The sequence below is a fragment of the Micromonospora sp. SH-82 genome, from assembly GCF_051132485.1.
GTDB lineage: Bacteria > Actinomycetota > Actinomycetes > Mycobacteriales > Micromonosporaceae > Micromonospora.
In genome coordinates this window covers 5,798,072-5,913,414 of sequence record NZ_CP148049.1, presented here as the reverse complement: position 1 = coordinate 5,913,414, position 115,343 = coordinate 5,798,072, and the positions used below count along the sequence as shown (strand labels likewise).

General features: G+C 71.7%; 98 protein-coding genes and 1 riboswitch (2 of these 99 running past the window's edge). Of the genes, 62 read left to right on the top strand and 36 right to left on the bottom strand.

Going from position 1 to position 115,343, the window contains the following annotated elements; translation table 11 throughout:
* The 8 genes from WHN02_RS25905 to WHN02_RS25870 all read left to right on the top strand — a co-directional run.
* On the top strand, nucleotides 1-828 hold the 3' portion of the coding sequence (locus WHN02_RS25905; RefSeq protein WP_434741252.1) for an ROK family protein. Its footprint begins 261 nt before the window's first position; 828 of the gene's 1,089 nt are visible here — the last part of the coding sequence; its start codon lies off the left edge, out of view; its stop codon occupies nucleotides 826-828.
* A gap of 73 nt (nucleotides 829-901) precedes the next feature.
* Entirely contained in the window at nucleotides 902-2,422 is a 1,521-nt protein-coding gene (locus WHN02_RS25900) for an ABC transporter substrate-binding protein (RefSeq protein WP_434741251.1), read from the top strand.
* Nucleotides 2,423-2,499: 77 nt separating this feature from the next.
* Complete coding sequence (locus tag WHN02_RS25895) at nucleotides 2,500-3,441, top strand: ABC transporter permease (protein WP_434741250.1); 942 nt, start codon at nucleotides 2,500-2,502, stop codon at nucleotides 3,439-3,441.
* Nucleotides 3,438-5,210, top strand: a complete 1,773-nt coding sequence (locus tag WHN02_RS25890; RefSeq protein ID WP_434741249.1) for a dipeptide/oligopeptide/nickel ABC transporter permease/ATP-binding protein — start codon at nucleotides 3,438-3,440, stop codon at nucleotides 5,208-5,210. The genes WHN02_RS25895 and WHN02_RS25890 overlap by 4 nt, the downstream gene beginning before the upstream one ends.
* Nucleotides 5,207-6,037: an ATP-binding cassette domain-containing protein gene (locus WHN02_RS25885; RefSeq protein ID WP_434741248.1), complete on the top strand. Its 831-nt coding sequence runs from the start codon at nucleotides 5,207-5,209 to the stop codon at nucleotides 6,035-6,037. The genes WHN02_RS25890 and WHN02_RS25885 overlap by 4 nt, the downstream gene beginning before the upstream one ends.
* Before the next feature lie 113 nt (nucleotides 6,038-6,150).
* The gene (locus tag WHN02_RS25880) at nucleotides 6,151-7,038 is read left to right on the top strand and encodes a sugar phosphate isomerase/epimerase family protein (RefSeq protein WP_434741247.1); all 888 of its coding nucleotides are present in this window, start codon (nucleotides 6,151-6,153) and stop codon (nucleotides 7,036-7,038) included.
* A complete protein-coding gene (locus tag WHN02_RS25875) occupies nucleotides 7,035-8,096 on the top strand; it encodes a Gfo/Idh/MocA family protein (RefSeq protein WP_434741246.1) in 1,062 nt (353 codons plus the stop codon). Before WHN02_RS25880 ends, WHN02_RS25875 begins: the two co-directional genes overlap by 4 nt.
* Before the next feature lies 1 nt (nucleotide 8,097).
* Complete coding sequence (locus WHN02_RS25870; RefSeq protein WP_434741245.1) at nucleotides 8,098-9,171, top strand: Gfo/Idh/MocA family protein; 1,074 nt, start codon at nucleotides 8,098-8,100, stop codon at nucleotides 9,169-9,171.
* 67 nt (nucleotides 9,172-9,238) lie between these two features.
* On the opposite strand, the gene WHN02_RS25865 is transcribed toward WHN02_RS25870, so the two are convergent.
* A complete protein-coding gene (locus WHN02_RS25865) occupies nucleotides 9,239-9,766 on the bottom strand; it encodes a hypothetical protein (protein WP_434741244.1) in 528 nt (175 codons plus the stop codon).
* A gap of 344 nt (nucleotides 9,767-10,110) precedes the next feature.
* On the opposite strand from WHN02_RS25865, the gene WHN02_RS25860 reads away from it, so the two are divergent.
* The 5 genes from WHN02_RS25860 to WHN02_RS25840 all read left to right on the top strand — a co-directional run bounded on the left by WHN02_RS25860 (nucleotide 10,111) and on the right by WHN02_RS25840 (nucleotide 14,940).
* On the top strand, nucleotides 10,111-11,160 hold the full coding sequence (locus tag WHN02_RS25860) for a dipeptidase (RefSeq protein WP_434741243.1): 1,050 nt from the start codon (nucleotides 10,111-10,113) through the stop codon (nucleotides 11,158-11,160).
* Nucleotides 11,161-11,198: 38 nt separating this feature from the next.
* Nucleotides 11,199-12,812, top strand: a complete 1,614-nt coding sequence (locus WHN02_RS25855; protein ID WP_434741242.1) for an ABC transporter substrate-binding protein — start codon at nucleotides 11,199-11,201, stop codon at nucleotides 12,810-12,812.
* 78 nt (nucleotides 12,813-12,890) lie between these two features.
* A complete protein-coding gene (locus tag WHN02_RS25850) occupies nucleotides 12,891-13,763 on the top strand; it encodes a tetratricopeptide repeat protein (RefSeq protein WP_434741241.1) in 873 nt (290 codons plus the stop codon).
* Nucleotides 13,764-13,768: 5 nt separating this feature from the next.
* Nucleotides 13,769-13,972, top strand: a complete 204-nt coding sequence (locus WHN02_RS25845; protein WP_350897341.1) for a tautomerase family protein — start codon at nucleotides 13,769-13,771, stop codon at nucleotides 13,970-13,972.
* Nucleotides 13,969-14,940: a D-2-hydroxyacid dehydrogenase gene (locus tag WHN02_RS25840; RefSeq protein WP_434741240.1), complete on the top strand. Its 972-nt coding sequence runs from the start codon at nucleotides 13,969-13,971 to the stop codon at nucleotides 14,938-14,940. Before WHN02_RS25845 ends, WHN02_RS25840 begins: the two co-directional genes overlap by 4 nt.
* A 172-nt stretch (nucleotides 14,941-15,112) precedes the next feature.
* Here the strand turns inward: WHN02_RS25840 and WHN02_RS25835 are convergent, their stop codons facing one another.
* The 4 genes from WHN02_RS25835 to WHN02_RS25820 all read right to left on the bottom strand — a co-directional run bounded on the left by WHN02_RS25835 (nucleotide 15,113) and on the right by WHN02_RS25820 (nucleotide 19,840).
* Nucleotides 15,113-17,308: a thiamine pyrophosphate-dependent enzyme gene (locus tag WHN02_RS25835; RefSeq protein WP_434741239.1), complete on the bottom strand. Its 2,196-nt coding sequence runs from the start codon at nucleotides 17,306-17,308 to the stop codon at nucleotides 15,113-15,115.
* Between the two features lie 131 nt (nucleotides 17,309-17,439).
* A complete protein-coding gene (locus WHN02_RS25830) occupies nucleotides 17,440-18,354 on the bottom strand; it encodes an ABC transporter permease (RefSeq protein WP_350897343.1) in 915 nt (304 codons plus the stop codon).
* Nucleotides 18,344-19,282, bottom strand: a complete 939-nt coding sequence (gene nikB, locus WHN02_RS25825; RefSeq protein WP_434741238.1) for a nickel ABC transporter permease — start codon at nucleotides 19,280-19,282, stop codon at nucleotides 18,344-18,346. Before nikB ends, WHN02_RS25830 begins: the two co-directional genes overlap by 11 nt.
* 30 nt (nucleotides 19,283-19,312) lie before the next feature.
* Complete coding sequence (locus WHN02_RS25820; protein WP_350897345.1) at nucleotides 19,313-19,840, bottom strand: Lrp/AsnC family transcriptional regulator; 528 nt, start codon at nucleotides 19,838-19,840, stop codon at nucleotides 19,313-19,315.
* 124 nt (nucleotides 19,841-19,964) lie between these two features.
* Here WHN02_RS25820 and WHN02_RS25815 point away from each other — a divergent pair, with 124 nt between their 5' ends.
* The 8 genes from WHN02_RS25815 (at nucleotide 19,965) to WHN02_RS25780 (ending at nucleotide 31,543) form a co-directional block, all read left to right on the top strand.
* Nucleotides 19,965-21,038, top strand: coding sequence for an ABC transporter ATP-binding protein (locus WHN02_RS25815; protein ID WP_434741237.1), 1,074 nt, complete (start codon nucleotides 19,965-19,967; stop codon nucleotides 21,036-21,038).
* Complete coding sequence (locus WHN02_RS25810) at nucleotides 21,038-22,105, top strand: ABC transporter ATP-binding protein (RefSeq protein WP_434741236.1); 1,068 nt, start codon at nucleotides 21,038-21,040, stop codon at nucleotides 22,103-22,105. The genes WHN02_RS25815 and WHN02_RS25810 overlap by 1 nt, the downstream gene beginning before the upstream one ends.
* 2 nt (nucleotides 22,106-22,107) lie before the next feature.
* Nucleotides 22,108-23,544 (top strand): aldehyde dehydrogenase family protein, encoded by a 1,437-nt coding sequence (locus tag WHN02_RS25805; RefSeq protein WP_434741235.1) that lies wholly within the window; start codon nucleotides 22,108-22,110, stop codon nucleotides 23,542-23,544.
* The gene (locus tag WHN02_RS25800; RefSeq protein WP_434741234.1) at nucleotides 23,541-24,506 is read left to right on the top strand and encodes a hydroxyacid dehydrogenase; all 966 of its coding nucleotides are present in this window, start codon (nucleotides 23,541-23,543) and stop codon (nucleotides 24,504-24,506) included. The genes WHN02_RS25805 and WHN02_RS25800 overlap by 4 nt, the downstream gene beginning before the upstream one ends.
* Before the next feature lie 38 nt (nucleotides 24,507-24,544).
* Nucleotides 24,545-25,681 (top strand): acyl-CoA dehydrogenase family protein, encoded by a 1,137-nt coding sequence (locus WHN02_RS25795; protein WP_434744074.1) that lies wholly within the window; start codon nucleotides 24,545-24,547, stop codon nucleotides 25,679-25,681.
* Between the two features lie 344 nt (nucleotides 25,682-26,025).
* Nucleotides 26,026-26,937, top strand: coding sequence for a hypothetical protein (locus tag WHN02_RS25790; protein ID WP_434741233.1), 912 nt, complete (start codon nucleotides 26,026-26,028; stop codon nucleotides 26,935-26,937).
* 141 nt (nucleotides 26,938-27,078) lie between these two features.
* The gene (locus tag WHN02_RS25785) at nucleotides 27,079-28,056 is read left to right on the top strand and encodes an alpha/beta hydrolase family protein (protein WP_434741232.1); all 978 of its coding nucleotides are present in this window, start codon (nucleotides 27,079-27,081) and stop codon (nucleotides 28,054-28,056) included.
* Between the two features lie 490 nt (nucleotides 28,057-28,546).
* The gene (locus WHN02_RS25780; protein WP_434741231.1) at nucleotides 28,547-31,543 is read left to right on the top strand and encodes a hypothetical protein; all 2,997 of its coding nucleotides are present in this window, start codon (nucleotides 28,547-28,549) and stop codon (nucleotides 31,541-31,543) included.
* Here WHN02_RS25780 and WHN02_RS25775 read toward each other — a convergent pair.
* Nucleotides 31,504-33,615 (bottom strand): hypothetical protein, encoded by a 2,112-nt coding sequence (locus tag WHN02_RS25775; protein ID WP_434741230.1) that lies wholly within the window; start codon nucleotides 33,613-33,615, stop codon nucleotides 31,504-31,506. The genes WHN02_RS25780 and WHN02_RS25775 overlap by 40 nt on opposite strands.
* A 307-nt stretch (nucleotides 33,616-33,922) precedes the next feature.
* On the opposite strand from WHN02_RS25775, the gene WHN02_RS25770 reads away from it, so the two are divergent.
* A complete protein-coding gene (locus WHN02_RS25770; protein WP_434741229.1) occupies nucleotides 33,923-35,437 on the top strand; it encodes a S8 family serine peptidase in 1,515 nt (504 codons plus the stop codon).
* An 88-nt stretch (nucleotides 35,438-35,525) separates the two neighbouring features.
* Here WHN02_RS25770 and WHN02_RS25765 read toward each other — a convergent pair whose 3' ends face one another.
* Nucleotides 35,526-37,097 carry a ricin-type beta-trefoil lectin domain protein gene (locus tag WHN02_RS25765; protein WP_434744073.1) on the bottom strand — a complete coding sequence of 524 codons (1,572 nt, stop codon included), beginning with the start codon at nucleotides 37,095-37,097 and terminating at the stop codon, nucleotides 35,526-35,528.
* Nucleotides 37,098-37,400: 303 nt separating this feature from the next.
* On the opposite strand from WHN02_RS25765, the gene WHN02_RS25760 reads away from it, so the two are divergent.
* The 4 genes from WHN02_RS25760 to WHN02_RS25745 all read left to right on the top strand — a co-directional run bounded on the left by WHN02_RS25760 (nucleotide 37,401) and on the right by WHN02_RS25745 (nucleotide 42,391).
* The gene (locus WHN02_RS25760; RefSeq protein WP_434741228.1) at nucleotides 37,401-39,050 is read left to right on the top strand and encodes a beta-1,3-glucanase family protein; all 1,650 of its coding nucleotides are present in this window, start codon (nucleotides 37,401-37,403) and stop codon (nucleotides 39,048-39,050) included.
* Nucleotides 39,051-39,340: 290 nt separating this feature from the next.
* Entirely contained in the window at nucleotides 39,341-39,859 is a 519-nt protein-coding gene (locus tag WHN02_RS25755; RefSeq protein ID WP_434741227.1) for a sigma-70 family RNA polymerase sigma factor, read from the top strand.
* A gap of 136 nt (nucleotides 39,860-39,995) precedes the next feature.
* Entirely contained in the window at nucleotides 39,996-41,096 is a 1,101-nt protein-coding gene (locus WHN02_RS25750; RefSeq protein WP_434741226.1) for a zf-HC2 domain-containing protein, read from the top strand.
* A gap of 158 nt (nucleotides 41,097-41,254) precedes the next feature.
* On the top strand, nucleotides 41,255-42,391 hold the full coding sequence (locus tag WHN02_RS25745; RefSeq protein WP_434741225.1) for a hypothetical protein: 1,137 nt from the start codon (nucleotides 41,255-41,257) through the stop codon (nucleotides 42,389-42,391).
* 66 nt (nucleotides 42,392-42,457) lie between these two features.
* On the opposite strand, the gene WHN02_RS25740 is transcribed toward WHN02_RS25745, so the two are convergent.
* Both WHN02_RS25740 and WHN02_RS25735 read right to left on the bottom strand, forming a co-directional pair.
* Nucleotides 42,458-43,201, bottom strand: a complete 744-nt coding sequence (locus WHN02_RS25740) for a DUF4913 domain-containing protein (RefSeq protein WP_434741224.1) — start codon at nucleotides 43,199-43,201, stop codon at nucleotides 42,458-42,460.
* A gap of 54 nt (nucleotides 43,202-43,255) precedes the next feature.
* The gene (locus WHN02_RS25735) at nucleotides 43,256-44,518 is read right to left on the bottom strand and encodes a CAP domain-containing protein (RefSeq protein ID WP_434741223.1); all 1,263 of its coding nucleotides are present in this window, start codon (nucleotides 44,516-44,518) and stop codon (nucleotides 43,256-43,258) included.
* 349 nt (nucleotides 44,519-44,867) lie between these two features.
* On the opposite strand from WHN02_RS25735, the gene WHN02_RS25730 reads away from it, so the two are divergent.
* From WHN02_RS25730 to WHN02_RS25680, 11 genes are all read left to right on the top strand, one after another.
* Entirely contained in the window at nucleotides 44,868-45,242 is a 375-nt protein-coding gene (locus WHN02_RS25730) for a hypothetical protein (RefSeq protein ID WP_434741222.1), read from the top strand.
* A complete protein-coding gene (locus WHN02_RS25725; RefSeq protein ID WP_434741221.1) occupies nucleotides 45,239-45,553 on the top strand; it encodes a hypothetical protein in 315 nt (104 codons plus the stop codon). The genes WHN02_RS25730 and WHN02_RS25725 overlap by 4 nt, the downstream gene beginning before the upstream one ends.
* A 111-nt stretch (nucleotides 45,554-45,664) precedes the next feature.
* On the top strand, nucleotides 45,665-45,982 hold the full coding sequence (locus WHN02_RS25720) for a hypothetical protein (protein ID WP_434744072.1): 318 nt from the start codon (nucleotides 45,665-45,667) through the stop codon (nucleotides 45,980-45,982).
* Nucleotides 45,979-46,692 (top strand): hypothetical protein, encoded by a 714-nt coding sequence (locus WHN02_RS25715; RefSeq protein WP_434741220.1) that lies wholly within the window; start codon nucleotides 45,979-45,981, stop codon nucleotides 46,690-46,692. The genes WHN02_RS25720 and WHN02_RS25715 overlap by 4 nt, the downstream gene beginning before the upstream one ends.
* Before the next feature lie 3 nt (nucleotides 46,693-46,695).
* A complete protein-coding gene (locus WHN02_RS25710) occupies nucleotides 46,696-47,955 on the top strand; it encodes a hypothetical protein (protein ID WP_434741219.1) in 1,260 nt (419 codons plus the stop codon).
* 125 nt (nucleotides 47,956-48,080) lie between these two features.
* Entirely contained in the window at nucleotides 48,081-49,574 is a 1,494-nt protein-coding gene (locus WHN02_RS25705) for an SCO6880 family protein (RefSeq protein ID WP_350897633.1), read from the top strand.
* A complete protein-coding gene (locus WHN02_RS25700; protein WP_434741218.1) occupies nucleotides 49,571-51,295 on the top strand; it encodes an ATP/GTP-binding protein in 1,725 nt (574 codons plus the stop codon). The genes WHN02_RS25705 and WHN02_RS25700 overlap by 4 nt, the downstream gene beginning before the upstream one ends.
* 5 nt (nucleotides 51,296-51,300) lie before the next feature.
* Nucleotides 51,301-53,097 (top strand): TraM recognition domain-containing protein, encoded by a 1,797-nt coding sequence (locus WHN02_RS25695; protein ID WP_434744071.1) that lies wholly within the window; start codon nucleotides 51,301-51,303, stop codon nucleotides 53,095-53,097.
* A gap of 82 nt (nucleotides 53,098-53,179) precedes the next feature.
* Entirely contained in the window at nucleotides 53,180-54,091 is a 912-nt protein-coding gene (locus WHN02_RS25690; protein WP_434741217.1) for a hypothetical protein, read from the top strand.
* A 298-nt stretch (nucleotides 54,092-54,389) separates the two neighbouring features.
* A complete protein-coding gene (locus WHN02_RS25685) occupies nucleotides 54,390-55,859 on the top strand; it encodes a hypothetical protein (protein WP_434741216.1) in 1,470 nt (489 codons plus the stop codon).
* A gap of 43 nt (nucleotides 55,860-55,902) precedes the next feature.
* Nucleotides 55,903-56,622: a hypothetical protein gene (locus WHN02_RS25680; protein WP_434741215.1), complete on the top strand. Its 720-nt coding sequence runs from the start codon at nucleotides 55,903-55,905 to the stop codon at nucleotides 56,620-56,622.
* Here WHN02_RS25680 and WHN02_RS25675 read toward each other — a convergent pair.
* From WHN02_RS25675 to WHN02_RS25650, 6 genes are all read right to left on the bottom strand, one after another.
* Nucleotides 56,615-57,619, bottom strand: a complete 1,005-nt coding sequence (locus tag WHN02_RS25675; RefSeq protein WP_434741214.1) for a hypothetical protein — start codon at nucleotides 57,617-57,619, stop codon at nucleotides 56,615-56,617. The genes WHN02_RS25680 and WHN02_RS25675 overlap by 8 nt on opposite strands.
* Nucleotides 57,616-58,992, bottom strand: coding sequence for a hypothetical protein (locus WHN02_RS25670; protein WP_434741213.1), 1,377 nt, complete (start codon nucleotides 58,990-58,992; stop codon nucleotides 57,616-57,618). The genes WHN02_RS25675 and WHN02_RS25670 overlap by 4 nt, the downstream gene beginning before the upstream one ends.
* Entirely contained in the window at nucleotides 58,989-59,360 is a 372-nt protein-coding gene (locus tag WHN02_RS25665; RefSeq protein WP_434741212.1) for a DUF6403 family protein, read from the bottom strand. Before WHN02_RS25665 ends, WHN02_RS25670 begins: the two co-directional genes overlap by 4 nt.
* A 102-nt stretch (nucleotides 59,361-59,462) precedes the next feature.
* Nucleotides 59,463-62,684: an ATP-binding protein gene (locus tag WHN02_RS25660; protein WP_434741211.1), complete on the bottom strand. Its 3,222-nt coding sequence runs from the start codon at nucleotides 62,682-62,684 to the stop codon at nucleotides 59,463-59,465.
* The gene (locus WHN02_RS25655) at nucleotides 62,684-63,334 is read right to left on the bottom strand and encodes a hypothetical protein (protein WP_434741210.1); all 651 of its coding nucleotides are present in this window, start codon (nucleotides 63,332-63,334) and stop codon (nucleotides 62,684-62,686) included. Before WHN02_RS25655 ends, WHN02_RS25660 begins: the two co-directional genes overlap by 1 nt.
* Nucleotides 63,334-64,338 carry an endonuclease domain-containing protein gene (locus WHN02_RS25650; RefSeq protein WP_434741209.1) on the bottom strand — a complete coding sequence of 335 codons (1,005 nt, stop codon included), beginning with the start codon at nucleotides 64,336-64,338 and terminating at the stop codon, nucleotides 63,334-63,336. Before WHN02_RS25650 ends, WHN02_RS25655 begins: the two co-directional genes overlap by 1 nt.
* A gap of 322 nt (nucleotides 64,339-64,660) precedes the next feature.
* On the opposite strand from WHN02_RS25650, the gene WHN02_RS25645 reads away from it, so the two are divergent.
* The 3 genes from WHN02_RS25645 to WHN02_RS25635 all read left to right on the top strand — a co-directional run bounded on the left by WHN02_RS25645 (nucleotide 64,661) and on the right by WHN02_RS25635 (nucleotide 66,593).
* A complete protein-coding gene (locus tag WHN02_RS25645) occupies nucleotides 64,661-65,068 on the top strand; it encodes a hypothetical protein (RefSeq protein ID WP_434741208.1) in 408 nt (135 codons plus the stop codon).
* A 218-nt stretch (nucleotides 65,069-65,286) separates the two neighbouring features.
* Complete coding sequence (locus WHN02_RS25640; RefSeq protein WP_434741207.1) at nucleotides 65,287-65,556, top strand: hypothetical protein; 270 nt, start codon at nucleotides 65,287-65,289, stop codon at nucleotides 65,554-65,556.
* Nucleotides 65,556-66,593 carry a hypothetical protein gene (locus tag WHN02_RS25635; RefSeq protein WP_434741206.1) on the top strand — a complete coding sequence of 346 codons (1,038 nt, stop codon included), beginning with the start codon at nucleotides 65,556-65,558 and terminating at the stop codon, nucleotides 66,591-66,593. The genes WHN02_RS25640 and WHN02_RS25635 overlap by 1 nt, the downstream gene beginning before the upstream one ends.
* Before the next feature lie 64 nt (nucleotides 66,594-66,657).
* Here the strand turns inward: WHN02_RS25635 and WHN02_RS25630 are convergent, their stop codons facing one another.
* Nucleotides 66,658-68,508 (bottom strand): carbohydrate-binding module family 20 domain-containing protein, encoded by a 1,851-nt coding sequence (locus tag WHN02_RS25630; protein WP_434741205.1) that lies wholly within the window; start codon nucleotides 68,506-68,508, stop codon nucleotides 66,658-66,660.
* 232 nt (nucleotides 68,509-68,740) lie between these two features.
* On the opposite strand from WHN02_RS25630, the gene WHN02_RS25625 reads away from it, so the two are divergent.
* The gene (locus WHN02_RS25625) at nucleotides 68,741-69,673 is read left to right on the top strand and encodes an LLM class F420-dependent oxidoreductase (protein WP_434741204.1); all 933 of its coding nucleotides are present in this window, start codon (nucleotides 68,741-68,743) and stop codon (nucleotides 69,671-69,673) included.
* Nucleotides 69,674-69,716: 43 nt separating this feature from the next.
* Here WHN02_RS25625 and WHN02_RS25620 read toward each other — a convergent pair whose 3' ends face one another.
* On the bottom strand, nucleotides 69,717-70,022 hold the full coding sequence (locus WHN02_RS25620) for a hypothetical protein (RefSeq protein WP_434741203.1): 306 nt from the start codon (nucleotides 70,020-70,022) through the stop codon (nucleotides 69,717-69,719).
* Between WHN02_RS25620 and WHN02_RS25615 the strand changes: the two genes are divergently transcribed.
* Nucleotides 70,021-71,370 carry a D-arabinono-1,4-lactone oxidase gene (locus tag WHN02_RS25615; RefSeq protein ID WP_434741202.1) on the top strand — a complete coding sequence of 450 codons (1,350 nt, stop codon included), beginning with the start codon at nucleotides 70,021-70,023 and terminating at the stop codon, nucleotides 71,368-71,370. The genes WHN02_RS25620 and WHN02_RS25615 overlap by 2 nt on opposite strands.
* Before the next feature lie 64 nt (nucleotides 71,371-71,434).
* Here WHN02_RS25615 and WHN02_RS25610 read toward each other — a convergent pair whose 3' ends face one another.
* The 4 genes from WHN02_RS25610 to WHN02_RS25595 form a co-directional block, all read right to left on the bottom strand.
* Nucleotides 71,435-72,574 carry a site-2 protease family protein gene (locus WHN02_RS25610; protein ID WP_434741201.1) on the bottom strand — a complete coding sequence of 380 codons (1,140 nt, stop codon included), beginning with the start codon at nucleotides 72,572-72,574 and terminating at the stop codon, nucleotides 71,435-71,437.
* 60 nt (nucleotides 72,575-72,634) lie between these two features.
* Nucleotides 72,635-73,048 carry a VOC family protein gene (locus WHN02_RS25605; protein WP_434741200.1) on the bottom strand — a complete coding sequence of 138 codons (414 nt, stop codon included), beginning with the start codon at nucleotides 73,046-73,048 and terminating at the stop codon, nucleotides 72,635-72,637.
* 104 nt (nucleotides 73,049-73,152) lie between these two features.
* The gene (locus tag WHN02_RS25600; RefSeq protein ID WP_434741199.1) at nucleotides 73,153-73,710 is read right to left on the bottom strand and encodes an ester cyclase; all 558 of its coding nucleotides are present in this window, start codon (nucleotides 73,708-73,710) and stop codon (nucleotides 73,153-73,155) included.
* A 112-nt stretch (nucleotides 73,711-73,822) separates the two neighbouring features.
* Nucleotides 73,823-74,431, bottom strand: a complete 609-nt coding sequence (locus WHN02_RS25595; RefSeq protein WP_434741198.1) for a hypothetical protein — start codon at nucleotides 74,429-74,431, stop codon at nucleotides 73,823-73,825.
* A gap of 235 nt (nucleotides 74,432-74,666) precedes the next feature.
* On the opposite strand from WHN02_RS25595, the gene WHN02_RS25590 reads away from it, so the two are divergent.
* Entirely contained in the window at nucleotides 74,667-74,954 is a 288-nt protein-coding gene (locus WHN02_RS25590) for a hypothetical protein (RefSeq protein WP_434741197.1), read from the top strand.
* A 120-nt stretch (nucleotides 74,955-75,074) separates the two neighbouring features.
* Here the strand turns inward: WHN02_RS25590 and WHN02_RS25585 are convergent, their stop codons facing one another.
* Entirely contained in the window at nucleotides 75,075-75,986 is a 912-nt protein-coding gene (locus tag WHN02_RS25585; protein ID WP_434741196.1) for a L,D-transpeptidase, read from the bottom strand.
* Between the two features lie 230 nt (nucleotides 75,987-76,216).
* Here WHN02_RS25585 and WHN02_RS25580 point away from each other — a divergent pair, with 230 nt between their 5' ends.
* Complete coding sequence (locus WHN02_RS25580; protein ID WP_434741195.1) at nucleotides 76,217-77,854, top strand: hypothetical protein; 1,638 nt, start codon at nucleotides 76,217-76,219, stop codon at nucleotides 77,852-77,854.
* Between the two features lie 2 nt (nucleotides 77,855-77,856).
* The gene (locus WHN02_RS25575) at nucleotides 77,857-79,323 is read left to right on the top strand and encodes an NADH-ubiquinone oxidoreductase-F iron-sulfur binding region domain-containing protein (RefSeq protein ID WP_434744070.1); all 1,467 of its coding nucleotides are present in this window, start codon (nucleotides 77,857-77,859) and stop codon (nucleotides 79,321-79,323) included.
* 169 nt (nucleotides 79,324-79,492) lie between these two features.
* Here the strand turns inward: WHN02_RS25575 and serS are convergent, their stop codons facing one another.
* The 3 genes from serS to WHN02_RS25560 form a co-directional block, all read right to left on the bottom strand.
* Nucleotides 79,493-80,776, bottom strand: a complete 1,284-nt coding sequence (gene serS / locus WHN02_RS25570; RefSeq protein ID WP_434741194.1) for a serine--tRNA ligase — start codon at nucleotides 80,774-80,776, stop codon at nucleotides 79,493-79,495.
* A gap of 168 nt (nucleotides 80,777-80,944) precedes the next feature.
* On the bottom strand, nucleotides 80,945-82,015 hold the full coding sequence (locus WHN02_RS25565) for a MerR family transcriptional regulator (protein WP_434744069.1): 1,071 nt from the start codon (nucleotides 82,013-82,015) through the stop codon (nucleotides 80,945-80,947).
* A gap of 125 nt (nucleotides 82,016-82,140) precedes the next feature.
* On the bottom strand, nucleotides 82,141-83,313 hold the full coding sequence (locus tag WHN02_RS25560) for a saccharopine dehydrogenase family protein (RefSeq protein ID WP_434741193.1): 1,173 nt from the start codon (nucleotides 83,311-83,313) through the stop codon (nucleotides 82,141-82,143).
* 113 nt (nucleotides 83,314-83,426) lie between these two features.
* Between WHN02_RS25560 and WHN02_RS25555 the strand changes: the two genes are divergently transcribed.
* The 5 genes from WHN02_RS25555 (at nucleotide 83,427) to WHN02_RS25535 (ending at nucleotide 87,771) form a co-directional block, all read left to right on the top strand.
* The gene (locus WHN02_RS25555) at nucleotides 83,427-83,987 is read left to right on the top strand and encodes an RNA polymerase sigma factor (protein WP_434741192.1); all 561 of its coding nucleotides are present in this window, start codon (nucleotides 83,427-83,429) and stop codon (nucleotides 83,985-83,987) included.
* Entirely contained in the window at nucleotides 83,984-84,805 is an 822-nt protein-coding gene (locus tag WHN02_RS25550; RefSeq protein ID WP_434741191.1) for a zf-HC2 domain-containing protein, read from the top strand. The genes WHN02_RS25555 and WHN02_RS25550 overlap by 4 nt, the downstream gene beginning before the upstream one ends.
* Before the next feature lie 17 nt (nucleotides 84,806-84,822).
* On the top strand, nucleotides 84,823-85,638 hold the full coding sequence (locus WHN02_RS25545; protein ID WP_434741190.1) for an ATP-binding cassette domain-containing protein: 816 nt from the start codon (nucleotides 84,823-84,825) through the stop codon (nucleotides 85,636-85,638).
* Nucleotides 85,635-86,963, top strand: a complete 1,329-nt coding sequence (locus WHN02_RS25540) for a hypothetical protein (RefSeq protein ID WP_434741189.1) — start codon at nucleotides 85,635-85,637, stop codon at nucleotides 86,961-86,963. The genes WHN02_RS25545 and WHN02_RS25540 overlap by 4 nt, the downstream gene beginning before the upstream one ends.
* 133 nt (nucleotides 86,964-87,096) lie before the next feature.
* A complete protein-coding gene (locus WHN02_RS25535) occupies nucleotides 87,097-87,771 on the top strand; it encodes a hypothetical protein (RefSeq protein WP_434741188.1) in 675 nt (224 codons plus the stop codon).
* Here the strand turns inward: WHN02_RS25535 and WHN02_RS25530 are convergent.
* The gene (locus WHN02_RS25530; protein ID WP_434741187.1) at nucleotides 87,740-88,915 is read right to left on the bottom strand and encodes an alcohol dehydrogenase catalytic domain-containing protein; all 1,176 of its coding nucleotides are present in this window, start codon (nucleotides 88,913-88,915) and stop codon (nucleotides 87,740-87,742) included. The genes WHN02_RS25535 and WHN02_RS25530 overlap by 32 nt on opposite strands.
* Complete coding sequence (locus WHN02_RS25525; RefSeq protein ID WP_434744068.1) at nucleotides 88,915-89,316, bottom strand: hypothetical protein; 402 nt, start codon at nucleotides 89,314-89,316, stop codon at nucleotides 88,915-88,917. The genes WHN02_RS25530 and WHN02_RS25525 overlap by 1 nt, the downstream gene beginning before the upstream one ends.
* Nucleotides 89,317-89,553: 237 nt before the next feature.
* Between WHN02_RS25525 and WHN02_RS25520 the strand changes: the two genes are divergently transcribed.
* The gene (locus WHN02_RS25520) at nucleotides 89,554-92,364 is read left to right on the top strand and encodes a LuxR C-terminal-related transcriptional regulator (protein ID WP_434741186.1); all 2,811 of its coding nucleotides are present in this window, start codon (nucleotides 89,554-89,556) and stop codon (nucleotides 92,362-92,364) included.
* Between the two features lie 95 nt (nucleotides 92,365-92,459).
* Here WHN02_RS25520 and WHN02_RS25515 read toward each other — a convergent pair whose 3' ends face one another.
* Nucleotides 92,460-93,008, bottom strand: coding sequence for a DsbA family protein (locus tag WHN02_RS25515; RefSeq protein ID WP_434741185.1), 549 nt, complete (start codon nucleotides 93,006-93,008; stop codon nucleotides 92,460-92,462).
* A 167-nt stretch (nucleotides 93,009-93,175) separates the two neighbouring features.
* On the opposite strand from WHN02_RS25515, the gene WHN02_RS25510 reads away from it, so the two are divergent.
* Both WHN02_RS25510 and WHN02_RS25505 read left to right on the top strand, forming a co-directional pair.
* A complete protein-coding gene (locus WHN02_RS25510; protein WP_434744067.1) occupies nucleotides 93,176-94,885 on the top strand; it encodes a hypothetical protein in 1,710 nt (569 codons plus the stop codon).
* Nucleotides 94,882-95,259 (top strand): hypothetical protein, encoded by a 378-nt coding sequence (locus WHN02_RS25505; protein WP_434741184.1) that lies wholly within the window; start codon nucleotides 94,882-94,884, stop codon nucleotides 95,257-95,259. Before WHN02_RS25510 ends, WHN02_RS25505 begins: the two co-directional genes overlap by 4 nt.
* Before the next feature lie 110 nt (nucleotides 95,260-95,369).
* On the opposite strand, the gene WHN02_RS25500 is transcribed toward WHN02_RS25505, so the two are convergent.
* The gene (locus tag WHN02_RS25500) at nucleotides 95,370-95,777 is read right to left on the bottom strand and encodes a hypothetical protein (protein WP_350894448.1); all 408 of its coding nucleotides are present in this window, start codon (nucleotides 95,775-95,777) and stop codon (nucleotides 95,370-95,372) included.
* A 172-nt stretch (nucleotides 95,778-95,949) separates the two neighbouring features.
* On the bottom strand, nucleotides 95,950-96,099 hold the full coding sequence (locus tag WHN02_RS25495; RefSeq protein ID WP_434741183.1) for a hypothetical protein: 150 nt from the start codon (nucleotides 96,097-96,099) through the stop codon (nucleotides 95,950-95,952).
* Between the two features lie 650 nt (nucleotides 96,100-96,749).
* On the opposite strand from WHN02_RS25495, the gene WHN02_RS25490 reads away from it, so the two are divergent.
* The gene (locus WHN02_RS25490; protein ID WP_350894449.1) at nucleotides 96,750-97,112 is read left to right on the top strand and encodes an STAS domain-containing protein; all 363 of its coding nucleotides are present in this window, start codon (nucleotides 96,750-96,752) and stop codon (nucleotides 97,110-97,112) included.
* Between the two features lie 23 nt (nucleotides 97,113-97,135).
* On the opposite strand, the gene surE is transcribed toward WHN02_RS25490, so the two are convergent.
* From surE to WHN02_RS25460, 6 genes are all read right to left on the bottom strand, one after another.
* Nucleotides 97,136-97,942: a 5'/3'-nucleotidase SurE gene (gene surE / locus WHN02_RS25485; protein WP_434741182.1), complete on the bottom strand. Its 807-nt coding sequence runs from the start codon at nucleotides 97,940-97,942 to the stop codon at nucleotides 97,136-97,138.
* A complete protein-coding gene (locus WHN02_RS25480) occupies nucleotides 97,939-98,916 on the bottom strand; it encodes a PfkB family carbohydrate kinase (RefSeq protein ID WP_434741181.1) in 978 nt (325 codons plus the stop codon). The genes surE and WHN02_RS25480 overlap by 4 nt, the downstream gene beginning before the upstream one ends.
* 164 nt (nucleotides 98,917-99,080) lie before the next feature.
* The gene (locus WHN02_RS25475; protein WP_434744066.1) at nucleotides 99,081-100,199 is read right to left on the bottom strand and encodes a coiled-coil domain-containing protein; all 1,119 of its coding nucleotides are present in this window, start codon (nucleotides 100,197-100,199) and stop codon (nucleotides 99,081-99,083) included.
* 45 nt (nucleotides 100,200-100,244) lie between these two features.
* A riboswitch (cyclic di-AMP (ydaO/yuaA leader) is annotated at nucleotides 100,245-100,375 on the bottom strand.
* Nucleotides 100,376-100,528: 153 nt separating this feature from the next.
* The gene (locus tag WHN02_RS25470; protein ID WP_434741180.1) at nucleotides 100,529-101,443 is read right to left on the bottom strand and encodes a cation diffusion facilitator family transporter; all 915 of its coding nucleotides are present in this window, start codon (nucleotides 101,441-101,443) and stop codon (nucleotides 100,529-100,531) included.
* Nucleotides 101,444-101,550: 107 nt separating this feature from the next.
* Entirely contained in the window at nucleotides 101,551-103,668 is a 2,118-nt protein-coding gene (locus WHN02_RS25465; protein WP_434741179.1) for a HelD family protein, read from the bottom strand.
* Between the two features lie 225 nt (nucleotides 103,669-103,893).
* Nucleotides 103,894-104,223 carry a hypothetical protein gene (locus tag WHN02_RS25460; RefSeq protein WP_350894454.1) on the bottom strand — a complete coding sequence of 110 codons (330 nt, stop codon included), beginning with the start codon at nucleotides 104,221-104,223 and terminating at the stop codon, nucleotides 103,894-103,896.
* A 299-nt stretch (nucleotides 104,224-104,522) separates the two neighbouring features.
* On the opposite strand from WHN02_RS25460, the gene WHN02_RS25455 reads away from it, so the two are divergent.
* The 8 genes from WHN02_RS25455 to WHN02_RS25420 form a co-directional block, all read left to right on the top strand.
* Nucleotides 104,523-105,014, top strand: a complete 492-nt coding sequence (locus WHN02_RS25455) for a DUF3145 domain-containing protein (RefSeq protein WP_434741178.1) — start codon at nucleotides 104,523-104,525, stop codon at nucleotides 105,012-105,014.
* 107 nt (nucleotides 105,015-105,121) lie between these two features.
* A complete protein-coding gene (locus WHN02_RS25450; RefSeq protein ID WP_434741177.1) occupies nucleotides 105,122-106,852 on the top strand; it encodes a glycoside hydrolase family 3 protein in 1,731 nt (576 codons plus the stop codon).
* A 19-nt stretch (nucleotides 106,853-106,871) separates the two neighbouring features.
* Nucleotides 106,872-109,250, top strand: a complete 2,379-nt coding sequence (locus WHN02_RS25445; protein WP_434741176.1) for a DUF2298 domain-containing protein — start codon at nucleotides 106,872-106,874, stop codon at nucleotides 109,248-109,250.
* A gap of 248 nt (nucleotides 109,251-109,498) precedes the next feature.
* Nucleotides 109,499-110,662, top strand: a complete 1,164-nt coding sequence (locus WHN02_RS25440) for an ROK family protein (RefSeq protein WP_434741175.1) — start codon at nucleotides 109,499-109,501, stop codon at nucleotides 110,660-110,662.
* Nucleotides 110,663-110,693: 31 nt separating this feature from the next.
* Entirely contained in the window at nucleotides 110,694-111,740 is a 1,047-nt protein-coding gene (locus WHN02_RS25435) for an extracellular solute-binding protein (protein ID WP_434741174.1), read from the top strand.
* The gene (locus WHN02_RS25430; RefSeq protein WP_434741173.1) at nucleotides 111,698-112,891 is read left to right on the top strand and encodes an ABC transporter ATP-binding protein; all 1,194 of its coding nucleotides are present in this window, start codon (nucleotides 111,698-111,700) and stop codon (nucleotides 112,889-112,891) included. Before WHN02_RS25435 ends, WHN02_RS25430 begins: the two co-directional genes overlap by 43 nt.
* Complete coding sequence (locus tag WHN02_RS25425) at nucleotides 112,888-114,675, top strand: ABC transporter permease (protein ID WP_434741172.1); 1,788 nt, start codon at nucleotides 112,888-112,890, stop codon at nucleotides 114,673-114,675. The genes WHN02_RS25430 and WHN02_RS25425 overlap by 4 nt, the downstream gene beginning before the upstream one ends.
* Nucleotides 114,672-115,343, top strand: the 5' portion of a protein-coding gene (locus WHN02_RS25420; RefSeq protein ID WP_434741171.1) for a creatininase family protein. 222 nt of this gene lie beyond the right edge of the window; only the first 672 of its 894 coding nucleotides appear in the window; it begins with the start codon at nucleotides 114,672-114,674; its stop codon lies off the right edge, out of view. Before WHN02_RS25425 ends, WHN02_RS25420 begins: the two co-directional genes overlap by 4 nt.

Genomic DNA, 115,343 nt, shown 5'->3' with positions numbered 1-115,343 from the left:
ACGCTCTACCGGGGTGCGGTGCTCGACCTCGGTGGGGCGGTGGTGACCCGTCGGCAGGTCGAGATCGCCGGGAGCGCCGGGACCGACGCTCTGGCCAAGGTCGTGGGCCTGGTCAGGGAGTTGTGTCAGGAGGTGACAGCGCCGCTTCTCGGCATCGGCGTCGGCACCCCGGGCATCGTGGACCTGGGAGGGGTCGTCCTCAGCGCCCCCAACCTGGGGCTGAAGGACGTCAACCTCCAGTCGGTGCTGGCGGAGGAGTTCGCCTGTCCCGTGCACGTGGCGAACGATGCCAACGCGGCCGCGCTCGCCGAGCGCAGCTACGCCGAGAGCGCCGCGGACTCCCTCCTCGTCCGGGTCGGTGTCGGCGTCGGGGCGGGGCTCCTGCTCGGAGGCACACCCGTCCTGGGCAGCAGGTTCGCAGCGGGGGAGATCGGCCATGTGGTCGTGGACCCGGACAGTGACCGGTCCTGCGTCTGCGGCAAGAACGGTTGCCTGGAGACCTGGCTGTCGACCCGGCGCATCCAGGAGGACCTCTCGAAGGCTCGGACCCAGGGGGAACACGACAGGGTGCTCGCCGTGGCGGGGGAGTCCCTCGGTCGTGTGCTGGCTCCGATCGTCGCCGCCCTGAACGTCTCGGAGATCGTCCTCAGCGGTCCGCAACGGGTGCTGGAGGGGCCCCTGGCCGCAACCACCATGGAGACCATCCGGCAGCGCGCGTTGACCGAGGTCCACGGCGACATCGTGCTGCGGCTCTCCGAACTCGGCGACGACATCGTCCTGCGCGGCGCGACCGCGATGGTCATGAGTCAACAACTCGGAATCGTCTGATCCGCTGATCCGAGTCTCGTCACCCAGAGCAACGCCTGATGGCGCTGACTTTGTAGCAATAGAAGGGAACACGGTGCAGCTACCACGCACGCTGACGGCAGCGTTTGCCGTAGTCGCTCTCGCCCTCGCCGGTTGTGGCGCTGGGGGACAGGCCCAGGAAGCGGACTCGTCCCAGCTCGTCCTCGGCAACAACGGCGACGTACTGACCTGGGACCCCGCCGAGATGAAGGAGGGAGCGGTCATCCACTACGCCGAGGCCGTCTACGACCCTCTGCTGCGCAAGACCGCCGAGTCCAAGATCGAGGGCAACCTCGCAACCGAGTACGAGTACAACGACGACCTCACCGAACTCACCCTGAAGCTCCGCGAGGGCGTGACGTTCAGTGACGGTGCCACGTTCGACGGCGAGGCAGTCAAGGTCAACATCGAGGCCCGGAAGGCGGGTGCGGGCAGTGCCTCCGAGGCGGCTCGGGTGATCGAGCGCGTCGAGGTCACCGATCCGGCCACGGTGCGTCTGCACCTGAGCGAGCCGAGCCCCGGCCTGCTGGCCGCGCTGGCGACGTACCTCGGGTACATGGCCAGCCCCACGGCGCTCGCCGCCGGCGGTATCGCCACCACCCCGGTGGGCTCCGGGCCGTACCTGCTCGACGCCGGTGCCTCCGAGAAGGGCGTCAGCTACCGGTTCACCGCCCGCGAGGGCTACTGGAACCGGGAGGCGTTCCCGTTCGAGACCGTGGTGATCCGGCCGTACGAGGAGTTCACTGCCCGGTACAACGCCCTGGCCACCGGTCAGATCCAGTTCATGTACGGGACCTCCGACATGGTGCCGAAGGCCAAGTCCGACGGTCTCACTGTCAAGACGGTGCCCGGCGAGTGGCAGGGGATCATCCTCCAGGACCGTGCCGGTGAGGCCTCGGCGGCCCTCGGCGACGTACGGGTCCGGCAGGCGATCAACCACGCCCTCGACCGCAAGGCCATCCTCGACACCCACTACAGCGGGTTCGGTCAGGTCTCCACGCAGACCTTCAACCCGTCCAGCGAGGCGTGGGTGCCGGAGCTCAACGAGCGCTACCCGTACGACCCGGCGAAGGCGCGGGAGCTGCTGGCCGCGGCGGGCCACGGGAACGGATTCAAGATCAAGATTTCGTTCAGTGAGGGGTTCATGTCCCCGCTGGTGCCGATCGTCACCCAGTACCTCGGCGACGTGGGCATCACCGTCGAGCAGGTCCCCGTCAACGGCTTCGCCAACGGCGGCCTGGAGACCCTGAAGGGGCAGCCCGCCTTCATGCTCTCCTTCTCCACGAACATCCCGGCGTGGACGGACGTGCTGAACAAGCTCACCCCGACCTCGCTGTGGAACCACTTCGGGTACACCGACGAGACCGTCACCCGGCTGCTCAAGGAGATTCCCGCAGCCCAGGGCGACGAGCAGGCCGCTCTCTACAAGGAGCTGAACACCCACCTCGTGGAGCAGGCCTGGTTCGCCCCGATCGTGACGCAGGAGAACGTCTACCTGTTCAAGCCGGAGATCGACGTGACCATGCAGCAGGCGCAGCTGATGCCGAGCCTGCGGTTCTTCGCCCCGGCCAACTGATCCCCCATCCCCGGGTGGGTCGGCTCAGGGTCGACCCACCCGGGGAGTAACCCCAGGTCAGCTAGGAGGTAGCAGGCATGCTGGGCTTCATCGGCCGCCGGCTGGCCACGGGCCTGCTGTTGGCGTTCACGGTCGTGACGGGGATGTACTTCTTCCTCATGCTCACCGGCTCCGACCCCGCCCGGGGCGCGCTCGGTCTCTACGCCACCGAGGAACAGGTGGCTGTCAAGCGGGAGCAACTCGGCCTCGACCGGCCGGTCGTCACGCAGTACCTGGACTGGTTGAGCGGCGTCGTCCGGGGTGACCTGGGCATCTCGTCCGCGCAGAACGCCCGGGTCATCGACCTCATCGTGTCCCGGCTGCCGGTCACCGTGTCACTCGCGCTCGGCGCCGTCCTGGTGGCCGCGGTGCTGGGAGTCGCCCTCGGCCTGCTCGCGGCGACCCGACCCGGCCCCCTCGACCGGGTCCTCCAGGTGGTGATGGTGCTCGGGTTCAGCCTGCCGAACTTCTGGGTCGCGATCATCCTGGCCCTGACCTTCGCCGTACAGCTCGGCTGGTTCCCCGCCACCGGCTACATCCACCTGAGCGACTCACCGAGCGGGTGGCTCTGGTCCATCGTCCTACCCATCACCGCGCTGTCGATCGGCTCGATCGCCGCCATCGCCCAGCAACTCCGCAACTCCGTGATCACCGTCAACAGCCAGGCGTACGTCCGGACGCTGCGCAGCCGAGGGCTGTCGCAACGCAACATCCTGCTCGTCCACGTCCTGCGCAACGCGGCTCCGCCCGCGCTGACCATGCTCTCGTTGCAGTTCATCGCGGCGATGAGCGGCGCTGCCATCGTCGAGCGGGTGTTCGGCCTCCAGGGCATCGGAGCCGTCGCCATCAACGCCTCGGGCAACAGCGACATCCCCGTGATCATGGGCGTCCTGCTCTTCACAGTTCTCGTTGTCGTGCTCGTCAACCTGACGGTCGACATCCTCTACGCCGCGCTGAACCCGAAGGTACGGAACGCATGAGCGTCGACATGACGGCGGCCCCCGCCGGCCGCACCTCCAGAAGACTCCGCGCCTTCCTCGGCAACCCGATGGGTGTGACGGCCGGGGTCGTCCTGCTCGCCATCGTCGTCGCGAGCATCCTCGCCCCCCTCCTCGCCCCCCGCGATCCCAACCTGGTGGTGCTCGCCGAGGCACTCCGTCCGCCGAGCCTCGACCATCCACTCGGTACGGACGGCAACGGGCGCGACATCCTCAGCCGACTGCTCTACGGTGGCCGGGTCAGCCTCCAGGCCGGTGTGATCATGCTGGCCACCGCACTGCTCTGCGGGATCCCCGCGGGTCTGCTCGCCGGCTACTACGCCCGGTGGTTCGACGGGGTCTCCAGCTGGATCTTCAACATGCTCATGTCCCTGCCGGAGATCCTGATCATCATCGTGGTGATCGCCTCCCTCGGCAGCGGCCTCGCCCCCACGATGATCACTCTCGGGGTCCTGGCCTCGCCGGACATCTTCCGGCTGACCAGAAGCGCAGTGATCGGCGTACGCGAGGAGCTCTACTTCGACGCCGCCCGGGTGTCGGGCCTGTCGGACCTGCGCATCATCTTCCGTCACGTGCTCTCCGTCGTCCTGGGTCCGATCCTCGTACGGTCCTCGTTCATCTTCGGCATGGCGATCATCGTCCAGTCCGGGCTGGAGTTCCTCGGCTTCGGTGATCCGCAGCGCCCCAGCTGGGGCGGGGAACTCAGCAACGCCTTCCAGAGCTTCCAGCGGGCCCCCGAACTGGTCATCGCGCCCGGCGTCGCCATCGGCTGCACGGTCATGGCGCTCGTGCTCTTCGGGGCGGCCCTCGCCGACTCCCTCGGGGTCAGCCTCCGGACCAAGGCCAAGCGGGCGGCCCGCCCGGCCCGTACCGACGCCCCTCGGGTCGAGGAGCGGGCCGTCGACGGCGAGCCCACCTCGGACGCCCTCCTGCGGGTGGAGGACCTGGCGGTGCGGTACGTGGCCGAGGACGGCACCGCCAAGGACGTGGTACGGGGGGTGTCCCTGCAGGTGGCGCGCGGCGAGGTGCTCGGCCTGGTCGGGGAGTCCGGGTCCGGGAAGTCCCAGACGTCGTTCGCGATCCTCGGGCTCCTCCCGCCCGACGCCGTCGTCAGCGCCCGGCAGCTCTGCCTGGACGGGCAGCCCCTCATCGGGCTGCGCGACGGGGAGATGCAGAAGATCCGTGGGCGGCGGATGGCCTACGTGCCGCAGGAACCGATGTCGAACCTGGACCCGTCCTTCACCGTCGGCGCCCAGCTGACCAAGCCGATGCGACGTCAGCTCGGCCTCTCCAGGAAGGCGGCGACCGCCCGCGCCCTGGAACTGCTCGACCGCGTCGGCATCCCCGACCCCGCCCGTACCCTCGCCGCCTATCCCCACCAGCTCAGCGGCGGGATGGCACAGCGCGTCCTCATCGCGGGTGCGGTCTCCTGCGACCCCGAACTGCTCATCGCCGACGAACCGACGACCGCACTCGACGTCACGGTCCAGGCGGAGGTCCTCGAACTCCTGCGGGACCTGCAACGGGAGCGCGACATGGGTCTGATCCTCGTCACCCACAACCTGGGTGTGGTCGCCGACATCTGCGACCGGGTGGCGGTGATGCGCGACGGTGTCCTCGTCGAGCAGCGGCCGGTCGCCGACCTCTTCGCCGACCCCCGGCACGAGTACACCCGGATGCTGCTGGACTCGACCCTCGAGGACGCGCCACCCCGGCGGGAGCGCGGCGACCTTCAGGAGGTGGGGTCGTGAGCGCCCCCGACAGGCCACTGCTCGACATCAGCGACATCAACGTCGTCTACCGCGGCGCCCGCTGGCGTAGCCCGTCCTTCCACGCCCTGCACGACGTCTCCATGCAGGTCGGGGCGGGGGAGACGGTCGGCCTGGTCGGGGAGTCCGGCTCGGGGAAGACCACCCTGGGCCGGGCGGTGCTGGGCCTCGCCCCGGTCACCAGCGGAACCGTCACCTTCGACGGCGTCGACATCACCCACGCCGGTCGACGTGCCCGCCGCGCCCTCAGCCGCGACATCCAGGTCGTCTTCCAGGATCCGTACTCGTCGCTCAACCCGGCCATGTCGGTCGAGAACATCCTCGCCGAGCCGTTGCGGGCCCAGGGCGTACCCGGGGCGGAGGCCTCCGCGCGGATCGGGCAGCTGCTCGACCAGATCGGACTGGAGTCCGACGCGGGCCGACGGTACCCCCGCGAGTTCTCCGGCGGGCAGCGGCAGCGGATCGCCATCGCCCGCGCGTTGGCGCTCAAGCCCCGGCTCATCGTCTGCGACGAGCCGGTGAGCGCCCTCGACCTCTCCACCCAGGCCCGCATCCTCGACCTGCTGATCGAGGTCCAGGAGCAGACCGGGGTCGCCTACCTCTTCGTCTCCCACGACCTGTCGGTGGTCCGCTACATCTGCCACCGGGTCGCGGTCATGCTCAAGGGCCGGATCGTGGAGACCGGTGACGGCGACGTCGTCACCTCCAGACCGGAGCATCCGTACGCGAAGCGACTGCTCATGGCCTCGCCCATTCCCGACCCGGTACGTCAGGCGGAACGACGTCGCCGGTACGCGGCCCTCTCCTGATCCCCGCCGACCGGCGAAGACCGCCGACGGGGCGCAACCCCGCCACCCCAGCGGAACCCCGCCGTCCCTGTGAGGACCGCCAGCCCGCCATCCCCGAGAGAGAAGGACATCCCGTGCAGTTCGGTTTCAGTTCGTACTCCTTCTACCAGCACCTGCGTACCGGCAAGATGAGCCTCCTGGACGTCATCGACTGGATCGGTGCCAGCGACGCCACCCACATGGAGATCGCGACGGTGTCGCTGTCGCCCGAGATCTCCAACGACACCTCCACCCTCGACCAGGACCCCGGGTTCGTGAAGGAGATCAAGACCCGGGCGGCCGACCAGGGTGTGACCCTGTCGAACCTCGTCGTCCCGGCCGACCTGCTCGGCCCGGACGCCCAGAAGCACATGGAGCGGGTCAAGCGGCACATCGACGTGGCCGCCGCACTGGACATCACCCTCTTCCGGCACGACGTCGCGAAGTGGGCCCACCGGGCGAAGGACGTCGCCGACTTCGAGGCGCTGATGCCCCGGATGGTGGCGGTGTGCAAGGAGATCGCCCAGTACGCCGCCCAGTACGGGATCACCACCAGCGTGGAGAACCACGGGCTGCTGATGAACGGTGGTGAGCGGGTCCGCCGCCTCATCCACCTGGTCGACGAGCCGAACTTCAAGACCACCCTCGACGTCGGCAACTTCATGTCGGTGGACGAGAACCCGGTGGTGGCGGTCGCCGAGAACGCCCCGTACGCCAGCATCGTGCACCTGAAGGACTTCTACGTCCGCTCGCAGTTCCCGGGCGACGGCTGGCACCACACCTTCGGTGGGACCTACCTGCTCGGCTCCATCGTCGGCTACGGCGACCTGGACATGCGCCGGATCGTGCAGGGCGTCCTCGCCGCCGGGTACGACGGTTTCGTCTCCATCGAGTTCGAGGGCATCGAGGAGTGCCTGATGGCCAACACCGTCGGTCTGGCGAACACGAAGCGGCTCTTCGCCGAGGTGGGGGCGGCCAGGTGAGCAGGCTCGGTGTGGGCGTCATCGGCGTGGGAAGCATCGCGGAGATGCACCTCGCCGCGTACGCCGCCAACCCGGACGTCCACCTCGTCGGGGTGTACGACCTCAATCCCGAACGGAGTGCGCAGAAGGCCAAGACGTTCGACGTGGCCCGGGTGCACCCCACGCTCGACAGCCTGCTCGCCGACCCGGAGATCGACGCGGTGAGCATCTGCACGTGGAACGACACCCACGCGGAGATCGCCACGGCGGCCCTGGACGCCGGCAAGCACGTCCTGGTGGAGAAGCCGTTGAGCCGCACGGCGGGTGAGACCCAGGCGCTCGTGGAGGCCGTCGAGCGGAGCCGACGGCACCTGGAGGTCGGCTTCGTCAGGCGGTTCGGCTCGAACGCCCGGGTCCTCAAGTCGTTCGTGGACAACGGACTGCTGGGCGACGTCTACCACGCCCGCGCGACGAACATCCGGCGGATCGGGAACCCGGGTGGATGGTTCGCCGACCGCGCCCGGTCCGGTGGCGGGCCGCTCATCGACATCGGGGTGCACGCACTGGACCTGTGCTGGTACTTCATGGGCACCCCGAAGGCGGTGACGGTCAGCGCCGTCACCCACTCCCCGTTGGGGAACCGGGCCAACGTGACGTCCCTGTCGCGGTACAAGGTCGCTGACTACGACCCCACGCAGAGCGACGTCGAGGACTTCGCCGCAGCCCTCATCCGGTTCGACGACGGCGCGTCCCTGACCCTGGAGACGAGCTACTCCCTGCACGCCCTCGAAGACCGCCTCGAAGTGGCGGTCTTCGGTGACCGGGGTGGCGCGGAACTCGAACCGCAGCTGCGTATCGCCACCGAGATGCACGACACCGTCCTGAACGTGGGACCCCAGATCGACCACCTCTCGTTCGACTTCGCCGAGGGTTTCCGCAACGAGATCACGCACTTCGTCTCGTTGTGCCTCGGGGAGGCGGAGGCGGTGGCGCCGGTCTCCCACGGTGTCGAGGTCATGCGGATGCTCGACGGGATCTACGAGTCGGCGCGGACCGGTCGAGAAGTCCGGCTGTCCTGACATGGGTGCTGTTGCGCGTACGGTCCGGGTGGGGGTGGTGGGATGCGGCAACGTCAGTTCCCGGTACCTCGCCAACCTGGCGGGCCGGTCGGCGGTCACCGTGGTCGCCTGCGCCGACGCCGATCCGGCGCGGGCCCGGGCGCTCGGGCAGGCCCACGGGGTGCCGCAGGTGCACTCGGTCGACGCGCTGTTGGCCGCTGCGGACGTCGACCTGGTGCTCAACCTGACCCCGCCCAGGGTGCACGCCGAGGTGACCCTGCGCGCCCTGGCGCAGGGCAAGCACGTCTACACGGAGAAGCCCCTGGCCACCACCATGGCCGACGGGCACCGCATCCTGGACGCGGCCCGGGCCCGGTCGTTGTGGGTCGGCACCGCCCCGGACACCTTCCTGGGTGCCGGGGCGCGGACCTGTGCGGCCCTCCTCGCCCAGGGGGCGATCGGGACCCCGACCTCGGTGAACGCGGCCATGATGAACCCGGGTCCGGAGCGGTTCCACCCGGAGCCGGAGTTCCTGTACCAGGAGGGGGCCGGGCCGCTGTTCGACATCGGCCCGTACTACCTCTCGGTCCTGACCGCACTGATGGGTTCCGTCGTCCGGGTGGGGGCACTGGGGGCGTCGGCGCGGGCCGAGCGTGTGGTGTTGACCGGGCCGCGCGCGGGGACGACCTTCGCCGTGGAGACCCTCACCCACGTCAACAGCGTCCTGGAGTTCGCGAGCGGGGCCGTGGGCATGCTGGTGACCAGTTTCGACGTCGCGGCGACACTGACGCCGCACCTGGAGATCCATGGCACCGAGGGCACCGTCGTCGCCGCCCAGGCCAACTCCTGGGGTGGCCCGGTGCTGCTCAAGAACGCGGGTAGCGACTTCGCCGAGGTGCTCCCGGGCCCCCACGAGTCGGACGGGTTCATGGGGATGGGCCTGGTCGACATGGCCGAGGCGATCCTGGCGGGCCGTCCCCCGCAGGCGACCGGGGCACGTGGTCTGCACGTGCTGGAAGTGCTGACCGCCATCGCCTCGGCGGCTCGGGCGGGCGGCGGATTCACCACCATCGAGTCGAGGTGGGAGAGTCCCTGACGCCCGTCGCAGAGGCGCAGGGGCTCCTCGCGACGGTCGACCGGTCCGCCGGTGACCACCCGGATCGTCACCCCGGTTCGAAGAGGGAGTCCGGGGTGGCGGGGGTGATCGCCTCGGCCTGGTGCCGGGGTGGGGGAAGGTCCCGGACGACCCGCCGGGAGTGCCGGCGTACCCCCTGGTCGTCGGTCCGGGCGGTGACCGCGACGGTGACCATCCGGATCGGCTCCGGTGGGGTGGCGAAGCCCCGGCTGCCCCACCGCACCCAGATCGGTGTCCGCCCCGCCGTGGCCTCGGCGAGGAGCTTGTCGACGGTACGGCGACGGTCGGTGTGGTCGACCTCGAAGACCATCGGCGGTGCGCCGGGCCGGGCGCAGGCGACGTCGACGACGGAGTGCTGCCCGGACATCGGCGGTGGCAGGGGTACGACGCTCGCGGCGCGTCGGTAGACCCGCCACCGGTGTTCGCGGCCCCAGTCGACGATCGTGTCGACGAGCAGCGCGGTGACCTGCTCGGTGGTGCGGTCGGTGAAGGTCAGCCCGGTGAGTCGGTCGGACAGGGACGCGACCAGAACGGCGTCGTCGTCGTGGTTCGTCATGCCCGCTCTCGTGTCCTCCGGCCCGCAGGTGTGACTGTCCGGCGCGTCGGCACATGCTACGCCCCGGCGGTGGGAGGGGTCCGTGTGGCCTGTGGCCACCCCGGGCCGGGCGACCCCACAGTGGTGGCAGTCCGCCCTGGTCAGCACCGTTTCCTGGCAAAAACCCCAGCCGGGTGGTCGGTGGGACGAGAACCCCGCACGGTCATCTCTGTCGATCCCGGTTTACGACGAATTTCGTCGTTCTCAAAGAGTTGGGCGACGATTTCGTCAACTCTATGGACATGAACTGGCGTTCCTCGTACAGTCCGTGCATCTTCCGATCTCGGGATGCTGGAGAACACCACGTGAACACTGCCGCCCCGGAAGCCACCACCACGTCGGCTGCCGAACTGCACACCTCCGCCACTGTCGTGGACGGAAGTACGGTCATCGAACTCAGCGACGCCCACCTCGACCGGATCCGCCGGGGCGGGGTGACAGCGGTGAACCACACCGTCACCACGCCGTACGCGGACACCGTCACCGCCCTCCGTCAGGTGAACCGGTGCCGGCGGTGGATCGACGAGCACCCCGACGACGTGCTGCTCGCGCTCACCGTGGCCGACATCGAGCGGGCCAAGGCCGAGGGCAAGGAAGCCGTCATCTTCGGCCCGCAGGACACCGAGATGATCGGTGTCGACCTGGACCTGCTCGGCACCTTCTACGACCTGGGTGTCCGCATCCTGCAGCTGACCTACCAGCGGCAGAACCTGCTCGGTGCGGGCTGCGGCGAGGAGGTCGACCCCGGGCTCACCCACCGGGGACGGACCTTCGTCCAGGCGATGGACGAACTGGGCATCCTGGTCGACGTCTCACACTGCGGCGAACGCACCGGGCTGGACGCCATGGAGGCCTCCGCCAAGCCGGTCGTCGTCACGCACTCCTTCTGCGACGCGATGTCGCCGCACATCCGGGCCAAGTCGGACGGATACCTGCGCACCCTCGGGGAGCAGGGCGGCGTCATGGGTATCACCACCTTGTCAGGGTTCCTCTACTACCCGGACGCCCCGTCCCGGCGTCCCGACCTCACCCGCTTCGTCGAGCACGTCAGCCGCGTGGTGGAGGTGGCGGGCATCGACCACGTCGCCATCGCCACCGACTACGACGAGACGTGGACCGAGCCGATGCGGATCGCCCAGCTGAAGTCCATCGCGCAGTCGAAGTCCAAGGAGCACCAGAACCTCCTCGGCGACTTCGGCTGGAACGAGCGTCGGGCGATCGGCATGGACGACGCCTCGGACTTCCCCAATTTCACCGAGGCGTTCCTCGCCGGCGGCTTCTCGCCTGAGGACGTGACCAAGATCCTCGGTGCCAACTGGCTTCGGGTCTACGGGGAGACGTGGAAGCCGGCGTGACCTGTAAGTGCTGACAGAGACACCAGCCAAGGAGACCCATGCGATCTCGAATTCTTACCAGGGTGCTGGCGGTGGGCGTCGTCGCGGCGCTCGCGGCCGGCTGCTCCGGCGGCGAACCGCCGTCGACAAATAACGGGGACAGCGGCAACGACGGGCTGATGGGCAACGTGCGGCTGGAGGACGACGCCCAGCCGGACGGCGACCCGAAGCCCGGCGGCCGGCTCAGCATCATGATCCGCCTGGACGCCCAGGAGTTGGACCCGCACAAGATGTCGGAGACCTCGGCCTTCGTCATCAACGAGCAGATCTACGAGTCGCTGGTCCAGTCCTACCGGGGCGAGATCAAGCCGGGGATCGCCGAGTCCTGGGAGCAGAGCGAGGACGGCCAGAAGGTCACGTTCAAGCTGCGCGACAACGCGTACTTCCACAGCGGTCGCCAGGTCAACGCGGCTGACGTCAAGTACTCGATCGAGCGGATCCAGAACCCGGAGACGCGGGCCCCCCGGGCCCGCAGCTACGAGGGGATCACCGCCGTCAACGCGGTCGACGAGCGTACCGTCGAGATGACCCTCGCCACGCCGAACGCCGCCATCCTGACCCTGCTCTCCACCGCCGCGTCCTCGATCGTGGACCGGACCGTGGTCGAGGCCGAGGGCGGTCTCAACGGCAGCGTCGACGGCGGCAGCGGTCCGTTCAAGCTCGCCTCCCGGGTCACCGGCCAGGCCATCAAGCTGGACAAGCACGACCGGTACTGGGAGCCCGGCGTGCCGTACCTGGACGGGCTGGACTTCACCTTCAACCCCGACGACAACGCCCGGGCGGCCGCCGTCCGTAGCGGCACCGTCGACTTCCTCTGGCGGCCCGCGCCCGAGTTCATCGACGCCCTCAAGCGTGACGAGGGCCTGAAGTGGTACGGCGGCTCCGGCTCGCTCTCGCTGCACCTGCGCCTCAACACCTCCAAGGCCCCGTACGACGACGTCAAGGTCCGGCAGGCCGTCTTCCTGGCGCTGGACCGGCAGGAGATCCTCAACGTCGCCAACTCCGGGTTCGGCACCCCGCTCAACTCCGGCTACCTGCCTCCGGACCGGTTCGGCGCGCTGACCGAGCCGGTGTACGGCGAGCCGGACATCGAGAAGGCCAAGTCGCTGCTGGCCGAGGCGGGCTACCCCGACGGCTTCGAGGCGAAGCTGATGGTGATCGCCACCTCCGCGTTCCAGGTCCGGTCGGCCGAGGTCGAGCAGCAGCAGCTCGCCAAGATCGGCATCAAGGTGACGATCGAGTCGGTCGAGGCCACCATCGCCGACAGCCGGACCAAGTCCGGGGACTTCGACATGTACCAGTCCGGGTTCGGTCTGACCTACGACCCGGACGAGCGGTTCACCGCCAGCTTCCTGTCCGGCGGCGGCCTGAACTACGGCAACTGGAGCGACCAGGAGTACGAGGGCCTGATCGTGCAGGCCCGCTCCGAGATGGACTCCGACAAGCGCGCCGCCATCTACCAGCAGGCCGAGAAGATCCTCGCCGAGCGGGGACCGGTGGCCATGACCTTCCTCAACGCCGACTACGACGTGGTGCAGAAGGACGTCATGGGCTACCGGGGCGACGCCACCCCGACGTACCGGTTCTACAAGAACATCTGGCTCGACCGCTGACCTTGCGGTGGCGGGGGCGCCGCCCACCGGCGCCCCCGCCGGCTCTTCCGGCCACCACCTGTGACGAAAGGCAGGCCCATGACGTCCGTATCGCTGACCGAGCGCTACATCATCGCCGCTCGGCTCAAGGGCTACCTCAACAAGCACGCCGAGTCGGTGGCGCTGCTCACCGAGGCGCTGGAGCAGGACCCGGGCAGCGCTCGGCTGCTGCGCTTCCGGGGCCACCGGCGCATCTCGATCGGTGACTACACCGGCGCCGTCGAGGACCTGCGTACCGCCGCCGACCAGCTCGACAAGGTCGAGGACGAGTACGAGATGTACCAGGTCGAGGTGGAGAAGGACGTCGTCAGCCTGATCCTCGGTCGGCCCGAGCAGGTACGGCCGCAGCACCTCAGCGAGGCGATGGCCGCGCAGGACCCGGCCGCCCTCGACAGGTACCTGACCACGCTGCACACCTCGGTCTGGTACCACCTCGGCGTCGCCCAGTACCTGCTCGGTGACTTCGAGGGCTGCCTGCCCAGCTTCCGGGAGGCCGAGCGCGCCTCCCGGCACCAGGAGGGCACCGTCGCCTCGCAGGACTGGCAGTACATGGCGCTGCGCCGGCTGGGCCGCCCGGCCGAGGCCGACGAGGTGCTCGACCGGTTCCGCAAGATCGAGCTGGTCGAGGAGGACCACCTCGTCGGGTACGAGGGCCGGATGCAGCTCTACACCGGTCAGATCAGCTCGGACCAGCTGTGGGCGATGTGCGAGGGCGACGGGCTGCGTACCGTCACCCAGGGCTACGGGCTGGGCAACTGGCACTACTACAACGGCGAGATCGACAAGGCCCGTGAGGTCTTCGACGGGGTGCTGGCCACCAACGTCAAGCACGCCTTCGCCTACCTGGCCGTGAAGGCCGAGTACGACCGCAACCCGGACTTCGCCGGCACCGCGACGACCAAGGAGAACTGACACTCATGGCAATCATCCGCGCCGAGATCAGCCCCCGTGACCAGGAGACCAAGGACGCGATCATCGCGGAACTGACCGACGTCCTGGTCAAGTACGGCTCCCCCCGGGAGAACACCCACGTCCTGCTCTACGAGGTCTCGCACGACAACTGGGCCAAGGGCGGCTTGAGCTACACCAAGCGGGCGGAGCAGGCGAAGGGGTCCTCGTGACCGACGGTCCACACGTCCTGATCACCCCGAACCTCGCCGAGCTGCTGCCGCAGCTGCACGAGCGGTACCCGGACTGCCGGTTCACGGCGGTGGCCGACGACGAGCCGGCCCGCGAGGAGTACTTCGACGCCGAGGTGATCCTGCGCAGCGCGATGAACGAGGACCTCTTCGACGTGCTGCTCGACAAGTGTCAGAAGCTGCGGTGGGTGCAGATCACCGCCGCCGGTTTCGACTGGGTCGGCGGGGACGCCTGGCACCGCCGGCTCGACGAGGGACTGATCTACACCCGGTCCCCCAACTCGTACAACGTGCCGATCGCCGAGTACGTGATCGGGGCGGTGCTGCTGCACGCGCGGGCCTTTCCGGAGTACCGCGCGGCGCAGGAACGCCACGAGTGGGTCCGGGTGGTGGCCCAGGACGTCATCGGCAGCACGATGGTGGTGTTCGGCACCGGGGCGATCGGGCGGGAGGTGGCCTGGCGGGCCCGCGCGTTGGGCGTCGAGGTCATCGGCGTCAACCGGGCCGGGACCCCGGCCGAGGGGTTCGAGCGGGTGGAAGCGTACGCCGACCACCTCGCCCTGCTGCCGCAGGCCGACTCGGTGGTCCTCGCCATGCCGCTGACCAGCGAGAACCGGTACTTCTTCGACGCCGAGCGGTTCGCCGCGATGAAGGAGACAGCGGTCCTGGTCAACGTCGGTCGGGGCGCGCTCATCGCCGAGGACGCCCTGGTCGAGGCGATGCAGTCCGGACGGATCGGTGCCGCAGTGCTCGACGTGTTCGAGGAGGAACCGCTGCCGGCGGAGAACCGGCTGTGGGATCTCCCGCGCACCACGATCACCCCGCACACCTCGTTCCGGGGATCGGGCAACGTGCAGCGGCTCTACGCCGACTTCTGTGCCAACTTCGACCGCTACCGGGCCGGTGAGCAGTTGCTGGGCCTGAAGCGGCAGCCCGACCTGGGCTACTGACCGGGCACCACCACCCGACGGCGGTCCGCGTGTCCTCCCGACGCGCGGACCGCCGCCGTCTGCCACCGTCCGCCCGCGTGTGTCGTCGCGCCGCAGGGCGGACGGGTCGAAAGGAAGGGTCCCTTCCCGACGCTATGCGTTGAGAAGGGACCCTTCCTTCGTGCGGGGAGGACTAGCGCAGGAGTGCGCGGGCGGCGGTGAGGATGTCGGCGGTGCCCAGCAGGACCTGGTCGGCGGCGGGGCCGAGCGGGACGTAGCTGTCGACGCTGTTGACCCGGGCGACCGGCCCGGTGCGTCCGGCGTCGACGAGGGCGGCCACCACCGCCTCCGCGACCCCACCGCTGTGCCGGGTCTCGTCCACCACCAGGACCCGCGACGCCCCGTCGAGGGCGGCCACCAGGCTCGCCGCCGGGAGCGGGGCCAGCCACTGGAGGTCGACGACCCGGGTACGCACACCCTCGGCGGCCAGGGTGTCGGCGACCTGGAGACTCATCGGTACGCCGTTGCCGAAGGAGACCAGGGCCAGGTCGGTGCCGTCGTCACGGATGGTCCGTACCTCGCCCAGCGGGGTCGACGCCCAGTCCGCCGGTGGGGGATAGGGGGCGAGCCAGCCGCCGTCGCCGTCGGTGTGCAGGTCCCGCTGGTGGTAGAGGGCGATGGGTTCCAGGAAGACACAGACCCGTCCCTCCTGTTCGGCCAGGGCCAGGCACTGGCGCAGCAGGGCGGGGGCGGTGGCCGGGTGGGACGCCACGGCGAAGGCCAGCCCGGGGATGTCCCGCAGCACCGCCACCGAGTTGTCGTTGTGGAAGTGCCCCCCGAACCCCTTCTGGTACGCCAGTCCGGCGATCCGTACCACCATGCCGTTCTGGTAGCGCCCGGCGGAGAAGAACCGCAGCGAGGCGGCCTCGCCCCGGAGCTGGTCCTCGGCGTTGTGCAGGTACGCCAGGTACTGGATCTCCGGGATCGGCAGGGCACCGGCCAGCGCCCCGCCGAGCGCCACCCCGAGGATGGTCTGCTCGTCGAGGAGGGTGTCGAAGACCCGGTCGGCGCCGAAGGCGCGCCGCAGCCCCCGGGTGGCGCCGTACACGCCGCCCTTGCGTGCCACGTCCTCGCCGAAGACCTGGGCCTGCGGCCAGGTCAGCAGCGCGTCGTGCAGCGCCGCGTTGATCGACTGGGCCAGGGTGAGCGGACCCCGGTCCTCGGGGAGCCGACCACCGAAGAGTCGTTCCCGGTCGGTGCCGGGCCGCCGGGCCGCGGTGGCCACCTGGGCCACCCGTCGGGTGGTCAGCGGCGCGGTGACCGCAGCCGGGCTGTCCAGCCGCTGGACCCGCCCCGGCAGGGCTTGGGCCTGTTCCATCACCTGCTCGCGGGTCTCCTCGTACCGGGCGAGGACGTCGGCGGGGCCGAGGATCCCGCGCCGGGCGAGGAGGGCGGCGGTGGCCAGGATCGGGTCCCGGGCGTACTCGGTGAGGATCTCCGCCTGCGTCCGGTAGGCCAGTTCCGCGTCGGACCCGGCGTGCCCCATGAACCGTACGGTGCCCAGGTGCAGGACGGCCGGACGCCGTTCGGTGCGGACCATCCGGGCGGTCTCGACGGCGGTGGCCAGTAGCCGGGCCGGGTCGGTCCCGTCGGCGGCGACGTACTCCACGCCGGGCAGGGCCGAGAGGGTACGCGCGATCCACCCCCGGGGCGAGCGGGTGCTGATGCCGATGCCGTTGTCCTCGCAGACCAGCAGCAGCGGCAGGGGGAGGCCCTGGTGGGCGCACCAACCGGCGGCGTTCAACGCCCCGGCGGCGGTGGAGTGGTTGGCCGAGGCGTCACCGAAGCTTGCGACGACCAGGGCGTCGGCCGGGTACCCGGTGTTCCCACCCGGTACGCCCCGGCCGAGGGCGAAGGCCATGCCCAGGGCGCGGGGGAGGTGGGAGGCGATGGTGGAGGTCTGCGGGACGATGTTGAGTTCCCGGTGGCCGAAGACCTTGTGTCGGCCGCCGGAGATCGGGTCGTACCGGGACGCGGCGGCCGAGTGCAGCACGTCGGCGACCGGGGTGGTGCCGGGGACCTGTCCGGCGCGGGCGGCGTAGAAGCCACCGGAGCGGTAGTGCAGTAGGGCGGGGTCGGTGGGGCGCAGTGCCAGGGCTACCGCGGCGTTGCTCTCGTGGCCGCTGGACCCGATGGTGTAGAACCCCTCCCGTTGCGACTGCAACCAGCGCAGTGCCAGGTCGAGGTGTCGGCTCTGCAACTGGGCGTCCAGGTAGGCCAGGAGCAGCCCGGGGTCGACGTCGACCTCCGGGCTGGGCTCGGCCGGCACCTGACGGCCCGTGGACCATTCGGTGAGCCGGCGGACCAGGTGCTCGTCGACGGTTTCCACGGTGGTGCTCCTTGCCGGTAGTCGACCGGACCGGCGCGTGGTTCGACGCCGGTCCGGTCGCGGGTGGTGGCCCGGTTCGTGGCCGGTGCGGTCGCCGGCCGTACGGGGGGTCGGGCTGGTCGTGGTGTCGGTCAGCGGCTGGACCTGCCGCGCAGGCGGGGGTCCAGGGCGTCACGCAGGGTGTCGCCCAGCAGGTTGAAGCCGAGAACGGTGATCATGATGCAGATGCCGGGCACGACCGAGGGCCAGACCGAGATCTCCATGAAGGACTTCCCGTTGGACAGCATCGAGCCCCAGGACGGCTGCGGGGGCTGGACGCCGAGCCCGAGGTAGCCCAGGGACGCCTCGATCAGGATCGCGTACGCCAGGCTGGTGGTGAACTGCACCGCGATCGGGGCGATGGAGTTGGGCAGGATGTACTTGAGGATGAGCCGGGTGTTGCTCAGTCCGACCGCCTGCCCCGACTCGACGTACGGCTCGCGCCGGATGCTCATCGCGGTGCCCCGCACGATCCGGGCGAAGCTGGGGATGAAGACGATGACCAGGGCGAGGATGAGGTTCTCGGTGCCCGGACCCCGGGCGGCCACCACGGCGAGGGCGAGCAGCAGGGTGGGGAACGAGAACATGATGTCGGTGGCCGGGGTGATGATCGCGTCGAGGAAGCCCCGGTAGAAACCGGCGAGCAGCCCGAGCAGGACGCCGATCGCCCCGGCGCAGGTCACCACGATCAGGCTGACGGTCAACGAGGTGCGGGCGCCGTAGAGTGCCCGGCTGAGCAGGTCCCGTCCGGCCTCGTCGGCACCGAGCAGGAACGTTCCGCTGGGCGAGGCGAGGCGCTGGTTGGACATCGCGGTCGGGTCGTACGGCGCGATGAGCGGGGCGAGGACCGCAGCCCCGGTCATCAGGACCACGATGACCAGGCCGATCGCACCGACCCGGTCCCGCATGATCTGCCGGAGCACCTGGGCGGTACGGCGACCGGCCCGGGCCAGGGGTTCCTGTGCCCGACGCCGGGTGGGGCGGTCGGGGGCGACTTCAGTGACCACTGCGCAACCTCGGATCCAGGTAGGTGTACAGGAGATCGACGACGAGGTTGACCACCACGTAGAAGAAGGCCAGGAAGAGCAGGGTGCCCTGGACCACCGGGTAGTCGCGTTGGCTGATCCCTCGGATGACCATCGTGCCCAGGCCCGGCCAGGCGAAGACCTGCTCGACGATGACTGTCCCACCGAGCAGGGCGCCGGCCTGGATGCCGATGACGGTGACCACCGGGATCAACGAGTTGCGCAGCGCGTGCCGGGCGACAACGACCCGTTCGGCGAGCCCCTTGGCCCGTGCGGTCCGCACGTAGTCCTGGTTGAGGACCTCCAGCATGCTGGAGCGGGTCATCCGCATGCTGATGGCGGCGAGGCTGGCGCCGAGGGTGACGGCGGGCAGGAGCAGGTACTTCAGGCTGCCCCAGAAGCCCTCTCCCTCACCCGCGCCCTGCGAGGGCAGCCAGCCCAGCGAGACCGAGAAGACGTAGACCAGCAGGATGCCGAGCCAGAAGTTCGGCAGGGAGAGCCCGATCAGGGAGCCGATCCGGGTGCCCGCGTCGAGCAGCCCGTTGCGCTTGGTGGCGCTGACGACGCCGAGCGGGATCGAGATGAGGATCGAGACCACCAGCGCCGAGACCGCCAGGAGCAGTGTCGACGGGAAGCGCTGCATGATCTCTTCGAGGACCGGCTGGCCGGTCCGCATGGAGGTGCCCAGGTCTCCCTGGAGAAGGGCGCCGAGCCAGCGCAGGAACTGCTCGTGCACGGGCATGTCCAGCCCGAAGTAGCGGCGTAACTCGGCCTCGACAGCCGGGTCTCCGAAATCCTGGCCCATGATCGAACTGATCACGTCACCGGGGATCATGCGGATGACGAGGAACGAGATCACGGAGATCCCGAACAGGACCGGTACCACCGACAACAGGCGGATCAGCGTCATGCGTAGCACGGGCTCGGCTCCCTGTTCAGGTCAGGCCCCGGATCCGGGCACGCCGGACGCCGGTCCTGTCTCTACTGTGGACTCCTCATCACTGGTGGCGATGTCGCGGGCCCATTCGTGGGCTCGCTTCGCCACCCGCAGCACCATCACCGACCGGCTCTCCATCACCCCGTCGAGGTGGCCGAGCCGCTCCGTCCAGAACGTCCGCATGGCGTTGCTGGAGGCGAAGTAGCCGACGGCGATGATGTCGAACTGTCCGGTCACGTGGTAGACGTACGAGATCTCCGGCATGCCGGCCAGCTTCTCGATCAGCTGTTCGGTGGCGCCGGGGGCGCTCTGGATCTCGAACAGGGTGTGCACCGGGCGCCCCATGAAGCCTGCGCTGGGGATCACCGCGTAGTGCACCTGACCGTCTGTGATCAGTCGTTCGAGTCGCCGCCGGACGGATCCCTCGGAAAGACCGACCTTCGCCGCGAGTGCGACATTTGTCTGTCGGGGGTCCTGGACCAGCTCCCGGATGATGCTGCGATCTTTTTCGATCGAGCTCTTGGATGCCATCTCACTCCAACTGACTGGGTGACGTAATTCGTCGCTGCCGGGAGCCTAGACGACGAACATCGTCTGTGCAACACTCCTGGTTGACGAATGGCGGCGTTAAGGTGAACTAAAACTGGGGGGCTCGATGGCCTTGTTGGAGGTACGGGACCTACGGACGGAGTTCCGCGCTGCCCGAGGTTCGGTGACCGCTGTGGACGGTGTCTCGTTCACCGTCGACGCGGGCGAGATGGTGGCGTTGGTGGGGGAGTCCGGCTGCGGCAAGTCCGCGACCGCGCAGTCCATCATGGGCCTGATCGTGCCGCCCGCCGGTCAGGTCACCGGCGGACAGGTGCTGTTCGAGGGGCGGGACCTGCTGCGGCTGCGCCCCCGGGAGCTGCGGGCCGTCCGGGGCAAGCGGATGGCGATGATCTTCCAGGACCCGATGACCTCGCTGAACCCGGTGCTGACCATCGGCAGGCAGCTCACCGAGGCCCTGGAACTGCACCTCGGACTGAGCCGCCGGGCCGCCCGGACCCGCGCCGTGGAGCTGCTGGACATGGTCCGCATCCCGGCCGCCGAGACCCGGCTCGGGGCGTACCCCCACCAGCTCTCCGGCGGGATGCGGCAACGCGTGATGATCGCGATGGCGCTCTCCTGCGACCCGCAGCTGATCCTCGCCGACGAGATCACCACCGCCCTCGACGTCACCATCCAGGCGCAGATCCTGGAACTCCTGCGCGACCTGGCCAAGCAGACCCAGACGGCGCTCCTGTTCATCACCCACGACCTCGGGGTCGTGGCCGGGATGGCCGAACGGGTCAACGTCATGTACGCCGGCCAGATCGTCGAACGGGCCGAGACGGTGGACCTGTTCCACCGCCCCCAGATGCCCTACACCTGGGGGCTGCTCGGCTCGGTGCCCCGACTGGACCTGGCCCGGGGCGGGAAGCTCCGGCCGATCGCCGGACGCCCGCCGGAGCTGACCGAGATCCCCGTCGGCTGCCGATTCGGGCCACGCTGCGTACACGCCCGTGACCTGTGCCGCGAGACCCCACCCGAGCTCACCACGGTTCGCGAGACCCCCGACCGGGGGCAGCTGACCCGCTGCTGGGGCACCGGCCCCACCGAGCAGGGCGGCTGGCTCTCCACCCAGGACCGGCACGTCGACCCCACGACGGCCCAGGACCGGCACGTCGACTCCACGACGGAGGGAAGCTGATGCCCGACACCCCCGCCCCCGCCGCCGTACTCCCGGAGACCGACGCGCCCACCGACAGCCTGCTGCGGGTCCGCGACCTGGCGGTCGACTTCAAGGTCCCGGTACGCGGCTCGCTGCGCGCCGGACGCCTGCGCGCGGTCTCCGGGGTCAACCTGGACATCCGACGCGGCGAGATCCTCGGCGTGGTGGGGGAGTCCGGCTGCGGCAAGTCCACCACCGGCCGGGCCATCCTCCAACTGCTCAAGCCCAGCGTCGGGTCGGTGAACTTCGACGGCACCGAACTGACCACCCTGAGCCGCCCCCGGATGCGCGGGATGCGCCGCCGGATGCAGATGATCTTCCAGGATCCGTACGCCTCGCTGAACCCCCGGATGAGCATCGGCGAGCTGATCGAGGAACCCCTGCTGGTCCACACCGACCTCTCCGGCGCCGGTCGGCGGGCCAAGGCGTTGGACACCATGCAGCTGGTCGGGCTCAGCCCGCAGTGGCACGACCGCTACCCGCACGAGTTCTCCGGTGGCCAGCGCCAACGGGTCGGGATCGCCCGTGCCCTGGTCAGTAGCCCGGAGTTCGTGGTCGCCGACGAGCCGGTCTCCGCCCTCGACGTCTCCGTCCAGGCGCAGATCGTCAACCTGCTCGAAGAGCTCCAGGACGACCTCGGGCTGACCATGATGTTCATCGCGCACGACCTGGCGGTGGTCCGGCACCTCTGCGACCGGATCGCTGTGATGTACCTCGGCACCGTGGTCGAGGTCGGCGAGTGCGAGAGCATGTACACCCGGCCCCGGCACCCGTACACCCAGGCCCTGCTGTCGGCGGTGCCGATCCCCGACCCCCTGGTCGAGGTGGAGCGCAACCGCCGGATCCTCACCGGGGACGTTCCGAGCCCGCTCAACCCGCCGTCGGGGTGCCGGTTCCGGACCCGCTGCTGGAAGGCCCAGGACGTCTGCGCCACGCAGGAGCCGCAGCTCACCACCGCCGCCGACGGCAACCAGGTGGCCTGCCACTTCCCGGAGAACACCGACGGGCAGGACCAGCCCGTCCCCGCCACCGCCGGTGAGCGGTGACCATGTCCGTACCGCAGCATCTGAACCTGGTCGACGGCGAGTGGGTCGACGGCGAACGCCGACCCAACACCAACCCGGCCCGCCCCGACGAGATGGTCAGCGAGTACGCCCAGGCCGACCCGGGCACCGTCCGGACCGCGATCGAGGCCGCCCGGGTGGCCCAGCCCGGATGGGCCCGGCAGCCCGTCGCGGAGCGGATGGGGCTGCTCGACCGGATCGGCACCGCCATCCTGGCCCGGGTCGAGGAACTCGCCGTCCTGCTCGCCCGGGAGGAGGGCAAACTCCTCGCCGAGGCCCGGGGGGAGGTCACCCGCGCCGGGCAGACCTTCCGGTACTACGCCCACCAGCTCCTGCAACCCGCCGGTGAGGTGTACGCCTCCACCCGCCCCGACGTCCACGCCGAGGTACGCCGCCGCCCGCTGGGCGTGGTCGGGGTCATCACCCCCTGGAACTACCCGCTGGCCATCCCGGCGTGGAAGGTCGCACCGGCCCTGGCGTACGGCAACACGGTGGTCCTCAAACCCGCCGACCTGGTCCCCGCCTCGGCCGGGGAACTGGCCCGGATCGTCGTCGACGCCGGTGCCCCGTCCGGGGTGTTCAACATGGTCCTCGGCGAGGGTCGGGTCGTGGGGGAGGAACTGCTCACCTCGACGGCTGTCGACGGGATCTCGTTCACCGGCGGCACCACCACCGGTGCCCACGTCGCCAGACAGTGCATCGAGCACGGCAACAAGCGGTTCCAGCTGGAGATGGGTGGCAAGAACCCCCTGGTCGTCCTGGACGACGCCGACCTGGACGTGGCGGTGGCCTGTGCCCTCGACGGCAGCTTCTTCAGCACCGGCCAGCGCTGCACCGCCTCCAGCCGGCTGATCGTGCAGGCCGGGATCCACGACCGGTTCGTGGCGGCCCTCGCGGCGGCCACCGACGCGCTGCGGGTCGGCGACCCGCTCGACCCGGACAGTCAACTCGGCCCGGTCGCCAGCTCCGGCCAGCTGCGGCAGAACCTCGACTACGTCCGGGTCGGCGTCGACGAGGGGGCCACCGTCGTGGCCGGCGGAACCCACCGACCCGAGGACGGACAGTTCATGCGCCCCACCCTGCTCACCGGCGCCCGCAACGACATGCGGGTGGCCCGGGAGGAGATCTTCGGCCCGGTCAGCTGCGTGGTCCGGGTCGACGACCTGGACGAGGCGGTCGACGTCGCCAACGACACCCGGTACGGGCTCTCCGCCGGGATCGTCACCACCTCCCTACGGGCGGCGGAACGGTTCAAACGAGACGCCCGGGCCGGGATCGTCTCGGTCAACCTGCCCACCGCCGGTACCGAACTGCACCTGCCGTTCGGCGGGACCGGTGCCTCCAACCACGGCCCCCGGGAGCAGGGCGGATACGCCCGGGACTTCTACACGGTGCCGGTCACCTGCTACACCGGCTGGTGAGCGCCGTGTCGACCCCGAAGATCCTGCTCACCGAACCCATCGCCGCCGCCGGGCTGGACCTGCTGCGGGCGGCCGGTGACGTCCACGTCGCCCACGCCACCGACCCGGCGACCCTGGCCGAGCCGCTGGCCACCGCCGACGCCCTCGTGGTGCGCTCCTCCCCGGTCACCGCCGCGATGCTGGAGGCCGCACCCCGGCTCAAGGTGGTCGGTCGGCACGGCGCCGGACTCGACGGCATCGACCTGGCCGCCGCCGACCGGCTCGGCATCCCGGTGGTCGGCACCCCCGGTGCCAACGCCGAGTCCGTCGCCGAGTTCGTCGTCCTCGCCGCCCTGACCCTGGCCCGGCAGGCCCCACCCGCCGTCGCGGCGCTCGCCCGGGGGGACTTCCCGCCCGGTCGGTCGTTGCCCTCGTCGGTGGTCGCCGCCGGTCTGACCGGGACCATGCTCACCGGCCGTACCCTCGGGCTGGTCGGGCTCGGCGCGATCGGCCGGGGGGTGGCCGCCCGGGCCCGGGCACTCGGCATGACGGTCATCGCGTACGACGTCGCCGCGCCCACCCCGCCCGAGGGGGTCCGCCTGGTCGACCTGGACACCCTGCTCGACAGCGCCGACGTGGTGAGCCTGCACGTGCCGCAGACCCCGGCGACCACCGGACTGATCGGACCCGCCGCCCTGACCCGGATGCGCCCGCACGCCCTGCTGGTCAACACCGCCCGGGCCGGGGTGGTGGACACTGGAGCGGTCCTCGACGCCCTCGACGCCGGCCGGCTGCGCGGGTACGCCGTCGACGTGTTCCACCCCGAACCGCCCGACCCCACCCACCCGCTCCTGCACCACCCGAGGGTCTTCGCCACCCCGCACATGGCGGCGATGACCCACGACGCGCTCGACGCCATGGCCGTCGCCGTGGCACGTGGCGTGCTCGCGCACCTCACCGCACCGGAAGGAACCCGACCGTGACCCTGTCCGTACCCGCCTCCACCCTCGACTACTTCGGGATCGGCGGGCTCGTCGACGACGACACCCGGGAACTCCAGGCCGCCGTCCGGGGCTTCGTGGACCGGCGGATCCGCCCGAACATCGCCACCTGGTACGAGGAGGGGAAGCTGCCCGCCCGGGAACTGGCCCGGGAACTGGGTGAACTCGGCGTACTCGGCATGCACCTGGAGGGGTACGGCTGCGCCGGCACCTCCGCCACCGCGTACGGCCTGGCCTGCTTCGAGTTGGAGGCGGGCGACTCGGGGCTGCGGTCGCTGGTCTCGGTGCAGGGCTCCCTGGCCATGTACGCCATCTGGCGGTTCGGTTCCGAGGAGCAGAAGCAGCAGTGGCTGCCCCGGATGGCATCCGGTGAGGCGATCGGCTGTTTCGGACTGACCGAGCCCGACTTCGGCTCGGACCCGGGCGGGATGCGGACCCGGGCCCGCCGTGACGGCGGGGACTGGGTCCTCAACGGCACCAAGATGTGGATCACCAACGGGTCGATCGCGGACGTCGCCGTGGTGTGGGCCCACACCGACGAGGGGGTCCGGGGGTTCCTGGTCCCCGCCGGCACCCCGGGGTTCACCGCCCCGGAGATCACCCGCAAGCAGTCGCTGCGCGCCTCGGTCACCTCCGAGCTGGTCCTCGACGACGTCCGGCTGCCCGCCGACGCGCTGCTGCCCGAGGCGGCCGGACTCTCCGGTCCGCTCTCCTGCCTCAACGAGGCCCGGTTCGGCATCGTCTTCGGTGCCCTCGGCGCGGCCGACGACTGCCTGCAGACCACCATCGGGTACGCCCGCACCCGGCAGATCTTCGACCGGCCACTGGCCGCGTACCAGGCCACCCAGCTCAAGCTCGCCGACATGGGTCTGGAGTTGGGCAAGGGGATGCTGCTCGCGCTGCACCTGGGGGCGGCCAAGGACGCCGGCACCCTGGACCACCGGCAGATCAGCCTCGGCAAGCTCAACAGCGTCCGGGAGGCCATCGCGATCGCCCGCGAGTGCCGGACGATCCTCGGCGCGGCCGGGATCACCCTCGACTACCCGATCATCAGGCACGCGGCGAACCTGGAGTCCGTGCTCACCTACGAGGGCACCTCCGAGGTGCACCAGCTCATCATCGGTCAGACCCTGACGGGGCACGCCGCCTTCCGCTGACAGCGCCCGGCACCACACCCCCTGGTCACGCAGAGTGCCAGGGGGTGTCTGCTGTGGTCTGACGGGCGGGATGCGGCCGACGCCGGACCGAGGCGCGAATGGGGATTTCCCCTGACCCATTTTCCCTGCTCAGAATGGTCTCGGGCGGCGTTCGCGAGGATGGCTCGTGGCATGCTTCCACTACGAATTCGGACATATCGCTTCGTCGCTTGTCGGTGACCATGAGTAGTTTCGGGGTATCGCCGGCGTCGATGTCCCTGGTTCGGTCGGGTGGTTCGTGGTGGGGGTGTCCGGCGTTCGCAAAGGGTCGCCGTCCGGCCGGCGGTGTCGCCAGAGGGTGTGGGATGACACGGGCACCGGCGCAGTTGTTGGCTGTGCGCAGCCTGCTGCTGCGGTATCTGAACACGGATCCGGATGTGGTGCGGGACGACGATCTGGAACCGGCGGAGGTCGGGATCGTGGGGGACGCGTCGCATCGGGGTGGTTATCACTGTGGTGCGGATCGGGTGGTGACCAACGACTACTCGGTGGTGGAGTCGCCGCGGGATCGTAACGGGTTGACCCTGGACGCGTCGGCGTTGGACGTGGGGTGGTTCTCGGTGCGCTCGGGTGGGGCGACGCACAGTCTGCGGTCGTTCTCGGTGTGGTGTGTGGCGCAGTGTGTGGCCGGGACGGCGGACAGTCGCGACATTCGGGAGATCATCTATTCGCCGGACGGGCGGGTGGTACGGCGGTGGGATCGTCTCGGTCGTCGGTCCAGCGGGGACAACTCACACCTGTGGCACACCCACTTCAGTTTCTTTCGTGACTCGACCAAGGCGGGCCGGGACCAGCGTCCGCTGTTCCGCCGTTACCTGACCACCATCGGACTCATCCAGGAGGACGACATGCCCACCGCAGCCGAGGTAGCCAAGTACCTGATGGAGCAGTACCGGACCCCGGACGGCCGTACCCTGGCCGGCAGCCTGGACGCGCTCCTTCGTCCCGACGGCGGCAACGCGCTGGGACGGCAGGTGACCAGATCCGACACCGTCCCGGCCGCCCGGCCGCCGTACCACAACAGCGACTACGGGGATCCTGCCAAACCCGGGGACGGCAACAAGGAGTGGACGGTCGGCTACTCCCTCCAGACCATCACCAGACCGGGCGGGCCACCCGGTCGCAGGTCGCCGAGGTGCTGGCCCTCCTCGCCCAGATGGACGGTCGGGATCCGGTGGACGGACCGGCCATCATCAGCGGAGTGCTCGCCGGGTTGACGCCGGAGGCGATCGCGGCGGCGATCCCCACCGACCTGGCCGAGCAGGTCGCCGACGAACTCGGCCGCCGCTTCTCCGGCGGCACCCGCCGGGCCGCCTGACCGTACCGGCGTGGCATCCGTCAACCCCGTGGGAGGGTCGATGCAATCCTCGTTCCCCCTGTCCCAGCCCGAACCGTCCGACGTCACCCGAACGGCGGCGGCACGTCGCCCCGTAGCCCCACCGACCCGACGTCCCCGGCGGCGCCGTCGGACCCGGGGCCTGTTCGCCGTCGCCCTGGTCGGTGCCCTCGCCGTCACCGGAGCCGCCCCGACCCCGCCGGCGGGTGCGGCCGAGAACCCGTACCAGCGTGGCCCGGAGCCGACGGCGGCGAGCATCGCCGCCACCCGTGGCCCCTTCGCGGTCGCCGAGGTGACGGTGTCGTCCCTCCAGGTCAGCGGCTTCGGTGGCGGGACCGTCTACTACCCGACCAGCACCAGCGAGGGCACCTTCGGTGCGGTGGCGATCGCCCCCGGCTACACCGCAGGGCGGTCGACGATGGCCTGGCTCGGACCCCGCCTGGCCTCGCAGGGCTTCGTCGTGTTCAACATCGACACCCTCAGCCGGTACGACCAGCCGAGCAGCCGGGCCCGGCAGCTCCTGGCCGCCCTCGACCACCTGACCCGGCAGAGTCCGGTACGCGACCGGCTGGACCCGGACCGGCTGGCCGTGATGGGCCACTCGATGGGTGGCGGAGGCGCCCTGGAAGCGGCCGACTCCCGGCCCGGCCTGCGGGCGGCCGTCCCGTTGACCCCGTGGCACCTGACCAAGGGGTGGTCCGGCGTTCGGGTCCCCACCCTCGTCGTCGGAGCGGAGTCCGACACGGTGGCCCCGGTCAGGTCCCACGCCGAGCTGTTCTACGAGAGTCTGGGTGCCGGTGTCGACAAGGCGTACCTGGAGTTGAACGCCGCCAGCCACTTCGCCCCGAACTCGCCGAACACCACCATCGCCTCGTTCGGCATCTCCTGGCTGAAGCGTTTCGTCGACGACGACACCCGGTACGAGAAGTTCCTCTGCCCCCCGCCCCGCCCCGGTACGCAGATCGAGGAGTACCGGGACAGCTGCCCGCACTCCTCCTGACCGACCCGTGACCCCGGCCGACGGGCTGACCCCGTCGACCGGGGTCACGGCGTGAACGGGGGCCGGAGCACTCCCGGCCGCCCCGAGCGTCGTCACCACCCACGTCGTCGCCTCGGTCCTCGGATGCCGTACGGGTTCCTGTTGAACCATCGGGACCCCCGTTCGTAGAAGGGGGCCGGGACGGCAGGATGTGTGTGAACCGAGGGTGTGTGGAAGGCGATGGTGTTGATGCGGCGAGCCTTGGCTTCGGTGCTGCTGCTGATCGGGATGGTGCTGGCCATGGCGGCCGCACCGGCCGGTGCAGCCCCTGCCGAGACCGGCAGTACTACGTTGTCGGGCCGGTGGTGGATGGTCAGCGGGAGTATCTCTACGCCATCGCCCTGAAGACCCTCGGTAACGGCAACCGGTTCCGGGAGATCGTCCAGCTCAACGAGGGACGGACGCAGCCGGACGGGGAGACCTTCACCGACGGACTGGTGCTCAACCCGGGTTGGCTGCTCGTGCTCCCCGAGGACGCCGAGGGCTCCGGGGTACGCAGTGGACGGCTACCCGGCGGTGCCCCCTCACCTCGGCCGAGCCCGAGCAGCGCGCCTCCCAGCCCCTCGCCGAGCCCTTCGCCGAGCCCGTCACCGAGCGTCGCTCCCACCACGGCGCCCCCCAGTTCGGCGGCCGCGCCCCGCCGCCACCCGCGACGCCGGCTTCGGCCCCGGCCCCGGCGCCGACCCAGGTCGGTGCCCGGCCCCCGGCGGCCCAGGACCCGGTCGACCCGCTGTTGATCCGGGTCGGTGCCGGTCTGATGGCAGTGGTGTTCGCCGTGGCGGCCCTGCTGTTGCTGCGCCGGGGTGGCCGCCGGGGCAAGCTGGTCCTGGAGGACCACGGCCCCTGGCCGCCGGAGCGGCACCACACCCCCACCCCTGACCAGCGCAACGCTGCCGAGAAGACCACTGTGGTCCGTCAGGCCCTGCCGCCGACCGCCCCGGCAGAGCGGGACGGCGCGTCGGCGTCGTCGACCGCCTCGCGTCGTTCGGCACCGCAACCACCGCCACCCCCGGTCGGGGACGGGACGCCACTGGACGACGACCTCCGCTACGACGACGACCTCCGCTACGACGACGATCTCCGGGACGGGGACGACTCCCGCTACGACGACGACCCGCGCTACGACGACTCGCGGCACGGGGACCCGCGCTACGACGACTCCCGTGACGGGGACTCCCGCTACGACAGGGACTCCCGTCACGACGGTGACTCCCGCTTCGACGAGGGCTCCCGCTTCGACGACGACCCGCGCTACGACGACTCCCGGCACGGGGACCCGCGCTACGACGACTCCCGCTACGGGGACGCCGGTGACGACGAGGACTCCCGCGACGGCGACGGTTCCCGGTACGAGGAGGTGCCGGTCAGCGCCTCGACTGCCCAGTCGTCCGCCCCGCCGCGCCCCCCAGCCCCGCGTCGGCCGGGTTCCCCGCCGCCGCCACCTGCCCGGTCCGACGGCCCACGGCGCGGCGCGGCGCCCGCCGCCCCGCCGCCCCGGCCGCCTTCGGCGACGAACCGTTCGGCTGCGCCCGCCGCGCCGCAGCGATCCGCCCCGCCGCCGCCCCCGCCGAAGCCACCGGCACCCTCGGCCGGACCCCGTCGACCGGACGCCACCTCCCGTCCCGGCCCGTCGGGCGATCCGCGTCCGGCCCCGTCGGGTGAGAGGCGGCCCGACACGTCCGAGTCGCGTCCGGGGCAACCACGTGAGCCGCGTCCGGTCGGTCGGGGCGAGGAGCCGCGACGGCCGGGCACCCCGGGTGAGGGGGCCCGTCGGCCCGCAGCGCCCGGTCAGGGACCACGCCCGGCCGGGCCGCCGACGGGGCAGCCCCGGCGCCCCGAGGCGCGGACGGCGCAGCCGGCTCCACCGTCGGGTGACGAGTCGGCGGTCGGGCGGCCCGTACCCGAGGAGACCCGGACCCCCGCGACGAAGCGCGAGGCCACAGCGGACGGTGCCGCGCCACCGAAGGGGCCGGGTCGGGCCCCGCGGTCGGCGGAGTCCGCTGACCGCCCCGCCCCGCCGCGACCCCCGCAGCCTGCCGTCGCTTCGTCGGACCCCCGCCCGACCGGCACCGGTCCGCAGGCGTCCCCGCAGGAGCCCACCGACCGGCCCTCGACGGCCCGGACGGGACAGCAGGCCGCCGACCGGCGGCCCGACGGAGACCGGCGGACCGACGCCGAGGAGACCGGTACCGAACCACTGACGACGGCGCCGGTCGTCGGAGCCCTCTCCACCTCGGCGTCGGACGACGAGCCGAGGGCCGGGCGGTCCCGTCCCGAGCCCGGGACCTCGGGGTCGATCGGCCGACCGACCGACGAGGCACGCGACACCGAGCCGCGCGACGAGGACTCGCCGAACGACCACCGGGCGGACCGGCGGCGGATCGACGACGCCCCGGACGACGACCGGGCGGACCGGCGGTGGCACGACGACGACCCGGACGACGACGAGACGGGCGGGTCCCCGTCGGACGACGACTCGGCCCGTTCGTCGGCCGAACCCCACCGCGCACCCCCGCCCCCGCCCCGGCCTGCGGCCACCGGGCACGCCGCCCCGTCGACCTCCCGGCCGTCCGAGCCGCCCCGCCCGGCCCAGCGCCCGGCCCAGCGCCCGGCCCAGCGCCCGGCCCCGGTGCCACCGGCCAGGACCGCGCCCCCCGTGGGGAAACCCCGCAACGGTACGGACGTCGTTCCGGCCCGACGGCCCGGTCCGGGCGGCGATCCTCGCCCCACCCCGGCGGCGGAGCCGTCGCCGGACGGCCCGGCCCGGGAGGTCCGCGCCCCGAGGAAGCCGGTACCCGCCGGATCGACGGCCGGGGCACCACGAACGGCGATGCGGACCGGTCCCGCCCAGACGGAGCAGGACGGACCCCGCCCGACGGTGCCGGCCGAGGGTGAGGTGCCGTACCTCAACGCCGAACTGGCCACCGAGGTCGGGTCGATCCGGATCCGGTTGGTCGGCGTGGCGGCCGGGCGGGGCGCACCCGCGTACGCCTGGCTCGGCGACGGGGAGAAGGCCCCGGCGGCGACCCTGCCGCTGGTGCTGGGTCACCAGGGCCCCTGGCGGTTGCACGTCGACCTCAGCCGGGCCCCGGACGTGCTCACCCTGGTCGGCCCCCGCGAGGCCTCCCGGCGGACGGCCGCGCTGTTCGTCAGGCAGCTGCGCCGGGCCGGCATCGGGGTGGCGGTGGTCGGCGACGTGCTCAAGGGCGAGAACCTCGACGGGGTACGAAATCTCGACGACCTGCCCGCGCCGCCGGCCCCGGGCGACGACCTCCCGGAGCCGTACGTCGTGATCACCGGTGCCCTGGCCGCCGGTGCGATGGCCGACGCGCGCAAGCTCGCCGGGGCCACCGGGGGCCGGTGTGTGCCGATGGTGATCGGTCCGGTACCCGGTGGCCGGTGGTCGATTCAGCTGGACCCGGAGGGGCCGGGGCGTACGGGCGACTGAATCCGGCCGACGGTGCTTGGCAGCGGACCGGGAACGACATCCGGGATCTTCTGCCAGGCACCGCCCTGGGCCCGGTAGACCCGGCTCACCTTGATCCGGTCGTACGAGCGGCTGCCGAGGATCAGGTCGATTCCGGCCCGGTGCAGCCGGTCCGCCCGGGTCCGCACCTGCCGTAGTGGAGACAGCGCTTCGTTCGTGGCGCGGACGTCCACAGTCCGTCCCCGGGGCACCCGTACCTCGACGAGCAACCGGTTCGGCCGAGGCGTCGGCTGCTTGCGGTGCAGCCGCAGCCACCCCCGGGGCAGTCGACGCGCCCTCATCGGCAGCAGCACGTACGCCCGGCGGGTGCCGAACCCGGGCCACCGGAGTACGTCGTTCGGCAGCCCCGCCACCGAACGCGGGGTGGGGTCGCACCGGATCCGGAGTCTGTTGCCGGACGCCTCGTCGGTGGGCAGGAGCTTGCCGTAGCCCTCGGCCCGGAAGGTGCCGACCAGGCTGACCCGGTCGAGTCGGGCGGCGGGCAGCAGGTAGGTGTCGGGGGTGCCGAGCAGGTACTGGAAACGGGCCGGTACGTGTGAGCGCAGTACCGCCATCGGGATGGCGCCCCCCGGTGCGATCCGGACCCGCAGCAGATCACTTCCGGTCTCCGCCGACCGGGGGTCGAGGAAGGCGACGAGGAACAGTTCCGCGCTGGGCATCCCCTCCTCCACCGCCCGGACCGGGTCGCCCTGGATCCGGATGAACGCGTCGAAGGCCTGGCCGTTGACCTGCTGCCCCGCCCGGAGCCAGGGCGGCCCGTACGCCGGGCTGCGCCGGCCCTCGGCGAGCAGTGTGGGCCGGGGCAGCGGTGCGACGATGGCCGCCGTCGTGGCGGGCCGGTCGTCGTCGGAGGGGGGCGCCTTCGCCGTCGGGGCCGGGTCACCGGGGGCGGCGGACGTCCCGGTGGGCTCCCCGGTCTCCGGGGCGTCTCCGGTCGGCTCCGGGTCGACGGTCCGCTCCCGGGTCTGCCCCACAGTCGACACCACGATCCGCTGCCGGGTCAGCCGGGAGATCAGGAGCCCGTCGGGGGTGGCGTCCAGGTTCGCCGGACCGTCGGCGTACGGGGGGTGGTGCGCCAGCCACTGGGTCGCCGATCCGGCCGGGTCGAGGGCGCGCAGGTCACGCTGGTCGTCCATCAGCTCGGCCCGGCCACCGGGGGGTGGGGTCCAGACCGTGGCACCGGTCATCTCGGCCAACTCCATCGCCTGCTCGACGAGGAGGGCCTGCTCACCGGGGTCTGACGGCCAGTTCAGCCAGAGTCGCAGGTCGGCACCGTAGAGGGGCAGGTCGCCGAGGAGGGCGGCGAGCTGGCCTCCGCTGTGCACCTCCTGGGTGCCGCTGTAGTTGCCGACGAGGAACCCGCCCGCCCGGGCGGTGACGGCGACGGTCACCAACCCCTCGGCGGTGACCCCGAGGCGGGCGGCGGTGGCCCGGCGGGTGACGAAGTCCGCCCGGGTGGCGAGGGCGAGTCCGTCCGGCAGGGGCAGGCCCACGATCCCCTGACGGGGTCGGACCAGCCCTTCGGTCACCGCGAACCATCCGGGCAGGGGAGTAGCCAGGTCCGGGGGCTGGACCACGAGCCAGTCCATCGGCTGGCGGGTGATCCGGTGCAGGGGCACCGCGTGCAGGGGACTGTCCTCGGTGCCCCGGTCCGCCCGGTCGCCTCCGGTCGTGGCGACCGGGGCGTTGGTGTGCCGGATGTCGGCGCCCTCCGGGCTGATCAGGACGTCGTGTCCGAGCAACCCGGCGACCTCGGTGAACACCTCCAGGTGCCGGGCACCGTCGTCGGCGAGGATCCGGACGTCGTCGGCTGCGTCGCCGGTCCGTCGGACCAGCTCGGCGACGGCCCGGGCGTCCAACGGCCGCCCTGGGTCGGTCGGTACCACCAACCGGCCCTCCGGGCCGGTCGCCATCCACAGGTCGAGTAGCCCGGCCACCCGTCGGTGCCGGCGTGGGTCGAAACGTCGGGTCGCCGGGACCCGTTCCAGACCCCTGCTTCGGACCAGGCCCGGAGCCCGGTTGAGCCCTGTCACCACCGTCCCCTGCCTTCTGTTCCTCCGGGGCGTCGCCGCCGGGTTTGTGCACGTGTTTCCATAGTGTTGCTCAGGTAGGCACGGATCGGTCGTCGTGGTCGGCGGCCTCCCCCTGCCCGCCGACCCCGTTCGCCCCAGGGAGATCTTCCCGTGACGGGGTGCCGGTACGCTCGGCTGACCCCATGACGAGGATCATGGAAATCTGGTTCAGTTTGATTTGAACGAACTCGGCGCTGATCCGCAATAGAGGGGTGAAGGCCGGTGACGCTCGGCCGTGGTGACTGAAGGAGGACACCCAGTGCTGGCGATGCGCCCAACAATTGCCCGCCTGCTCGTTCTGGTGGTGATGGCAGGCTCGGCGGTTCTGGTCGGACTCCGGCCGTCGTCGGCGACCGCTGCACCGGACGCTCAGGCCTACGTCAAGTACTACGTGGTGAAAGCGAGGCACGAGGGCCAACCGGAGAACCTCACCGAGATCGCCCGCCGGTTCCTCGGCAGCGGGGAGCGCTCCTCGGAGATCTACCACCTGAACACCGGCCGGGTCCAGCCCGACGGTGCCCGCCTGACCGACCCGGCGAAGCTCAAGGCCGGGTGGGCACTGGTGCTGCCCTGGGACGCCGCCGGTGAGGGCGTGAAGTACGGCCAGCTTCCCGGCACGGAGTCCAGCCCGAGCCCCACGCCGCGGCCCTCGAACACGTCGCGTCCCGCGCCCCGGCCGAGCGCCGAGAGCCCGAGCCCCACCCCGACGCGGACCAGCCCCAGCCCCACGCCCTCGTCGAGCCCCAGCCCCCGGCCGAGCGGTTCGTCGGAGGACTGCAGCGCGACCACCGGGTCGAGCAGCCAGTCGGACTGGGCGCAGCTGCGGATGGCCGCCGACAGTGCGTGGACGCTGACCCGTGGCAACGGGGTCAAGGTCGCTGTGATCGACACCGGTGTGGACGCAAGCCTTCAGCAGCTCAGCGGCCGGGTCGCGGTCGGTGCGGACGTGACCGTCGGCAACGGGCGCGGAGACACCGACTGCCTCGGTACCGGCACCGCCATGGCCGGCATCATCGCCGCGGACAACAGCACCGACGGCACCCCGGTCGGGATCGCCCCGGACGCCACGATCCTGCCGGTACGGATGGTCCGCAGCTCGGGCAACGCCCGTGCGGCCGACGCCGCGAACGCCATCGAGGTGGCGGTCAGCGCCGGTGCCTCGGTCGTCGCCGTCGGCGCCTACGTCGACCTGGGTGACCCGGCGGTGACCGCCTCCATCGCCACCGCCCTCAACCACGACGTGCTGGTGGTGGCTCCCGCACCGACCAAGCCTGTCACGTTGCCGACGCCCAGCGAGCGGGCGGGTTCCGGGGCGTTGCTGCTCACCGGTGGGGTGGGTGCCGGTGACCAGCTCGCCGACAAGTACGCCGACGGGACCGTCGAGGTGGTCGCCCCCGGTGTCGACGTGGCGAGTCTCGGCGTCGGTGACGGCAAGGTGCTCAGCAAGACCGGCAGCGAGTACGCGGTGGCCTTCGTGGCCGGTCAGGCAGCCCTCATCCGGGCGGCCTACCCGGACCTCACCGCCGCCCAGGTCGAGGAGCGCATCCGCAACACCGCCGACGCCATCGGCGGTGACGCACCGAACGCCCAGTTCGGTGCCGGAATGATCAACCCGGCGGCCTCGGTGGCGAAGACCGCGGGCGACCAGAACCCGCTCGCCGCCGAGCAGGGCGAGGAGGGCGGGGGAGCCGGCACCATCATGGCGGTCATCCTCGGCTTCATGCTGGTCATCGGTGCCGGGGGCATGATCGCGATCCTGCTCCGCCGGCGGTTCGCCGGCTGACCGCCTGCCCCACACGACGGTGCCCCGGCCTCCAGTGGAGGCCGGGGCATCGTTTCGTGCTGGGACTATCCGGTGTGGCGTGCCGGTACTACCGAACGGTGATGACCTGCTCGGCGTTGCCCACGCAGGTCCAGATGTTCATCGACGCGCCGACCGCCTTGCTGGTGCGGTCCAGGCACCGGTCGCTGTAGCGGTTGAACAGGACGGGCTTGCCGCCGTGGTTGATCCGTTCCCACTTCTGGGCGGGGTGGCCACTGCACCGTGCGACCTGCACCAGGGTGCCGTCTTTCTTCTCCCCCCAGGCCACGTCGAGGCAGAGGGCGTTGACGCGGACGGTGCCGTCGGAGCGGAACTCCCACCAGTGCGCCTTGTTGTTCTCCAGGCACTTGCGTTGGGTGACCGGAGTACCGTCGCCGCCGACGCCGGCGCTGAGGCAGAGCCCGGAATCCTTGATCTCGATGTGCCTCATGTTCGTCGGCCGGGGCGTGTTGCCGGTCGCGGGCGGCTTCTGCGCCGGGTTGGCGGCGGACTCCTCCGAGGTCGGCGGGGTGGTGACGTTCTCCTCCTTCTCCTCCTCGTTCTCTTCTTCCGAAGGCGGCGGAGGCGAGGGCGACGGCGACGGGCTGGCCTCCTCCGTCTCCTCCGTCGGCTCCGGGTCCGGCTTCGGCTCCGGGTCCGGCTTCGGAGCCGTCGTCGGCTTCAGCCGGGTGTCCAGCGCGTAGAAGTCGGTGAAGTCGCGCACCGCCCGAAGGTAGGACTGGGTGTTGGCGTCGAGCTCGCCGCCGGTCTGCCGGACCTGGGTCGGTCCGTTACGGAACGCGGCGAGCGCCAGCAGGTACGGGTCGCCCTCCAGACCGGCGAGCTCCTTGCGCAGCCCGCACAGCGCGTCACCGACGGCCGGGATGGCCGCTTCCGGGTCCCACGCCGAGACGTCCTCGGAGCCGTACTCCTGCCACACGTCGGAGCGGAACTGCGCGACGCCGCGCTCGCCTTCGGCACCGAGCTTGTTGGGATCGAACTCGGACAGGGCCATCAGTTGGGCGGCCACCGCGGCCGGCGGCACCTCGGCGCAGACCTCACCGGCCTCCTGGACCAGTGGGACGTACTCCTCGGGGATCGCCTTGGGCTGCTGCTGTCCGTTGGCCGGGCGGACATCGCCCACACCCCCGAACGGGACCAGCTTCCCGTAGTACGCGGCGTACCCGCTGGCCTGGTCGACGTACTCGACGGCCTCGGCGGGAACCCCCTTGGCGTCGCGGACGTCCTCCAGGCCGGTGTTGTACGCGGCGAGCGAGAGCCGCCAGGCGTCCCCGGTGATCTGCGAGACCCTCAGCTGGCCGCTGAGGTCACACATGTAGTGGGCCAGGGCGAAGATGTTCGCCGACATGTCGGAGCGCTCGGCGTCGGGCCAGGGCGCCCACTTCTTCCACCTGTCGGGGGTCAGGCCGGCGATGCCCTGACCGCCGGATGCGGTCTGGTCTGCCTGGCGGTCGAGGCCCGACTCGGCCATGAGCTGGCCGGCGAGTCGGGAGGGGCTGAGGGTCGGGCAGGCACGCGCCGCGGCCTGGATGGTGGTGAGCTGCTCGTCGGAGACGGTCCGGCCGACCAGGTCGTCGTCCTGAGCCTGGGCGACGCCCCAGCCGACGGCGGCGACCACCATGGACACCACCGCAAGACCGGCGGCGCCACCGGCGGCGACCTTTCGCGGGATCGGGCCCAGTCGTGACCGGGCGGAGGGGGGGTCGGATTTCACAGGGGTGGTTTCCCTTCCGGCGTAGCGACGTCACTGTGACGACGGACGAACGGTGTCATCCGTTCACCGGGGTCGCACTTCGGATCGTTTGATTTTGATCCGGTCGACATTGAACCGAGAGGGTGCGTGGCCCGTCAACGTGGCTACCGCCGGCCGCGAGGTTCTCAGAGCGCACCGGCAGGGTTCGTCGAACCGTTGATCGGAGGAAACATGTTGAACCGCCGCAAGGTGCTCGGGATGGGGCTCGCCGGTGCCGCTGTGGTCGGCGTACCGATGGTTGCCGCGCCCCTGCTCTCCCGGGCCCGCGCCTCCGGCGGCCTGCCGATGAACGTGGTCAACAGCAGTGGTTTCGAGAACTCGAAGATCACGATGTACGTCGTCGGCACCCACTTGGAGTCCGGCCAGCAGGGGTACGTCCGGGAGAGCGGCAAGTTCACCCCGGCCAACCTCGGTGACAACGGCCAGGACGGGTACGCCGACATCGGGGTGTCCCTGTCGGGATCCGGTGAGACCCGGTTCGACCTGCCGATGATGTCGGGTCGGGTGTACTTCGCCATCAACGGTCGCCTGCGGTTCAACATCGTCGCCGACGGTAACGGGAAGCCTGCGTTGCAGTACCCGGTCGGCTGGGTGGAGGGCGACCCGGCCTACGACGTCCTCCACGACTGCTGGGAGTTCACGTACAGCCCGGCCGGGATGTTCTGCAACACCACGATGGTGGACATGTTCAGCATCCCCATGTCGATCCGCCTCAACGGCGGCCAGGAGCAGGCCACCGGCAAGCTCAACGACGGCGGCCGGGACGCGATCTTCGCGGAGATGGCGGCCCAGAAGGACTTCGGGCGTCTGGTCATCGGGGACAAGCTGCGGATCATCGCTCCCGGTAAGGGCGTCGAGACGGGGCGTTTCTCCGGCAACTACTTCGACCCGTACATCGGTGAGATCTGGGACAAGTACAGCAAGACCGAGATGCGGGTACGCACCAACGCGGGCACCTTCCGTGGCCGGGTCTCCGGCGGTCAGCTCACCTTCGACAACGGCGTACGCTCCTTCGCCCGCCCCTCCACGCTCGACGTCCTGTTCTGCAACGGGGCCCTCGACGCGCCCAACGACGGGGTGTCCGGCCCGGTGGCGGCGATCCTCGGCGCCGGGTTCAACAGGTCCGTCCTGGGTCAGCCGGACCAGCCCGTCACCAACCGGGACTCCTACTACCAGCACCCGGTCACCAACCACTACTCCCGGATCCTGCACCGGCACTCCGCCGACCGGAAGGCGTACGGCTTCCCCTTCGACGACGTGGTCGACGACGCCTCGTACATCCAGGACCACTCGCCCGGCGAGATCACCATCACCCTGACCCCGTTCGGGCCGGGTGGCGGCGGCAACGAGCGGGAGTTCGTCAGGTCGGTCCCGCCTGGCGACCAGCCCCCGGCCGGCGACAGCCAGCCCGCACCCGGGGTGCAGCGCCGCCGGGGCGTGGACGAGAACATCGCGGCGACCACCTACGACCGGGACAACGGCGCGAAGCGCGAGGGCAAGCACGTCGGGTTCCTCGCCCACGGTGACTGGATCTGCTTCAAGGACGTGAACTTCGGCGACAAGTTCGTCAAGCACTTCTCGCTGGAGGTCGCCTCCGGTGCCGAGGGCGGCATCGCCGGCCTGATCGAGCTGCGCCTCGACGACCCGGGCAGCAAGCCGATCGGCTCGATCCACCTGGCGAACACCGGCGGCTGGGAGAAGTGGACGTGGAAGCGCAACGGCATGGACTGGTCGATGGGTAAGCGTGACGTCTACCTGACCATCAACAGCGGGCGGCCTGAGGAGATCGGCAACATCCGTAACCTGAAGTTCCACCGGTGAGCGTCGCCGTCGCCGTCGCCGCACCACGGCGACGGCGAACCCCCGATCCGGACCGGCGCGGACGGTCGGGCCGGACGCTGCTGCGCAGCAGCGTCCGGCACCGGCCACCAGCACTCGATCGCCGACGGCCGAACACTCTCTCCGATGAGTACGGTTATCCTCTTGCCCTAGGCGGGTTCGGCGTCGATGCGCCGGCCCGGTCGTACGGTAGTGATCCGTACGTCAAGGGGAGGCGTTCTGTGTCGGCGGTGCCCAACGAAGCGCTGGGGCCCTGGGCCGTAGGCGACGTCGTGGCCGAGCGGACCTCACCCGAGGTCCTGATGCGGCAGATCCACGAGCAGTACCGGACACCGTTGCTGCGGTTCCTCACCCGGTTGGTCCTCGGGCAGACCGAGCTCGCCGAGGACCTGGTGCAGGAGACCTTCCTGCGCACCTGGCGGAACCTGACGGCCCTGGCCGAGGACCCGCGGCGGATCGCGCCGTGGCTCTACACGGTGGCCCGGCACGTGGCCATCGACGCCATGCGGGCCCGGCAGGCCCGACCACCCGAGGTCACCATTCCCGACCTCAACCGCCTCTCCTCCAGCGAGGACGAGATGGACCGGGTGGTCAGCACGCACACGGTCCGGCTGGCGTTGCAGCAGATCAAGCCGGAGCACCGTGCGGTGCTCATCGAGATGTACTACAAGGGCTCGTCGGTGGCCGAGGCTGCGGCGACACTCGGGATACCGGAGGGTACGGTAAAGTCCAGAACGTATTATGCGGTTCGCGCGCTGCACGCAGCGATCGGTCCGACCGAGCCGTCCTGATGTCTCCCGTCCTGCGGTCCTTGGGAGTCGTCCTGATGTCTTGTCGTACCGTCACCTTGCCAGATCACCGACACGAGCACCGTCCTGGAGGTCGGCACACCGTCTGCGGTGTGGTCGGGTTGAGAGAGGGGGCGTGATGCGTACCGGCGGTGAGAATCCGACGGCGGAGCACGCCGCGCTCGCCCTCTATCTGCTCGGCGCTCTCGACGAGGGTGAACGTGTCCTCTTCGAGGAACACCTCGCCGGCTGCTGGGAGTGTCTCTCGGCGGCGGGTGACATGGGCAGCGTGACGAGTGCCCTCGGTGGGCTCGACGAAGCCGACTGGAACACGCTGGCCACCCTGCCGCCGGAGTTCGCCGAGTTCGACCCGACCCGCGCGCCCACCGGTGACACGGAGTGGTCGGGTGCGCCGGTGCCGGGTCTGCCCACCCTGGGCCGGACCCAGCCGACCCCGACCGATCCGGGGGCGCCGCTGCCGGATGCGTTGCCCAAAGGAGCTGCCCCGAAAGGGGTCGCGGCGACGGGTCGTGGGGCCGGCGCCGACGGTGCGGGTGCCCGGCCGGAGCCGGCCCACGCCGAAGCGCCCGACGTCGGTCCCGGTCCGCTCGACGCCGGGTCGCCGGCGGCCCCGGCGGCCGAACCGACCCCGGGCGGGGCGGGTCCTGACGATGAACCGTCGGGTCCTCAGGCCGACGCCGCGCCGGCTGAGCCCGGCCCGCGTGGTTCGCGTCGAGGCACCGGGGCGCGGGTTCTCGGCTCGATCGGGGCGTCCGGGGGCCGGTCCGGAACCCGCCCGGCTGGGAGTCGGAGCCGTCCGCCCGGTGCCGCCCGGCGCCGGAAGTTCATGATGTGGGGTGGGGTGGCCGCCGCAGCGGTCGCTGTCGTCCTGGCCGGTGGCATCGTGACCACCGTCGGCCTCGACGACCGGGACGCCCTGGTGTTGACCGCCACGGGGGAGGCCCGTGACCAGGGCATCAGCCTGTCGGTATCGATCACCACCGACGGCGACCAGAGCTCCACCATCCGGATCACCGCCACCGGGCTCCGGCAGGGGCTGCGCTACCGGCTCTTCGCCGTGACCAGGGACGGTGCCACCCACGTGGTACGCGACTGGACCGCCTCGACCGGCACCCAACAGGTGACCGGTCAGCTCGCCCAACCGGTCGACGACCTGGCCTTCATCACTGTGGGGCTGGTCGACGGCACCGCGATCGTCACGGCACCGATCTCCCGGTGACAGTTCGCCCCCGCCCCGCTCGACGAGTGGGGGCGGGGGCCGCTCGTCATCGAACGGTTACCAAATCTCGGTGAACCGATCTCAGATCATCTCCGTAGTGTCTCGGACCACACTGACAGTGTCTCAGGCCACAGTGTTCGAGACGTCCGGAGGTGCCCATGGCCGAGCAACCCATACCCGCATCCCTCGATCAGCAGGTGACCGACAAGGCGCTGGAGATCCTGCGTAAGGACCTCGAGCGGCTCAGTAAGCCTGTCGATCCGTCGGACCTGCAGGCCAGGGTTCTCGACGAGACCCGGGGTTTCCTCGACGCGGAGGAGGCCCGGACGTCCCTTTCCGCGAGCGCCAGCGCCGATGCCGCTGCCGCCTCGGCCTCGGCGGCGAGCAGCGCCGGGGCGGCGAAGGCGGCGCCGGATCCGAACAAGTACCACTTCGACATATCGACGAAGATCGGCAAGCTCATCGGCAGGGGTGTCAGGTGGGCGGTTCGCGGGATACTGGGGCGTGACGGCAACGATCCCGCCGGCGATGCCCAGCCCCCCGCCCCGCAGGCGGAGCAGCCGATCGACGGCAAGACCCTCAACGAGTTGGTCAGCCGGCGCCTCACCGAGTTGGTGAGGAACGACCCGGGCCTAAGCGACATGTACCGCGCCGGTGAGCTGCCTGCGGTGCGGCACTTCATCAGTGCGAACCGCCCGCAACCGGAGAGTTCGGCGATCCGGAACGTGAGCACCGCGACGGGGCCGGAGAGGCCGGGCAGACCCATTCCTTCCGGGGGCGATCCCCGTGACGTCCGTCGAGGTGCCCCGGAGGAGCGCACCGTGGCACCTCAGCGCCCCGGCATGGCGCCGCGGTCGATGGATCCGGATCGGTACTGGTCGGATCGGATCGCCCGGGACGACGCCCGGATGCGGACCGAGGCCTCCGTGGCGCTCGGTGCCGGTGTCGACTCCCGCCGCCCCTCCACCTCGTCGTCCTCGTCGTCCAGCACGAGCAGTGCGGACGACCGGTGGTGGGACCAACCTGACAAGCCGCGTCGCGGCAACGGGGAGGGCTCGTCGTTGGCCTCCCCGTACACCACGCCGGGGAGCACCCCGGGCACCGAACAGCAGTCGTACCTGTCCGACCGAGGGCCGTCGACCGGGCAGCCGTGGGGTGCGGACGTGGCCGCCCAGGCATCGACCCGCCTCAAAGGTTACGACCCGAGGATCGTGAGCCAACTGCAGGGAAAACCGACCCAGGACACCAACCCGTTCCGCAACAAGACGCAGCCCGGACCGGCCCCCCGACGGTAGGTTCGGCCCAGTCGGGGGTCTGTGGAAGCGAATGGCCCCCTGGGGGGCCATGTCACTCCACGCTCGTCAGTACGGGTCGGTGTGCGGGGGCTCCTTGTGCCGGTGCGCCCCGGCCTTGCAGCCGGCGAAGGGGCCCGACGGGTCCCGCAGGGTGTTCATCACCGGTCCCAGGTAGTCGCGGTGCCAGTTGGCCGGCCCGCAGAACCCGGCGTGCGGCCCGGTCAGCTCCTGCCACGCCATCCACAGGCCGTAGAGCTGGGCGACCGCTTCCGGATGCAACCACCACCGGGAGCACCAGGGGGCGTTCGAGGAGACCTCGCGGGCGTAGATCGGGATGAGCAGGTGCCGGACCCACATGGTGAGCATCCGTAGCGCCTCGGCGTGCTCCTCACCCTGGAGGTAGAGGATGAACGGCGACGACGGGGGCTTCGGCTCCGGTTCCGGCTCGGGCTCGGGTGCCGGCGGGGGACCCGCCTCGGGCTGGTCCTGGTCGTAGTCGGGGGTGTCGGTGTCGTACTCGGTGTCGGTGTCGTCGTACTGCTGCTCGGTGTCGTACGCCGGGTCGGTCTCGGTGTACCGGCCGTCGGGGGTGTCGTCGTACCGCTGCTCGGTGTCGTCGTACCGGCGGTCGGTGGGGTCGTACGGCAGGTCGGTGTCGTAGCGGTACTCCTGGGTGGCGTCGTCGTCGTACTGCTGCCTCGGGTCGTGGCGGGGCTCGGGGGCGTAGTCGTACCTCGGGTCGTGCTCGGGCGCCGGCTCGTACTCCTGCCGCCCGTACCCCTGTCGCGGCTGGTGGTCCTGCACGGTCATCGATGCTCCTCGTCGGTGGTCAGGGGGTGCTGGTCCGGCACGGCTCGGTCATGCTCATCTCGGCGCGCCGAAGACCTGGGTCCAGTAGGTGCCGCTGGCGTTGGTGGCCATGCCGACCCCGAGCTCGGTGACGGCACAGTTGAGGATGTTGTTCCGGTGGCCGGTGCTGTTCATCCAGGCATCCATGACCGCCGGCGCAGACGGGCGGTTGATGGCGACGTTCTCCGACGCGGCGCTCCACTGGTAGTCGACCCGTTCGAGTCGTTGCGTGAGGCTGCTGCCGTCGCTGCCGGTGTGCGACATGTTCTGGTGGTCGGCCTGGTCCTCGCTGTGTCGCTGGGCGGCGGTGGTCAGCCGACTGTTCGTCCGGACCGGGTCGCACCCGGCCTTGGCCCGTTCCTCGTTCACCAGGCTCAGGACCTCACCGGTCTGGCCTGAGCTGGAGGACCCGCCGGAGTCCGGGTCCCTCACGCTGAACTGCTGTTCGGCGAGCTGCCCGCCGTCGTCGGTACTGCTGCCGCTGCTGTCGTCGTCCGAGTCGGACTTCTCGTCCTCCTCGGGGTCCCACCCGATGACCGTCGGAGACTCGTGCGGCTCACCCAGGACCCCCATGAACTGGCCGAAGTGCCCTCGAACCCGGTAGATGTACGCCTTGGTCCCGTTGTCGTCCGGTACGCCGCCGGCCTCCCGTACCGCGTCCATCCCCCCGTAGTACGCGGCCAGGGTCAGGTCGAGCACCGAGCCGATCGCCTGGCCGCCGTCGAGGAGGCCCTGAGCCTCCTCGGCCAGGTCACACATGTACTCGCCCTGCGCCATGATCGAGTCTTTGGGGTCGGTGGCGCTGGTCTTGTCGTTGTCGTTGACGTCCTCGCCGTACTCGTCGAAGACGTCCGGCGGAAGCTGGGAGATGCCCTTCTCCCCGTTCGGGCCGACTTTGGTGTTGTCCCAGGTGGAGGCCACCTGGATCTGCGAGGCGATGACGACCGCCCCGATCGAGGTACAGATGTCTCCGGCGTCCTCGATGGTGCTCACCAGGGCGGTCGGCACCCAGGCCGTGGACAACGACGACGTCCCGTCGGTCTCACCGGCGGCCATCGCGTCCTTGGCCGCCTGGTTGGGGTCCTCCGGCCCACCGCCGAAGATCGCCCAGACCAGGACCATGAGCAGGATGACGGGCAGGAGCAGGAGATACAGCAGGCCGATGAGGATGATGAAGACCCCGCCGATGATCAACGGCACCGGAAGGAAGACCATCGCCGCAGCTACGGCCAGGCCGCCGATGACCACGACGCGGCTCGTCATGGACTGCTCGCTCACATCGCCTCCTGTAACCGTGCCGTCGCCGAAGAATTTCTCGAACTCGTCTTGAACCGGGGGCCGTGGCTTCCCGTAGTTGCGTCCGTCGACGGCCTGACCGCCGTACCAACGGGGCCCGACCCCGGTCGGTTCAAATCGGGTCGTCGACGAATCCGATTGGAGACGCATGGAGGAGGTGGGAGGCATGGTGCCAACGGCCACAGCCGACTCGGCATCGCGCGTGCCACCGGGACGGGTGTCCGTGCCACAGCCGTACGGTTCCGCCGCATCGTCGCGGCGTGCTCTGTCCGACGAGGGAATCGGCTGGATCGGCGCCCACGGTGGTGCCGGCGCGACGACCCTCACCCAGTTGCTGGGGGGCACCGATCTCGGCTGCCGGTGGCCGGACGAGGAGCTGGGCGAGCCCGGGACGGTGATGCTGGTCGCCCGGACCAACGCCGAGGGGATGCGGGCGATGTCGCGGGCGCTCAACGCGCTGCGGGAGGGGCGACACCCGGCCGGGATGCGGCTCACCGGGCTGGTCCTGCTGGCCGACGCCCCGGAGCGGCTCCCGATGGCCCTGTCCCGCCGGATCCGGGTGTTGCGGTCGGTCGCCCCGGTCCACCGGGTGCCGTGGATTCCCGCCTGGCGGCTGGGTCAGCGACCCCCCAAGCTGCCGAAGGCTCTGCTGAAGCTGGCCACCGCGGCCGGTGTTCACCTGGACGAAAAAGGGAGGCGGTCGTGACCGTCTGGCACGAACAGCTACTGGGCCATCTGGTGGTGTCCGGTCTCGACGCCACACGCATCCAGGCGTCCGATTTTGACCCGGAAGCCAGCGGGGCGGCGGACATTCTCGGCCTGCTCGCCTGGTGCATGACGGCCGCCGCGGTGGGCGGGCTCATCATCACCGGGATGCAAATGGCGATTCAGCTCAACCGTGGTACGGCGGCGGAGAACTCCGAGTACTTCCGGTCGGTTGCGATGATCTTCTTCGCCTGCCTGATCGGCGCCTCCGCCGGCCCGCTCGTCACCTGGTTCGGCGACCTCGGCCTCTGACCAGTCCCGCCCCGTTCCCGGGACTGTCAGGAAAGCAGCTCCCACCCCCCTCTGACCCGTACGGGTCGTCGCACCGACCAGGTGCCCGTCCATAGGAGATAAACCGTGTTGATGCAGTTCATGAGTGCTCTGACTCCCCAGCTGTCCAAGCTGCCCGCCGTCACGGTGCCGTCCGTCGGCGACAAGGCCCCTCCGGGCCAGCTCAGCGGCCTGGTGACCGACCTGCTGGGTCTGCTCGCCTGGGCGGGAACCGCGGCCGGAGTGGCCGGGGTGCTGATCACCGGCACCATGATGGCCGTCTCCATGAAGCGGGGTGAGAGCTCGGAGCACCTGTCCCGGCTCGGCCTGGTGCTCTGCGGCTGCATCCTGGTCGCCACCGCCGGCCCGCTGGTGACCTTCTTCTTCGGCAGTGGGGGCGGCGAGGGATGAGTCGGAGCGACCGTCGGCCGAGCCGTCCGGAACAACCGTTCTACAGCGAGCGAACGTGGATCCTGTCGGCTGCTTTCCTCGCCGGGACGATGCTGCTCGCCGGTGTGGTCTGGTTGGGTCGTTCCGGGGACGAGCCGGCGGTCGCTCCCCAGGCCGGGGCGGACAACGTCCAGCCGGTGCCGGAGTGTCCGCCCGGACCGACTGTGGAGTCCGGTCGGGCGACCCAGCCGGACGACCTGACCTGGCGGACCGTCGGCGTGGGGTACCGGATTCCGGTCTCCCCCTCCCAGGGGCCGACCCAGGTGACGGGCGAGCTGATGCGGTGCTTCTCCCGGACCCCGATCGGAGCGGTCCTGGCGGCGAACATCATCCCGCTGACGGTCACTGGCCCGGAGTGGCAGGCGGTGGCGGACCAGCAGGTGCTGGCCGGCCGGAGCCGGGACATCATGACGACCCGTCGGGAGCGGTACCCGAGCGAGACGACCCGCCGGGGCGGCGGCACCTACGCGGGATTCGCCGTCGACAGGTACTCACCCGACGCCGCTGTGGTCCACCTCCTCATCCGGGGCGGTACGGGGTACGCGGTGAGCCAGGTCGAGCTGCGGTGGGACGGCGGGGACTGGAAGCTCGTCCTGACCAAGATCGGCTACACGCACGAATCGTTGGGATCGGTCACCGGCAGCGCCGGTTTCACCCTCTGGAGGGAGTGACCAATGTGCAGTTCCGGATCCGACAACCCGCTCGGCGACTTCTTCGAAGGCTTCTTCGACATGATCAGCAATCCTGTCGGAGCCTTCGTCGACATCATCGCCAACCTCATTCTCTCCGCAGCGATCTCGGTGTTCGCCGAGATGATGGACACGGTTCCCACGCTGGGTGAGGGCAACGGCGGCTCGATGGCCGTCCCCGAGCGAATAAGTGACCAGATAGAGTGGGTGATCGTCTATCTGGCGGTTGGATCCATCCTCTTCGCCGCGACCCGGATGGCGATGGATCGGCGGGGTGAGGCCGGCAAGACGGCCCTGATGGGCTTCCTGCGGGTCATCCTGGTCGCCGGTGCCGGCACCTGGATCGCGACCCGGGTCGCCGGTCTCTCCGACGACTTCGCAGACCACCTGATGGGGATGGCCGCTCTCGACCTCGTCACGGACGTGGCCTGTATCAACGGCGGGGTCGGGGTGGAGGGTTTCCTCCTGCTGATCCTCGCGTTCCTGTTGTTGATCTCGGGGATCGTCCAGATCCTCATGATGTACATCCGGCTCGGCGTCATGATGATCCTGCTCGGCACCCTCCCGCTGGCCGCCGCCGCGTCGATGACGAACTGGGGCGCCGCGTGGTGGCGCAAGCACGTCGCCTGGTCGGTCGCCTGGCTGATCTACAAGCCCGCCGTCGGCCTGATCATGTACGCCGGCGCGACGATGATCGCCGAGGGGAACCGGGCCGGTGGCGGCGGCGCGGGTATCCACAACCGTCTCGCCGGTGCCGGGATGCTCCTGCTGTCGGCGATCGCCCTACCCGCTCTGCTCAAGCTCATCGTGCCCGCCACGGCGGCGATGGGCGGTGGCAACCCGGCCGGCAACGCGACCACCGCAGCCGGCAACTCGGTGGCCACCGGAGCCCGGAAGGTCTCCACCGGCGCGTTGAGCGCCGGCGGTGGCGGTGGCAGTCGGTCCGGTGGAGGTGGCGGGGGTCGCCCCTCCGGTTCCCGGGACGGCGGGGGTAGTACAACGGTCAAAGTCGGTGGCTCGGGTGGCAGCGGCGGGCGCAGTGCCCCCGCTCAGTCGAGCGGTGGTGGACGCGTCCCCGTCGGTGCCGGCGCAGGTGGCGGCGGCGGTGGTGGAGCCGCCAGTATGGCTGCTCGGGCCGCCGGGCCGGTCGGCGCGGCGATCGCCGTGGGAACGGCCCTTGCCGGGGGTGCCTCCCGGGCCGCAGGTCGCTCGATCGAGGGCGGCGGCACGAACCCCGACCTGTGACACCAGGCGGGACGTACGACCCGGGCCGGACGCACGGCCGGCCCGGAGAGCAGTGACGGAGCGGACCCAGGGTCGGCCGGAATCCACCGGCCGCCCTCCGGTCCGGCGACAGGAAGGGACAGGCAATGTCGACAGAAGCCGCCATCGAGCCCACGTACGGCAACTGGCGCCGGCCCCGCCGGGCCGGGCTGGGACCGTTCGGACTGGTCGGCACGGTCGGGGTGTTCGGCGGTCTGGTGGTGGTCCTGCTGGCGTCACTGGCCTCGATCAAGGCCTCCCTCATCCTCGCCACCCCGATGGTGTTGGCGCTGGGACCGCTGGCCGTCCGTACCCAGGACGGGCGCAACCTCTACCAGATCGTCGCGCTCTACTTCGGCTGGTCCCGGCGCAAGGCCCGCAAGGAGCACCTCTACGTCTCCGGACCGCTGTCGGCCCGTCCCGAGGGCCGGTTCCAGCCGCCCGGTCTGCTCAGCGGGGTGGTGGCCCGGGAGGGCCGCGACGCCTACGACAGGCCGTTCGGGGTGCTGCACCACAAGAACCGGCACCTTTACACCATCGTGCTGCGGTGCGAGCCCGACGGCGGGTCCCTGGTCGACCCGGACCAGGTCGACACCTGGGTGGCGCTCTGGGGGGAGTGGCTGTCGCGCCTCGCCCACGAGCCGGGACTGCGCGGGGCCTCGGTGGTGGTCGAGACCGCCCCCGACCCGGGCACCCGACTGGCGACCGAGGTGCTGACCCGACTCGACGAGGGGGCGCCGCCGGCCGCCCGGGCCGTCATGGAGGAGGTCGTTGACGACTACCCCTCGGCGTCGTCGGACATGAACTCGTACATCACCCTGACCTACGCGCCGGTCGGCGGACCCCGCCGTGACCCGGAGGACGTGGTGGCCGACCTGGCCATCCGGGTGCCGACCCTGCTGACCGGTCTGATCAGCGCGGGTGGGGGCATGGCCGAGCCGCTCACCTCCGAGGAGATCGCCGAGGTCGTCCGGGTCGCCTACGACCCGGAGTGCGCCGCCGAGGTGCTCAGCGTCCGGGCCGAGCACGGCAGCACGGGGCTGGAGTGGGCTGACTCCGGGCCGGTCGCCGCAGTGGAGACAGTCGACTCCTACCAGCACGACTCCGGGGTCTCCCGGACGTGGCTGCTGACCCTCGCGCCCCGGGGGACCGTGCGTTCCAGTGTGCTGCGGACCATGCTCGACGCCTCCCCGGGCACCCGTCGCAAGCGGGTGGCCCTGCTCTACCGGCCGATCGACCCGGCCACCTCCGCCCGGATCGTCGAGTCCGACCGGCGTACCGCCCAGTTCATGGCCACCTCCGGCCGGGGCATGATCCAGGCCCGCGCCGCCGCCGAGGTCCGCGCGGCCGAGCAGGCGGCCTCCGAGGAGGCCACCGGGGCGGGGCTGGTGGAGTTCTCGCTCATGCTCACCGTCACCGTCGACACCAAGTCCCAGCTCGACGACGCCGCGGTGCTGGTCCGGAACATGACCGGGGCCACCCGCATCGCGATGCGTCCGGCCAACCGGATGCAGGCGGCGGCCTTCAGCTGCACCCTGCCCACCGGGATCCTGCCCTGGGAACACACCATGTTGCCGCACGAACTCCAGGAGGCGATGTGACCGCCAGGAACAGTTCCTCCGCCGGCACCGGGCCCTTCGACATCGGTGCGGGCTGGCCGGCCGGATCCTCCGGCAGGAGGACCGCCCTCAGTGGGGTGATCGGCGATCCGGACGACGAGGCGCCGAAGCCGCCGAAGAACACCAAGCCCCGTCGCCCGGCCCGGACGACCCCGATGTCGAACCGGGGTTGGGACGGTCCCGGCGGTGGCAAGGTCGGTTACCTCGACGCCCCCACCATGTGGCGGGCGACGACGGTGCAGGCCTGCGGGCTCTGGCCGTTCTCCGCCGGCTCCGGGGCGCCGATGTCCGGCGTACCGCTGGGTCAGCACCTCTTCACCGGAGCGACTGTCTGCGGGGACCCGATCTCCTGGTTCACCCGGGCCAAGTACATCTCCAACCCCTCCCTGTTCATGCTCGGCATGCCGGGTCTGGGCAAGTCCACCCTGATCAACCGGATGGCCGTCGGCCTGGCCGCGACCGGGGTGGTCCCGCTGGTCCTCGGCGACCTCAAGCCCGACTACGCCGACACGGTCAGGGCCCTCGGGGGCCAGGTCATCCAGATCGGCCGTGGGGTGGGCGGCATCAACGTCCTCGACCCGGGGGCGATGGGGATCGCCGCCGAGCGGATCGGCGGGCAGGCCGGCCAGTCGCTGGAGGCCGAGACCCACGGCCGGGTGCTGAACATGGTGGCGGCCCTGCTGACCATCGTCCGTGGCCGGGCACTGGACGACCACGAACAGGCGGTCCTCTCGGCCTGTCTGCGGCACCTGCGGGAGAACACCCCGAAGGGCAAGGCCCCGCTCCTGCCCGACCTGCTCCGGGTCCTGCAGGAGGGACCCGACCGGGTCCGGGCGGTGACCCTGGACCGGGGACAGGAAGGCCGGTACCGCGACGCGGTGGACCCACTGCACCGCTCGTTGCTGGGCATCCTGGACGGCACCCTGGGCGACACCTTCGGGTCCGCCACCTCCACCCGGATCGACCCGGCGGCCCCGGCCGTCTGCATCGACATCTCCCGGATCGGCGAGTCCGACACCCAGCTCACCGCGGCGGCGATGCTCGCCGCCTGGTCCGACGGCCTGGGCACGGTGGCCGCCTCGCACGCCCTGGCCGACGCCGGGTTGGCTCCCCGGCGCTGGTACTTCACCATCCTGGACGAGTTGTGGCGACCACTGCGGGCCGCCTCGGGCATCGTCGACCGGATCGACGCCCTGACCCGACTCAACAGGTCGCTCGGTCTGGGCGACGCGAAGATCACCCACACCCTGAAGGACGCCGAGGCGCTGGGGTCGGACTCCGACCGGGCCAAGGCACGTGGTTTCGTCGAGCGGGCCGGGATCGTGGCCTGCGCCGGACTCCCGCAGGCCGAGATGAAGGACCTGGGGCGGGTGATCGGTCTGTCCAAGCGGGAGATCGATCTGGTCTCCTCCTGGTCCTCCCCGCCCGGGTGGGCGAGCGTCGGCAGCAACGAGGAGCCACCCGGACGGGGCCGATTCCTGATCAAGGTGGGTGGTCGACCCGGGATCCCGATCCGGGTCTCCATCACCGACACCGAACGCCACCTCCACGACACCAACCTCCGCTGGGTGCAGAACGGGTACGCCGAGAAGCAGGCGGCGGCCCGGCAGGCGGCCTTCGAGGCGGAGGCCGAGCGGGGCGACCTGGTCACCCCGTCCGGGTTCGGCGCCCCCGCCCGTGACGACCAAGGGTGGGGCAGGTGAGCTCCATGGGTGGCCGGCCCCGCGGGTCGGACATGGTCTTCTGGGCCATCGCCCTGGTGGTCCTCGCCAACGCGGTGCTCTTCACGATGGCCTGGCTGGGCGGAACCTTCGGGGCGATGATCACCGGGCACGGTTGGCATCCGCCGAAGTGGAGCCTCCTGTCGTACTGGAGGCTGATCCGGGGCGAGACGGACACCCTGTGGCCCGGGTCGTCCCCGTTCGGGGTCTACTTCGGCATGGCCCTGTTCGGGGTCGTCCTCACCGCCCTGATCGTGTTGGCCGGAATGAAGCTCCTCGGCCTGCGCAAGCGCAACGAGGGCCTCGCCAAGGCCCGCGATCTGCGGGCCCTCGCCCCCGCCGGGATCGCCAAGCGGGCCCGGGAGCTGCGTCCCTCGCTGGCCGGGATGAAGGACCTCGCCCCGGACGAGACCGGCAACCTCCTCGGTGACCTGGAACCGCACGGCCCGGAACTGCGCTCCTCCTTCGAGGACGTGGAACTCGACCTGATGGCACCCCGGGCCGGCAAGTCCACGGGGATCGCGATCCCCCGGGTCCTGCGGGCTCGTGGGGCGGTCCTGCTCACCTCCAACAAGTCCGACGTGTACGCGGTCACCCGTGCCGAGCGCGAGCAGATCGGTCGGGTCTGGACGTTCGACCCGCAGGGCATCGCCCACGCCCCCCGCGAGATGTGGTGGGACATGCTCGCGGACTGCTCCACGATCGAGGGGGCCCGTCGGCTCGCCGGGCACTTCGTGGCCTCGGTCAACGACGACACCACGAAGAAGGACTTCTGGATCTCGGCCGCCCAGAACACCCTGACCGCGCTCTTCCTGGCCGCCTCCCGGGGGCAGGCGTCCGTCTCCGACCTGCTCGGGTGGCTTGCCGACCCGGCCGACCGTACCCCCGTCGACCTGCTGCGCGACGCCCAGCTGCACGCGATGGCCGAGCAGTTGCAGGGCACCGTACGCGGGGCGGTGGAGACCCGGGACGGCATCTACGAGACCGCCCGGCAGTGTGTGGCCTGTCTGCTGGACCCGGAGATCCTGGCCTGGGTCACCCAGGACCCGTACCTGCCCCAGTTCCGCCCCGACCAGCACGTCCTCGGTCGGGACACCCTCTACCTGCTCTCCAAGGACGGCGGTGGCTCCGCCGCCGGGGTGATCGCCGGGCTGGCCGACTCGACGATGCGGGCCGGTGTCATGGCCGCCGAGCGGATGGGTGGGCGGCTCGACCCGCCGATGACAGCGGTGCTGGACGAGGCGGCGAACGTCTGCCGGATCTCCGACCTGCCCGACCTCTACTCCCACCTGGGCTCCCGGGGGATCAACGTGGTCACCCTGTTGCAGAGCTACAAGCAGGGTTCCCGGGTCTGGGGAGAGGCCGGGATGGACGCGATGTGGGGTGCGGCGACCATCAAGCTGCTCGGTGCGGGCCTCGACGACGCCGACTTCGTGGAGAAGGTCTCCAAGCTGATCGGCCAGCACGATGTCAGCACGATCAGCGTCTCCCGCAGCAAGGACGGGTCGTCCCGGTCGACGTCGTACCGGCAGGAGAACGTCCTGCCCCCGGACCGGATCCGGGCCATGCCGAAGGGGACGGCGCTCCTGCTGGCCACCGGTATCCGCCCGGCGATGATCAAGTTGCGGCCGTGGTTCAAGGAGCCGGACGCCGCCCGGATCTCGGCGCAGGCCAAGCAGGAGGTCGCGGCGATCACCGAACGGGCCTCCGCCAAGCTCACCGTCGGAACGCCGCCCCGCCCCCGGATGCCCGCCGTCCCACCGGGCACCCCGACCCACTGGTGAGCTGACGGTCGGCCGCCACGCCCGGCCCCCACGAGGATGAGAGGAAGATCAGATGCCATCGCGAGGGGACCTCTGGGACCTGGTGAACTATTCGTCGGCGGAGGTCGCCAAGAAGGTCCGTGGGCTGTCGCCCGATGAACAAGGCGCGATCCTGGCGCCGGAACAGCCGGTCCTGGCGGCGCTCGACGCGAGGCGGGAGCTGGGGCCTCCCGGCACCCGTGGAATTTCGAACTTCAGGGCACAGGTGGCTCTGGGGAAGGCTGTCGAAGCTGCGATCAACAACATCGATAGGGATACGGTCGCGCAGACCGATCCGAACACCTTCCTGACCGACTACAAGGTGATGGACCGGTTCGAGCAGCTGTCGGAGCAACAGCAGTCGGCCGTGCAGCAGGATCCAGCCGTCCAGTCGGCCGCCGTGCACCTCATGCAACAGAAGCGAGTCCACGGCCGCCACCAGGACCTGATGGTCGGGGCTGCGGACCCGTCCGAGGACCGTCGAAGTGCGGCCAGAAATGCGCTCGTCGCCATGGTTCCAAGCAGTATGTCGTCAGATCTCGGGCACTACCGCAACCCCGGTCACTTGGTCGGCCGGGATCCGCTCAGCCCGACTGACTCAGCTGCTCACGTCCACTTCCTCACCGGTGACGGCGAGGAATATCTAAAGAAGTTCAGAGCTGGTAGGTACGGCAGGCTCGGGAACGAGATCTCACACCAGTTCGAGGTCGCCGTCCAGAAAGGGACAGCGAGCAAGAACTCGTTGTACTTCAGGGCGGATGAACAGGTGGATTCTGCCCGAGCGTCGTACAACAGGGCGGTGGACAGGGCGATCGAGACGGCGGGCAACCAGGCGGGTGGCGTCTACGCGATGGCCGCGCAGGTGGCTTCGTCGTCGCACTCCGGCGGTGCCCAGTACGGCGGCGCCCAGTACGGCTCGTACACCGCACCGTCCTCCCAGCCCGGGAGATCTCCGTCGCCGTCGTTCGGTCGTTGAGTCGGCTGGCGCGGTACCGAACCCTCACCGTCGTTGTCTCGACGGGGGCGGGTCGGGTCGTATCCTGCGCCGTCCCAGTTAATGAACTGTTTTCAAATTCTGCTGAACCTCGGGCGTACGCCCAGCGTAAAGCGGGTGTCGCGGTCCCCACCGTGACGCCCGCCGGGTAGTCAGCGCTGCCGATCCGGCTCGGGCCGCCATCGAACCCGACGGGTAGGACCTACCCGATCCCGCGCAGACGCCGAGGAGGGACCGCCCCACCACCGGGCGTGCCCTCCCGAGGCGGCAGGAGGACGACATGCCCAGCGACGACGACCACGACGACCGACCCCACTCCTCACGCCGTGTCAGCCGTGGATCCACACCCACCCCCGGCGGTCCTTCCACCGACGACCGGCAGAGCGGCCGGGGGGCGTCGGTGGAGGACCTCCGGGGCCGGACGGGGTCGGACACCGTCAGTGAGGCCGGTATCGGCAGCGGACGGGCGTCGGTCGACGACCGTGCACTGGAGGAGGCGCGCCGGACGGATCAGGCGGAGGCCGGGCGCGGTGAGTCGTACTGGGCGCCGGTGAGGGCATTCGCCGGTGAACTCGGCAGGGTGTGCAAGGAGGCCGACGTCAACAGTTGGCTCCTCTACATGGGAGGACTGGTACTGGAGACCGATGCCCGTAAGGATCTGGGACTCGGGCTGTCGGACACGAAGACGAAGCTGTTGATCGGGGCGGCGATCGTCGTCGCCACCGACGCGAAGAACGAGATCATTCCTCCGGCGGTCGAGCAGTGGAAACGCTATCGGAGGAACGAACCGGTCGAGTGGGGAAAGCTCGCCACGGGAACGGTGAGTGCCGCTGCCTACCTGACTCCGCTCTGGCCGCTCAAGGACACCGTCTCCGCGATCAGGACCGACAACCCCGACCCGGCCACCATCCAGCTCGAACTCGACAAGCTGAGCAAGGTGTACAGCAGTGGTTCGGTCGCGGCCGGCGTCCACACCGCTGCCTTCGCCCTGCACCTCAGGGAGCGGATGCCGAACACCACAGCCGATGGCGGCCCCGGGTTCCCGAGCCGGGTGTGGCAGGCGGCGAGGACGTGCGCGAAGACACCTGAGGCGCGGAAGTTCCTGTTCTACAAGGTCGGCGAATGGCTCAACACGGCCGGCCGGGTGACGGGGAACTCCAGGTTGATCATCGCTGGTAACACCGTCCAGCTCGGGCACGACATGGGCTCGATGGCATGGAAGCGAATTCAGGAGGGGGGGCCCAAGACCGCCTACGTCGCCACCGGGACCGCCATGGCGACGCTCGGCACGTTCCTGGGATCCGTGGGCAAGACCTGGGGGTCGGTCGACGAGAACAACCCGGATCGTGTCCACGTCACCGCGGGCGGCGACTCGGTGCGGAGCGCGGCCTGGCTGACCGGGGCCGCAGCGGCGTTCGCCCTCGCCACCGCGGCGGTCAATGCCCGACGGCACTGGGGATCCACAGGGCAGGCCCCACAACTGGAGGCGAGCCAGTCGCGGGACGGCACCGAACTGCGGCCGGTGACCCCGGCACCGGTGGCCACCAGTGCCGTAGCCCAGCTCCAGTCGCCGGTCGCCGGTCGGTCCGACCGTGACCTGTCTCCCGCTTCCCGTCAGGTGCCCAGCGGCGGCACGTCGGTGGAGGGTAGGACCTCGTCCGAGGGCCGTCGGTCGACCAGCAGCGCCGTACCGGTGCCCGGAACCGTCCCGCCTCCGCGGGCCGGTCGTCGCAGCGGTAGCCCACAGTGATGACGGTAGTGGCCCTGCCCCGGCGCGACGGAGCGTGACACCGGTGACCGACGTCGATTCCTACTTCACCGTCGAGCTGCTCAGGTCCCGGAGCCCGCAGCACGCCGCCGACATCGACGCCCTGACCGCGACCCAGAAGCGGGAACTCGTCCGGGAACCACGAATCCGGGAAGCGCTCTCCGCACTGATCGAGGCCGAGGCGGTCGAGCGGTTCCGGACGGGGATCAGAGACGACGCGGTGGGACACGGCCCACTGACCGGTCCGGTGCTGTGTTACCAGGAACCGGCCGGGACCGGTCCGGACGGCCGGCACGTCGAGGCGTTCGTCAACCGGGGCCACGCCATCGGCCCACGCGTGGAGCGAGACGGCGACGGTCGGGAGCGGTATGTGGACCTGCACTACCTGAACAAGTGGGGCAGGAACCAGATGTTCGAGCGGGAGGACCACCTGGCCGCACTGGGTCGGCCCCCGACGGAGTGGGAGGATTTCGCCGAGCGCCTGGACTGGCCGGAGGCGACCGCCGAATTCCTTGTGTCGGACGCCGTAAAGGAACGCCGGGCGGCCGGGTTGGCACTGGACGAGGAGGTCTCGGCGGGCGTACGGCGTGTCACGACGACGAACACGGCGGCGGAGGCGAACCGTCGGTTGCCCGCATTCACCACCCGTCCCCTGCCGGGCGGGGGGAAGCCGGACCGCCCGACCGGGCACCGACGGCCGGGCAGGCTGACAGTGGACACCGGGCGCCCGGGGCTGGTCAGGTAGCCGTCGAACGACCGCCCCGACCGGAGCCGGCGGAGGGTCCCGACACCCGGTCGGCCACCCGGTCGGCTCGGCGGACGAGGTCGCCGATCCGGCTCTGGAGCAGGCGCACCGACGCCTCGTCCCCGGTGTCGGTGGCGAGGTCGTCGAGGAGGTCGGCGTACTTCGTCGTCAGTTCCCGGTACCCGTCGACGAACTGGTGCTCCCGGCCGGAGCGGGTCGCCTTGCGGTGGATCCTGGCGTACTCCCGGTCGAGGTCGATGATCTGCTGGGCGAGGCCGGCCGCGGCGGCGCTGAGCGCGCTGCGGCCGTCGGTCCGCTCGTCGCGGTCGGCCCGGCGCACCGCCGCCAGCCGACCCGCGCGACGGCCCCCGAGGTAGAGCCCCGTCGCCCCGCCCACCACACCGAGCAGGGCGGCTCCGGCGAGCAGGTACCGGGGCAGGGACGGGCTGATCGTCCGTGCGCCGTCCGGAACGATGCTCGCCCGGACCAGCCGGTCGTAGTTGACGACGATCACCTTCAGCGCCTCCAGGGGCCGGTCGACGAACCCGTCGGCACCCCGGCCGATCGTCGTCTCGGCCACCATCGCCCGACCGAAGTCCTTCGAGTCGTCGCCCGTGGAGAAGCGGGCGCAGCCGTAGGTGTCCCAGTCGTCGTCGTCCGGGCTCATCACCAGGACCAGGGTCCCCTTGGCGGCCTGGCGTACGTCCCGGCAGGTCTCCCGCAGGTCGGCCCCGGGCTCCATCATGATGACGACCAACCGCCGGTTGCCGATGATCCGTTCGGCGGCGGTGGCGTCCACGTCGATGCCGGGGGCGGCGTAGACGGCGGAGGTCCGCACCGTGCGGGCGACCGCCCCGTCGGTGACACCTGCCGACCACAGCGCCCACCCGGCCAGGACCAGGCAGGCCAGGACCGCCAGCCCGAACGGGGTGCCGACCAGGTCACCGAGCCAGCGCAGGACCGCCGGACGGGTGGACGACTGTCTGGTGCCGGTCACGACAGCCTCCCCCGCAGGTAGAGGTCGGGTTGGTAGCTCGTGATGCCGACGGTGCGGGCGGTGTCGTCCAACTCCGACGTCGCCTCGTCGAGCAGCCCGCTGACGTGGCGGTCCGGCAGTCCCTCGTCGAGGGCGTCCCGGGCGGCCTGGAGCCTGACCACACCCCGGGTCAGCGCCGGGTTGCTGCGGGCGTCGGTGAGCAGGGAGACCTCCACGGCGAGGGCGGTCAGCCCGGCCAGCCGGGCCCTGACCCCGCCGCGCTGCGGGTCACCGGGGCGGGCCAGCAGGCCACCCGCCGAACGGCGCAACGACCGGACGGACAGGAGCATGAAGGCCGCCACGCACACGGCGAAGACCCACGGCAGCGCCGGCAGCGCCACCCGCAGCGGGTCGAACGGCTGGTACGGCAGGGGACGCTCGAACAACCCCGCGTACCGGATGTCGGTGACCTGATCGAGGTACGCCCCGAGCACGTTGACCTGCGGATAGTCGTACCGGCTGAGTCGGCTGCCGAGTTGGGCGTAGAAGCTCGCCCCGGCCAGCTCGGCGAACTCCTCGGCATCCGGACCGTGGTACTCGATCCAGTTGCCGTACATCACCACGATCGGGTCACCGGGGAAGACCTCGGTCAACGCCGCACCGTACGCCGGCAGCGGCTCGCCGTACGGCTGGGCGGGGAACGCCGCGTACCGGGCACCGTCGGGGAAGGCGTTGCGGGCGGCGTCGGTGGGGATCCGGGTCAGGGTGGCACCCTCCGCCACGTGCGGCCGGTCGGCACGCAGGTCCGCCACGACGGCGTCCAGCTCCGCCCCGGTCGGCTCGCGCCACACCAGTTCGTCACGGTCCTCCGGACGCGGATCCTTGTTCAGGGTGGTGATCAGGGTGACCAGGAGGTCGGTCACGTCGTGGGTGGCGAACTGGGCCCGCCAGCCGGCGATCCGGTCGGCGGTCACCCCGTACAGGCCACCGCTGACCTCGGTGCCGATGATCCGGATGGTGACGTCCTCCACCTCGCGTACCTGCTTGCGCTGCTCCTCGGTCAGGCCGGGTGGGGCGACCAGGATCCGGGTGTCGGTGTCCCCGATCGCCGCCCGGACCCGGTCTTCGTTCCAGCGGGCGACCGCTCCGGGGAGCCGGACCACCGGATCGGCGGCGACCTGGGCGGTCATCTCCTCGACCGAGGGCAGGGTGGCGTCGCTGAGTTCGTCGGCCGAGCCCTCGGCGACCCGTCCCGACGCGGACGGCGACTGGCCGTAGCTGACCTCGATGCTCTGCTGCTGGGCGAGGAGGAACACCACCAGGACCACGACGGCGAGGCCGAGGAACACCCACCGCAGGTGGTCCACCCGGCGGGGGAGGCGAGGGGCGGTCATGCCGTGGTCCCTTCGGCAGGCCTGACGTCACCGGTACGGCGGGCCGTCCCACCGGTGCCCTCACGGTGCGCGGCCTGCCACAACTCGTCCGCCCGACGGGCGTGGCCGGTCGCGGTCCGGGCCGCCCTGACCCCGCCGCGACCGGCGGCCAGGTGCTCGGCGCGGGCCAGCAACCGCTCCGCCTCGGCGATCGACGAGGGTACGGCGTCCCGGCTGACGGCGGCGCTGTCGATCGCCGTCCGCGCCGTCGACCAGGCGACGTTGCGGTCCTGCGCCCGCCCCCACCACCTGGGCAGCAGGGCGGTGACGAAGCCGGCACCGAGCAGCAGTACGCCGCCGACCAGCCAGACCAGGAGGGATCGCCCCATGTCCTCCCGCCCTCCATCCAAGGTCAACACGTTCGGGTACCTGTCTAGCGCAAGCACGCCACCGCTGCTCGACGCGGGTACCGAAACGTGACCCGGCCACGCTCACCGGCGGGCCCGGTCGAGCACCTCCTCCACCGTCATCGGACTGGCCGGATGGTGACTCAGCGACAACGGAGTACGGATCTTCACCGGGGCGCCCCCCTCGGCGGCGAGGTAGAACTCCCCGGTGCCGAGTCGGGAGATGTCGGGCACGTCCCCACCCTTGGCCTTGGCCATCTCGCGGGCCGTCTCGACCTGGACCGGACTGTTCAGCCGCCCGTAGAGCTGCGTGGCCGCGTTGCCGGGGATCCGGTTGTGCAGGCTCTTCGGTGACTGGGTGGCGAAGATGAGACCGAGGCCGTACTTGCGGGCCTGGGCCGCCAGGGCCAGGGTGCTGTGGGTGCAGGCGGTCATCGCCCCGGAGGGGGCGAAGGTCTGCGCCTCGTCCATCACCAGCAACCCGAGCAGCGGACGGTCCTTCGCCGGGTGCCGTCTGATCCAGGCGAACAGGGCCAGCTGCAACTGGTTGACGAAGCCCTGCCGGGCCTCGTCCGACGGCAGACCGACCAGGTTGACCACGGAGATCCGGGCCGACCTCCCCGGCTCCGGGGTGAGCAGCAGCCCCGGATCGACAGGTGCCCCCTCCCCGCCGAAGAGCGGGTCGTTGACCATCGCCGCCGCCAGCGACTGGGCCAGCGTCGCCCCGATCCGGTCGGCCCCCTCGATGTCCACCAGCCCGTCGGGCAGGTCGGCGAGGGTGTCGACGAGTCCCTGGACCCGGCTTCCACCCCGTCGGCCGTAGTGCTCGACGGCCTTGCGGAGCACCGCCAGGCCGAGGTGGGCCCGGCTGGTCCGGCCGGTGAGCTGTGCCCGGGGTGCCAGCGCCGCCACCGCCGCCTCCACCGCCTCGTTGAACTCGTCCGGGTCGTCGGCCACCGCGCGGAAGTCCGGCAGCGGTTGGAAGCTCAGCGGACGACCGGCGGAACGCCGGGGGGTCCAGACGACGACCTCGGTGCGGGCGAGGTACTCCCGGGCCCGGTCCGCGTCCCCCGCCCGCCAGTGCTGTGGCGGTTGCGGCCACGGGTCACCGAGCCGGGCCAGGTCGTTGTTCGGGTCCAGGACGATGGCCGAGACCCCCTGCAGCGCACACTCCTCGATGACCCGGCGGATCAGCACCGTCTTGCCCGACCCCGACCCGGCGAAGATCGTGGTGTGCTTCCGTAACGCCTCCAACGGCAGGGCGACAGCGCCGCCGCCACCGTGGTCGTACCCGATGGTGAACGTCGCCCCGGTGTCCCGGGGCCGGTCGTCCGGTGCCGGGTCGGGGACCGGATCCGACGCACCACTCGTCGGCTCGGGGACCGGTCCCGGCGACGCTCCCGCCGGTTCGGGGACCGGCGGTTGCGGTGGCAGCCAGTCGCCGATGGTGGCGAGGGCCCGACGGAGGAACCCGATCTCCCCGGCCGGTCGGCGCAGCGCCAACCACCCCGGTGCGTCGCCCGGCGACTCCTCCGACAGCACCCGCAGGGCCCACAGGGACCGCAGGTCGTCCTCGTCCACAGTCAGGGTGACCCCGCCGGCCTCGGTGAAGGCCCCTATCGCCTGCCGGGTCTTCGCCCCGGTGGACCAGTCGCCGTTGCGGAGCAGGAACAGTCGGCGTTTGGGCATCCGCGCGTCCAGACCGGCGGCGGTGGAGGCCTTGCGGATCCGGGCGAGCGCGGCGATGGCGTGATGGTCGTCCCCGACCGCCCGGAAACACCAGTGCACCTGGTCCTCGGTGGCCTCGTCGAGGGTGAGCCGGAGCCGGGCGTGCAGCGGCGGGTCGGCGCTGGGCGGAGGGTCGACGGTGAAGGTACCGGCCTGCTCTCCGTGCCCCACCACCCAGGAGGTCAGGCCGGCAGCGAGAAGTGCCGGGACGGTGCGGTCCTCGGTGTCGCGGCCCAGCAGACCGTCGACCGGTGCGTCGGCCCGCAGCTGGGCGTACCGGGCGTCGAAGCGCGCCACCTCGGCGGGGGACAGACCCTCGGGCCGGACGCCGCCGTCACCCGCTCCGGGCCCCGGGTTCGTCACCGGTACGACGGCGCTCGTCCCCGCCAGCGTGGACAGCTCCCGGACCTCCCCGGTGGCCAGGCACTCCCGGACGTGCCTGTCGATGTCCTTGAGCAGCTGTCGGGGTGTCATCCCGCCGGCCTGCTCGAAGGCGCCGGGCGACACCGGCCACGACGGGTACGGCGGGGTGAACCCGATCGCCTCGAAGTGCAACCGGAACCGCTTCTCGACGATGGCCCGGCTCAGGTCGACGTCGTCGAGGGTGGTGAGCGGTGGCGGCTTGCGAAACCGGTCGTCGACGGTGTCCACCGTCCGGCTGCTGATGATCGTCCAGGAGGTCGGCAGGCAGGCGATCACGGTGAGGGTCCGTCGGGTGATCTGCCGCAGACTCATCAGACCGTCGGCGATCCGGGCCAGCACCGCAGCCTGTTCCGGGTCGTCCCGCACGTCCACCCGCCCGTGCCGGATGTCCGCGACGACGGCCGACTGCGCGATCATCGTGTCGATCTGGTCGACGGCGACGACGGACGGTCCGGTCAGGGCCAGCAGCCAGGACACGTCCCGGACGATCTCCTGCGCGGACCGGGGTCCCCGCCGCATGCCCCACTGCCCGCGTTCCCCGGGCGACTCCTCCGCCCCGGACAGGAAGTAGCCGTCGGCGATGTCCTGGTGGGCCACGTCTTCGGAGACCCGCAGGACGAGCGCTCGGGCGGTGTCCTGACACACCCCGGCGACGTGCGGGTCGTGGGCGGCCAACCCCTTGACGAAGGCGTCGAGCACCGGACGGGTCAGGTCGGTCTCACCCATCACCGCCCGGCGGACCGTACGCGCCACCCCGACCTGCGAGGCGAGCCGACGCAGCAGGAGCCCGAGTTGGGTGCCACCGCCGGCCACCGGACGGGACAACCCGTCGAGCAGCGAGGTCAGCACGCTGTTCCAGAAACCACCGGCGTCGAGGAGCCCGACCAGGAAGAAGTACCCGCCCTCCTCCTGGACCCGTTGCCGGGTCCAGCCCAGCAGGTGGGTCTTGCCCGAGCCGCGCTGACCCTGCACCACCAGGCCGATCGGGCTCGCGTCGACGCTGTCCCGGGCGTCTGCCAGCCCGTCGAGGACGTCGCGGGCCACCGTCGGGTGCAGGCCGTCGACGTGGAAGGGGGAGGGCCGCCACACGTCGTCGGGCACCGGCGCCCAGTTGAACCTGATCGCCGCCAGGGCGGCCTGTTCCGCTGTGTCCATCACACCCCGATCGCCACGAGGTGCTTGTCCTGCCCCCCGATCCGTACGGCGGCGGCGACGTCGTCCGGAGTGAGCATCTTCTGGTTCGACTCGGGGACGATGGTCACGTCCGACTCCCGTTCGAGCTGCCGAAGCGCCTCGTCCAGGACGGCGGTCTCCACGTCACCGAAGAACGGTCGGATCCGGGTCAGACTGACCCAGTCCCCGGCGGAGGCGGCCAACGCCGAGTAGGCCCCTCGCAGCCGCGTCCGCAGCTCCTGTCGTCGGTCCGGTGATGCCGTCGCCGGGACCCGCAGGTCGGAGTGGGCGAACATCTCGCTGAACGACCGGTAGTCGTCCCTCGGCGCGACCCGGTCCCGCAGGTGGGTCAGGAGGAGGGTCAACGCACCGCCGAGCGCCCTGGCACCCCGGGCGTCGAAGTCGAGGTCGCGCTCCACCCGGGCCCAGCCCCCGTCGGCGAGCTGGTGCAGGTGGGTCCGGGCCTGCTTGCGGCTCTCGACGTACCTGAGCCGGTTGAGCTTGTCCCGATGTCCCTTGCGGATGTCGACGCGGTAGGTGTCGCGGAGCTCGGTGGTGGAGATCTCCCGAGCGACCGCCATCAGGGCGATCAGGATCGCGCTCTCGCTCGGGGTGAGGTCATCGCCGGACATCAGGGGTTCCTTCCACTGGGGTCACGTCGTCGGGCTCGCAGGAAGGTGCCGATCTGGTGCACCACCGAGCCGACGTCGTGGTTGATCCGTGCATTGGTGAAGCGCAGTACGGCGTACCCGTCCAACTGCAACCGGACGTCCCGTTGCCGGTCGGCCTCGAACCGGGACGGGTGGCAGTGCTCCGGGCCGTCGATCTCGACGACGCAGCGCTCGTCCGGCCAGATCAGGTCCAACCGGATCGGCGGGTCGAGCGGACGCGGCTGGTACGTCTGGTTCCACCGTCGTCCCCCGGCCCACCCCTGCACCGCCAGGGCCGCCTCCAGGGTGGCCTCGGCGGCGCTGGCCGGGTGCGGTCGGCCGACCGGATCCGGCGGGGTGGCGGTCGTCGGCGGCTCGGACAGCAGGACCGGGTCGGGGCGATCCGCCTGGTCCAGCGGTTCACCGGTCAACCACACCCCTACCCGGCCGTGGTGGGCCAACCACTCCGCCCCGGCGACCACCGCCTGCTGGGCCACCGCGTCGAGCCCGGCCGGGCACTCGATCAGCAGGACGAGTCGCCGCCGACCGAAGCCCTCGGTGACCACCCGGCTCAGCCCCAGACACCGGGTCTCCAGGGGGAAGGTGCGGGCCGACTCCCGTCGGCCGGTCAGCGCCACCGTCACCAACTCCGCGAGGAACGGCCCCGAGTGGGCGCTGCCCCGGGCCAGGGTACGGGCGGCGGCGCGGGCGGCCACCAGCTCGACCGGCCCGACACGGGGACCAGCGGCTGCCGCCTCGGGCAGCCACCCGGGCAGCAGTTCTGTCGCGATCCGTTCGAGCCGGTCCAGGGCGGCCCGGACGACACCGATCGCCGTGTCGGCCCGGTGGACGACCGAGTCGAGGACGACCGGGGCGACCTCGGTGAGGCGGTGGGTGGCTTCGGTGGCGAGGGGACCGGTCCGTACCCCGCCGATCTGCACCACCCGATCGGTGGGCAGTCCGGCCAGGTCACGGGCGAGCGTCATGCCGACATTCGGGACGTGTCGGGCCGACGGTCGCGGCGGGCGGCGATGTCAGCGTTCTCAACCCTCCCGGGCGCGGGCGTCGGACGAACCCGCACACCCTACGAGCGGACCGTCGTCGGCGCCAGAGCGCGGCGACCACGACGGTGAGTCGTGCTTCGGACAGTCGGTGGCCCGCCCCGAAGGGGGAACCAGGCGACCGGCCCGCCCGCACCGGGTGGGGGCGGGGCCACCGGCCGGTCTGAGTACCGGCGGGCCGGACGGTTGAGTACCCGTACGCATCCACGGGCCGGATTCCGGCGCAAGGATTCAGGGCGTGGACAGAATGATCGCTAATCGCAGTCTCGTCGGTGCCCCGCTGCTCGCCCTGGTGACCGCCGGGGTCTGGTGGGCATGGCTGGGTTGGGACAACGGCTACCGGGTCGACCCGGCGACCGGTGACATGACCGGGCCGTACGCGCCCTGGCAGGTCGTCGGATGCGTGATCAGCCTGGCCGTGGTCGCCGCCGCCGCCGGGTGGGTGCTCAGCCCCTGGCTGGTGGTGCCGGTCATGACGGCGGCGTTCACCATCGCCTGGTCGCAGAATGCCGCCGCCACCGACGATTCGGGTCTCTGGGCGGTCGGCGCGGTGCTGGTGCTCGTCGGTATGGCCTCCGGTGCCACCCTGATCAGTAGCGGCTCGCAACTGCTGCGGGGCCGCCGCCACGCGGGCGGCGTGCCGGCCGGGATCTGACAGCCGGCACGTCGTCCCCCACCGCCGAGGTGGACCGGTGGGGGACGCAACCGGGCAGGTGACACCTTCGGGGTCCGATGGTGGACCGGGACCCCCCGCCTCCGTGGTCGTTCTACCAGGTAGAACCGGGTTTCCACCCCTACCCGGGCGGGCCCGGACTCCCCAGGCCAGCCGCCGGTCCCCCGCACGGGGGACCGGCTGGAAGAAGGGAGGCGGGGATGGCCACTCCTACCGTCACCGCCAGGTTGAACAAGTCCACCTTCGTCACCGGCGAGCCGATGGTGCTGACCGTCGGCTACGCCGACGCCGACTCCCGGCCCGTCACGGTCACCGTCGTGGTGACCGACGCCGACGGCAACAGCAGCGCCCCGGTCCGCGTCAAGACCACCTTCGACCAGCTCACGGTGACAGTCACCGACGACTCGGCACGCGCCTGGACGTCGCTGTCCGACGACGGGTCGACCGCCCGGTACCAGGCGGTGGCCTGATGCCCCGGGTCACCGTCGCGGTCCGCGACGCCGCCGGTGCCACCGCCTCCGCGTACGTCGACTACACGGTCCTCGCGCCGGTGCTGGGCGGGTACTACCTCTCCGGTGGTGCCGACCCCACGGCTGACATCGCCGGGGGGAACTTCCGATCCCTCACCCAGTACCGCAGTCTCGCCGACGGGTACACCTTCCCCGGCTGGCAGCGGCAGTGGCTGGTGACCCTCGGCCGGCAGGGCGTCGAGGTCACGATGGTGTTGGAACTCAAGCACTACGGTGCCCCCGACGCCGGGCCGCAGAGCTTCACCGTGGACGGGGTCAGGTACACGGTGCCCGCGCCCGACATGACGATCCAGCAGCGGCCGGGCACCACCTGGCCCCGGGCGTACGGATACGGCCAGGTGCTCGCCGGCCAGTGCGACGGTCTCCTGGCGCGGGCCCTGTCGCAGTACCGGACGATGGGTTTCGGGGTGAACATCCAGGTCGCCTCCGAGTTGGACACCGACCACGAGTTCGGTACGACCGAGGCCGGAACCGCGTACACCTGGGCCCAGGCGGACACCCGTGCGGTGAGTGCGGTGCGCTACGTCGTCGACTGGTTCCGGGCCCGGCGACTCCCCGAGGGCACCACCTTCTCGGTGGGGGTGGGCGGGTGGAACCGGGCCGCGTTCCAGCGGCTGCACCCCGAGTCGCTGATGAGTCGACTGGACCTGCTCCAGTGGAACGTCTACGGCACCGACCCGGGTCACACCCCGCTGGGGCGGTTCCGGCGTACCAAGGACTGGGCGGTGGCCGATCTCGGCCCGGTGGCACTGTCCCGGCCGGTGGTGGTCGCGGAGTGGGGTGTCCGGGCGGCCGAACTGCCCGACCAGGCCGGGTGGATCGCCCAGGTGCCGGCGGCGGTCGCCGCGCTCAACGCGGAGCGGGGGCCGAGGATCGTCCGGACGAACTACTTCAACTCGGGGTGGGGCACCCTGAACCCGAAGGGGGCCGGGCTGGCCGCACTGCGCGCGGCGTACCTGGCCCCACCGTACGTGTAGGGAGAAGGGGTCGGGCCCGTTCCCCGGGTGGGGGAACGGGCCCGACGGTGGTGGTGCGCCCGGGTCAGCGCCAGGTGCCGGTGACTGTGCCACCGGCGGTGGAGGTGCGGTTCGCGCCGGACTCCCAGACGGTCTGCCCGTTGCCGATCTTCACGAGCTTCCACTGGAAGGACGTCCCGGCGGGGACGTTCACCGATCCGGTCCAGGTCGGATAGGTGGACGAGTCGGTGCTCAGCTTGACCCCGGCGGACGGGTTCCAGTTGCCCAGCTGGGGGATCGACCCGACCACGTAGACCTCCTGCCCCCAGGTGGTCTGCGCGGTGACCGAGAACCGGGTGGCACCCACCGGGGTGGTCGGCGTGGGGGTGGGGGACACGGTGGGCGGCGGGGTCGTGCCGTCGGTACGGGCGTTCACGTGCAACGCCACCCCACGGTCGGCCGGGATGCTCGTGGTGAAGGTGCCGCCGTTGACGGAGACGGTGCCGCCGGTGCAGGCCTTCGTGCCGGTGTCGAAGGTGCCCCGGGCGACGTTGCAGTAGGTGCCGTTGGGCAGGTTGGTGGTGAAGGACCGGCTCCAGGCGCTGCCGGTGGCGTTGAAGGCCGCGTACCCCCGGTTGCCCCGGGCGAAGGCGAGCCGACCGTTGCCGTCGGTGACCTGGTTGGTGATGCCGGTGCCGGCGACCGCGTTACGGAAGCCCGGCATCCCGGCGACCTGCTCGTTGCGGTGCTCGCAGATCCACTCCGAGCCGTTGCAGTTGGTGGCGTTGGTGGTGCCGTTGCCGCTGCTGGGCGGCCCCTGGCCGTGCACCGACCCGAACGCGTAGCTGGACATCAGCTGCGGACGCCCGTACGGGTGGGCCATCATGAACGAGTCGGCCAGGTAGTAGCGGGCGCCGTTCTTGTAGGTGAGGGTGGGGCTCTCCCGCTGGGTGTCGTGGTTGTCGACGAACACGATCGCCTGGCTGGAGGTGAGCCCGCCGTAGTTCGGCATGTTGGCGAACTGGGCGATGTTGCCGTCCCGGAAGGCCGAGGCGACCGACCGTTGGTAGTCGAAGTTGGTCACCGCCCCGTACGGCGCGTACGCGGTGTACGGGATGGTGGCGTCGCCGTACACCTCGTGGAACAGGTCCGGCTTGCCGCCGAAGCCCGGCACGTCGGCCAGCCGGCTGATGATGTCGGCGAGGTGCGACTCCTGGACGTGCTTGGCGGCGTCCACCCGGAACCCGGCCACCCCCAGGTTGATCACCGAGTTCATGTACTTGGCGACCTTGCGGCGTACCTCGGGGTCGGCGGTGTTCAGGTCGGCCAGGGCGAGCAGTTCGCAGTCCTGGACCTCGGTCTTGTTGTTCCAGTTGCTGATGGTCCGGTAGCAGGGGCCGAAGTCGGCGTACCGGTAGCTGTCACCGGAGCCGTCGTCGAACAGGTTCGGGTACTCGTACTTGCTGTAGACGGTGCCCGCGCTGCCCGGTCCGCTGCCCGCCGAACCGGTACCGCTCATGTGGTTGAGCACCATGTCGACGTAGATCTTGACGCCCTCTGCCCGGCACCGCTGGACCATGTCGACGAACTCGGCGCGGGTGCCACGGCGGGTCTGGTCGATCCGGTACGACACCGGCTGGTAGTCCTGCCACCACGGGTAGGTGGCACCCTCCGCGTTCGGCAGCACCACGTGCTCCTGGGGTGGGGAGACCTGCACCCCGCCCCACCCGTTCGGGCCGAGGTTGTTCTCGCACTCCTGCGCCACCGAACTCCACCGCCACTGGAAGAGGTGGACGATCGAGTCGCCGTTGGCCTGGACGGCGGCGGTCTGTGCCACGGCCGGGGGACCGGCGGTGAGCGCTGTCAGGGTGGCGGCCACCATCGTGGCGGCCAGGGCGGCCGCGGGGAGGGCGACCTTCGGTCGGGAAAGTCTCATCGACGCTCCTGGGGGGACGGGGGAGAGGTGCCGCGGGGACAGGGGGCGGCAAGCTTCCTGCAAGTTACGCAAGAAGTTTCGGGTTGCCGAGACCGTAACAGTGATGCGGGTGATTGTGAACCACTGATTTCCACGTTGGTCACCTGACGGCACTCGTTGCCGGGCCGCTGCAAGCAGGTGCAAGAGTTGCGGATCCCGGCGCGGCGCCCGTCGGCTCCCTATGCTCGGCACCATGGAACTGCGGATCTTCACCGAACCACAGCAGGGAGCCGACTACGAGCAGCTGCTCGCGGTGGCCCGCCGCGCGGAGGAAACCGGCTACGGCGCGTTCTTCCGCTCCGACCACTACCTGAAGATGGGCTCGGTGAGCGGCGACCCCGGCCCGACCGACGCGTGGACCACCCTGGCCGGGCTGGCCCGCGACACCGACCGGATCCGCCTCGGCACGCTGATGACCGCCGCCACCTTCCGGCTCCCCGGCCCCCTGGCCATCACCGTCGCCCAGGTCGACGCCATGAGCGGAGGACGGGTGGAACTGGGCATCGGCACCGGCTGGTTCGCCGAGGAACACACCGCCTACGGGATCCCGTTCCCCTCCCTCGGAGAACGCTTCGACCGGCTGGAGGAACAGCTCGCGGTGATCACCGGCCTCTGGGCCACCCCACCCGGCGAGACCTTCGACCACCCGGGCCGGTACTACCCGATCAGCGACTCACCGGCACTGCCCAAGCCGGTGCAGCGACCCCGCCCGCCGATCCTGCTCGGCGGGATGGGACCGAAACGGACACCCCGGCTCGCCGCCCGGTACGCCGACGAGTTCAACCTGCCGTTCGTCTCCGTCACCGACACCGTCGCCCAGTTCGGGCGGGTCCGCGACGCCTGCGCCCAGATCGGCCGCGACCCCGCCGAGCTGACCTGGTCCAACGCCCTGGTGCTCTGCTGCGGACGTAACGAGGAGGAGATCGCCCGCCGGGCCGCCGCCATCGGCCGGGAACCCGACGAACTGCGCGCCAACGGGCTGGCCGGCACCCCCGCCGAGGTCGTCGACCGGCTCGGCGAGTACGCCGCAGTCGGCACCCAGCGCGTCTACCTCCAGATCCTCGACCTGGCCGACCTCGACCACCTCGACCTCGTCGCCACCGACGTCCTCCCCCACCTGGGGTGAGGAAGCCCCTCGTCGACGCCCACGGTGGGGCGGGGAACCCCTCTCACCCCCTTACGGTGATCACCTGCACGGTGCCGTCCAGGTGGTGGGTGACGATCGCCTGCCCGGCCTCGGTACGCGGCGGCGGACCCGGATTCGGCGACGGCGACGGCACCGGCCCGGGTACGGGAGCCGGGGTCGGCCCGGGTACCGGAGCCGGCGCGGTGCCGGTCGGGTCGGTCCACCCGGTCGTGTCGGTCGAGGGGGTCGGCCCGACCGGGTCGGTGGGTCCGTCGATGCCGGTGGGGTCGATCTCCTCCTCGGACGGGTAGACGTCGCCCCGGAGCGTGGGATCGCGGTAGCTGCTCATGGCCGTACCATTCCCCGCCGGAGCCGTCGACAATCGCCGACGGGCCTGGCCGGGGGAGCGGGGCGGGCGTATCGTCGCCGGAGTGTTGACGACGTTCAGTGGTACGGGCGACCCGCCCCGGCACAACTGGGCCGGCAACGTCAGATACCGCGCCCGCCGGTTCCACCGGCCGACCACCCTCGACGAGCTGCGGCGGCTGGTCGCCGACAGCACCCGGCTGCGCGCCGTCGGCAGCGGACACTCCTTCAACACCCTGGGCGACACCGAAGGTGACCTGGTCACCCTGACCGGGCTGCCGTCGACATTCCGTCTCGACAGGGAGCGGGGAACGGTCACCGTCGCCGCCGGACTGCGCTACGGGGACGTGGCGACCCGACTGCACACCCACGGGTACGCGCTGCCCAACCTCGCCTCCCTCCCGCACATCTCGGTGGCCGGTTCCATCGCCACCGGTACGCACGGCTCCGGGACGGGCAACGGCAACCTGGCCACCGCCGTGTCCGGGTTGACGATCGTCACCGCCGACGGTGACCTCCTGCACGTCGACCGGGACACCACCCCCGACTTCGCCGGGATGGTCGTCTCCCTCGGTGCCCTCGGGGTGGTCACCGAGGTCACCCTCGACGTCGTGCAGACCTTCGAGGTGCGCCAGTACGTCCACCTCGACCTGCCCCGGGAGGCGCTCGACGAGGCCCTCGGCTCGGCGTACAGCGTCAGTGTGTTCACCGACTGGCGGACGCCGCGTCTCGGACAGGTGTGGCGCAAGCAGCTCGCGGCCGACCCGCCCCCACCGCCGGACTGGCTCGGGACGACGGCCGCCCGGACTCCGCAGCACCCGGTCCCCGGGATGCCGCCGCAGAGCTGCACCGTCCAGTTCGGCGCGCCGGGACCCTGGCACGAGCGGCTGCCGCACTTCCGGCTCGGCTTCAACCCGAGCAACGGTGAGGAGTTGCAGTCGGAGCTGCACCTGCCCCGCCGGGCTGTGGCGGACGCGTTGCACGCCCTCGACCCGATCGCCGACCGGATCGCCGCCGTGGTCCAGATCTGCGAGGTACGCACCATCGCCGCCGACCGACTCTGGCTGAGCCCCCAGTACGGCCGGGACACGGTGGCCCTGCACTTCACCTGGATCGCCGACCCGGCTGCGGTGACACCTGTGGTGGCCGAGGTGGAACAGCGGCTTGCCCTGTTCGCCCCCCGACCGCACTGGGGGAAGGTGTTCACCGTCGACCCGGCGACGCTCGCCACCGCGTACCCCCGATGGCACGACTTCCTCGCCCTGCGCGCCCGCCTGGACCCGGGCGGGGTCTTCGACACCCCCGACCTGGACCGCTACCTGCCCCGCTGAACCCGGTCGGGCCGCCGAGCCGGAGCGGCCGACGGGTGCACCGGACCAGGTCTGGCCGCAACGGTCACCGGGAGGGGGAGAGCTGGTCACGGAGGGTGCCGCGCTGGACGGCCCGGCTGATGTCACTGGGCGAGACGATGCCGACCAGTTGCCCCCCGGTGACCACGAGGGCCCGCCCGTCGGCGCAGGTGCTCAACCGGGGGAGCAGGTCGGTCAGCTCCTCCTCGGGGGCGGCCAGCACCAGGTCCCCGGCGCGGCACGCCACCTCGGACAGCCGGGTCGTGGCCCGCTGGTCGGCCGGGATCCCGCGGACCCGGTCCAACGTGACCAACCCGACCGGCTCACCGTTCTCGGTCAGCGGCAGCGCCGTGTGCCGGTACGCGAAGAGGTAGTGGTCGACGAAGTCCGCCACGGTGATGTCCCCCGAGGCGGTCTGGGGCTGCGTGGTCATCACGTCGCCGACCCGGACACCCCGCAGGGCGCTGCCCATCCGGGCCTGACGTTCCTCCATCCCGGCCGCGCCGATCAGGAACCAGCCGATCAGCGCCAACCAGAGCCCGCCGATGCCGGTGCCGACCAGGAACTGGAAGATCCCCAGCCCGATCAGCAGGACCCCGAGGATCCAGCCGGCCCGGGCCGCCACCACCGACGCCCTCGTCCGGTCCCCGGTGGCCTTCCAGACCGCGGCCCGCAACACCCGACCGCCGTCCAGCGGCGCGGCCGGCAGGATGTTGAAGACCGCGAGCAGCACGTTGATCCCGGCCAGCCAGGACAACACCCCGAGTAGCAGTCCGCCCCCGCCGGCCATCGCCACCGCCAGCGCGACCACCCCGAAGAGGACCCCGAGGAGCAGACTGACCAGCGGCCCGACCCCGGCGATCCGCAGCTCGGCACCGGGGTCCTTCGCCTCGCCCTTGAGCTCCGCCACCCCGCCGAAGAGCCACAGGGTGATCCCCTCGACCTCGATGCCGTTGCGTTTGGCGACCATTGCGTGGGACACCTCGTGGGCGAGGAGTCCGAGGAAGAAGACCACGGCGGCGGTCAACCCGGCCAGCACGTACAGCCAGCCCGGATGCCCCGGATAGGACCGGGGGAACTGGCTGGCCGACAGCGCCCAGGCGATCAGCGCGAAGATGACCAGGACACTCCAGTTCACCCCGACCGGTACGCCCACCACCCGCCCCAGCCGAAAGCTCACCCTCATCCCCGTCTCGTACCCCGGACGGCTGCGATCATTCCGCCGGTGACCTACCGCTCTCCGGGATCAGCTCTGCGGCTGGGAGATGTTGACCATCCACGGGATGCCGAACCTGTCGACGCAGGCGCCGTAGAGATCGCCCCACATCTGCTTCTCCAACGGCATGGTGACGGTGGCCCCGGCGGAGAGCTTCTCCCACGCCTCCTCCAGCCCCTCGCCGGGGTCGCCGCTGAGCATGCACGTGATCGTGTCACCGGGACGGTGCGCCATGCCGGGGGCGGTGTCGGAGGCCATCAGGGTGTATCCCCGGTCGGTGGCGAGCGACCCGTGCATCACCTTGTCGGCGAGGCCGGGTTCGGTCGTTCCGAACTCGCTGAACGTGGTGATCGACAGTTCGCCGCCGAACACCGACCGGTAGAACTCCATCGCCTCCCGGGCATTGCCGTCGAACGTCAGGTAAGGGTTCAGCTGGGACGCCATCGCGGGCTCCTTCGTCGAGGTGACCATCTCACTGAGGAACGCTAACGTCACCCTCCGACATCTTTCGTCGGTTTCACCTACCGCCCCGTCCGGTCGGGCCGGGGCTACCCGACCTGAGGGGGTTCGGTGGCCTGCAACCGGGGGTCCGGCCGACCGCCGGCCATGGCGAGCATCCCCCGTACGACCCGCAGGAGCTTGAGCAGGTCCCGGGGCTTGCGACGGTCGAGCCCGGCGACCACCTGCTTGAGGATGCTGAGCTGGTCGAAGTAGACCCGCTCGACGACCAGGTTCTCCTGGTCGTCGAAGACGAAGTACGCGGTCATCCGGGTACGGTGCCGTCCACCGGTGGCCGGGATGGTGCCGAGCGGACCGAGGTGGGTGCCGATCAACCAGAACTCGACGATCACCGCGTCGTGGCTGTGCCGGATCGCGATGATCTCGTGGTGCTGGTCGGGAAAGGCGGCCCGGGTCTCCTGGTAGTAGTCGCGTACCGCCCCGTCCCCGTCGTGGACCTTCATCGAGGCGATCAACTCGTAGTGCGGGTGCGGGAAGGTCGACAGGACCTTGTCCCAGTCCTGACGGACCTCGTCCTCGAAGTGGTCGAGGACCAGCTTCTCCCGGGCTCGCAGCACGTCCTCGGGGGGAAGGGAGTAGATGGACACGCGGCACACCCTAGCCACCAGTGTGGACGAATCCCGCACCGGGATCGACGGAGGTGCGCCGCGTGCCGGGTCGCCGTCGAGCTGACCGGCCCGCGCCTGTGCCGGGACGCCGTCAGCGCTTGGCGGGCCTGTCGGAGGACGAGGAGGAACGGAACAGTCCCCGGAGGCTGAACCTGCTCGGCTGGGAAGGTTGGTGCTTGTTCCTGGCGGGGGCGGGGAACCGGTGGTTGCGGGGGATGACGGCCGCCGCAGCGGTCGCGGTGGACGGCGAGGCCAGGTCACTGATCCCCGACGTGTACCTGCCCGACTCCCGGGCCGAGGGTCCGGACTCCGTCGGCATCGGAGGGGCAGGTGTGTCGGGCTCCCGCCCGGATGTCGTCGGAACGTCGTTCCAGGGGTTGCGGTGCAGACCGCCGCCCGGTGTCTGGGCCTGACCCATGTTGTACGCAGGTGAGTCGACGATGGGGGTGACTGTCGTCCCGTTGGTCGCGGCCGAGTCCGGCACCCGGAACCCCTGCCGGTACGGGTCGACGTCGGTCTGGAGCGTGAGCCGGGCCGCCCCGGCGACCTGCGGTCCGGGGAAGCCGCCTTCCCGTGTCTCGGCGGGCCGGTGTGCCTGTCCGGGGGCGCCGAAGCGTGGGTCGTGGTCGTGGGCGGGCCGGCCGCTCTGCCGGGGCAGTGGGGCGCGGTGGGCGGATCCGGGTACGTCAGGGAGGCGCACTGTTACTCCTCGTGAGCGTCGGGTCTGGTCCCTGACTGGTACGCACCGACCCTGGCCTGCGGTTCAACGGGAGTCGGGGTTGCCTGCCGGTTGGGAGTCGCCACGGAGCGTCATTCCGGTCGAGAGGCGGGCCGACGTCGGCGTGCTTGCGCCGGGTCGTACGATCGGCGGGCCGTCCTTCCTGGACGGACGAACCGAGTACCCCGTCGAAGCTGCGCAACAGGAATTCGACAACTTGCGCAGTTCGAGCCACGCAGCGGCGACCGGTCAGGCCCCTGAGGCGGTCAAGGCAAGGCTCACCGAGGCGAAGCGGAACTTCCAGCAGCAGATCATCGATCACATCAAGGAGAACGGCCGGGAGGCCGCCCTCGCGGAACTGCTCGCGCCCCGCCCTGCTGCCGAGGCCGCCAGGTACCTCGTTCCCGCACAGAGGAACGAGGTGCCCGCCCCGTACGGCCCGAGGGGCGGCAGCTCTGCTCGGCCGCACGCCCCGGGACAACCTCCCCAGGGCCGTACCCTGTGACCTGACCACCCGGACTCCGGCGTGGAGCGACCATGGCCATACGGTTGGCGGATCTGGACCGGGCAGCGGTCGTGCTCGGTGAGCCGGTCCGATTCGTCGTCACCCGATAGGTGGGTTCGGTCAGACCGACGGCGGTGGGGTGGGGAGTTCGTCGACCACGACCACCGGGCTGCCCGGGGGGACCTCGGCGAGCAGGAGGCGCTGGCCGCTGGCGGTGAGCCGGATGCAGCCGTTGGTGGTCTGTCGTCCCAGTTCACCGTCGTGGTGCCAGGTGTGGATGCCGATGTGGGCACCGCGGAGTCCGGCCGGGACGGCGTCGGGGTCGTCGGGGACGGAGCCGAGGGCGAGGACGTCGACCCCGGCGTACACGCTCTCGCCGGGGGTGCTCCGGCCGAGGACGAAGCTTCGGCCCAGCGGGGTCTCCTGGCCGGGGCGGCCGAGGCTGACCGGCCAGGTGCGTCGGGGTTCGCCGTCGCGGAGCCAGGTCAGCCGGTGGGGGCGGCGCTCGATCACGATCTGGTTGCGTAGTGGGGTGGCCGTCCACCCGCCGGAGGGCACCCAGGCGAGCCGACGGTTGGCCGAGGGGAGCAGGACGGCCACCCAGCCGGTGCGGCGCTGGGCGATCGGGACGGTCAGGTCGACGCCGTTGATGGTGGGGTCGAGGAAGGCGATCGGCAGTCCGCCGGGAGCGTCGTAGGCGGCGATCCGGCGGGCGGGACGCAGCCCCTCGGTGAGCGGGGTGACGTCCATGGTGTTCGGATCGGGGGGAAACCCTGTTGGTGCCGGGCCGTAGTCGACCACCGGCAGGTGGGTGGGGGCGGGTGCGGCGACCGGCACCTGTCCGGCCTCGGGTCCGTCGTCGCCGGGGGCGATCTGCAGGCCACCCTGCGACCCGGTCGGACCGGGGGCGGCGACCCGCGTGGCCGGGGTCCTGGTCAGCATCAGGGCGGTGAGCAGCAGCGTCACCACCATCAGCGGTACGCCGACGAGCAGCCCGGTCCGGCGCCACCCGAAAGCTCCCAGATGCCTCATAGGTCACTTAAACCACAGAAAACGCTCGCTCGAAGGCCGTACACGAGTTTTTGCGGGATCCGGTTCGATGGGCGGGGCAAGATTTTTTCGGCTCCGGTGATCCGCTGGTGGCGAGGGGCCGTACTGGAGGGGGGAGTGAGCAGGGGTCGGCCGACGGTGTGCCGCTGATAGACGATCGGGGAGCGATGGCCCGGGTGAAGACGAACGACAAGGCCACGACCGTTCGCACGATGACCAGCAGCAGAGGAGGCAGAAGCCTTTCGCCGACCACCGTCATGGTGCTGATCGGGTCGGTGATCGCCCTGCTCTGGGCCGGCGCGATGCTCACCAGCCTCGGTCAGATGGTCTACGCGTACTCCTTCTTCTTCACCGAGTTCTTCTCCGGGGTGATCGCCCTGGTGGCGCTCAGCCTCACCGTGATGATGGGGTTACTGGCCACCGACCGCCTGGTGCTGAAGATCCCGCACCGGGTGCTCCTGCAGTCCGCCCACCGGGCGACCGGCATCATCGGCGTGGGCGGCCTGATCTTCCACGTCATTACCAAGATCGCGATCGGGCGGGCCGGGGTCACCGACATCTTCGTGCCGTTCGTCGGCGGATGGGGCCTCTACGTCGGCCTCGGCACCGTGGCCTCGTTCCTGATGGTGAGCGTCCTGTGGACCGGCCTCATCCGGGTCAGGTTCGCCGGGGCCGGACCCCGGTGGCTCTGGCGTGCCCTGCACTCGGGGGCGTACGTGGCCTGGCCGTTCGCCCTCCTCCACGGCCTCAACGCCGGTCGGGTGGCCGCCACCTGGGTCACCCTGAGCTACCTGGCGTGCGTCCTGTTCGTGGTGGTCGCGCTCATCGTCCGGCTCTCGGTGACCCTCGGCCAGCGCAGCCGGGAGCAGAGTCAGGCCGCCGCCCTCAACAAGGCCATCACCGGCAAGGCCGGCGACGAGGGCCTCGGCCGTAACCTCCTGGCCAACCTGACCGGGCGCAAGGGCGACAGCCGCGAGAGGAAGGACCGGGGGAAGGGTCGGGACCGCGCCGCCGGATGGTCCGACACCACCACCGGCAGCTGGTCCACCACCGGTGGTACGGCACGGCGGCAGGACCCGGACCGGTTCGCCGTTCCGGTGGTGCCCGAGCCCGGCACCCTGCGCGAATCGGTCCGTCGCCGAGACGAGGAGTACGCCCCGGCGGCCCGGACCGAGGAGCGGGTACGCCGCGACGACGACCGCCCCCGTCGGCGAGTCGACGACGACACCGAACTCTTCGACCGGGTGACCGACGAGCGGGGCAGCCGTCGTCGGCGTACCGAGGAGGACCTGGAACCGACGTCCCGTCGCCGGGACGAGGACGACTCGCCGCGTCGCCGCGTCGACGAGGACGACCTGGCCCCGGTGGCCCGCCGGGACAGCGAGCGGCCGTCACGACGCCGCCGCGCCGCCGACGACGGCGAGGTCGTCTCCCGTCGGTCGTCGCGGCCCCGGGTCGAGGCCCGGCAGCGGTACTCGGCCCCGCCAGCGGCGGACCTGCCCGAGGAGCCGTGGGACAGCCCGAGCCGCTGGGAGAAGATCGACCCGATCTCCGCCGACCCGATCTCGTCGGCCCCCCGCGACCCGATCTCGTCGGCCCCGCGCAGCGGCAGCGGGCGGCACAGCGTCGAAGACGAGGTGCCGGAGGAGGTCCCCGACTACTGGCGTCCGCCGGGCCGGTACGTTCCCGACGACGACCTGCCGACGGACGACACCCCGACCCTCGTCGACCTCGCCTCCCGTCGCAAGCAGCGGGCCTCCGGTGACAGCCGGTCCAAGGGCCGCCGCCGTGCCGACGCGGACGCTGTGGACGGCGCCTACTGGGCGGGGCTGCGAGGTGAAGCCAAGTGACGATGCGTACGACGGTGCCCCCGGTGGCCTGCGTGGGGGAACCCCGGCTCACCGCCGGATTCGCCGAGTTCGGCCGACTCGACCTGCGCGCCCACGAACAGGTGCACGGGCCGATCGGGCCGATGGAGCCGGCCACCCTGCTCCAACTGCTCGAAGCGATCCAACTCAAGGGCAAGGGCGGGGCGGGCTTCCCGTTCGCCAAGAAGTTCCGGGCTGTCCTCGACTCCTGCGAACGTCAGGACCTCGCCCCGGTGGTCGTGGTCAACGCCACCGAGGGGGAACCGGCAGCCTGGAAGGACAAGGTGCTGCTCACCCGGGCCCCGCACCTGATCCTCGACGGGGCGGCGCTGGCCGCGTACGCCCTCGACGCGGAGGAGATCGTCATCGGGGTGGCCGACGACGACATCGGCCGCGAGTCGCTGACCCTGGCCCTGGAGGAGCGCCCGATGCCGGTGCCCACCAGCATCGTCACGGTGCCGCACCGGTTCATCTCCGGTGAGGGAGGTGCGCTGATCAACGGGATCAACGGGTTGCCGCACATCCCGTCGGGCACCAAGAAGCGCTCCAGCGACTCCGGCGTCAACAACCTGCCCACCCTGTTGTCCAACGCCGAGACGTACGCCCAGGTGGCCATCGCCGCCCGGCTCGGCCCGTACGAGTACGCGGCCCTCGGCACCGACGACGAACCGGGCACCGTGCTGTTGACCATCACCGGGTCGGCGAAGCGGCAGGCGGTGGTGGAGTGTGCCGCCGGGACCCGGCTCCGTGACGTGCTCGACCTCTGCGAGGTGCCCGAAGGGCCGGGCATCCTGCTGGGCGGCTACCACGGACGGTGGATCACCTGGGCGGCGGCCGAGGTCGCGGAGGTGTCCCGCAAGGGGCTGGCCGCCGTCGGGGGGACCCTCGGCGCCGGCATCATCGTCCCCCTCGGCAAGGACACCTGCCCGCTGGGCGAGGCCGCCCAGGTGGTCCGCTACCTGGCCGCCGAGTCGGCCGGTCAGTGCGGGCCGTGCAAGGCGGGCCTACCCGACCTGGCCCGCGCCGTCGACCTCGCGGTCTCCGGCAGCGCGCCGGTGGAGGTGGTCCGGGCGGCCGCCGGTGACGTGAAGGGACGGGGGGCGTGCAGCCATCCCGACGGCACCTCCCGGTTCGCGCTCTCCGCAATGGAGGTCTTCGTCGAGGACCTGCGGTTGCACACCACCGGAGAGGGCTGCGGCAAGCGGGTCAAGGGGATGATGGGGCTGCCCGGGGCACCCGACGGCAACCCGCAGAAGCTCGCCCTGGACTGGTCCCGGTGCGACGGTCACGGGCTCTGCGCGCACGTCCTGCCGGACTTCATCCGCCTCGACCACAACGGCTACCCCGCCTTCCCGTCCACTCCGGTGCCGACCTGGCTGAAGGAGGGGGCGACGAAGGCCGTCAAGGTCTGCCCGGCCCTGGCCCTACGCCTGGTCCCCGCCACCCGCTGACCCCACGAAACCCCACCGGACCCCCTCCACCCGGTCCCTCCGCCCCCTCCACCCGGTCCCTCCACCCCGGTGATCAAGGGATTTGCGTCAGGAACGGGCACTGACCTGACGCAAATCCCTTGATCACGGCTGCGGGCTGGGGGTGGGGGAGGGGTGGGGGTGGGGTGGGTCAGCGGGGGGTCAGGCGGTCGGTGCCGAGGCGGTCGCGGAGCACCTCCGGGACCAGCACCGAGCCGTCGGCCTGCTGGTACTGCTCCAGGATCGCCGGGAACAGGCGGCTGGTGGCCAGCGCCGAACCGTTGAGGGTGTGCACGAACCGGGTCTGCTTGCCGCCCGGCTCGCGGTACCGGATGCCCGCCCGGCGGGCCTGGTAGTCACCGGCCCAGGAGACCGAGGAGACCTCCTTGTACTTGCCGGTGCTCGGCATCCACACCTCGATGTCGAGGGTCTTGCGCATCGAGGCGCTCGCGTCACCGGCGGAGAGCAGGCTGCGCTGGTAGTGCAGGCCGAGCCCCTCGACCAGGCTCTCCGCGTGCGCCAGCATCCCCTCCAGCGCCCCGTCGGCCTGCTCCGGCAGGGTGAACTGGAAGATCTCCACCTTGTTGAACTGGTGCCCGCGAACGGTGCCGCGCTCGTCGGAGTGGGTTCCGGCCGACTCCCGCCGGTAGCAGGGGGTGTACGCGAACGCCTTCAGCGGCAGCTTCGCCGTCTCCAGGATCTCGTTCTGGTACGCCCCGAGGATCGCCGTCTCGCTGGTGGGCAGCAGGAACTGGCCGCGTGGGGCGCTGTCGGCGGAGAGGTGGTAGACGTCGTCGTAGAACTTGGGGAACTGGCCGGCGGCGTACCCGGCGGAGTCGAGCAGCAGGTGCGGCGGGAGGAGGAATTCGTACCCCGCCGCGATGTGCTGGTCGACGAACCAGTTGAGCAGTGCCCACTCCAACCGGGCACCCGGCCCGGTGTACATCCAGAAACCGGACCCGCCGAGCTTCACCCCACGCTCGTAGTCGACCAGGCCCAACGCCCGGCTCAGCTCCACGTGGTCGCGGACCTTGTCGATGACCGGCGGCGCACCGAAGACCTTGACCACCCGGTTGGCCTCCTTGCCACCGGGGACCACGTCCTCGGCCGGCAGGTTGGGCAGCTCGCTCATCCGGTCGTTGAGCCGGGACTGCACCTCGTCGAGCTGCGCCTCCAACTCGGCGACCTGCCGGCGCCCCGCCTCCGGGGCGGTGACCTCCGGCTCGGTGCCGGCCCGCTTCGCCGCCGCGTACGCCCGGGCCTCCGCCTTGCGGCGCTGCCGCTCGGCGTCGATCTCGGTGATCAGGCTGCGCCGGTCCCGGTCGAGCTGCCCGATCTCGTCGAGCGCCCGGGTGACCTCGGCCGGATCCAGCCGCTTGGCCAGTGCGGTCGCGACCGCCTCGCGATCCTTACGGATCAACTCCATGTCCAGCATGCTGCTCCGTGCGCCTCCGTCCGGACGGCCAGGTGATAACCCCCCGATGCTACCGTCCGCCCGGGTGGGCCGGTCAGCCCACGGGGCTCGGCCGAGCTACCGCCACGCCCGGCCCGGCTCGGCGGTCCTCTTCCTCTGCCGCATGACCTGCTCGCCTCCCTACCCGCGTCAGAGGCGGATCGGCATGAGGATGGAGAAGACGTCCGGGTCCTCGACGCGGCGGACGGCCAGGGGGCCGATCGGGCCGTCGAGCTCCAGGACGAGACGCGGGGAGTCGGCGGCGTCCAACGCGTCGAGCAGGTACCCGCCGTTCACCCCCACCCGCAGGTCCACCCCGGACACGGTCAGTTCGTCCACGCCGAGCGGGCGCACCCCGGCCCGGTCGTCGAGGCCGAGGACCGTCACCCGGTGGGTCACCCCGGCGTGCTCCCGGGTCACCGTGGGAGCGGCCCGCAGCGCCACCGCCAGGGCCGACCCGTCCACCGGTACGCGCCGGACCGGCCGGTCGTCGACCGTACGACGCAGCAGTCGGTGGTAGTCGGGGAAGTCGTACGCCAAGGCTTCGGCGCGGACCTCTCCGCCGGTGAGCCGGGCGGTGAGGGCGCCCCCACCCACCTCGACCTCGACGGTGTTCTCGGCCGTCCCGGTGGTGAGCAGGACGCGCAGGGCGTCGACGGCGGCGACCGGCACCGGTATCCGTGCCGGTGGGCCGGTGACCTGACCCCGGGCCCGCCCGAAGGCCATCCGGTGTCTGTCGGTGGCGACCAGGCGCACCCCGTCGGGCTCCACGTCGAACAGGACCACGCCCAGCATCGGCAGGTCGGGGTCGGTGCCGACGGCGAACCGGACCGCGTCGAGGGCGGCGGCCAGGTCGAGGGGGCGCAGGGCCAGCCGGGTGGTGGTCGCCGGGGGCGGTTCGAGCAGGTCGCAGACGCGGGACAGCTCCCGCCGGGCGTCGGTCAACCCGGCCTCCAGACGGTGCAGGTGGGCGTCGAGCAGTCGACGGGCGGCGGGCGGATCGTAGCGGTGGTCCAGGACGGCGGTGATCTCGGCCAGCGGCATGCCGACCCGGCGCAGTCCGGCCACCAGCCGGGCGGGCCACACCTGCTCCCGGGTGTACCACCGGTAACCGGTGACCGGGTCGACGCGGGCCGGGGCGAGGACCGCCGACCGGTCGTAGAAGCGCAGGGCGCTGACGCTCAGTCCGCTGAGGCGGGCGAACTCGCCGATGCTGTGCAGGTCGGTTCCCACGCCGCTGATCCTGCCACCTCGACCAGGTCGAGGGTCCACCCCCGAGCGGGGCTGTGGGACGGGGATGCGAGGCGGGGTGCCCACCTCACCGCAGGCGTCGACGAGGACCCTCCCTACGTCAGGAGGCGGAAGGTGAGGCCGGCCCGGGTGAGGCGGTGCAGGAGGGCGTCGCCCATCGCGGTGACCGGGGTGACCTGTCCGGCGGTGCTCGGGAGGTCGTCCAGGGCCAGGCAGAGGGCGGACTCGGCGAGCATCTTCGCCGTCTCGTCGTAGCCGGGGTCACCGCCGGACACCTCGGTCACCACCCGCCGCCCGCCACCGGCCCCGACGAACCGGACCGTGAACCAGGACTTCGCCCGCTGCTGCGGGGTGGGCCCCTGCCCGGAGGTGAGCCGACCGAACAGCCACCGTCGGGTGGGTGGCAGTTTCACCAGGGCCATCAGCCCGCCGAGCCCGACCGCGCCGGCCAGCACCGTGGGCAGCCGCCGTACCGCCGCGAAGTGCCGGTACCGGAAGTCCGGGCCGTACTCGGGGCGGGCCGCCGCCGACCTGCGGACCACCTGCGGGTCGATGGTGGGCATCGGGACCACCCAGCCGTCGGCCTCGGTGGACCGCCCCACCTTCCCGGGTACGGCCCGGACCCGCCGGTCGGTGGGGGGTGGTTCGGCCTCCCGCCGGAGCCGGGCCACCCGGGCGGCGGGCCCGGTCCGGGAGAACGCGGTGAGCGCCGAGTGGTAGGTGCCGGCGGAGAACCGGCCACCGGCGCGGACGTATCCGTCGACGGTGATCGGCACGTCGTCGGGCAGGTGGGTGACTGTGAACCAGACCCCCAGGTCGTGGGGGACCGAGTCGAATCCGCAGGCGTGCACCAGCCGCGCGCCGGTGCGGACGGCCTCGGCGTGGTGGCGCAGGTACATCAGGTCGACGAACTCCGGTTCCCCGGTGATGTCCAGGTAGTCGGTCCCGGCCCGGGCGCAGGCGGCCACCAGCGGCTCACCGTGGTGGACGTAGGGACCGACGGTGGTGGCCAGGACCCGGGTGCCCTCCGCGACGGTACGCAGCGAGTCGGCGTCGGTGACGTCCGCGGTGAGCAGCGGCAGCCCGGTCAGGTCGGGGTCGACGTCGGTCAGCCGGTCCCGGACCCGGGCCAGCTTCTCCGGGTTGCGACCCGCGAGGGCCCACCGCAGGTCCGCCGGGGCGTGCCGGGCGAGATACTCGGCGGTGAGTCCTCCGGTGAACCCTGTCGCACCGAACAGGACGAGATCGTACGGCCGGTCGTCGCGCATCCGCCGAGTCTGTCACCGACTCCGGGACACCGCTCGCCGGAAGGAGAAGTGGCCCAGGTCATATCGGGGAGAGAACCCGGACGGCCCCGGTGGTCGTCTGGGAGGGCGTGAGAGTGGGCGGGAAGAGCGGCGGGACCGAGCCGGACGACGAGGCGTTGCTGCGCCGCGTCGCCCGGGGGGACCAGGGCGCGTTCGAGGAGTTCTACCGGCGTACCGCGCCATGGCTGGTGATCCGGCTGCGCCGCCGGTGCGCCGACCCCGACGTGGTCGCCGAGGTGATGCAGGACGCGTACGTCGCCGTGTGGCGGTCGGCGGCGTCCTACGGCGGCAGGGCGGGTGGGGGGAGCGCGGCCGGATGGCTGTGGACCATCGCGGCCCGCCGACTGGTCGACCGGTTCCGTGCTCGGGCCCGACAGGAGGCGTCGTCGCGGCCGGTCACCACCGTCGAACCGACCTCCCCGGCGGCCGAGGAGGTGGTCGTCGGGCGGGTGCTCGACGACCCGGTCGCCGGGGCGGTCCGTGAACTCGCCCCGGAACTTCGTGAGGTGGTGCAGGCGATGGTGCTCGACGGGCTCTCCGTACGACAGACGTCGGTGCTGCTCGGGGTCCCCGAGGGCACTGTCAAGACCCGGGCCCGGCGGGCCCGGCTGCTGCTGCGGGAGGTGTTGTCGTGACCGCCGGTCACCCGTCACAGGCCCTGCTCGACAGGTACGCGACCGAGGTCGACCTGCCCCCCGACGACCTGTGGGCGGTGGAGGTGCACCTCGACGGGTGTGCCGCGTGCCGCGCCCGACTGGCCGACGCCGCCGTCGACCACGCCCCCTCGGTCGGCGAACTCGTCGACCAGGTGTGGGCGGAGGTGGCCCCGGTGGTCCGCGCCGAGCCGCCGGTACGCCGTCGCCGGTGGCCGGTGCTGTCCCGCTGGGCGGCACCCGCGTCCCTGCCCTGGCTGCTGACGAGCGTTCTCGTTCCGTTCGTCGCGATGGCGATGGACCTGATCGCCGCCACCCTCCCGGTCGATCCGGGGCGGCCCTCGGTCCTGCTGCTCGTCGCGCCGCTGGTCCCCGTCCTGGGGGTGGCGACCTCCTGGAGTCGACGCCTCGATCCCGCACACGAACTGGTGGGCAGCGCTCCCCGGGCCGGGTTGGGGATGGTGCTGCGCCGGACGCTGGTGGTCCTGCTCGTCGTCCTGCCGCCCCTTGCGGTGGCGGGGGTGGTCGTCGGCACCGCACCGGCGTTGTGGCTGCTGCCGAGCCTGGTCGTGGTGACCGGCACCCTCACCCTCGGCGCGTACGTCGGGGTGGGTCCGGCCGCCGTCCTGGCGACCGTCGGATGGGTGGCCGCCGTGGTGGCCCCGAGCCTGGTCTGGGACGGGTTCCCGGCGGTCCTCGGCCCGGACACCACCCCCGTCTGGGCGGTCTGCGCAGTCCTCGCCACCATCGCCTTCGTCCTCTCCCGACACGCCTTCCGCCACCCGGTGAGCTACCGGTGACCCCGACAGGAGCGCTGATGATCCGTACGGTGAGTGCCGAGGAGACGGCACCGACGACGTACGCCTGGCCGGTCCAGGCCCGTGGACTGCGGGTCCGTGCCGGTCGCCGGTTCGCCGTCGACGATCTCGACCTGCGGCTCGGGTTCGGGGTGCACGGGCTGCTCGGCCCGAACGGGGCCGGTAAGACCACCCTGATCCGGGCGCTGGCCACCGTCGCCCGACCGGCTTCCGGACACCTGGAACTGCTCGGCCAGGCGGTGGACGCGGGCGGGGACCTCCGTGAGGTCCGCCGGGGGCTGGGCTACCTCCCGCAGGAGTTCGGCCACTACCGGTGGTACACCGTCAGGGAGTTCGTCGAGTACGTCGCCTGGCTGCGGGAGGTGCCCGCCCGTGACGTACCGGACGCGGTGCAGCGGGCCATCGACCGGGTTGACCTGACGTCGCGGGCCGGGAGCACCCTGCGGTCCCTCTCCGGCGGGATGCTGCGCCGGGTCGGCCTGGCCCAGGCCGTCGTCGGTGACCCCACCCTCCTGCTGCTCGACGAGCCGACCGTCGGTCTCGACCCGGAGCAGCGGGCCCGGGCCCTGGAGCTGCTGCGCGACCTCGGCCGGGACACCTGCGTGGTGGTCGCCACCCACGTGGTCGACGACGTCGCCGCCGCCTGCACCGACGTGGTGCTCCTGGACGCGGGGCGGCTGGCCTTCCACGGCCCGGTGGCCGAGGTGACCGCCGCCGCGACCGGCGGTGCCGCCCCCGAGGTCGGCGGCGGTGTCCTCGAACGCGGGTACGCGGCACTGCTGCGTCGCCACCGTGACCAGGAGGGATCGAAGTGACAAAGGTGAAGGTGCTCGGCCGGGTCCTCCTCGTCGAGCTGAGCCGCACCTCGGTGGTCGGGGTGGCGCTCGGCTTCCTCGCCGTCGCCGGTGCCCTGCTCACCGACATGGACCGGTGGAGTGGACTGTGGATGACGGTGGTCCTGGCGCACTACGCGTCGGTCGGCGGGCTCTGGCCGTTGGCGCTGGCCTGCGGTGCCTGGTTCGGTCGTCGGGAGGCCGCTGCGCGGATGACCGACCTGGTGGCGGCGACCCCCCGTCCGAAACCCGCCCGCCTGGCGGCCCGCCTGGTGACGATCGTCGGCTGCTTCGCCGGTGGGTACGCCGCGATGGGCGTCGGGATGTTGCCGGGCGTCTGGTCGAACGCCTCCTACCAACCGCCGGGGTGGTACTGGCCGGGGCTGGTCGGCACCGTCGCCGTGGCCGGGGCCGCACTGCTCGGGTTCGGCGTCGGTCAGGTGGCCCCGTCCCGACTGACAGCCCCGCTGCTGTGCGTCGTCGCGGTCGCCGTCACGGTCGGGCTCCGGGCGGTCGGCCCCGGTCCGGTCCCGTTGCTGCTGCCCGGGTATCTCGGCGAGACCGACCGATACTCCCGGCTCGACCCCGGGGCGGTGGCGGGTCAGCTGGTCCTGTTCGGTGCCGTCGCCGTGACCGGGCTGGTGTTGAGCCTCGCCGACACCCGGCGGGTCCGGCGGCTCGCCGCGGTGCCGACCGCCCTCGCCCTGGTCGTGGCCCTGGTGGTGGTCCCTTCGGACGGTCAGGGGGTCCGCCCGGATCCGCAGGCCTCGGCGCTGGTCTGCGCGGACGGGACGCCCCGGGTCTGCGTCGTCCGGCTCTACCAGGGGGCGTTGCCGGAGCTCGTCGGACCGGCCCGGGAGGCCCTGCGGAGACTCGGTCGGCTCCCGGACGCCCCGACCGCCGTCGTCCAGGTGGTCGACGAGCGGGACGACACGGCCGAGCGGCCGGCGGACGTCGTTCCCGTCGAGATCGTCATGTTCGGCCCCACCTCGATCGCCACCGGGGGTGCGACGATCGAGGCGATGCTCCTCGACGGGGCCGGTACGACGGCCTGCGGCCCGGCCGCCGACGACCTGGCGGGCTGGGACCGGCTCGACGCCGCCCGGTCCGCCGCCGGGCTCTGGCTGCGGGGTGCGGACCCGACCCCGGACGACCACGTGTCACCGGCTCGACGGGAACTGACCGAGGCGGCCCTGACCACCCTGCGGGGGATGCCGGAGCAGACCCAGACCGCAAGGGTCGCCGCGTTGCGGCAGGCCGCGCTTCAGTGCCGGCCCGACCTCTACGAGATCCTCACCGCCGCCTGACGGTGCGCGGGCAAGGATTCGGGACGACTGCTGCAACCACGGTGACGGTCCGGACGTCTCGACGATGAGACCCCCGGACGACGACGGTAGATCACGACGACGGTCGGCCCGGTGCCGACGGAGGAGACGAGACATGTCGATCAAGCGATGGTTCGGCGGTGCGGGACTGGTGGTGCTGACCGGCGCCCTGGGAGCGTGCGTCGCCGGTGGCCCGGGCGCCCCCGCCACTGAGGGCGGCCAGCAGGAGACGGGGAGGGGAGTCTCGGTCGGCGAGAGGGAGGTGGGCATCGCGAACTCGGACGGCCGACCCGACGCCGTCGGCAGGTCGACGGCACCCGCACCGGCGACGTCGGCCCTCCCGCCGGTGCTGACCGGGAAGCGGTGGGGGACGATCGTCCGGACCGAGTCGTTCGAGGGGGGAGTGTCGCTCCTCGACGGTGGACGCCTGGCCGAGGTCGACGGCGACGAGGGGCGGCAACTGTTCGCCCCGACCCCGATCGGGGGAAAGAAGTACCTGGTCAAGGCGTACAAGCGGAGCAGCACCACCCCGCTGTGCTGGGTGGCGCGCAACCCCGGCGGCGGCCGGCCGCTGATCGTCGAGGGTGCCGCCTGCAACGCCCAGGACCGGCACCAGCAGTTCGACGTCACCCCGGTCACCCGGGACGGCAGGCAGGTCTACCTGTTCAGCAACAGCTCGGCGTACCTGCGGCACTCGGCCCGGTCCGGGTTGATCCTGGAGGAGTCGGGCGACGCGCAGCCGGTCAGCTACTTCCGGATCAACGACAACGGGCCCGCTCCTGTGGGGTGAAGACCACCCGTACGCACCCGTCGGAGCGGGTCCGGAACAGGTCGTACCCCACCGGCCCCTGCTCCAGCGGAAGCCGGTGGGTGGCCAGGTGCTCGGTGCGGACCTCGTCGCGGGCCATCAACTCCAGCAGCCGGGGGATGTAGCGCTGCCCGTGCTGACGGGCACTCCGTACGGTCAGTCCCTTGTGCAGCACCGCCCCGAGCGGGAACGCGTCGACGAACCCGGTGGCAGCGCCGAGGACGGCGACGGTGCCGCCCTTGCGGCAGGCGTGCACCGCCTCGCGTACCGCAAGGGTGTCCGCGGACCGGGCACCGAGACGGCCGGTGAGGGGCCGGGTGCCCGTCCCGCTCTCCCCGGCGGCCTCCACGCACACGTCGGGACCCCGACCGCCGCTGCGTTCCCGCAGCTCCGCCGCGACGTCGGTCCGTCCGAGGTGCAGCGTCTCCGCCCCGACGGTGCGTTCGGCCATCCGGAGCCGGTCGTCGTACCGGTCGACCACGACGACCCGCTCCGCCCCGCGCATGAACGCCGCCAACGCGGTCAGCTGACCCACCGCCCCCGCCCCCCAGACCGCCACCACGTCACCCGGTCCCACCCCGCCCAGGTCCGCGCCGAGCCACCCGGTCGGCGCGGCGTCCGAGGCGAACACCGCCCGGTCGTCGTCGACCCCGTCGGGTACGGCGAAGGCCCCCACGTCGGCGTAGGGCACCCGGACGTACTCGGCGTGTGATCCGGCGAACCCACCGGTCGACCGGGGATGGCCGTAGCAGCCCCCGGTCGGCGCACCCCACGGCGGTTCGGCGACCACAGCCTCGGTGCTGCTGCCGTTGTCGCAGCAGGAGTAGAGCCCCCGACGGCAGTACCAGCACCCGCCGCAGGAGACGGTGGAGCAGACCACCACCCGGTCGCCGACCCGGTGGCGGCGTACCTCCGGCCCGGCCTCGACCACCTCACCGAGGAACTCGTGCCCCAGCACGTCGCCGACGCCGAGCCGGGGTCCGGCCCCGGCCAACAGCGCCAGGTCCGCCCCGCAGGTGGCGCTGCGCCGGACCCGGACGATCACGTCGTGGGCGTTGCGCAGCTCCGGGTCGGGCACCCGGCGTACCGCCAGCCCCTCGGCACCGGCCCAACACAGTGCCCGCATCAGGACGTCCCCGGGGACGACCCGTCGGGCCTGTCGAACGGGCTCCGCTCGCTGCGCAGCAGCTCACCGGTCTCGGCGAGCTGCTTGACCTGCAACAACGTCCGGCGGAGCAGTAGTTCGGGATCGTCGCCGACGAGGTGGGCGGCCAGACCGGGCAGCGGAGGGCCGCCCGGCCGGAACCGGGCCGCCAACTCCGTGCCGCGCGCCCCGGGAGCGGGTCCGACCTGCACCTCCACCGCCCCGTCGAGGCGGCGCAACGGCTCCGGCCACACCCCGCCCGGCAACACCTCGGCGGGGGAGCGGTCCACTGTCACCACCTGCCACCGGTGCGCCCCGGCCGCCCCCGCGCGCCGTCGGCCGTGCCGCCGACCGGCCGCTACCAACGCCCGACCGGCCGCCATCCCCACGGCGGCGACCACCACCATCAACCCGCCCCTGCTCCTCGGTCCCATTCGTCCCACCTGCCCCTCCGGTCGTACCGGCCGCAGACCGGACAGCCGATCCGCGAGGACCGGCCGCCCGGGGTCCCTCCAGCCTCCGACGGGTACGGGTGAACGGGTCTCCCCCGGAAGGGGTGAAGCCGTCTGGCGCGGGTAACCGGCTGGCCGCACCACCGACGTGTCCCTGGGGAGGGCCGGATGCCGTACGACGGCAGCAGCACCGATACGACGCCGCCGTTGCTCACGTCCCGGCTGTCCCCGCCCCCACCCCCCGAGCCGCTGCTGGTCCGGCCCCGCCTCCTCGACGAGCTGGACCGGGGGGCCGGGGCGACTGTCACCCTGGTCACCGGGCCCGCCGGCTGGGGCAAGAGCACCCTGCTCGCCTCCTGGGCGCGGGCCGCCCATCCGACAGGCGGTGCCACCGCACCCGCCTGGCTCTCCGTCGAGGTCGGGGACAGCGGCGAACGGTTCTGGGCGTACCTGGCCGCCGCAGCGACAGTCCCGGTGGACCTGTCGGGTCCCGCGCGCCTGGACGCCCTGGCGGCCGCCCTCGCCGCAGCGGACCGGCAGGTGGTGCTGGTCCTGGACGACCTCCACCGGGTCGTCGACCCGTCGGTGCCCGCCGGCCTGGAGTTCCTGGTCCGGCACGCCGAGGGGCGGCTCCGGCTGGTGATCGGAGCCCGGGAGGCCCTGCCACCCGCCCTGCACCGGCTGCGGCTGACCGGTGAACTGACCGAACTCGGCCCCGACCTGCTCGCCTTCACCGACGACGAGGTCGCCGACCTTCTCGTCGCACACGGCGTACACCTGCCGGCGGCCACCGTCCCCCGGCTGCGGGACCGGACCGCCGGTTGGCCCGCCGCGCTGCGCTTCGCCGCGCTGGCGCTGCGGGGACATTCCGACCCGGACCGGTGGGTACGGCGCTTCGGCGGCGACCATCCGGACGTCGCCGGGTACCTCGGCACCGAGCTGCTCGACGGACTCGACCCACGCGACCGCGACGTGCTGCGACGGTGCGCCGTCACCCCCACGGTCCGCGCCGACCTGGCCGTCACGTTGACCGACCGGGCCGACGCCGACCAGGTGCTGGCCGCGCTGGCCCGCGACGGTGGGTTCCTCCACCACGACCAGGGCACCCCACAGTGGTTCCGGTACCACCCGATGCTCGCCGACCTGCTCCGCGCCGAACTGGGTCGGGTCGGCGACGACCAGGTCACCGACCTGCACCGGCGGGCCGCCGGGTGGTACGCCGACCGGGCCCGTCCGGCCGACGCGCTGCGGCACGCCCTGGCGGCGGGGGAGTGGGAACGGGCGGTCACCCTCGTGACCCACCAGTGGCCGGACCTGATCCCGTACGACGGGGACGACGTCGACTGTCCGGTCCCGGTCCCGGTCCCGCCACCGCCCGAGGCGCTGCACAGGTACCCGGGGCTCGCCCTCGCCCTCGCCGTCGAGCGGGTACGCGCCGGTGACGCCGCCGGGGCCACCGAGGCGTTGACCATCGCCGTCGACCCGGCCCGGGTGGTGTCGACGTCGACCCGGCAGCCGCCGGTGGTGACGGCGCTGGAGCTGACCCTGGCCCGGCAGGCCGACGACCGCCCCGCCGCGCGGGCCCTGGCCCACCGCCTCCTCGCCTCGACCTCCCCCGATCCTGCCGACTCCGCCGATCCTGTCCGGTCTGTGGACGCTGTCGATCCTGTCGGAGCTTCGGACGCTGCCGATCCGCTCCGGGGCGGTCGCGACGGTCCGGCGCTCGGAGCCCGGGCAGTGGCCGGGGTGGCCCTCGGTCTCCTCGATCTCGCCGACGGCGACCTGACCGGGGCACTGGACCACTTCGGTCGGGCCGGTGAGGCGGCCCGGGCCGGCGGGTGGGGGCGGACCGAGCTGGTCTGCGCCGGCCGGATCGCCCTGCTCCAGGCGGTTCGGGGTGACCTGGGGGCCGCCGAGCGGACCGCCCGGGAACTGCTCGACCTCCCGGTCTGCCAGGGGTGGACCGGACGAACCGACTGTGCGTACGCCCATCTCGCCCTGGCCGTCGTCGCCCTGCACCGACACCTCCCGCAGGAGGCGGCGGCGATGGTGGCGCTCGCCGGCCCGGCCACCGACACCCCGGTGCCGGGCGTGCTCGTCGTCCTCTGCCGGGTGCCACTGCTCTGCGCCACGGGCGACCTCGTCACCGCCCACCGGCTGTTGACCGGGGTCCGGGAGGTGGTGGCCGACCTGCCCGCCGCCGGAGAGCTGGCCGAACTGCTCCGCGTCACCGAGGCCGACCTGCTGGCCGCCCGGGGTGACCTGGCCGCCGCCCGCCACCTCCTCACCGACCTCACCCGCACGACGGCCGAGGCACAGCCCGCGACGGCCGGGACAGCCGGGACAGCCGGGACGCAGGCCGGGACAGCCGGGACGGTGGCCGGAACCGCCGTGACGGGGGCGCAGGCCGCGTCGGTGGCGCTGGCCCGGGTCGAACTGCTCGCCGGGGACCAGCGGGCCGCCCGTCGCGCGCTACCGGACTGGGACGGCCCCGACGCCGACCGGATGCCGCTGCCGGTACGCCTGGAGGCCGGGCTGCTCGACGCCGTCCTGACCCGCGCCGACGGCGACCCCCGGCGAGCCGGGCGGCTCCTGGAGCGGATCCTCGACCTGGCCGCCCCGGACGGGTACCGGCGGGCGTTCCTCCAGGGGACCCCCGGCGTGCGGGACCTCCTCGCCGCCCACCTCGACACCGGAACCGCCCACTGGGTGACGGTCACCGACCTGCTCGGAGTCCTCGACGCCCCGGCGTCGGGGGCGGTCCCGGCGGCGGTCCCGGGGTTGGCCGAACCACTCACCGAGCGGGAGTTGACCATCCTGCGTTACCTGCAGAGCATCCTGTCCAACGTGGAGATCGCCGGTGAGCTCTCCGTGTCGGTGAACACCGTCAAGACCCACGTCCGCAACATCTACCGCAAGCTCGACGCCACCCGCCGACGCGAAGCCGTCCGCCGCGCCCGCGAACTCCACCTCCTCTGACCTCCCGTCCCCGGCGAACCGGGCGCGGGCCGAGGCGACAGCCCGAGGCGGTCCCGCCCGGCCCCTCCCCACGAGGGGCCGGGAGGCACCCCTCCTCACGTCGGGGCGGCGTGGTCGACGGCGGACAGGAGGGTGGGTAGGTCGTAGTCGCCCTCGTGGGGGGTGCCGTTGACGAACAGGGCCGGTACGGCGCGGACCCCGCTGCGGATCCCGCCGACGAAGTCCCGGCGTACCCGGTCGTCGTGCAGCTCCCGGCTCACCTCGTCGTCCACCTCGCCGACCGGCAGGCCGAGCTGCTCCACCCCGAGGGACAGGTGCACCGCGTCCAGCTGGTCCTGGTGCTCGAAGAGCCAGTCGTGCAACGGCCAGAACCGGCCCCGCCGGGCGGCGGCCTCGGCCACCACTGCGGCCTGCTCGGCGTACGGGTGGACGTTGACGACGGGGAAGTGGCGGAAGACCAGGCGTACCGTCTCGGCGCGCTGGTCCAGGACGTCGGTGAGGTTGCGGTGCGCCTCGGCACAGAACCGGCACTGGAAGTCGCCGTACTCGACGAGGGTGACAGGTGCGTCCTGCGGGCCCCGGACGTGGTCCTGCGCGGTGACCGGTGCCCGCAGTCGGGCTTCGACCTGCAACGGTGTGGCCATGACGGCCGGTTTCCCCGGTCCGGGTGAACTCATCTCACCCCCTCGGGATGGCCCGGCCCGCCGACCGGTACGAGCGTCGCCGATGGGACGGGGGTGACATGACCGACATCGATGCGACATCATGGCTGCGCTACCGGTTCGCCGAACGCCGACGACGAGGGTGGACGATGGGAACGTTGGCGGTTCGGACGGCACGTCTCGTCCGGCACGAGTGGAGCCTGGCCGTCCTGGGGTCGCTGGCCCTGGCGGTGCTGCTGACCTGGCCCACGCTGCGTCACCCGGCGTCGACGATCCCCCAGGACACCGGAGATCCGACCCTGCAGGCCTGGCAGGTCGCCTGGGGTGGGCACGCCCTGCTCACCCAGCCGTGGAACCTGTGGCACTCGAACACGTTCTTCCCCGAGCCGTACACCTACGCCTACTCGGACACCCTGTTGGGTTACGCCCTGTTCGGGATGATCGGCTCCGGACCGGAGGCGGCGGTCGTCAGGTACAACCTGCTCTACGTGCTGGCCCACGCTCTGGCGTTCGTCGGGGCGTACGCGCTGTGCCGGCAGGTGGGGGCCGGGAGGGCCGGGTCGGCGGTGGCCGGGGCGGCGTTCGCGTACGCCCCCTGGAAGCTGGCCCAGGCCGGGCACCTGCACGTGCTCAGCATGGGCGGGATCGCCCTGGCGCTGGCCATGCTGGCCCGGGGGCACGGCTGGTCGCTGCGGGACGGGTACCGACCGGAGCGGATCCGACCGGGGTGGGCGGTGGCCGGGTGGTCGGTCGCCGCCTGGCAGGTCAGCCTCGGTTTCGGCATCGGCCTGCCCTTCGTGTACGTCCTGGCACTGCTCTGCCTCGGCGCGCTCGCCGGATACGGGTCGACCTGGTGGCGACGCAGGAGCAGGCCGGTGTTCCCGCGTCGGCTACTCGTGGCGGACCTGGGCGGCGGGCTGGCGTTCACCGCCATCGTCCTGCTGATGGCGGCCCCCTACTTCGAGGTGGTGTCACGGCACCCGTCGGGGCGGCGGACCGTCGAGCAGATCGCGATGTTCTCCCCGCCGCTGCGCGGGTTCCTCACCGCCCCGCCCGAGTCGTGGTTGTGGGGTGAACGGCACGCGGCGGCCCGTGACCAGCTGGGTTTCGCCGTGGAGATGACCCTCCTGCCCGGGGTGGTCCTGGTCGGGTTGGCCGCAGCCGGGCTGTTCCTGTCCGCCTGGCGGGTCCGGCACCGGGTGGCGTTGGCTGCCGGGGTGCTGGTGAGTGTGGCGTTGGCGTCGGGGACCACCCTCTTCGGTGACGGGCGGCCCGGGTACGTGACGCTGGTGGAGCACCTGCCCGGGTGGGACGCCCTGCGTACGCCCGGCCGGTTGGTGCTCTGGACGACGCTGCTGCTCGGTGTGTTGGCGGCCGGGGCGTTGACGGTCCGGGAGACCGACCCGTCACCGGTGCCGTGGTGGCGGCGGCCGGCGAGGCTGGTGCTCGTCGTACCGCTGCTCCTGGTCCTGTTGGAGGGGGTGAACCGGACCCCGCACGCGGAGGTCCCGCCCCAGCCCCAGGCGCTGCGCGGGGTGACCGGCCCGGTCCTGGTGCTGCCGAGTGAGGGCACCCGGGAGTACCACGTGATGCTCTGGTCGACGGACGGCTTCCCCCGCATGGTCAACGGCGGGGCGTCGTTCGTGCCGCCCGGCCAGGACCGGATCCGGGCGGTCAGCACCGCCTTCCCCTACCCGGACGCGGTGGCCGAGTTGCGCGCGGCCGGGATCCGGACGGTGGTGGTGCTGACCGACTACGTCCCCGGCACCCCGTGGCAGGAGGTGCCGGGTCGGCAGGTGGCCGGGCCGGGGGTCCGGGTGGAGAACCGGCCCGACGGGATCGTCTACCACCTGGAGTGACGCGACCGGCTGCCGAGGGGGTGGTCACCATCCTGGGGCTGCACCGGGCGAGCGCCGTGGAGGAGGCCGTCCGGGCGGCCCCGCCGGGGTCCGTGGTCACCGCCGTCCTGGTCACCGGCGACCCGAAGGGACTACTGCCGTTGGCCCGGCTGGCCCTGGTCGACCTGCGTACCTGTCTGCGACGCGCGGTGCCGCCGGATGCCTGGCCCCGGGTCCGGGTGGTGTGCGACGAGTCCGGCGAGGTGGCGGCGGCTGCCGGGGTGCCGGCCGTCAGCGACGCGACCGAGACCGCGATCCGGGTGGTGGGTGGCCGCATCGTCGCCCGTGCCGACGGGCACGGGGCCGGGCACGCCGCCGCGACGGTGTCGGACTGAGCGACGACGAACGGCCCCGACCGGCCGTGGTGGCGGCGGGTCGGAGCCGGTCGTCTGTGTGTGCGGCGCTGTCGGGGCTGACCCGTGGTCGCCACCGGCAGTGCCGCAGCTCAGTTGTCGAAGCCGACAGGGGAGTTCGGCCGGTCCACGTCGACGAACTCGATGTCGTCGACCGGACGGTCGGCGCGGGCGATCGCCGCCCGAGCCGCGGTGCTGGCCGCCCAGCCGACGGCCGCACCGACGAGTGCCGCACCGATCAGCAGGGTCCAGGGCAGGGCGGGCCGCCGGCCGGCGAGGGCGTCGAAGGCCGCGACGGCCCGCTTGCGGGCCTCGTCGGTGGCCGTTCCGACCAGGTCACCGGCGTCGCCGGTCAGGTCGGAGCCGCTTCGGCGGGCGGTCCGGGCCGCGTCGCGGACGCTGTCCCCGGCGGAGCTCACCGTCGAGGTCAGGTGCTGCCAGGCCTCGTCCGCGATCCGCTCGGGCTTGCTGCGGCGCTCCAGCAGGTTGGTTCCGAACATCGTGGGTTCCTCCTCGGGTGCCGAAGGCCACTTCGGATTCGGCGACGGTCGGGCGTTGTCACGTTCAGCTACCCCCGCCTGTGCCCAGACCCGCCGGTCGGCAAACCCCCGGACTGCCGCCGATCACGCTCGTCGGCCACCGACGCGCCCCGGCGTCGGTGGCCGGCCGGGTCTAGCGGGTGACGACCACCGCGACCGGGCCCCGGGCGAAGTCGTCGTCATCGTCGTCATCGTCGTCGTCTCCCCCCGCCCCGCCGACGGCGCAGGCCAACATGAGGGCGAGCAGTGCCGTCGCTCCGGCCAGGGCGGCGAGTCTTCTCATCGTCGATGTCTCCAACTGGTCTGGTGGGAAGGCGTACGCGGGTGGGACCCCTCGTACGGGGCACCGTCGGGTGTCGCCCCCGATGGTAGGTACGCCGATCAATGCCGGTGGGGTCGGACGGGTGCGGCGGCCCGGCCGCACCGGTGGACACCCCTGACGCGCTCGCCGACGACGCCCCGGTGATTCCGCCGGGTGGTACACCTCCCCGGGTGTGTCCGTCGGGCGGTCCACCTTTCCGGGCGGGCGGCGGAGGTCACTGTGCGCGACAGGTGAACTACGAAAAATGGGTCGAAAGGCCGCAAGATCCCGCGCCGGAGTCGGTTCGGGTGCCCGGTCGGTGACGAGATCCGGACGAAGCGTTCGGGCGGCCGGGGACAAGGCTCTGACCAGCATCGTTGCCCCACGGGGCGCGCCGGTGGCAGAGGGTGTGGGCCGAGTGTGCCCTCGGACGTTACCCTTGTCCGGCGACGGGCGGCCGATGGCCGATCGTCGTCACAGGTGACCAAAAGGTGCGGAGAAGGGCAGCTGGCATGTCCGATCCGCAAATTGCTCATCCCGAGGGGTGGCGACCGAGGCCGTGGGAGGAATACTCTCGGTCGCGGCCCGCGTACTGATGAGGCGCCCGATAACGGGCGAGTGGAGGTGCTCGCGTGAGCCTGTCGATCGTGAAGTCGGTTCTTTCCGGTGGTGTCATCGAGATCGCCCCTCGGGGTGAGATCGACGTGGACACCGCGTACGAGGTGCGCGAGGCCATTGCCGAGGTCCTCGCCAAGGGACGCCCGTCCCGGATCGAGCTCAACATGCGGCTCGTCACCTTCATCGACTCCGTCGGCATCAGCGCCATGGTCGCCGGTTTCCAGACCGCCGAGGTCAGCGGGGTCAAGCTGGTGGTCACCGAGCCCAGCCGGTTCGTGCACCGGCAGCTCTGGGTGACCGGCCTGCTCGGTCTCTTCGGTGCCCCCGAGCCCTACTACGCAGGTTCGGCCACCCCCGAGGTTCTCCCCGGCGCCTGAGCCGCCCGTCGACGTCGTCCCGGTCACAGCGGTACGTCGATCACTTCGGTGATCGCCCGGATCGCGGTGACCGAGGCGTACCCATCGGCGAGCAGCGCCAGGTCCGAACCGGGCGGCAGGGCCTCCCCGGGCTCCTCCAGGGAGGTCCGGACGAAACCGTGCCCGGCCTCCGCCACCGTCATCTGCACCTGGCCGAAGCTGGCGAGCGACCCTCGGCGTACCCCGCGCAGCCTGTCGTAGGGGCGGTCCGGCACGTTGACGTTGAGGATGTCCTCGATCGGCAACGCGGTCAGCCGGGGGAGCAGGTCGAGGGCCACCCGGGCCGCCGTGGACCAGTGCCGTTCGGCGTCGCGGACCATGGCCGCCGCAGCCACGGCGGCACCCCCGCTGCCGGGGGTGGCGTCCCCGGCGTTGAGCACGTCCAGCGAGACCGCCAACGCCCGGCAGCCGTTGGCACCGGCGGTGAAAGCGGCCCCCACGGTGCCCGAATGCAGTACCGCCCGTCCGGCGTTCGCCCCCCGGTTGATCCCCGAGAGCACCACTGTCGGGGCCGGACCGAAGGCACCGTGCAACCCGATCAACGTGATGAAACCCGGTGAGCCGCTGACCGCGTACGCCGGGACGTCGGGCAGCCCCGGCAGGGACTGCTGGTGGACCACCACGTGTCCGTCCCGCTCCACCGCCGTCATCGCCGCGCCGGTGCCGCTCATCTCCTCCTGGGGGGCGGCGACCACCACGTCCAGCCCCCGTCTCACCGCCGCGCGGGCGAGCTCCTGGATGCCGGGGGCGGCGATGCCGTCGTCGTTGGTGACCAGGACCCGCAGCGTCATCGCTCGACCGCCCGGTGGGCCAGCTCGTCGGGGCTGATCCGTTCCTGGGGGCGGGACCCGGCCGGCACGAGACGGACCCGGTCGACGAGTCCGTTGATCGAGTCGAGCCGCCCGGTACCCAACCCGTGCCGGGTGACGTTCAGCGCCCCCGCCGCCGCCCCGGTACGGATCGCCGTCCGGATGTCACCGCCGACAGCCACCACCGCCGCCGCCCCGGCGGTCATCGAGTCACCCGCCCCCCGGGGGTCGGCTGCGTGCAGTCGGGGCATCTCCACCTCGAACACCTCCCCGTCGACGAGGGCCAGGGCCGGTTCCTCGGCGCGGCTGACCACCACCGTCTGGGCACCGGCCTGGTGCAGGTCGTACATGACCCCGGTGAGTTCGGCGACGCTGTCGTCGGCGGCCAACCCGTCGCGCAGCAGCTCCTCGTGGCTGACCTTGCAGAGGAACACCCCGCTGTCCAGGACGGCGGCGAGGTGCTCCCCGGAGAGGTCGACCACCACCCGACTACCGTTCTCCCCGAGGTCGGCGGCGAACCGGCGGTAGACGTCGGGTGGGACGAGCGACGGCTCGTTGGGGCCGCTGAGGACGCTCACCGGGGCCCGTAGCCCCTCCCCGAGGGCGAGGTTGTAGAGCTCGTCGAGCTCGTGGCGGGTGAGCCGTTCACCTGTCACGTCGACGATCTCCTGTCGGGAACCGTCGCGGCGGTCGTGCACGTACCCGCCGTTGGTCGAGTGGCGGCGGACCGTCCGCAGGTCCACCCCCTCGGTGGCGAGCAGAGGCTCCAGGACCTGACCGAGTTCCCCGCCGATGCTGGCGCAGAGCACCACCGGGACCCCGAGGGAGGAGATCATCCGGGCCTGCCAGACGCCCTGCCCGCCCGGGTGCAGGTGCAGCTCCGGGTGGTCGCTGGGCTGTTCGATGGTGACCGTGAGCAGGGGAGTGGGTGCGAACACCATCACGTGCCCGTCCATGGGGCCACCTTCCGTCCGTACGCCGGGTCGTTCACCTGATAACCGTCGACGCGGTGATCCGGGCACGCCTCGCCGGGCACGAAAACGCCGGGCGTACGCCTCGCCGGGCACGAGAACGCCCGGTGCCCCACCGTCGTGGCGGGACACCGGGCGTCACCCGGGGGTCAGTACACCGACAGGTGCACGTGGTTGGTGTGGTCGCTGGACGGGTCCCCACCCGCCCCGCTGTAGGAGCGCCAGCCGCTGCTGGGCAGCCAGATCTGCCTGTACCAGATCACGTACAGCACGGCCAGCCGGTCGGCGTTGCGGACGTAGTACGCGGCCAGGTTGTTGCCGTACGTCCGGTCCCCGCCGGTGGCGTGCCCACCGAAGCCGTTGCGCTGTGCGGCGAAGTCGCACGCCCGACCCTTGGGGTGCTCACCTGATCCACCCGGCCGGTAGCAGGAGACGTACCGGGTGAAGCCGGCCGCCTTGGCCTGGTTGAGGGCGTGCAGGGTCCGGGGCGTGATGCACCCGTTGGCCGGGGTGGGGTCGTTGACGCTGCACGACTCCCGGGGCCAGGACCCGTCGGAGTTACGCGGGGCGGGCTTGGCGTTCCTGGTGCTGCTCCCGCCCGGCCCGCTGGACGCCGCGGACCCGCTCGATCCACTCGACCCGCCGCTGCTGCTGCGCTGCTGGGCCTGTTGCTGTTGCTGCTGCTGGCGGCGGCGCTCGGCCTCCTCACGGCGCTCCTGCGTGACGGCGACGTCGAGGGCCTTCTCGGCCTGGTCCTTGCGCTTGGCCATCGTCGCGACCTGTTTGCGCTGCTCGTTGACCTCGGCATCCAGTTCGACCTTGGTCCGGGCGGACTGGTTGCGGGTCTCCTGGAGCTTGCGCAGCTCCCGCTCCTCGCTGGCGGCGACCTGGTCGAGCGCGGCGGCCCGGTCCATGAAGCCCTCCGGGGAGGTCGCGTTGAGCAGGGCGTTCGCCGCCCCGAGTCGGCCGGTCCGGTACGCGACCTGGGCGATCTCACCGACCTTGGTGTTCTGGACGGCCAGGTCGGAGTCGATGGTCTTGAGTCGACCGTTGAGTTCCTGTTGCCGCTGTGTCGACTTCTCGAGCTTGGCCTTCGCCTCCAGCCATCCCTTGCTGGCCGCCTCCAGCTGGTTGCGCAGGGCCGGGGTGCCGCCCTCGGGGTCGGCGTCGGGTGCCGCCAGCAGACTTCCCCGGGTCGCGGCCTGGGCCGGACCGACCGGTGCGACCGCGCCACCGAGGGCGAGGGTCGCGACGAGCAGGGCCGCCATCCGGGCGGTGATGCGTCGCGGTGATGCCACTACTGCCAATGGACCTGTCCTTCCGTCAACCGCCGACCGGGTTAGCTGACGGGTTCGGGACGGAAGATCCCTACCGCTGACGCGGATGCACCCCAGGAACGTGGTTCCCCGGCTCGCCCGGGTGGGCGATTAGGCGGCGGCCACCGTGGGCACCGATGGGCGCCGCCCGGCGGAGGCCGGGACCGAGCCTACCGGGGTGGGTGTGACGGTTGCAGTCAAAGTGACCGATGGTGTCGGAGAGGTGGGCGACAAAGTACGGCAAAAAGAGCAATCCTCGCGGAAATTTAAGCCTGTGCTCATCACCACTCGATGGTTCCGCAGGCACCCGCTGACGCTCCGGGTTCGACCTGCAACGTGGCGTGCTCGATGCGGAACTCCTCCCGGAGCGTGGTCCGGGCGGCGGCGAGCACCGTCCCGATCTCCGCGCCCGGGGTGGTGGTCAGGTGGGCCGAGGCGACCTCCATCCCGGAGGTGAGCGTCCACAGGTGCAGGTCGTGCACCTCGGCCACGCCGGGGACCGCCGAGAGTCGGTCGTGCACCTCGGTCACCTGGAGGTGTTCCGGGGCGGCCTGGACCAGGATCCGCAGGGCGGCCCGGGCCAGCCGCCAGGTCCGGGGGAGGATGAACACCCCGATCGCGACCGCCACCACCGGGTCCACCCACCACCAACCGGTGAACGCGATGACCAGCGCGGCGGCGATCACCCCGACCGAACCGACCAGGTCGGCGAGCACCTCCAGGTACGCGCCGCGCAGGTTGATGCTCTCCTCGGCACCCTTGCGCAGCAGTCCGAAGGCGACCACGTTGGCCAGCAGGCCGAGCACCGCCACCCCGAGCATCGGGCCGGTGAGGACCTCCGGTGGGTCGCCGATCCGGCGGACCGCCTCGACGAGGACGTAGACCGCGACCCCGCTCAGCAGCGCCGCGTTGGCCAGGGCGGCGAGCACCTCCAGGCGGTAGAGGCCGAAGGTGCGCTGCGGGTCGGTGGTGGCCCGGCGGGTCGCGGTGATCGCGGCCAGGGCCAGGCCGATGCCGAGCACGTCGGTGAACATGTGTCCGGCGTCGGAGAGCAGGGCCAGCGAGCCGGTGCGGAAGGCCGCGACCGTCTGCACCACTGTGAAGACGGCCAGCAGGGCCAGCGCGGCCCAGAGTCGGCCCACGTGTCGATGGGCGGCGTTCGCCACCGCCGCCGAGTGATCGTGCCCTGCGCCCACGCCCACACCCTCCGTCGTCCGACCCGACCGGGATACAACCTATGCTCACATCGCTATGTATGCAAGTGTCGGACGAGGGGAGGCCTGTCGACCGTCGGAGTCGACGTTCAGCCGGTGGGATCGAGGGTGACCAGGCGCTGGGTGGCCCGGGACAGCGCGACGTAGAGCGTACGGACCCCGGAGCCCGGATCGGCCCGGATCTCCCCGGGCGCGACGAGCACCACCCCGTCGTACTCCATGCCCTTGGCCTGGAGGCTCGTCACCACCTGGAGCCGGGGCTCGGCCACCTCGGCCAGCCACCCGGCCACCTCGCGGTGGCGGTCCACCGGTGTGATCACGCCGACCGTCCCCGGCACCTCGGCCAACATGGCCGTCGCCGCGGCCACCGTCTCCGGTGCCAACTCGGCCGCCGACAGCACCCGCTGCACCGGCTCCACCCCGGTCGAGCGCACCGCGACGGGCAGGGGCAGGTCGGGGTCCACCCGACGGATCTCGGCCGCCGCCACCGCGAAGATCTCCGCCGGGTTGCGGTAGTTGGTGGTCAACGTGAACCGGTGCCGCCGACGTCGACCCAGCGCCTGGTCCCGGGCCCGGGTCAGCTCCGCCGGATCACCCGTCCAGGCGGTCTGGGCCGGGTCGCCGACGACGGTCCAGGACGCCAGCCGCCCCCGTCGGCCGATCATCCGCCACTGCATCGGCGAGACGTCCTGCGCCTCGTCGACGACCACGTGGGCGTACTCCCGGTAGTCCTCCGGGCGCTGCCGGGCGGCCTCCCGGGCGGCCCGCTGCCGGTCGGCGAAGGTGCTCAGCTCCCGTACCCCGCCCGCCAGGGCGTACGGGTCCCGCCGGGGGCGGGCCGGCTTCACCGGCTGGCCCAGCAACGCGTCCAACTCGTCGAGCAGGGCGATGTCGGCGATGGTCAGACCCTCGGTGTCCAGGCTCCGCCAGGCCTCGGAGAGCAGCCGGACCTCCGCCCGGGACAGGATCCCTCCCGCGTACGCCCGCAGCCGCTCCGGTCGGGCCAACCAACCCAGTACGTGCCGGGGGTGCAGGCGGGGCCACCACGCCTTGAGGAACTCCCGCAACTCCGGCCGGTCGACGATCTCCCCGTCGAAGGTCCGCTGGTCCGGCAGGTGGCCGACGTGCAGCGTACGCACCTGCGCCCAGAGTGCGGCGAAGATCCCGTCGAACCCGGCCCGGCGTACCTCGTTGCGGCGGGCACCCCGGACCAGCGCCCGTTCCCGGATGCGGTCCAACTCCGCACGGCCCAGCCGCAGCAGTTCACCCCGGTAGAGCAGGCGCAGTTCGGTCGGACCGTCCGGCACCGCGTCGCGGGCCGCCCGCTCCAGCACCTGGCGCATCCGCAGCGACCCCTTCACCGCCGCCACGTCCGCCGGATCGGTCCGGGTCGCCGACATGCCCACGAAGAGGGTGCCCAGGGAGCGGAGTGTCGCGCTCTCCTCGCCCAGCGAGGGCAGCACCGAGGCGATGTACTCCACGAAGACCGAGGAGGGGCCGACGACCAGGATCCCGCCACCGGCGTACCGGTTGCGGTCGGAGTAGAGCAGGTACGCCGCCCGGTGCAGGGCGACAGCCGTCTTGCCGGTGCCGGGGCCCCCGGAGACGATCGTCACATCCTTGCCGGGGGAGCGGATCGCCTCGTCCTGCTCCCGCTGGATGGTGGCCACGATGTCGCGCATCCCGCGACCGGTGGCCTTGGAGAGGCTGGCCAGGAGGGCACCGTCCCCGACCACCGTCATCTCCGGTCCGGCGGCGGCCGGGTCGAGGAGGTCGTCCTCGATCCGGGTGACCCGCTCGTCCGTGGACTGGATCATCCGCCGCCGGACCACGCCCAGCGGCTGGGTCGGGGTGGCCCGGTAGAACGGCTCGGCGGCCGGGGCCCGCCAGTCCACCACCAGGGTCTCGGCGTCGTCGTCCCGGACACCGAGCCGACCGACGTAGAGGGTCTGCCGGTCGCGCAGGTCCAGTCGGCCGAAGACCAGCCCCTCGTGCTCGGCGTCGAGCAGGTACCGCCGCTGCGCGGCGTGGAAGACCATCGCGTCCCGCTCCACCAACGCCCCGAAGGTGCCGACCCGGGCCTGCCGGTATCCGTCCCGCTCGGCGCGGGCCGCCGCCCTGCGCAGTTCGGCCAGGCGGGCGTACACCCGGTCCAGGTGCCGTTGCTCGACGGCGATCTCCCGGTTCAGGCTGGTGTGGTCGGTCAACTGAGCTGGCTCCCGTGGCACGGCGGCCGTAGCCGCGGTGGGCGCGTCGGCCGGACGCCGGGCGACCGGGTGAGACTACGGCCCGTCGCTGTGGTCCCTGTCGGCGGCCATACCGATCCGCAGGTCAGCAGGGGGTGTCGCGCTCGGGCGGAGAACGAGCGCACCGCCCGTCGGTGGCCGACGGGCGGTGCGGGGTGTCGCGGGGTGGGGGTGAACCCGAGGGGCTCAGCCCTCGAAGACACCGGCCTCGACGAGACGCTTCTCGGTGGCGTCCCAGCCGTCACCGGGGAAGCTGGCGTTGAGGGCGTTGATCTCGGCCCGGATCTTGGTGGCGTGCCCGGCGCCGGCCAGCACCCGGATCTCCTCGACGAAGGCCTCGGAGTCGGTACGCAGGTGCGCGGTCTTGCCGTTGGTCAGGTTCCGGATGTAGGCGTGCTTGCCGCCGTTGAGCGGGATGAGGTACTTGAACTCGCCCAGCACGCTGAGGGCGCCACCCTGGCCAGCCTGGCCGGCCCGGACGGACGCGCGCGCGGTCTTCGAGGTGTTGCTCGCCACGGAGGTGCTCCTTGTAAGACGTACGGGAAGGTTTGGGTGACGTCCAGGAGGGACGGGACGTCAGGGATCTTCCGGCGGCAAGAAACCGCCGAGGGAACTCTACACGACCAGGAAGCCCGAGTGCTGCTCGCGGCCTGTCCCGAACGTGCGCGAACCCCCGCTCGGGTGCGACTGTTCCGTCCGTGAATTTTCCGATTCCCTGGCGCACCATCCGTCACAGCAGTCATGCTGTCTTCGCAGACCACTCGGTGGACGCGAGGTCGTAGGGGAAGACGCACCTCGGTCTCCGGGAGGTCACCGTGCCAACGCGTGGCGTCGTATACGTCCACTCGACCCCGCTCGCCGTGTGCTCACACGTCGAGTGGGCGATCGCGCGCGTCCTTGCCGCGCCGGTCAACCTGCAGTGGACGGCTCAGCCCGTCGACCCCGGCGTCCGCCGGGCGGAGTGCGGGTGGACCGGCCGCCCAGGAACGGGCGCCGAACTGGCCGCTGCCCTCCGGCAGTGGCCGATGATCCGTTTCGAGGTCACCGAGGAGCCCAGCGCCGGGGCCGACGGGGAACGCTTCATGTACGTCCCCGGCCGGGGACTGTTCCGGGCCGCCGTCGGGGCGGCCGGTGACATCCAGCTCGGTGAGGACCGGCTCCGTACCATCATGGCGACCGCACGCGCACCCGAGGCGCTCGCCCACGCCCTGGACAAGGCGCTCGGCACGGCCTGGGACACCGAGCTGGAGCCCTACCGGCACGCCGGCGACGGGGCCCCGATCACCCTGCTCACCCGGGTCGGGTGAGCCCGGCGGCCGCCCCCGACCCGATCGGTGATCCTGGTCACCGACGCCCGGTCGGCGTGGTCGGCGTGTCGGAGCCGGGTTGCCCCGATCCGTGACCGGCTGGTGGGATGGGCCGCGTGTCGACTTCCCCTCGCCGCGTCGCCGTCGTGCTCGTCGCCCTGACCGCCCTGCTCGCCTCGGCCTGCTCGGGCGAACGGGAACGACCCGCCACGGGGACGGCCGAGCCGTCGACGGAGTTCGTCACCCCCACCCCGTCCCCCTCGGGGGCCGACGCCGCCGGTCGCGCCGCCGCCCTGGTCGGCACCCTCTCCGACGAGGACCTGGTCGGCCAGGTGCTGATGGCCTACGCCTACGGAGACTCGGCGACCGAGGTGTCCGCCGGGTCGGCGGCCGGCAACCGGGCCCTGGCCGGGGTGGACACCCCCGCCCAGATGATCGAGAAGTACCGGCTGGGCGGGCTGATCCTGGTCGGGTTCAGCGCCGACGACCCCACCTCGGCCAACCAGGTGACCACCAACGTCGACAACCCCACGCAGGTCCGGAAGCTGACCACCGGCCTCCAGGAGGCGGCCGGGAAGCTGACCACCGGTGCGGCACCGTTCCTGGTCGGCATCGACCAGGAGTACGGCGTGGTCACCCGGGTCACCGACGGGGTGACAATGCTGCCCAGCGCACTGGCCGCGGGTGCCGCCGACGATCCGGCCAAGACCGAGGCCGCCTGGCAGGTCGCCGGTACCGAGCTGGCCGCGATGGGCGTCAACATGGACTTCGCCCCGGTCGCCGACGTCCTGGTCAGCCGGAGCACCGTGATCGGCTCCCGCTCCTTCGGCGGCGACACCGAGCGGGCCGCCGCCCAGGTGGGGGCCGCCGTCCGGGGGTTGCAGTCGGCCGGGGTGGCGGCCACCGTCAAGCACTTCCCGGGCCACGGTCACAGCGCCGAGGACTCGCACCACGAACTGCCGGTGCTCGGGCAGACCAAGGGGAAGCTGGCGAAGGAGGCCTGGCCCCCCTTCTCGGCCGGGATCGACGCCGGGGCGCTCGCGGTGATGTCCGCCCACCTCGACGTCCGTTCGGTCGACCCGGGCACCGCGGCGACCTTCTCCCGCAAGGTGCTCACCGACGTGCTCCGGGGCCGGCTCGGCTTCGAGGGGGTGGTGGTCACCGACGGGATGAACATGGAACCGGCGAAGAAGTGGTCGCCGGGGGAGGCGGCGGTCCGGGCGCTCAAGGCCGGCAACGACCTCATCCTGATGCCCCCGAACGTCACCCAGGCGTACGAAGGGCTGCTGACCGCGCTGCGCGACGGGTCCCTGCCCCGGGAACGGCTGGTCGAGGCGGCCACCCGGGTGCTCACCCTGAAGTTCCGGCTGGCCGACCGACCCGCCCCGGACCTGTCGGTGCTCGACAGCCCGGCGCACCGGGACGCCGCAGTGCAGTTGGCCACGGCGGCGGTCACGGTGCTGCGCGGTCCGTGCCGTCCCGCCCCGGTCGACGGGAAGCTCACCATCACCTCCTCCGGCGGCCGGGAGGGCACCCGCAGGGCGCTGACCGAGGAGCTGCGCCGGGCCGGGGTCGAGGTCGGCTCCGGTGGCAAGGTCGTGCACCTGGTCGGCTACGGCGACAGATCCGGCGACCTGCGGGCCGACGCCGACGTCACGGTGGCCATGGACACCCCGTACCTGCTGTCGGGGGCGAAGTCGCCGGTGCTGATGGCGACCTACTCGTCGAGCCGGGCGGCGATGACCGGACTGGCCCGGGTGCTGGCCGGGTCGGCGGAACCGACCGGACGTGCCCCGGTGAAGGTCACCGGGCTGCCCGCCACCACCTGCACCGACTGACCGGGCCGAGGGCCGACCGGTGACCGCCCCCGGGCGGAGTCGACCCACCGCCGCGCCCCGGACCGACTCCCCGGCCTGCCGTCGGGCCGCCTCGTCGGCCTGCCGTCGGGTGGTGTCGTCGGCCGGGCGGTGGGCGCCGGGAGTCGTCGGCTTCGGGTTCGTCGCCGCCGTCCTGATCGCCACCGGTACGCCCCCGGTCGACCTGATCCGGTTCACCGGGTACGCCGTCCTGGCCGTCCTGCTGCCCGGCACCCTCCTGTACCGGGCGCTGCGTCGGCGGCCGCACACCCTCGTCGAGGACCTGGCGATGGGGGCCGCCGTCGGGCTGACCCTGGAACTGGTGGCCTGGGCGGTCGCCGTCGGGTTCGGCGTACCCGGTCGGCTGCGGCTGTGGCCGCTGCTCGTGGTCCTGCCGTTCGTCGTCGTCCCCGCACTGCGCCGGCACTGGCGGGGCGGGTACGCCGTCGCGGTCCCGACCGGGTGGGCCTGGTCCGTCACGGCGGTGCTGGTCGGGTTCACCTGGTACCTGGTCGAGTCGTTCCTGCGGGTCAACCCGGTGCTGCCCACCCGGGAGGGGCAGTCGCAATACGTCGACCTGGCCTTCCAGCTCTCCCTCGCCGGGGCGGCCAGCCACCGGGTGCCGCCCGAGGTGCCGCAGGTCGCCGGGGAACCCCTGCACTACCACTGGTTCGGCTTCGCCCACCTGGCGGCGGCCAGCATGATCAGCGGGGTCGACCTGACCGTCGTGTTCTTCCGGTTGGCCGTACCGGCGCTGTGTGCGCTCGCCGTCGTGCTCGTCGCCGTGGTCGGGTGGCGGATCACCGGGCGGCCGTACGCCGGGGTGGCCGCCGCCGTACTGATGTTCACCGTCGGGGAGTTCGGGTTCGAGACGGGCGTACGGCAACTCTTCGGCACCCAGACCACCTTCATCGTCTGGGGCAGCCCGTCGATGACGTACAGCTGGGTGTTGCTCCTGCCGTTGCTCGCCGCCCTCGGTGAGGTCGTCGGTCGGGCCCGGGGGTCGGTCGTGCCCCCACTGGGACGCGGCAGGTGGCTGCTGGCCGCCGGTCTGCTGGCCGCCTCGACCGGCGCGAAGGCCTCCTCGGTCCCGGTGGTCCTGGCCGCGCTGGCCCTGGTGGCGGCGGTGGCGGTGGCGGTCGAGGCGGTGGCCCGGCGTCCGGCGGTCGGCGCTGCGGGAGCCGGTGCGGCGGCGGGGGACCGGGGTGGGCGGGTCGGTGCGGTGGTGGTCGCCGCCGGGCTGGCCCTGGGCGCGCAGGTCTTCGCCACCGGCGTGCTGTTCGCGTTCGAGACGCACGGCGTCACTGTCGAACCCCTCTCCGGGTTGCGTCCCTACGTCGATCCGGGCGGGACGGCGGCGGTGACCGGGCTGGCCTGGCTGGCGGCGGTGGTCGCTTTCCTGCTCAACCTCCATCTCCGGCTGGCCGGGGTGGTGGCGGTGCTGGCCGCCCGGCGGTGGCGACCCGAGCCGGTGCAGGTCTTCCTGCTCGGCGGCGCGCTCGCCGGACCGGCGGCGTACCTGCTGGTCGCGCACCCGGGCAGCAGCAACCAGTACTTCCTGCGGGCGGGATTCACCTTCGGGGTGATCCTGTCGGGCTGGGGTTGGGTGGAGGTGTTGGCGCGGGCCCGGCTGACCCGGCGGGGTGGCCTGCTGCTCGCCGGGGCGGCGGCCGGGTTCGCCCTGGTGCTCACCGCGTACCAGGTGCGGTTCCCGGCGGTCGGGCCGACCCGGGGGTACGCGGCGCTCCTGCCCCTGTTGACCTGGGCGGCGGCGCTGACCCTGGTGGCGGTGCTCGGGGCGATCGGCTGGTCGGTGCTGGTCGCCCGACGCCGGGTGCCGGTCGGGCGGGGGGCGGCGGTCCTGCTCACCGGTGTCCTGGTGGCCGGGGCGCCGGGGCTGGTGCTGGACGCGGCGGCGGCCCGGACCCACCCCAACGGCGGGGCGTACGCGGTGGTGCCGATGCCGGCGTCGCGGGTGGCGGCGGCCCGGTGGGTCCGGGACCACAGCGGGCCGGGCGACGTCCTCGCCACCAACGTGCACTGCTGGCGGGTGGGTGCGGACGGGTCGTGTGACGCCCGGTCGTTCTGGCTCAGCGGGTACGCCGAGCGGTCGGTGCTGGTGGAGGGCTGGGCGTTCGCCCCCCGGATGGTGGGTGCCGTCGGGGCCTGGTCGGCGCCGTTCTGGGATCCGGCCCGGCTGGCCGCCAACGACGCCGCGTTCACCGCCCCCACCGTCGCCGGGCTGGCCGACCTCCGGGACCGGTACGGGGTGCGGTGGCTGGTGGTCGACAGGCAGGTGGAACCGGAGTCGCCGGAGCTGGCGACCCTCGCCGACCTGCGGTTCACCAACGGCCGACTGGCCGTCTACCGCCTGCCCTGACGCCCCTCGCGGTGCGGGACGTCCGTACACACTGGAGGGTTTCCGGTCGGTGGCCCAGGATGAGCGGGGTCGTCCCCCGACGGGCCTGTTTGTTCACCGAAGGAAAGAAGTTCGCCGTTCCGGTCGGGTGGTCGGCCGGCCCCTGACGGCGCTTCCTTCGCTGTTTCGCCTGTTCAAGGCGGGGTCGCCGGGGCGCCGAGACTCATTCGTTACTTGACCCAATACTTCGTTCGCCGTAGAAAGGAAATGTGACTGACGTGGTGACGCCACCAACGAGCCCGGTGAGCCGGGAGCGGTCGAAGGAGATCAAGCGCCTCTCGGTGATCTCCACCGCCCGCCAGGTCCGGGTGCTCTCCCGCGCCGAGTTGACCGAGCTCACCGGCCTGAGCCCCGCCACGCTCACCCCCCTGGTCCGGGAGCTGATCGCCGAGGGCTACCTGATCGAACGGGGGCCGGGCGCCTCCCGCGCCGGCCGTCCCCGCGCGATGCTGGAGTTCAACCCCCGCGCCGAACTGGTCGCCGCGGTCTCCCTGGAACCGGCCCGGATCAGTTGCGAGATCGCCGACAGCGACGGGACGGTCGTGGCACACCGGACGATCCGCCTCACCGGCGACATCGTCGACACCATCTGCCGATCCGTGCCGGAACTCGCCGGTGACGGACTGCCGGCGCTGCGCGGCGTGGCCATCGCCGCACCCGGGGTCAGCTCGGGCGGGGCCGTCCGGCTCGCCCCCTCGGTAGGGTTGGTGGAGGGACGCCCGATAGGGGAGTCGGTCCAACGCCACCTCGGCGTACCCGTGGTGGTGGACAACGACGTCAACCTGATGGCGGCCGGGGAGCACGCCGTCGGAGCCGGCAGCGACGTTGCCGACCTGCTCCTGCTGCACGTCGCCGACGGCATCGGCGCCGGTCTGGTCCTCGACGGGCGGGTCCGCCGGGGTGCCGGTGGGGCGGCCGGGGAGGTCGGGTTCCTGCCACTGGACCCCGCCGACCGGGAACACGACGGGATCGGCCCGTTCGAGGCCCGCTGGTCGGAGAACGCCATCGCCGAACGGGTCGTCGCGCTCGCCCCGGGCCGCCGCCCCGCCGCCCCGGTGGCCGGTCTGGTCGACCTGGCCCGGACCGACGAGCGGGCGGCGGCGTACCTGGACGAGGTCCTGGTCGCCTGGTCCCGGCTGATCGTCTCCTGCGTCTGCGTGATCGACCCGGGACGGGTCCTGCTCAGCGGGGCCGCCACCCAACTCGACGACGCGTCGGTCGACAGGCTCCAGTCGCTCGTCGCCGCCACCGCGCCGGCCGCCACCGAGGTACGCCGGGCCGTGCTCGGCGACCGGGCGGTCCTGCACGGCGCCGTCACCTACGCCCTGGCCGCCGCGGCGGCCGGATCACCCAACCTGATGCCCAGCCCCTGAACGAACGACCCCTTTCCCCTCGGAGGTACCCATGAGACGTCGAATTCTCCTCGCCGGAGCCTTGGCCACCGTCCTCGCCGCCGGCACCGCCTGCGGTACCGGCGGGTCCGACGACGCGGCCGACGGCAGTGTCGAGCAGCTGACCATCTACACCGCCCGGGACAAGAAGGTCACCGACTTCGTCGTCGAGCGGTTCACCCAGCAGTACCCCGAGTACCAGGGGAAGGTCGAGATCCTCAACATCGGCGCCCAGGAGATCCTGGAGCGGGTCCGGGCCGAGAAGGCCAACCCGCAGGCCGACGTCTGGTGGGGCGGCACCCAGCAGGGGCTCAGCGCCGGGGCGTCGGAGGACCTGCTGGAGTCCTGGCAGCCGACGTTCGCCGAGAAGATGGACGACCAGTACAAGGACGCCGAGGGCCGCTGGTTCGGGGAGATCCTCCTCCCCGAGGTGATCATGTACAACAACGAGGCGCTCACCCCGGAGCAGGCCCCGAAGGACTGGGACGACCTGCTCGACGCGGAGTGGAAGGACAAGATCATCATCCGGGACGTGGCCGCGTCCGGCACCATGCGGTCGATCTACGCCTCGATGATCCAGCGCCTCTCGCCCGACGGCAGCAACCCGCAGCCCGGGTACGACTGGCTCAAGCGGCTCGACGCCAACACCGGCTCGTACGCGGCCAACCCCGCCGACCTCTACCTGAAGATGTCCCGCCAGCAGGGGGTCATCAGCGCCTGGAACCTGCAGGACGTCCTGTTGCAGGCCAACCAGTCGAACATGCCCTTCGGGTACGTGATGCCGACCTCCGGTGCCCCGGTCCTCGTCGACGGGCTCGGCAAGGTCAAGGGCGGCAACAGCGACGGTGCGGAGAAGTTCATCGAGTTCCTCTTCGACGACTCGCTCCGCGCCGACCTCGCCAAGGACTACTTCCAGATCCCGGCCGTGGAGATCGCCGACCAGCCCCAGTGGCTGGCCGAGCTCGGCCTTCAGCCGATGAACGTCGACTGGGACGTCATCGGTGAGAAGGAGACCGAGTGGATCAACCACTGGAACAGCCAGATCAAGAACCAGGGCTGACCACCGGCGTACGGGTGCGGGGCCGGACGGTCCCGCACCCGCACTCCGCCCCGCCGCAGCACATGAAGGAGGACATCATGATCGATGTCACGCTGGAGTCGGTGAGCAAGCGATTCGCCCGTGCCGGCGACACCGCGGCCGTCGACGACGTCGACATCAGGATCGCCGCCGGTGAGTTCTTCACCCTGCTCGGCCCGAGCGGCTGCGGCAAGACCACCACCCTCCGGATGGTGGCCGGTTTCTACTTCCCCACCTCCGGCCGGATCCGGTTCGGGGAGGAGGACGTCACCCGACGCCCGCCGAACAAGCGCGACACCGGCATGGTGTTCCAGAACTACGCCCTGTTCCCGCACATGTCGGTGGCCCAGAACGTCGGGTACGGGTTGAAGATCCGCAAGGTGGGTCGGGCCGACGCGAAGCGCCGCATCGAGGAGGCGCTCGGCCAGGTCCACCTGGGCGGATACGGCGAGCGCCGCATCGACCAGCTCTCCGGTGGTCAGCAGCAGCGGGTGGCGCTGGCCCGCGCCCTGGTCATCCGCCCCCGGACCCTCCTGCTCGACGAGCCGCTGTCGAACCTCGACGCCAAACTGCGCGAGGAGACCCGGACCGAGATCCGCCGGATCCAGAAGGAGAGCGGCAACACCGCCATCTACGTCACCCACGACCAGGCCGAGGCGATGGCCATGTCGGACCGGATCGCGGTGATGGAGTCCGGCCGGGTGCAGCAGATCGGTGCCCCGCAGGAGATCTACCACCGGCCCGCCAACGCCTTCGTGGCCCGGTTCATCGGCCGCAGCAACGTGCTCTCCCTGCCGGTGGCGGCGGTGACCGACGAGAGTGTCACGGTCGGCCTGCCCGACGGTGCCGAGACCGTCGTCGCCGCCCCGGTCGGCCACGGACTGCGGGCCGGGGAGACCGCCCTGGTGTCGGTCCGGCCCGAACACATCGGCCTGACCTCCACCACCGACCCGGGTGCCCTGCCCGGCCGGGTCACCGAGCTGGAGTTCACCGGGATGGCCACCAACCTGGTGATCGAGGTGGCCGGCGAGTCGGTGCAGGTGGCCGCGATCGACGTACCGGCCGGGATCTCGGTCGGCGACCAGATCGGGCTGCGGCTGACCCGGGAGCGGATGTGGGTGGTGCACCCGTGACCGCAGCTCGCTCCGCCGCCACAGTCCCGCCGATCACCGAGGATCCGACGCCGGGCGGCGGGCGTCGTCGAAGCCGCCTCGCGGAGCGCTTCGGCGGCGGTGCCAGCTCCCGCTGGTTCCCGTACGTCCTGGTCTTCCCGCTGGCCCTGGTGCTCTTCGGGTACGTCGTCCAGCCGATGTTCGCCACCTTCGCCGAGAGCGTCGGGGTGGACGGGGTGGCCAACTACACCCGGTTCCTCAGCGGCGAGGGGGTGGCCCGGTCGGCGCTGGTCACCTCCCTGGTCATCTCGGCGGCCAGCGTGCTGCTCTGCGGGATCGTCGGCGTGGCGATGGCGTTCCTGCTCAAGCGCTTCCAGTTCCCCGGTCGGGGGCTGATCGAGGCGATCATCCTGGTGCCGGCGGCGCTGCCCCCGCTGATCGGGGCGATCTCCTTCCAGCTGCTCTACAGCGAGACCGGCATCCTGCCGCGCGGGTTGCAGCAGCTGTTCGGTACGGAGAACCCGGTCCTGCCGTTCAGCGGCATCGCCGGAGTGCTCGTGGTGCACACCTTCACCATGTACCCCTTCTTCTACCTGGCCGCCTCCGCCGCCCTGGCCGGCATGGACCCCTCGGTCGAGGAGGCCGCGTACAACCTGGGGGCCGGTCGGGTGCGGGTCTGGCGCACCGTCCTGCTGCCGATGCTCACCCCGGCGCTGGTCTCGGCCTCCCTGCTGGTGTTCATGACGTCGCTGGCGTCGTACACCGCCCCGCTGTTGTTCGGGGTGGACCGGACGATGACCATGCAGATCTACATCAACCGCACCAACGGCGACCTCCCGATGGCCTCCACGTACGCCTCGGTCCTCGCGGTGGTGTCGGTCCTGTTCCTGCTCGGCATGCGCTGGTACGAGGGGCGGCGCAGTTACCGCTCCCAGTCCAAGGGGGTCGCCGCGCACCGACGGGAGATCACCAACCCGTTCGGCAAGTGGGCGGCGTTGGCCGCCTCGATCCTGGCCACCATGGTGCTCCTGGCCCCGGTCGGCACCATAGCCCTCGTCGCGTTCTCCGAGGACGGCTCGTGGACGACCCAGGTGGTCCCGTCGGCGTACACCTGGCAGAACTTCGTCACCATCTTCACCGACCCGAGGGCGTTCCAGCCGATCCTCAACTCGTTGCAGATGAGCCTGATCGCCACCGTCGGGTGCGTCGTGATCGGTGTCCTCATCGCGTACGCGGTCCGGCGGCTCAACTTCCGGGGACGGGCCCTGCTGGACGTGGCGGTCATGCTGGCCTGGGCCCTGCCCGGCACCGTGGTCGCGATCAACCTGATCTCGGCGTTCAGCACCGGTAACGCGTTCAGCTTCGGGCAGGTCCTGATCGGCACCTTCTGGATCATGCCGCTGGCCTACTTCGTCAGGTTCCTGCCGCTGGTGTTCCGGTCGAGTTCGGCGACCCTGGCCCAGATCGACCCGTCGCTGGAGGAGGCGGCCCGCAACCTGGGCGCGTCCTGGGTGCGGGCGTTCGGCACCGTCACCCTCCGGCTGATGGTGCCCGGGGTGGCGGCCGGTGCGCTGCTCGCCTTCGTCAACGGCGTCGGTGAGTTCGTCGCCTCGGTGCTGATCTACACCTCGCAGACCGCACCGATCTCCGTCGAGATCAACAACCGGATGTACTCGTTCGAGATGGGCACCGCAGCCGCGTACGGCATGCTCCAGGTGGTGCTGATCTTCGTGGTGATGGTGGTGTCCGGTCGGCTCCAGAACGGCCGGCGGGCGTCCCGGGAGGCGGCGAAGTGGACGGCGTGACGACAGACGTGACAGCGCACTGGCCGACCTCCGGCGGGCTGGCCCCGATCACCCGGGTACCCGGGGGAGAACTGGCCGCCGTCGCCGCCGCCGCGGACTTCGCGGTGCTGCCGGTCGGCGCCGTCGAGTGGCACGGCCCGCACCTGCCGCTCGGCACCGACCTGATCCTCGCCGAGGGGTTCGCCGCCGAGAGCGGTGCCGCCCCGACCGGGGAGCCCTCGGGTGCCGCCGAGGTGGCCGCCGCCGGGCGCGGGGTCCTCTTCCCCGCCGTGCCGTACGCGGCCTGCCCCGGGCAGACCCGACCGTGGCCCGGCACCGTGTCGATCCGTCCCGAGATCGCCGTCGGGTACCTCGCCGACGTGATCGAGGGGATCGTCGCCGCCGGGTTCCCCCGACTGCTGATCGTCAACGGACACGACGCGAACATGTCGACGGTCCGGGCCGCGATGGAGTGGGTCTCCGGCCGTCGGCAGGCCAGTCTGCTGCTGGTCAACTGGTTCCAGCTGGTCACCCCGGCGGAGACCACGCAGATCTACGGCGACCTGCCGGCCCGGGGGCATGGCGGGGCGTACGAGACCTCCGGGGTGCTCGGCTTCGACCCCGACGCGGTACGCCTCGACGCGGTCACCGACCTGCCGCCCAAGCCGAAGCTCCCGGTCACCCACCCG

What these genes read in the sequence shown, in the direction of transcription:
- WHN02_RS25890 (WP_434741249.1), top strand. Translation starts at nt 3,438, where the DNA reads ATGAGCGTCGACATGACGGCGGCCCCCGCCGGCCGCACCTCCAGAAGA.
- WHN02_RS25530 (WP_434741187.1), bottom strand. Translation starts at nt 88,915, where the DNA reads ATGCGGGCACTGTGTTGGGCCGGTGCCGAGGGGCTGGCGGTACGCCGG.
- WHN02_RS25715 (WP_434741220.1), top strand. Translation starts at nt 45,979, where the DNA reads ATGAGTCGGAGCGACCGTCGGCCGAGCCGTCCGGAACAACCGTTCTAC.
- WHN02_RS25515 (WP_434741185.1), bottom strand. Translation starts at nt 93,008, where the DNA reads ATGGCCACACCGTTGCAGGTCGAAGCCCGACTGCGGGCACCGGTCACC.
- WHN02_RS25855 (WP_434741242.1), top strand. Translation starts at nt 11,199, where the DNA reads ATGCGATCTCGAATTCTTACCAGGGTGCTGGCGGTGGGCGTCGTCGCG.
- WHN02_RS25630 (WP_434741205.1), bottom strand. Translation starts at nt 68,508, where the DNA reads ATGAGACTTTCCCGACCGAAGGTCGCCCTCCCCGCGGCCGCCCTGGCC.
- WHN02_RS25435 (WP_434741174.1), top strand. Translation starts at nt 110,694, where the DNA reads ATGAGACGTCGAATTCTCCTCGCCGGAGCCTTGGCCACCGTCCTCGCC.
- WHN02_RS25610 (WP_434741201.1), bottom strand. Translation starts at nt 72,574, where the DNA reads ATGAGGGTGAGCTTTCGGCTGGGGCGGGTGGTGGGCGTACCGGTCGGG.
- WHN02_RS25870 (WP_434741245.1), top strand. Translation starts at nt 8,098, where the DNA reads ATGGGTGCTGTTGCGCGTACGGTCCGGGTGGGGGTGGTGGGATGCGGC.
- WHN02_RS25480 (WP_434741181.1), bottom strand. Translation starts at nt 98,916, where the DNA reads ATGGACGGGCACGTGATGGTGTTCGCACCCACTCCCCTGCTCACGGTC.
- WHN02_RS25510 (WP_434744067.1), top strand. Translation starts at nt 93,176, where the DNA reads ATGGGAACGTTGGCGGTTCGGACGGCACGTCTCGTCCGGCACGAGTGG.
- WHN02_RS25645 (WP_434741208.1), top strand. Translation starts at nt 64,661, where the DNA reads ATGATCGCTAATCGCAGTCTCGTCGGTGCCCCGCTGCTCGCCCTGGTG.
- WHN02_RS25895 (WP_434741250.1), top strand. Translation starts at nt 2,500, where the DNA reads ATGCTGGGCTTCATCGGCCGCCGGCTGGCCACGGGCCTGCTGTTGGCG.
- WHN02_RS25820 (WP_350897345.1), bottom strand. Translation starts at nt 19,840, where the DNA reads ATGGCATCCAAGAGCTCGATCGAAAAAGATCGCAGCATCATCCGGGAG.
- WHN02_RS25765 (WP_434744073.1), bottom strand. Translation starts at nt 37,097, where the DNA reads ATGGTGGTCGCCGCCGTCGGCTGGGGCGTCGCCCAGGCTCAGGACGAC.
- WHN02_RS25845 (WP_350897341.1), top strand. Translation starts at nt 13,769, where the DNA reads ATGGCAATCATCCGCGCCGAGATCAGCCCCCGTGACCAGGAGACCAAG.
- WHN02_RS25670 (WP_434741213.1), bottom strand. Translation starts at nt 58,992, where the DNA reads ATGACCGCCCCTCGCCTCCCCCGCCGGGTGGACCACCTGCGGTGGGTG.
- WHN02_RS25665 (WP_434741212.1), bottom strand. Translation starts at nt 59,360, where the DNA reads ATGGGGCGATCCCTCCTGGTCTGGCTGGTCGGCGGCGTACTGCTGCTC.
- WHN02_RS25545 (WP_434741190.1), top strand. Translation starts at nt 84,823, where the DNA reads ATGATCCGTACGGTGAGTGCCGAGGAGACGGCACCGACGACGTACGCC.
- WHN02_RS25805 (WP_434741235.1), top strand. Translation starts at nt 22,108, where the DNA reads ATGTCCGTACCGCAGCATCTGAACCTGGTCGACGGCGAGTGGGTCGAC.
- surE (WP_434741182.1), bottom strand. Translation starts at nt 97,942, where the DNA reads ATGACGCTGCGGGTCCTGGTCACCAACGACGACGGCATCGCCGCCCCC.
- WHN02_RS25815 (WP_434741237.1), top strand. Translation starts at nt 19,965, where the DNA reads ATGGCCTTGTTGGAGGTACGGGACCTACGGACGGAGTTCCGCGCTGCC.
- WHN02_RS25615 (WP_434741202.1), top strand. Translation starts at nt 70,021, where the DNA reads ATGGCCGTACCATTCCCCGCCGGAGCCGTCGACAATCGCCGACGGGCC.
- WHN02_RS25850 (WP_434741241.1), top strand. Translation starts at nt 12,891, where the DNA reads ATGACGTCCGTATCGCTGACCGAGCGCTACATCATCGCCGCTCGGCTC.
- WHN02_RS25695 (WP_434744071.1), top strand. Translation starts at nt 51,301, where the DNA reads ATGGGTGGCCGGCCCCGCGGGTCGGACATGGTCTTCTGGGCCATCGCC.
- WHN02_RS25770 (WP_434741229.1), top strand. Translation starts at nt 33,923, where the DNA reads ATGCGCCCAACAATTGCCCGCCTGCTCGTTCTGGTGGTGATGGCAGGC.
- WHN02_RS25750 (WP_434741226.1), top strand. Translation starts at nt 39,996, where the DNA reads ATGCGTACCGGCGGTGAGAATCCGACGGCGGAGCACGCCGCGCTCGCC.
- WHN02_RS25500 (WP_350894448.1), bottom strand. Translation starts at nt 95,777, where the DNA reads ATGTTCGGAACCAACCTGCTGGAGCGCCGCAGCAAGCCCGAGCGGATC.
- WHN02_RS25655 (WP_434741210.1), bottom strand. Translation starts at nt 63,334, where the DNA reads ATGTCCGGCGATGACCTCACCCCGAGCGAGAGCGCGATCCTGATCGCC.
- WHN02_RS25580 (WP_434741195.1), top strand. Translation starts at nt 76,217, where the DNA reads ATGACCAGCAGCAGAGGAGGCAGAAGCCTTTCGCCGACCACCGTCATG.
- WHN02_RS25495 (WP_434741183.1), bottom strand. Translation starts at nt 96,099, where the DNA reads ATGAGAAGACTCGCCGCCCTGGCCGGAGCGACGGCACTGCTCGCCCTC.
- WHN02_RS25520 (WP_434741186.1), top strand. Translation starts at nt 89,554, where the DNA reads ATGCCGTACGACGGCAGCAGCACCGATACGACGCCGCCGTTGCTCACG.
- WHN02_RS25740 (WP_434741224.1), bottom strand. Translation starts at nt 43,201, where the DNA reads ATGACCGTGCAGGACCACCAGCCGCGACAGGGGTACGGGCGGCAGGAG.
- WHN02_RS25760 (WP_434741228.1), top strand. Translation starts at nt 37,401, where the DNA reads ATGTTGAACCGCCGCAAGGTGCTCGGGATGGGGCTCGCCGGTGCCGCT.
- WHN02_RS25450 (WP_434741177.1), top strand. Translation starts at nt 105,122, where the DNA reads ATGGGCCGCGTGTCGACTTCCCCTCGCCGCGTCGCCGTCGTGCTCGTC.
- WHN02_RS25585 (WP_434741196.1), bottom strand. Translation starts at nt 75,986, where the DNA reads ATGAGGCATCTGGGAGCTTTCGGGTGGCGCCGGACCGGGCTGCTCGTC.
- WHN02_RS25745 (WP_434741225.1), top strand. Translation starts at nt 41,255, where the DNA reads ATGGCCGAGCAACCCATACCCGCATCCCTCGATCAGCAGGTGACCGAC.
- WHN02_RS25640 (WP_434741207.1), top strand. Translation starts at nt 65,287, where the DNA reads ATGGCCACTCCTACCGTCACCGCCAGGTTGAACAAGTCCACCTTCGTC.
- WHN02_RS25620 (WP_434741203.1), bottom strand. Translation starts at nt 70,022, where the DNA reads ATGAGCAGCTACCGCGATCCCACGCTCCGGGGCGACGTCTACCCGTCC.
- WHN02_RS25560 (WP_434741193.1), bottom strand. Translation starts at nt 83,313, where the DNA reads ATGCGCGACGACCGGCCGTACGATCTCGTCCTGTTCGGTGCGACAGGG.
- WHN02_RS25605 (WP_434741200.1), bottom strand. Translation starts at nt 73,048, where the DNA reads ATGGCGTCCCAGCTGAACCCTTACCTGACGTTCGACGGCAATGCCCGG.
- WHN02_RS25705 (WP_350897633.1), top strand. Translation starts at nt 48,081, where the DNA reads ATGTCGACAGAAGCCGCCATCGAGCCCACGTACGGCAACTGGCGCCGG.
- WHN02_RS25650 (WP_434741209.1), bottom strand. Translation starts at nt 64,338, where the DNA reads ATGACGCTCGCCCGTGACCTGGCCGGACTGCCCACCGATCGGGTGGTG.
- WHN02_RS25790 (WP_434741233.1), top strand. Translation starts at nt 26,026, where the DNA reads ATGACACGGGCACCGGCGCAGTTGTTGGCTGTGCGCAGCCTGCTGCTG.
- WHN02_RS25785 (WP_434741232.1), top strand. Translation starts at nt 27,079, where the DNA reads ATGCAATCCTCGTTCCCCCTGTCCCAGCCCGAACCGTCCGACGTCACC.
- WHN02_RS25525 (WP_434744068.1), bottom strand. Translation starts at nt 89,316, where the DNA reads ATGGCGGCCGGTCGGGCGTTGGTAGCGGCCGGTCGGCGGCACGGCCGA.
- WHN02_RS25575 (WP_434744070.1), top strand. Translation starts at nt 77,857, where the DNA reads ATGCGTACGACGGTGCCCCCGGTGGCCTGCGTGGGGGAACCCCGGCTC.
- WHN02_RS25685 (WP_434741216.1), top strand. Translation starts at nt 54,390, where the DNA reads ATGCCCAGCGACGACGACCACGACGACCGACCCCACTCCTCACGCCGT.
- WHN02_RS25720 (WP_434744072.1), top strand. Translation starts at nt 45,665, where the DNA reads ATGCAGTTCATGAGTGCTCTGACTCCCCAGCTGTCCAAGCTGCCCGCC.
- WHN02_RS25625 (WP_434741204.1), top strand. Translation starts at nt 68,741, where the DNA reads ATGGAACTGCGGATCTTCACCGAACCACAGCAGGGAGCCGACTACGAG.
- serS (WP_434741194.1), bottom strand. Translation starts at nt 80,776, where the DNA reads ATGCTGGACATGGAGTTGATCCGTAAGGATCGCGAGGCGGTCGCGACC.
- WHN02_RS25710 (WP_434741219.1), top strand. Translation starts at nt 46,696, where the DNA reads ATGTGCAGTTCCGGATCCGACAACCCGCTCGGCGACTTCTTCGAAGGC.
- WHN02_RS25635 (WP_434741206.1), top strand. Translation starts at nt 65,556, where the DNA reads ATGCCCCGGGTCACCGTCGCGGTCCGCGACGCCGCCGGTGCCACCGCC.
- WHN02_RS25660 (WP_434741211.1), bottom strand. Translation starts at nt 62,684, where the DNA reads ATGGACACAGCGGAACAGGCCGCCCTGGCGGCGATCAGGTTCAACTGG.
- WHN02_RS25810 (WP_434741236.1), top strand. Translation starts at nt 21,038, where the DNA reads ATGCCCGACACCCCCGCCCCCGCCGCCGTACTCCCGGAGACCGACGCG.
- WHN02_RS25535 (WP_434741188.1), top strand. Translation starts at nt 87,097, where the DNA reads ATGTCGATCAAGCGATGGTTCGGCGGTGCGGGACTGGTGGTGCTGACC.
- WHN02_RS25475 (WP_434744066.1), bottom strand. Translation starts at nt 100,199, where the DNA reads ATGGCGGCCCTGCTCGTCGCGACCCTCGCCCTCGGTGGCGCGGTCGCA.
- WHN02_RS25865 (WP_434741244.1), bottom strand. Translation starts at nt 9,766, where the DNA reads ATGACGAACCACGACGACGACGCCGTTCTGGTCGCGTCCCTGTCCGAC.
- nikB (WP_434741238.1), bottom strand. Translation starts at nt 19,282, where the DNA reads ATGACGCTGATCCGCCTGTTGTCGGTGGTACCGGTCCTGTTCGGGATC.